The sequence below is a fragment of the Paenibacillus sp. UNC451MF genome (genome assembly GCF_000686845.1).
In the GTDB taxonomy this organism is placed as follows: domain Bacteria; phylum Bacillota; class Bacilli; order Paenibacillales; family NBRC-103111; genus Paenibacillus_S.
The window spans coordinates 230,686-317,735 of record NZ_JMLS01000008.1; the positions used below are offsets into that span (position 1 = coordinate 230,686).

Below are 87,050 nucleotides of genomic sequence, written 5' to 3' on the forward strand. Positions count from 1 at the left end.
CTTTCACAACGAGCATTCCGATGTATTCCGACGGGTCGTTAAAGCGGGTCGTCAGCAAATCGTTAGAGGAAAAAAGCGGCGGTTTGCCTGCAGGCTCCGTATTAATAAGATATCAGGCGACCGGATCGGATCGCGCTGAGCTTGACGCATTAAAGGATGCAGACCAATACATAACGAACGATATTCCTAAAGATATCGATTTTCCATATCAAGCCTATGTCAGAAGCTATTCAATCCGAGCCTCACAGCTGTCGCCAGAGGATCCAAAGAAGGTTGATCCAAGTAAGAAACGTCAGATGTCGATTCTGTCGCAAAACGCTTTGAAGGATCAAGCGGAGATTAAGCAGGGGCAATGGTTTAGCGATCAAGTGCAGGGCGGTGTCGTAGAAGCTGTCATTCTGGAAGAATCTATGTACCGTAACGACATTCATGTCGGAGACGTGTTCAATTATCCTATTAGCGGTGGGTTAGGCATTGCACCCATAAGAGTAAAGGTCGTCGGAACGATAGCTCCGAAGAATGATCAGGATCCTTACTGGTTTCAAGGTATGGAAGGGGTCATGAACTCCTTCTTTATGAGCGAAGCGGGTTTTGAGAATTACATACTGAAGGATAAGAAAATACCGCTTAACCTCGCGAACTGGTATTATGCCTTTGACCTGAAAAATATTCAAACGAGTCAGTTGTCGCCTTTGGAATCGAAGCTGGAGCGTCTGGATATCATCTTGTATCAAAAGTTAAAAAACACGCGTGTGGACTTATCGTTTATTCCAATTTTACAGGAATTTAAAACGCAAAGCCTGCAGCTGCAAATTTTGTTGTTTACTTTGGCTGCGCCTATGATTGCGATGGTGTTCTATTATATCGTCATGAATTCAAGGCAGTCACTGGATCGGCAGCGCAGCGTTATAGCGGTTTTGCGAAGTAGAGGCGGAAGCACGAAGCAAATAATCGGGATTTATGTGCTGGAAGGCCTGTTGCTTGGTTTGATTGCTATGGTCCTTGGACCAATGCTTGGATGGTTTATGGCCAAAAGTATTGGATCTTCCAGCGGTTTTCTAGCATTTGTGGACCGTAAATCGGTTCCCGTAGGCGTTTCTCAAGAAGCGCTTTTATATGGGGCAGCAGCTGTGCTCATCGCACTGCTAGCCAGCGTGATTCCGGCGATTGTCTACGCCAAAGCATCTATCGTAAGCTACAAGCAAAAGCTGGCGCGCTCAGACCGCTCGCCATTTTGGCAAAAATGGTTTCTCGATGTTCTGCTCATCGGTGTAGTAGCATACGGCTATTATTTATTCGATCAAAGACAAGTATTATCTGTGCAAACGGGCTTAACCACGGATCAGCTGCAAGTGCATCCGCTGCTCTTTTTCGTACCGGCATTGTCTATCATTGCTCTTGGTTTGTTCTTTTTGCGTATTTTTCCGTGGCTGCTCAGGTTATGGAGCTGGATTGGCAAACGTTTTTTGCCGGTACCCGTATATTTAACGCTTACTCAATTGTCGCGTTCCGCACAATCCTACTATCCTCTGATGCTGCTGTTGATTCTTACGTTGGGCTTAGGGGTATACAACTCGTCGGCCGCAAGAACAATAGACCTGAACTCGACGGATCGTATTCTTTACAATTATGGAACGGATGTGGTTCTTCAGGCTGTGTGGGATGGCGTCTCGGACGAATTGCCACAGGATCAATCCAACGGACAGAACAATGGAAACAATGGTAACAACGGGAATAATGGTGGAAATGGAAACTCAGGTAGTAATCAAGGAAACGGTAGCGGGGGGGCAAACGGAGGCGGCGCCGGAGGTGCCGGGGGCAATGGAATGGAAGAACCGCCACCCAAGCTTCGTTATATAGAACCGCCTTTCGTAGTCTTTCAACAGCTTGAAGGAGTCGAGCATGCTGCGCGTGTTTTGAGAACCAAAGGGAATGTCGTTATGTCCGGTAAATCCTTGGGTCAGGGCATGCTGATGGGGATCGATAATGTAGATTTCTCCAAGGTGTTCTGGTACAGGAATGACTTGTTCAAAGTTCATCCAAATCTTTATTTGAACTTACTTGGAACCTACGAGCAGTCGGTTATTATCCCGACCTCCTTTGCTGAGAAGCATCATATTAAGGAAGGGGATATCATCAGTATCTCCATCCAACAGCAGCAAGTTGAATTTGTAGTAGTTGCCACAGTGCCTTACTGGCCGAGTCAATATCCTGATCAAATGCCATTCTTCATTGCAAACCTAGATTATATTTATGATCAGGCGCCGGTCACTCCTTATGAGGTTTGGCTGAAGATGAAGGAGGGGGCGAAAGTGGCTCCACTGATGGAGGAGCTTAGCAAGAAACAAATCCCAATTGCCAGTGTGAAAGATGTGCGCAACGAATTAATCGTTCAGAAGAAGCATCCGGCTCGCGGTGGGGTATTCGGTATACTGAGCCTTGGCTTTCTTGTATCGGTATTTGTATCGCTGATCGGCTACATACTCTACTGGTTCTTCAACTTGTCGAGTCGGGTCGTGCAGTTCGGCGTCTTGCGCGCGATGGGGCTTTCACGTCGTCAGTTGACAGGCATGCTGCTGCTTGAACAGGGCTTTACCGCAGGGCTATCCATAGCTCTGGGCATTGGAATAGGCAAGCTGACCAGCTACTTGTTCCTGCCTTTCCTGCAGACGGCAGAAAATGTGAAGATGCAGGTGCCGCCATTCCGGGTCGTATTCAATGCGCGAGATACAGATCAGCTGTATATTGTCGTAGCATTCATGATGCTGACTGGAGCAGGGCTGCTGTTCCTGCATATCCGCAGATTGAGGGTTCATCAGGCCGTCAAGCTCGGAGAGGAGAAATAACGATGATTACTTGCGAAGAGCTCGTCAAAATATACAAAACGGATGATATTGAAGTCGTCGCCTTGAAAGGCTTGAACATTTCCGTTGCAGCCGGAGAAATGATGGCTATCATCGGCAACAGCGGAAGCGGCAAATCGACATTTCTGAACATTTTGGGTGGCTTGGACCGGCCTTCTGCAGGCCAGGTTCAGGTAGGTGAATGGAACCTGCTCAAAATTACGGATGAAGAGCTGGTAAAGTATAAACGTAAAACCGTAGGGTTCATTTGGCAAAATAACGCGCGAAACCTAGTGCCTTATTTAACCGCACTTGAAAATGTGGAGATGCCTATGATGCTTAGTGGAGATTATGATCGTGCATATGCCAAGCAGCTTCTGGAATGGGTTGGTCTAAAGGAACGCATGGGAAATAAGCTTCAACAGCTATCGGGCGGTGAGCAGCAGCGTGTTGCCATCGCCATATCGCTGGCTAACAAACCTTCGCTTTTATTGGCGGATGAGCCGACGGGTTCCGTAGATACAAAAACATCGGATATGATTATGGACATTTTCCGTAAGTTGAACCGTGAGCTAGGCGTCACTATTGTTATCGTTACCCATGATATGACGCTTGCCAGCAAGGTGGATCGTGTAGTTGCCATTCGTGACGGGATGACCAGCACGGAGTTTATTAAACGAAATCCGAATTTAGAGCAGGGCCAAATGGAATCTGCTGCAGGGTTTCAGGCGATGAACGACGTCCATGAAGAGTACGTTGTTTTGGATAAGGCCGGCAGACTGCAAATTCCTAAAGCGTACCTACAGGCACTGCAGATCGATACGAAAGCCTCAATGGAATTCGACGGAGAGAAAATCATTATAAGACCCCCTAAATCCATTGAATAGCCCCTTGAAGCTATAGGCAATGTTTGAAATGATGGCATTAACAAAATTGTTGGAGGGATTAACTTATGAAACCGTGGATAAAGAAATCGATGCTGTTATCCATTAGTGCCGGCCTTATGGTGCCTACGCTTGCGGCTTGCACTAAGACGAATGGAGCAGATACGAAGACAGAGAGAGTACTGCGAGTCGCTACAAGCTTCGGGTATGGAGACGATGAGTATTTTCGTCAACAGTTTACCGAAATATTCGAATTTGCCAATCCAAATATTAAAATCGAGATTATTCCGACTATGGATGATAGTTACCGCTACGGCAGAGTGGATCCGAATAAGAAGCCGGTAGATCCGATGGATAAGCTGAAGGAAATTATGCAAGGGGATAACCCTCCTGATGTCGTAATGGTTAGTTATGATCAGCTTCCCGATTTAATTTCCAACAATATGCTGACTCAACTCGATCCGATGATTACGAAAGACAAGTTCGACACATCGGATATGGTACCTGCGGTCATGGACGGACTAAAAAAGACGGGAGATGGCAAGCTATATGCGCTTGCTCCTACATTCAACTCTTCGGCACTCATTTATAATAAGCGGATGTTTGATGAGGCGGGCGTGCCTTATCCGAAGGATAAGATGACTTGGGATGAAGTGTTCGACTTGGGTAAACGCCTTATTAAAGGCGAGGGAGAAAACCGCAAAGCGGGATTTTCGTTCAGTACGCAATCCATGGGTGATCTGTTCTACTCCATGCAGATGTACACCGCTCCCCTTCAGCTGAGAATGTTCGATGAGAAAGGCGAGAAAATGACGGTAGATTCCGACCAATGGGAAAAAGTATGGAAAGCGATGCTGAAGCTGAAGCAGGATAAAGTGCTGCCTGAGCAGCAGGATCCTTCCCAAATGAAGGGGCAAATGATGAATGGAGGAGAAAATTTCAATCCGTTTCAATATGACGATTTCCTATCCAGTCGCGTTGCGATGTCCATCATTAACTATGGCCAGCTGAACCAAATAACGAATGCCAACAAAAGTGCACAAAATTACCCGAGCTTTACACCTATTGATTGGGACGTCGTAACCGTGCCTGTCCATCCGGAAGCGCCGGATGTCGGAGGATATATTGGGATGAATGGTATTATGAGCATTAATGCCAAGGCTCAAAACGTGGAAGATGCATGGAAATTCATCAAGTTTATTAACAGTGAGGACTGGGCACGTCTGAAATCGAGCAGCTCTTATAATATCGTAACTCGTAAAAAGTACATTAAACCGAAAGACGGCGTACAGTTCCATATCGAAGCATTCACAACGCTGACTCCGGCTCCTCAACAAGACTACAAAATTTATCGGGATAAACCGAATATCGGTCAAGTGCAGGATATTGGACGTCGTTTGTTTAATGATGTAGTGGATGGAAAAATGCAGGTGCGCGATGCATTGAAAAAGTGGCAGACAGACGGGGATGCCATGCTGCAGCAAATTAAAGAAAACCCGACAGGTCCAATGAACAACGGTGCTATAAGAATGATGCAAGCTGGTTAAATCAACCTTATTTCAATGAGATTTATTCTATTTTTCAGGGAGGCTAACAGACATCATGAAATTAAATAAGAAGACTACTCACATCCTGCTACTTAGCGCTGCCTTAACCTGGTGCACGGCTGTCCCGGCATTCGCCGACGACAGCAGTACACCTCCGGCAAGCTCGTCCAATGTACTGTCCACCGGCTCCGCCCCGGCTCTCGGACAAGTCAAAGTAACGGGCGACAGTTATTTTGAATTGAAGAATGTAACAATACTGCCGGAAAAGGGAAGTAAGACGGTTACTTTTACGGTAAGCGTACATAACGAAGGCAGCAATGATTTGCTATTTATCGATTATTGGCCTCATCTGAAAACCAAATCAGGAAATCAAATTTCCGTTCGTATTCTGCCACAGGATAAAGATAAAAATCGGATCACGCCGAAATCGGTTCAGGATATCAGCTTCTATGCTTCGGTTAATGAGACTACGGAGCTGACAGACCTTATCTTTGAATTCATTAAATGGGATTTCAGCCAGCCGAATTTTGAGCGGAGCATAGGGGAAATTGCCGTACCGGATACCTATTCCGTAGTTACTCCGATGAATGACTCACATATTATTAATATGGCGGGCACTGAGGTCAAGACTTCTATTAAAAAAATATTTATGACGAAGAATGAGAAGAATGTTACTCCTACGGTTGTATTGAATATGGAGAACGTCGGAAATCGTACCGCAGTCGTCCCGACTTACCAGTTTCTGATTCGGACTAAAGAAGGGTATATGTACCCGCTCGACGCTAAGAATCTGAAGGATCTAGCAATCAATCCGCAAGTCAACAAGGAGGTCGAACTGACAGGTTCGATCCCTGTAGGCGTAAGTACAGAAGGCTGGCAGCTTGTCATCATTCAAAATGCTGCGGATTTGAAGCTTAATTTGCCAATAGCTTATTACGAGCTGCCACAGGTATCCGAGCCTGACAGTGTGGATACCGGGGTAGAATACAAATTTACGAATAAAGAAGGAACGTATACGACGAAGCTAAATTCGCTTCAGCGTCTTCCTTTGGAAGACCAGGATATTCTTTCAGCGAACATTACACTCTTGAACAAAGGCGAAAATTCTTTACCGATTCCGGATTTAACGGGTCATTTCCTCTTGGATGATAAAGTGAAAGTAGAAGCGAAACTGATTCAGACGGATAAAGTGATAGGACTTCCGGTTGGTGGCACCAGTACCTTCCAGTTTGTAGGCAAAATGCCGTATACGTATCAGTTCTCAACGGTCAAGCTTGTTCTTCAAGAGAAGACCGGAGAAAAAGAGACGGAAGATCTGCTCGAGTTCGCACACCGTTCTGAATTAATGAACATGCAGTACTACAATGTTGGTGAGATGTATAAAAATGTGAATATCGGCAGAAATGCAAGCTATCAGGTGCGTAATGTAAAAACCTATTCAGGCGATACGGCGGATATATTTACCGTGCAAATGGAAACTGTTAACCTGGAGAAGCGTTACACCGATATCACGAAGCTTGTGGCCCAGTTTAAAACGGCCGATGGAGCCGTTTACCCGGCTACCGTGTCTGAAATCAAGAACAAGATTACACCGGGAGGAAAGGCCCTGCTTATTTTGTCCAGCACACTTCCCAAAGGGTTCCCGACTTCCAATATGAATGTGATGATTGGGGAGGCTGTAACGGATAATAAGTTTTCAACAAGTAAGGATACTCCGGATTCTTACGTGAACGCTGTAGGTTTCTGGCTTCCTTTGGAAAGCTTTGAGGTCAAGAATGACTTGATGAATATTGATCTGCTGCCTTATACATTATCAATTAACAAAATCAATACATGGCTTGACCGAGAGAAGCTTAAAGTTACCTTTAATTACGAATTAACTAAAAATCTTTTGATGGAGACCAATACGGAAGGTCGCAAGTTGGTCATCGGTCTTGAAGATGAGAATGGCAACAAATCGTTTACTCGTGAATTTGATTTCAAGGATTTTGATGCAGTAGATTCTTCAACGAATACAGAAACGAACAAGGATACCAAGATCCGTCTCGGTAAACGGGATAAGTTCGTTATCGAAGAGCTGGATCAGGATCTCATATTCCATCTCGAAACATTAAAAACCTATACACTTAATGTATATGACTCGTACCAAGGGCAGAAGAAACTGCTTGCTTCTCAAAAAATCGATTGGTTTTCCACTACAGACTAATATTGATAAGGATGAAACCGCCATTGACCGTGCATCTAAGCATAGCAAGGCGGTTTTTCTTGTCCCACCAATCAGGAGCAGCAATTTCTGAGAATAAGTAGCATTGCTGAGAACATGTCCAATTTATGAATATATGGTTAATTTTGTATTGGTAGTATTGACACATTTTACAAAAGGAATTATGTTATTATCGTTAACAACATTCTTAACGATAATAACTGACAGTGAGGAAACCCAAATGAAATTACCGCATCGGTCTTATGCAACCTTAAAGCAAAACATTAGCAACCATATGTCGCTCTCGTTCGAGGCTGAAGGGTTTAGCCCATTGGTTGGTAAAATATTTGCTTTCCTGCTGAGCGCGCCCAAACCTGTTAGTTTACAGGAGATGGCCGATGAGCTTGGCGTGACCAAAGCGGCCATAAGTGTACAGGTACGCACGCTCGAGAAGCACATGATGTGTCATAAGATTCCTACAAGCAATGACCGCAAAGATTACTACTTCATCTCCGACGATATCAGCATGACATCTCTGCAAGCCAACATACAGAAGATGAAGAGAATACAGCAACAGATTGAACATACATTACATATATTTGACCAGCTTGAAGGAATTGAGGACGAAGAGCGCTCTTCTCATGATGCTTGCAAAAGAAGATTTATCGAGATGCAGGCGATGTACGACATGTTCCTGAATCGATTGGATGGCTTGGAGGAGGAATGGAGATTAAGAAGAGAACAATTATTTCCTCAAATAGAATAAGGTCGATTAAAAGAAAAAAGACCTAAATTTGAGAAAAAAATGAAGGGGTAAAGCAAAACGCCTCGTCTAAAGGGTCAGCTAAAGTAATGGAGGAGTAGAGAGATGAATAAATTAACTCAGTTTTCAATGAAAAACATTACGGCCGTCATCATTATCATCCTACTGCTGTTCGGTGGAGGTATATACGCTGCCAGCACATTAAAGGTTGAGAGCATGCCGGATATATCATTCCCGGTCGTATTAGTGAACACTCAATACACAGCTCCCCCTAAGGACGTGCTTGAGGATGTAACGAAGCCGTTGGAGAAGGCGGTAGCAGGATTGGAAGGTCTGAAGAACTTGACTTCCACCTCAAGTGATAATTTTTCATCTATTGTCATTGAACTGGAGCAGGACAAAAAGCCGGATGACGTAAAGAAGGACGTAGAGAGCCTCATCGCCAACGTCAAGCTTCCACAGGGCTCAGAGAAGCCGAAGGTGCAAACATTTGGTTTTGCATCACAACCCGTATATTATTTGTCCGCATATGCATCTAACGGAATGAACCAAGAAGAGCTTGATAAAGCGTATAAAGATGTTATTCTCCCAGGCTTCAACTCCTTGAAAGGCATTGATCACGTTGATTCCATCGGCAATCAAGAGTCTGTGCTTACAATGAAAATGGACATCAATGCCATCAACAACTACGGTTTGACCCCATCTGGAGTTTCCTCTAGCATCAAAGCCGCTTTGCTCACGAGTCCTGCCGGTTCTGTCGATTTCAACGGCAACACGCAGATGGTTCGGGTTAAGAGCGATCTGAATTCCATTTACAATCTGGAAAATATGAAGATTACAACACCTAATGGCGATACGTTGCTTTTAAAGCAAATTGCAAAAGTCGAAGCAATCACTGAATCTACCTTCATATCACGGCTGAATGAACAACCGGCTATTGGGATTAACTTATACAAAACAAAGAATGCCAACGCTGTTGAATTTGCTGCCGATGCGGATAAGCTGATGGAGCAGTGGAAAAAGGAATTCCCTAACATTACGTTCTACACTATCTACAATAGCGCTACGGATATCAAAGAGTCGGTTAACGGCATGGTGCGCGAAGGCGGGCTAGGAGCTATTCTGGCATCCATTATGATCCTGCTCTTTTTGAGAAACGTAAGAATGACAGTAATCGTGCTCGTATCCATTCCATTATCGATATTGGTCACACTGCTTGTCATGGCTCCGCTTGGAATTTCACTCAATATTATGACATTAGGCGGTATGGCCATCGCAGTCGGTCGTGTCGTGGACGATAGTATCGTTGTTATTGAAAATATTTATAGTCAGCTGCAGAAAGCTCAAGAACGTAACGAATCTGTAATCAAGCTGGCAACCGCTCAAGTAGCTTCAGCTATTACCTCTTCAACGATTACGACCGTGGGTGTGTTTGGTCCTATTGCTTTTGTTGGAGGAGTACTTGGAGAAATTTTCCGTCCGTTTGCCATTACGCTGGTTGTAGCCCTTATGTCTTCATTAATTGTAGCGTTAACGGTTATACCAATGCTTGCTAAGCTGCTAGTTCTGAGAAGTAAACAATTTAAAAACCATGATGAAGAGCATCTTGGGAAATTTTCATCTGGATACAAAAAAACGTTGTTATGGTCACTCAACAATCGTAAAAAGACGGTGTTTATGGCCATTCTGCTGCTAATTGTAACGATTGGTGGTACTGTTCCGTTCTTGGCTGTATCGTTTATGCCAGAAAGCTCTACCGATAAGCTGATGCAGATTACGATCAAGATGCCCCGTGAAACCACCATTGAAAGTATGGATATGAAAGTGAAGGAAATCGAAGCGATGATGAAAGCTTCGAAGGACCCGGTAGGTGAACCGACATTTGTCTATTTTGATGCATTAATCGGTTATGATCAAGGTGAGGATCGCATCGCTTACCGCAGTTCCATGTTTGCTGAAGCCTCCGCAGCGACGGATGCCAAGCAGCTTGTAAAAGATTTGAAGGCAAATATTCTCTATATGCTGCCAAAAGGCTCTGAAGCAGAGGTTCAGCTTCTAAGCTCCGGCGGGCCACCTTCAGGTGGAGCGGATTTCTCGTATGTGCTTAAAGGCGATGATTTGCTCATGCTCTCTAAAGGTGCTGATTTGGTCAAAGACAAACTGAAAGAGTTCCCTACTCTCATTGATATTAAAGATTCCTTGAGCGAATCGAAAACCGAAGTAGAGATTAATGTGGATCAAAATAAAGCGCGTATTTACGGACTGTCTTCCGCTCAAATTAATGATTCGGTTCGCAGCTGGCTGGCCGAAGAAAAAATCGGTGATTTGAAATTTGATAACACCACGTTTAAAACGAAGATTATGCTGGACACGAATTTCAAGAACTCTGTTGACAAAATCGGAAGATTTCAAATCAAAACTCCTACAGGGTTAACAATCGACTTAAATGAAGTGGCAAAAGTTCGTCAAATAGATGCACCTGTAGCTATTACTCGGGAAATGCAGGAGCAGTACGTCAAAGTAACAGCTAAAATTGACAACGTTGATAAGGCGGGGATCAGCAAGCAAGTATCTGATGCACTGAAAACAGTAGAGCTTCCTTCGGGAGTTAGAACCGAGGTTAAAGGGGTTACTGACGACATTCAAGAGAGTTTCTCACAAATGTTTGTCGCTATGGGAGCATCCATATTTATCGTTTATTTGGTCATGGTCCTTGCATTTGGAAACGGAAGCGCTCCGTTCGCTATTTTATTCTCTTTACCTCTTGCTGCAATCGGTGGGTTGTTAGGACTTTTAATTACCCATGAATCGGTTAACATAACTTCTCTTATCGGATTTCTTATGCTTATTGGTGTCGTTGTAACCAATGCTATCGTGTTGGTCGACAGGGTACAGCAGCTTCGAGAAGAAGGTCATGAAGTGAAGGAAGCTTTGATTGAGGCGGGAATGACACGTCTGCGTCCTATTATTATGACAGCGGGAGCAACTATTATTGCATTGCTGCCACTAGGATTGGGATTGTCTAAAGGAACATTAATTTCTAAGGGCCTTGCCGTTGTAGTTATCGGCGGTTTGACCACATCCACTTTGCTTACCTTGATCGTCGTTCCAGTGGTATATATCATGATCGATAATATCAAGAAATGGTTTGGACGGATGTTTAATAAAAAGAAAACCTCGGTTGAAGCGAACGCTACTTCCGCGGCAAATTAATAGGGACTACGGAAAAGGAGAATGAGCCATGAATCCGACATTTGCTAAATCTATAAAACAGAGCACCAAAGTTATGGGTGCTGTTGTAATCAGCTCGGCGCTTATAGCCGGTTGTACTTCCAAGCCTGCGGCTCAACCTGAGGCCAATGCCGCGGAAGTGCAGATTAAGACGGTTAGAACAGCCAAAATCGAAAAGAAAAAAATCGGTGACCCGCTGGAACAAGTTGCTGATGTAGCTTCATCCATTCAAGTCGATGTCATTAACAAAGTGGGCGGAGATATTCAGGAAATATTGAAGAAACGTGGAGATACGGTGGAAAAAGGAGATGTCATTTTCCGAATCGATCCGACCGATGTACAGCTGCAAAAAGAAAGAGCTCAAATCTCTTTAACCGGAAGTCAACAACAGATGAGTAAATCCAAGGAAGACTTGGTGAATTCCAAACAAGACCTTCAGAACGGGATTACGAAGCTGGAAACATCCATCAAGGATACGGAAAAAAACTATAGCAAGATGCGTAATGACTACGATATGGGACTGGTGACTAAATTTCAGCTTGAGCAAATGGAAAGCCAGCTGAGCAACCTTAAGCTTGATTTGGAAAGCTCAAAAGCGAAGCTGAAAACATTAGACACGACAAACTCGCTGTCTCAATTGGAGCAGTCTCTTCAATCCTCCGAGCTTTCGATTCGGGAGGCAGATCGTACTTTGTCCAATATGGAAGTGAAAGCTACCGTAAGCGGGGTGCTCACGGATCTTCCGATTGAGACAGGTATGACATTACAAGCGGGCTTCAAGGCCGCACAAATCCAACAGCTGGATCCGATCAAGATAAAAGCGGAACTCACTGAAGATGCGGCGAAGATGATCCGAGGTAAGCAAGAGCTCACTTTCTACGTGCCTGGTTCAACCGATAAACAAGCCGCTAAAGTCAGCTATCTTGCTGATGTGATGAGTGCACAGACCAAATCTTATTCCCTGGAGCTTGAAGTGCCGAATGCGGACCGTAAGCTTAAGCCGGGAATGAAGGCTCAAATATTGCTTTCCGATGAAAAAGATCAAGTCGTTGTTACCGTACCAACCTTGAGTGTTGTGCGGGAGGGCGGGGATACCTTCGTATTCGTATTAGCAGGTGATTCGGTAGAAAAACGTAAAATTCAACTGGGCCGTCTGAATGAAGCGGAGCAAGAAGTGCTTTCAGGTGTTAAAGAAGGGGAGCAATTAGTAATCTCCGGACAGAATCAGTTAAAAGACAAAGAAAAAGTACAACTCGCGAAATAATCCCACGAACTGGAGGAGAAACCAAGTGAAAATGAACTGGAAAAAGACAGTAACATCCGTCGTCATTACTACCTCACTCATGACAACAAGCTATGCCGTTTTTGCTGAGGAACCGACTGAAACTACTACGCAAGCAGCTGCGGCTGCTTCTTACACCCTAACCGATTCGCTAAGCGTTGAAATGAAAAGTGTATTGAACGAGCATGTCTTAGAAGGAACTCGAATTGGTGTTGTTGTTCGTATGAAAAACAGCAGTGGAGCTATTACAAGGGTTCCGGAATATGAGCTCCGTGTTAAGACAAGCGATGGGACGGAATACACGCTTCAACCAAGCGCCTCCAATCCAAAGGCTATCCAGCCAAGAACCAATACGGAATTGAGCTACATGGCTGTCATAGACCGCACAGATAACGTTATGTTATCGGAAGTGAACTGGACGGATGTCGATTACTATGTATACCCGAAAACGGAAACGTTAGTCGTAGCGGTACCGATCAGCGGCCAATCATGGAAAGGCAGCGACATGGCGATTACAGATCCGCAGGCAGTCAAGAAGTGGGGGGAAACATTCAAAATCACCTCCATCATTTCCCCATTGGAATACACTCCGATCCATATTGAGAAGGAAATGACGGACACTGGTACCGTTCAAGTCGTACAGCTGTTAGTTACGAATCCATCAGAGGGTAGAGAAACACTGCCTGACTTTACGTTGGATGGCAAATCCGAAACTCAAGTGTATGCCGGCAAGAAAATCGAGCAAGATGAGATTGTATTGGAAGCGAAAGAGCAAAAGTATATTCACTTTGCAATCTCTACGGACAATGATACCGTACTCTCGAGCATTAATTTGCTGACGCCAGAGAAGTTTGCGCAGTCCGCAAGCGGGGCTCAACCGACATTAGTCAATTATAATGTAGGACGGTTGAATATATTGCTTCCGGCTTCAAGTACAGGAACGGTTTATCCGGTTTATCAAATGGGTTCTGCCATGAAATTTGATAGCTTGAGTGATCTGATTCATCCGAATATGCAAGTATCTATGGTAGAGTTCCATATGGATACTAATGAAGAGGAAGGCTCCAAGAACGTTACGGCCAAGTTCAGACTGAGCAACAACAGTGACATGCCTATCGCTGTTCCTGTATTCCAGACGGATCTGGTGAGTGCTGACGGCTTTACTTACAGCGGTAATCGCCAAAACATCACAACAAAAAGTGTTTTGCCAAACTCTAGCTTAGTTGTTTCCTACTCCTATACGCTTCCGACGTCTGAGCAAGGTAAGGGTCTTGCCTTAAAAATGTTGGATACTCAAAAAGCAGCTCCTTATAAAACAACGATTGCTGCTTACAGCGTAGTACTTCAGCCGGATGAGCCGGAGAACGAATTCAAGGTATATCCTTTCGGGGCAAAAGTAACCTACTGGACGATATCGCCAATTTTCAATCGTCTTGGCAATTCTTTGACTTATTCCTATAAAGCCAGATTTGATCTGGAGCTGACTCGAGACGAGCAGGTACAGGTAGACCCAAGCTTTTCCAAGCTGCAATTCGAGCTTTATGACTCTGTTGGTCGCTTAATCGGTACCACTACCGGTAAATTTATCGGAGCTGGGCGCCTTGTTACTGGAGAAAATAATATTATATTCGAATCTACAACAGAGCAATTGGAGCGTCCGCTGACGATTCGTGTTTATGAATTATTTACAACTCAGGCTGGAGATTCCAAGCGTCTGCTGGGAGTATTCAAGCAATAATCATGCACTTATTTATTGTAATCAAAAAGAAGCCAACTCAGGGTCGGCTTCTTTTTTGTTGCACGGAATATAATTAATTTGTAGGGTCAATGAAGCATTTATTGGAGCTGAAATGAACGGTTCTTATGCCAAACTCCATCTTCCTTTTGTTGTAGCAGCTCAACTTGATTGATAGTGCAGCGGAGATCTAAACGGCTGCTTCTTAGGCTGGATAGCACATCGTGCAGCTCATCATCCCCAAGCCCCTGGGCTACAGTCACATGGGGTGTGAATATATATTGCGAAATTGGAGGAGTAAGCCACTCGTTATGAATAGCATGATACAGCTTCTGGATGGGGGCTGGATCGGAAAGTGCCATATAAACCACATTATTAACCGGATAAAATGAGGAGAATCGGTTGAAATGCAGCGGAAATCGTTTTAAGGAAGATAAAACATGTTGAAGATGTGTCGTAACCGATTGGACCTCTGATTCGTTCCATTGATGGCTGCTATGAATGGTTAGATGGGGCTCTATAAACAGATAATGGGGGTCATATCTTCGTCGGAATTGATTCGCAAACTCTTGCACTTCTTTGGATGGAAAGACGGCTATGCCATACATTAAAATCCCTCCTTAGAGTTTTGCTTTAGCAAAACTTACTTCGAAAGCATAGGCTGTGTTTTGCTTTAGCAGAGCAAATATTGAAAGCGTTTGCTATATACTCTTATTATATCTCTGTTCCGCCATATTACCAAGTAGAAAACAATTTTCACGACTCTTGAATCAGGAAAAAACCAATAATCAAATAAGGTTGCATCTTTTTGGATATGCTACATAAAGGAAGCTGGAATATCTTCATATACAATTGGACTTTGACGTAATCGGAGTGAGTAAAATGAACTGGGTGTATTGGGCTAAATTATACGAAAGCAAATTTCAAGCGGGTTGTCTTGCCAAACGGATGGAAGAGGACTGGTGGATTTACGGGTACGAATGTCCTCAGGAAGTAGAGGTTTATCGCTCCAAAAAGGGACGTTTTGGAGTCAGATATATAGTATAAAATTTTTTGTTATATTTTTCTTGACAACTCTTCTATCTGTGTTGTATTATTGAGTTCGTCGCTAAGACAACTAACCAACTAACGCGGGGTGGAGCAGCCCGGTAGCTCGTCGGGCTCATAACCCGAAGGCCGCAGGTTCAAATCCTGCCCCCGCAACCAAAATTTCACGTGGGCCCTTAGCTCAGTTGGTTAGAGCGGTCGGCTCATAACCGATTGGTCGGGGGTTCGAGTCCCTCAGGGCCCACCACCATAGCATTTTGATCGTGGTTTAACTTGTTTGCCGGAGTGGCGGAATGGCAGACGCACAGGACTTAAAATCCTGCGGGGGCGACCCCGTACCGGTTCGAGTCCGGTCTTCGGCACTACAATCATTCATTAGCGTACATAACGAATCTCGTATGTTTCATGCTTAAGCGTGAATCATACGAGATTTTTAATTTTCGCGGATGGGGATGTACCACTATGAAAAAAAGAGGCTTCACTAGAAGCCCCGCATGTCCCTATACAAATCGATCATACTTTCTCGTTATTGTATTCCATTCTTGAGTCAAGTCTTATGGTCCATAGGAGACTCACTGGATCATATTGAATTTGAGGCTTGTCTTTATCGTAGAACCAATACTTTTGTAGCGGCTGACCAGGCTTTTCGATGAAATAAAACAGATTAAGATTCCAAATGTTCGCTTCCAGCAACGCGACTGTTTCAGGCTCAACCTCGTTAACGGTAAACACCCAACCGCCTTCCTTTTCTTCTAATGAAAATACCTTCCTTCTCCCGCTTACATCAAACAACATTCGGCTTCCAACGGCATGTTTGATATAAAAATGAGTCTTTGGCATTTCAGTCATTGCGTATACCCCTCCCAATAACAGGTTTATCAAGGTAAATCAATTAGCAGTAGTGTTGCGCCTTGCTCCGTACGTACCTCTAAATCGGTTAGATCGGTAATTCTAGCCGCGTCGCGACGATTCAGGTGATAAGATCCGTTTATAGAAAGCGATCCCTCAATAACAAACACATAGATTCTACGGCCCGATTCTTGCAGGAAAGAAATGGATTGTCCAGCATCCAAATCGGATAGATACATTGTCAAATTTTGATGAATGTGAGCGATGTTCGGTCCTGATGCGTCAGAGACGATAGGGAGCAACCGGTTTTTCATTTGAACGGGGTCGTAGCTTGTTGTTTCATAAGAAGGCTGCAATTGACGTTCGTTTGGTGTGAACCATATTTGCAGCAGTTCTACATCCTCATCCCCTGGATTGACCTCTGAATGAATAATGCCTGTTCCTGCGGTCATCCGTTGAATGCCCCCGAACCCGGTAACGGCCTTATGACCAGTACTATCTTCGTGCTGTAATTGACCTCTCAATACGATGGATACGATTTCCATCTCACGATGAGGATGAGCACCAAAGCCGCGGTGGCCTGCAACTACATCGTCGTTAAATACGCATAACGGTCCGAATTCAGTGTTTTCAGGGTCGTAGTAATCTCCGAATGAGAAGCTGAAGTTGCTCTGAAGCCAACCATGATCTGATGAGTAACGGGACGCTGCGGGATAAATGTGAATCAAACGGATCACTCCTTTACAAAATATAGTTCCTTATCTTTAGTATATAGAAAGGTGCAGAGATTTTCAATGATTGTATTCCTGTTCTATTTTCGATAATATGTACCATGATTGCTTTTGAATTTCCAGCAGTAATACATAAAGGAGGAATACGATATGGCAAGAACAAAATTAGAACATGTTGGTATTATGGTATCCAATTTGGAACGCTCTATTGCTTTTTACCAAGAAATCGTAGGTTTGACTCTAAAAGATACTCTTATACATTCCAACGGCGTTATGCGACTTGCTTTTTTGGGCTTTGATCAAGCTGGAGAGACTGAGCTGGAGCTGATTGAGGGATATAATGACAGCTTACCGTTAGAAGGCAAGGTTCATCATATTGCGTTCACTACAGACGATGTAGAAGAAGAATTCGCTCGTATTCAAACGTTGGACGTTAAGCTTATTGATACGGAAATTACGACTCTCCCTAACGGGTCCCGTTATTTCTTCTTTCATGGGCCGGATGGTGAATGGATAGAATTTTTCCAATCAACACGATAAAACCTATTAACCTTGATATGTTATACTAGAACAGCTGGTTTTTCACAAACCGCAAGCAACTAAGAGGAGTGAAAGACCTTGGCTAAGCAAGCAAGAATCGAAGAGATTCAATATTTACGAGGATTTGCCTTTTTAGCAGTTGTACTGCAGCATTCCATTGGCCATTATGCTTATTTACCCGAAACGGGATTGGAGAATGGCGCGGTGCTTGCATTACTGCTAATTGCAGCTAAATTTGCGGTACCCATGTTTATTTTTATTACCGGGCTAGTCTTATTCTACAATTATAGAGACAAGGTTCCGTTCGTGCCGTTCGTACGCAAAAGGTTCAAAGATATCATATTGCCATATATTATATGGTCTACCGTTTATGCAATCTTTTTCGAAGAGACGGGAACCAAGATTTGGATAGAGTGTAAGCGAATCTTGCTTGATTGGTTTACAGGAAAGGCCTCATATCATCTTTGGTATGTCGTTATGAGTATTCAATTGTACTTGTTGTTTCCAGTCGTTCAGAGGGGCGTGTTGTGGGTTTGGAATCGCTCTAAGCCTTGGATGCTGAGAACGGGTTTTGTTCTTCTTTGTCTATTTTACATTTACTTGACGGCGGAAGTTGGGAATATTGGATCTTTCTTTGAAGGGTTGCATATCCCGGTCATCACACCACTTTTCACCGAGTATGCGGATCGTAATGCACTTTATTTCTTTATTTATTTTATTATGGGTGCCGCAGTCGGTTTGAATTTTCAACTATGGAAGCAATGGATGATGACAACGAAATGGCTATGGATCAGCTTGTATCTTATTTGTTGTGTTGTTCTTTTCTACAAGATCATGAGAAGCTTCCAAACTAGCTCCGGTTACGTTATTCAGTACAATTATACACTCTTGCTCCAGCCGTTTATGGCGCTGTTCCTGCTGTTATCTGTTATTGCTATGAGCATAGCAGCGGTGGTGCTGCATGAAGGAACGAGCACATGGCTTTGTCAGATTTTCAGTTACTTGGGTAAGCATTCGTATGGGGCGTACTTAGCGCATGCCCTTATGTTAACGGTCGGAACTGATTTGACAGACCGATTGCTACCTGGAGGGAACATTTCCGTGCGGACCGTTGCGGCCTTTGTAATTTGTACTTTGCTATCGGTTCTGACTGCCGTAGTGTTAAGCAAGTTCAATGTCGGTAGATGGACCGTCGGGGCTCCTGCACCGCGCAAGCCGGTTAATCAAGCAAAATCACTATAGAATTGGAACAACATTTGTTGAGGTCGTGATCTCGTTAGGGGAGCACGGCTTTTTTTCTTATCTGGAAATAAACTTCACAACATTTACCATTGAATAGAAGAGGTGCATTTTGATTATAATTAGAACATATGTTCTATTGAAGGGGTGGGGTGGATGATTTTGAAGGAGCTACAACGATACACCGGTCGGCGAGTGAACATGATTTACCCGGATCGTCATAATAAGTTGACGCAACGTCGTGTTATGATTCATTCAGTTGATAACGTAATGTTTCGAGCTTATTGCTTCGACCGTCGCGCGCCCAGAGTTTTTGCAGTTAACAGGGTACTGGCCGTGTTCCCTTATACTGAAGCAGCAGCTCAATTGTGAAAATAATATTCTTCTGCTCGCTGTAACGGGTACAATCCGACTGCCGCCTACATAGTATACATCAACCCAAGTGTTGAGGTGAGCGCTATGAGTGGAAAAAAAGTCAAAAAGAAAAATACCCCTGTCTCAAGCATTGATAAAAACAAGTTTAACATGAAAATCGTGACCTCGGATGTGTGCAGCCGCTGCAGAAAATGCGAACGTGGACTCCGTTATTTAGAGAAAATGTCCCAGCCAGGTGCGGTCGGTAAAGGTGTGCCATGTATTCTCACGAAGGGAAAAGCTTATGTCTAAACGAAACAGGTGAGGGGGTCCGTGAACCGCGGGCCTTTTTTGCTGCGAGAAAGATAGGGTGCTTTTTACAAGGGAATAGGTTTATAGGGAAGCTTTCTATCAAAGACTGTGATAATATGGTAACAGTGCAATTGCAGGCAATCCAAGACATCGGAGGAATTCTGAATGGATGAAAGAACTTTAAGACGTGTAGTGATGAACACTCCTTTTTCTTATCCGTTAGTGGAAGGAAATGTGTTAAATACCCGGGTAACTGATCCGCGTCTCAAAACAAAATGCTGTTACTTAACGGTCGTTACATTAAGCGAAGACTGTGCTAAAGAAATTTTTATTAAGCCGGATGCCAGCTTTATTGTGACTCAAGCTAAGTATCAGTATGGAACATTTGAATTGAATGTTGCACGAGAGATTGAAGGAGATTCCGTTGACTACAAGGATCTGGAGAAGTATGTGGGGAAAGAGCATATGGAATTGATCGATAATCGTTTGTATTTTTACTTGCATAAATCTCTTTCTAAGTTTTAAAAGTCCTACATAGGTTCGCATTAGGAATGATGGTGAGAAATAGCGGTCGTAATGCACATAAATACATAGTAACACCATCGAAGAACTATTATTCTAGGTCAAAAGATAGGCTTATTCCTTCTAAGGGAATGAAGTCTATCTTTTTTTTGCGAATTTATATGTAAATCATTGACTACGAACAAATGTTTGCTATAATAGATTTATAGAACTAGTGTTCCTATTTTTGAGAGGGGTGTATGCTATGAATTCGACAAAAGTTAGATTTATTGAACGTGACTATTTTAGAACGATGATGGTAAGCCATAGTAGTTATTTAAATGATAGTCAAATCGAAAAAATCCTTGATACGGCTGATACGCATTGGGTTGATCTTACTTTTAAATTTTTCGATGATGGTTCGTTAACTATTATCGATAATGATACGGATCTGCATATCCCTCTCAAGGATCTTAGGGGAGCCGCTTATGATTTTTACGTGAGACAAAGAATTAGTATGATACGAACGAATCTGGAGAATAAAATACTTCAGTCTGCGTAAACTTCCTTCTTACTACCATTTTATTTGTAATCCCAAATGAGCTATATTAAGGGAACGACATAAATAAGGGAGTATGAACGATGATGGATACAGGGTTCAGAGTCAGACTTAAGCAGCTGCGGATGCAGCAAGATATCTCATTACGTAAGCTTGGTGAAAAAGCCGGTGTAAGTTATTCCATTTTAAATTCTATTGAGAATGGGAGATTCCAGCCATCTAGAGAGACGGTAATCGCATTGGCTCATGCATTGAGATACGAGCCTATTACAGAATTATTAGTTCTTTCAGGCTATGTTGACGAGGTTTGAATGGGTCGTTAATACTACTTAATTCGACAAATTATTCCAAAGTATAGTATAATGGTAACGGGTATAGAGAGAGGAGTGTTCCTATGTTACTTATTTGGAATTTTATCGGCTTGATTTTGCTATGTACAATTCTTTATTTGTCAATAAAAACACTTCTGCAAAAGGTGGATTAACAGCACAGATGGACAGCAAACGAAACATCTCCTTATTTAAGACAGAAGATCAAGAAACGTTAAGACTCAATAGACTTATGCGTGAAATTAAACGTATGATGAACAGTAAGCAAGAGCAGGGCACCTTAAAACGTTTTCTGCATTATAAGAAGAAACCAAAGACGAAACCACAGGGATGGTCTTGAAAATTACATATAGATTGGAAATGAAGTTCTTAAATCAATAATTTGTGAATGCGGTTGATATAGTCAATGGCATTCTTTTTTTGTTCCTCATAGGAAAAAGAAGTCAGAAACATGCTTTTGGAATTGGAAAAATAATGATAAAATTGTAAAGATATATATAGGGTGTATGAGCAGACCATGGCGGATTTTCCCGAATGTAGATGAAAGCATTCCAATTCCTGCATGATAAAAAGAGGTGTAGTAGATTGAGAATGGCGTTTACTGTCGACGTAGAGGATTGGTTTTGCAGCCCGGAATTGACGCTCGATGAATGGGAACGGTTAGAATTAAGAATTGAGCGGCCGATTTATCAAATTTTAGATCTATTGGACGAACAGAATGCCAAAGGGACTTTTTTTGTATTGGGTTGGATTGCGGAAAAAAGACCTTACGTGGTCAAAGAAATAGCCAGGAGAGGTCATGAAATCGCATCGCACGGATACTCACATCGGTTGGTTTACCAACAGTCGACAACCGAGTTTAGAGAGGATATACGGAAGTCCAAACATATATTGGAGCAAATTACCGGGATGAAGGTTGACGGCTATCGAGCGCCCTGTTTTTCCATAACCGAACCTGCACTAGATATCTTGAGTGAAGAGGGCTTCTTGTATGATTCAAGCGTAATTCCAAATACATTGAATGCGTTGTATTCCAAATTTAATTTAGCTCCTTCATTGCTTACTCCGTTCAAAATAAAAGATAATCTGTGGGAAATTCCTATGCCGGTTTTGAATGTAGGACGAGTTAATATCCCTTGGGGTGGAGGCGGTTATTTTCGAATCTATCCGTATCGTATGTTTAACCGAGGAGCCAGAAGTATCATTAATAATCAGGGTTCTTTTATTTTCTATACCCATCCATATGATTTGGACGAAGGGCAACCGCAAATTTTTAATACTTCCTGGATTAATAGCATTAGGCGCTACTACGGATTGAAGCATACAGCTATGAAATTGCGGCGCTTAATATCTCATTATTCGTGTACCTCTATTCGTGAATATCATTCACACATTTTTGAGGGGAAATAAGCAGTTATGGACATAAGACATGAGATTTTGTTGAATGAGGGGCTGCTGCGAAGTGTAACCGCTATCTATTGCAAGGAATTTGGAATAAGTAGATTTTCATTACAAAGTCCGGATGAGGTAGCTTTGCAAGCTTTGGCTGCCAACGGCGTTCTTACACCAGATTTTAAGCTCCAAGACTATCGGTTTGGTTACACCTGTTATGAATATTATCGCCAGACTATAGAGCCTGATTATTTTGACAGGCTGTTACTGAAGGAGTCTGTGGATCGGAAGTACATTTTGGATTTATGCTGTGGAGGTGGAGCTACAATCCATACTCTATTACAGCATCGACCTCAAGTTATCTATGGAGTAGATTCTGACGAATACCAAATGGAGCTGCTTCACTCCTTTTACAGTAAGCTGGAGAGCCGTGGCACTAAAGTTGTAACGAAGGTTGACGATGCTCATACGATCCCGTTGGACGACCAATCGGTTGATTTCGTTATCTGCCGAGTAGCTTTGCAGTACTTAAATGAGGAGCAAGCCCTGCGAGATATGAAACGTGTGCTGCAGCCCCAAGGAAAGCTATTTTTGCTTGTTCATGGCCTAGGGTACATCTATGATTATCTTTTTACTAGAAAAGGAGTGTTTCGCAAGCAGCTTTTGAGCTTTATTTTGCAGAAAAGGGATCGATACAGTACGTCAGCTCAAAATGGCCGTTCAAGAGCTCATGTTCTTACTATTCGTCGAGTAAAAAGTATTTTGACTGCGTTGGGATTTGTGAATATTCAGCTTTATACGGACAGGGAAATGATGAGTTTAGGATGGTTTCCTGTTTACTTTGCTATTGTTGCTGAGCGTAAAAATGTTAGTATAGGAGAAAAGCAATGAGTTGGTTAAGATTTGAAGGAATCGATCCGGAGGAGCAAGGGTTTTGTATAGACGGAGTTCGGTATGAAGGATGAAGGGGAAATCACATGATGGAACATGTATAATCCAACCTCAATGCTACTAACACTCTTTAATTCGTATCAAATTAGTATCAATAGCAGAGGATGGTTTCACCAAAACCCTATAGAAAAAGCAAAAGAACCTTGATTCCTCAAGGTTCTTTAAGTATGACCTGTGCTGGGTTCGAACCAGCGACCCCTACCCTGTCAAGATAGTGCTCTCCCGCTGAGCTAACAAGTCTTATTATATTGTCCGCTTCGTTAGCGACAAGTAATAATATACCAAGATGTTTTATCAATGTCAACTGTTTTGATTAAAAAAATATGAATAAGCGGCTTCATAGTATTATGAAGAAGTTTGCAGCACGCAGAACGACACCATGTGCTATAATACTAGGATACCAACCTAGTGAAAGAAGGTACAGGATGAGGGAGTTTCAACGGTCGTTTCAACCTATTCAATTGCAGGTGCATCAGGAGCAAACCCAGGACGATGCAGTCGATTGGGGTAGTAAGGAATGGGGTACTCATCGATTTCATATTCGACAGCTATTAAACCATGCTATCGATCAGCTGCAGGTTAAGGATAAGGCAGCAGTACTCGGAGCGGGTACTCATGGAGATGTGGATTTGCCTGAGCTGGCTGATCATTTTATGCAGGTCACCGTGCTGGATACAGAGCCTAATGCATTGGAAGAGATCATAGAGTCTAGCGGCGGCGTGATCTCGGGTAAATTGAAGTCGGTCATTAATGTCGACTATACTTGCTTGGATCAAGTGCAGTTTTATGAGACTTGGGAGGAAATGCTGCTGAATCAAGCTCCGGCATCCGAGATGGCAGCTTATATAAAAGATTGTGCATTCCGTGTCCGTCATCGCGAAGCTTTTCCACAATGGAAGAAGAGCTTCTCTCTTGTCGTGTCTTCCTCCGTACATACGCAGCTGTTTTACATTCATGCATTGACCCAATTTGCCGGTTACGCCGAGCAGTATGCTGAATTGGAAGTGCGTCAGGTGATAGAAGCGTTAGCGTATCTTCGTAACAGTCTGATTACAGACTATAATAAGCTGTTAATGACACTATTGAAGCCGGATGGGAAACTTGTGCTGTGGTCGGATATGATACGTTTGGACGAGCATAACGAGAACTTGCTGGAGAGTTTATATCAGTTGAAAACCGAAGAACAGAGGGTTCGCTTTTTGTTTCAGGCATTCGGGCAATATGGGATGGAGCCAGCCGTACTCGGTATGAAAGATATACATGATCACCTGCAGCACGATAACCAAATGTTCAAGTGCTGGGTATGGATGACAGGTGAAGATAAGAAATACATTACAGCCGGTTTTTCCGGTAGCTTTCGCGGATAATCTCATAACATCAAGGTAAGGCATAACACGAGGAGAAGGTTCCATGAATCATGTTTTAGACGATTTAATTACAGAAGTATTGGAATGTTATTTTGAAGATGCCCAGTGGCGGGTTGAGGCGAAGGAAAGCGGAGTCAATAACACGACACGGTTCGTTTATACGCCCATGGGTACATTTGTATTACGGATCTATGATAATCACGAAGATTTAAATAAAATCATTTATGAAAACACCGTTTTGCAGCAGCTCCAACGAGTGAAGCTGCCTTATCGTGTTCCTAAACCGTTAACTACCTTAAAGGGAAACACCTATGTAGTTACGGTTTCTGGTAAAATAGCCGTTGTCTTCGAGTATATCGAAGGTGAGCGTGCAAATATGGCTGATACCCAGCACGTAGCTGCTATAGGGCGCGCGATGGGAGAATTAACGGATGCCTTATCGCAGATGCAGTTGGATGTAGATGCGGCCTACGAACCCTATTATGAGCTGTACGAGGTTCATCCATTAGTAACGAAAGAAAGACTCGATGCTTGGATGAGAGATATGATCGATGGGCCGTTTCAAAACGAAATTCAGCTATTAAGCGGCGGGATAGACCGTTTATTAAACGATATTCCAGCATTATGCCGTCTTCCCGCTCAATTAACTCATTCCGATATAGTGGCAGGGAATGTACTGGTACTTGGAGATGAAATCTCCGGTGTGTTGGATTTTGAATTCGTTACCCCCGACTTACGTGCCATGGATGCGGCTGTTTTTTTGTGTGAGCTCATTCGACACGAGGAGGAGAACAGCTGGAGTCTGGTAGAATCGTTTATATCAGGCTATGGTCAAGCAGCGCGTTTAAACGAGGATGAAATCGACGCCTTGCCACAGTTAATATTACTTCGCAGTATGGTACTTTGCATTCATTTCCTTGGAAGATACTGGGACGGGATAGACGAAGAGCAAGATGTAACCCGCTATTTAATGGAACTTAGCCAGGTCTATGCATGGTTGGAGCAGAACCAGGAAAGACTTCAGGAGCTTTGCAAACAACAGTGGGGGTGAGTGCATGAAAAAGCTGTACAGCCAAATGTCCCTGGAAGAGCTGGATGCAGAAATGGCAGATATACTTGAAGCGATGACGAAGGTGGAGTTTCCGAGCCAGAAGGAATTGCTGGAGCGCAAATATTATACGGCAAAAGCTTACACTATGAATCCAGGTGACTTTCAACCCGGACTTTATATGGTAGAAGGTCATGAGGAGCAGTTCGAGCTAGAGTATATCAACGGGATGATGGGTTGGGGCAAAATGGGAAAAGACCCGGAGGCCAGCTTTCCTATCTCGATGCTGACTCGGGTCTAAATCCGGCACATATCTTTTGGACAATTTTCGCATTGACATACGTTTTTAAGGTAATTCATGTTTTCAATGATAATGTAGCTGTTTTCCATTGAAATGACGCCGAGCTTCTTAAGGTCACTAAGCATACGATTGACACTTTCACGGGTTGCGCCGATCATATCGGCCAGCTCGCTGTTTGTCAGTTTTTTGGTTATGAGAATTTGACTGCCGCTGCTCTGTCCGAATGAATTGCTAAGACGAATTAACGTTGAGCACAGTGCACCTGGCTTTCCGAACATCATGAGGTCACGGAACTTTGTCTGAGTCATCCGATGCATGAGTCCCATCCACTTCATGAACTCAATCGCTAGATCTCCATGCTGCCATAGCAGTGTCTCCAAGTCCTTTTGTTGAATAACTCCGATTGTACTGTCTTCCATAACCTCAGCATTGAAGCTGTTAACCGACTGATGAAAGGGGTCCAGCTGTCCGAATAAATCCCCATCTCCGTACATGTATAAGATGAAGCTTTTTCCTTCATCGCTCGTTTTTGTAATCTTGATTCTACCTTGAATCAAAAAATACAGTTTATCCGCAGTATCCCCTTCCCAGAACAAGTACGAACCCGACGTAACCTTCTGTTCATACATGATTTCCTTCAGCTTTTCTAAATTATCCTCCGAAAAACATTCCGTATTATGAACGCCGTCTACCTTCAAAGCGCAGTGCAGCATGTGATTTTCCTCCTTGACATAACGTGCGTTTTCTTATGCTTTAACCATAAAGGATTACTCTCACAGGCGATGTGATAAAAATCACGCTTTCCCTAAAAAACACGCCCATTTCTGTGATATTTGTAACATTCAGTTACGAATGAAGTTGATATAGTAATAATTAGCAATAGGGAGGCTTTGCAAGAAAGGAAGTGTAAGACACATGCTGAGCGGAGTCATATTGGCTGGAGGAGAGAATGGAATAGCACGAGCGCTGCGACTCATCGGTGGAGAAGCTTTCATAGAATGCCAAATTCGCGAAATGCAAACGGTTTGCGAGGAAATCATTATTGTGACTAATGAGCCCAAAATGTTATTGCCTGTCGTTCCGCGATCCACCAGAATCCTTACAGACTACTACCCGGGTTACGGTGTATTAAGTGGTCTGCACGCCGCATTTGCGTTGAGCAAGTACGGTGAGTTATGGGTCACAGGAAGCCATAACCCCTACGTTTATTCTTCTAGTGCAATCTTAAAACTATGGGAAAGAAAGCAGCTTGAGGTCGTTGAAGCGGTCCTTCCAGTGATTGATGAGGAACCCGACCCGCTCGGTGGAGTATACAGTAAAAGCTGTCTCGAGGTCATATCAGAGCTGATAAGGAAAGAAGAGAGCCGGGTTTCGGAGCTGCTGCAGCGGATTTCTTGGATAGGAGTTCAATTATCTGGATTACGGTCTTTGGATATTAACATTTCTGTAAATCAGAATACTTGCACTAATTAAAAAAATGCATTCGCCATTACATTCTGCAAATATCTGGCGGACAATCCGGACATTGTACAATAGACCGCAAATAAGCTAAATCGCGAATGACAAGGTGCCCGTCTAAATAGGCGATGGCGCCTTGCTCCTGGTAAGCACTCAGCATTCGGCTGACGCCTTCTCTTGTAGTTCCCATCAAGTTAGCTATTTCTGTCTTTGTCATTTTTAATTGAATGCGAATACCTTGCTCGCACGGCTCACCATAAGAGTTGCTCATTCGAATAAGAGTAGAAGCCAATGCGCCGTTCTTGCCATACAGCATCAGATCGCGAAATTTGGACTGAGTGGTTCGATGCAGCAATCCCATCCATTTCATGAATTCAACGGCAAAGCTTCCACTGCTGCTGACGAGATCTTCCAGACTACTAGTAGAGATACATCCGACTACGCTATTCTCCATGACAACTGCGCTGCAGTTAAACCGGGCTTCACTGCCGCCGATTTCCATGTAAAAATCCCCTGCTTGAAGTAAATGAAGAATGAGCTCTTGACCGTCTTCCGTAATCTTATACACTTTTACCAAACCTTGCTTAATGTAAAAGCATGAGCTTGCAGCTTCGCTTTCCCAAAATAAATGTGTACCGAGATTCTTATTTTCAAATATCATCTTTTGTTCTAATATTGAAAAGTTAGCCGCAGACAAGTACGCGGCAATTTGTGCAGGTGTGTTAACATCCATAGTCATTGCTGTATCAAACCTTTCTTCGTAGGTCATTATTCTATTGTAAAGGAAATGGATCAAATAACATACAAAAACTTTATACACCGTTAACCATTTTTGTGCTAATATGGTTCATAAGAATCAATGAAAGCGTTGTCATTTACTTGGAGCGGTGGTGTTCAATATGACAAAAGTGGTAGCGGTAATAGGGTTGTGGATTAGTGTATGCTTTGCTTTTTCTTTCATGATCTATGCTCAGGATAATGAGCCGGCTGCTACTTATATAAGTCCTGAAGGGATTCGATTTCAAAGCTACAGCTCCAAATGGGGTCCTGACAAACTCAGGGGCTTATACGAAATATTATTACAATGTGAGCATGGGGAAGAACTGAATCAATTGAAGCAAGTGACCTTATATCCTGACAAAAGTATAGGGAAAAGCGGTTATCGCGTAGGCTACTATAGTATTAAAAATAAAAGCATCGATTTATACGAGGTCGATTCTGTTCCAATTGAACGTACCTTTATCCATGAATATGGACACCATTTTACCTATTATTGGCTTCATAAGAAAGAGGGCATTTATCCTGCCCAATTAACTGAAGCATCGCAATGGTCACAAATACGTCAGCTGGACGGATATCCTATTCGTTGGTCAGGGAGCACCTTGCCTTACAGCCATAAGTGGGATCCGGAAGAAATCATGGCTGAAGATTATGTTCTGTTATTCGGTATCGATTCCAGACCTATGCCTGAGAGGCCGAGTGATGTAGTTAATTGGTTGAGACATGAGAATGATTATATTCCTTCTGTGCTATCTATTCCGGCTGTACGTCGTTATTGGCAAACAACCGCGGGCCTTCCTTCCAAGCAGCCCTTAAAAATGCCTGTCATTCAGCAGTGGGAAATAATAACTGATGAGGAAGGCGAGGAAGTAGAGCAAATCCGAGTTGTATTTTCCTCAGCGGCAGCGTCTGAGCAGCAGCAAGTGCAGTACGGCATTCGAATTGTGGGCTTCGGCGAACAGGGAGGACTCCCTGTAAGTATAACAACGGGACTTGTTGCAGAAGGTAAGAGGTTGATTGAAACTAATCTGGATATAAGGCCTCTAAGACAGGAGCTTCAGACCTTCTACGTACATATTCAAATCTGGGCTTTGGAGCCGGAAAGCAAACAAATCATGTATACGCCTTATTATATAAACTGGTTTTCTTACGATCATGACTCCAAATCGATCAAGCCGATGACGCTTCCTTTAGATAAGCAAGGAATTCGTATCATGCTGAAAAATGAGGGAATGGATAGATGGCCATTAGTCCTCATGTATTTGAATGGAAAGCCTTATAATGCTGTACGCAAATATAATGAGAATGGAGTCGACTACATTCCTCTCAGACTGTTCTCGGAAGGAGAAGAAGCTAATAGTTCTTTAAACAATGGGGACGATAAACCGGTAGATGTTCAATTTCAACGCCGTTCGGTGCAGGTTCGTATGAATCAGGAACAAGCCATGATTGACGGGAAGAGTGTCAAGCTCAAACGTTCCATTAAAAAGATGGGGATGGAACCCGTCGTCCCCGTCAGCGAACTGCCGGAATTGTTTGGCGTTGCCATTCTATGGGATGGAGAAGATAGTGGAATGATTGTTCAAACGGATACGCCTTAGCATGCATAGAACGTACCTTTATACAAAATGCTATAGCTGAGGTGATACGATGAATCGTGCATTAACCACTGCTCTATTCACAGTAGGATTAGCTCAGCTTGCCAAGGTTCCATTGGCATACCAGCAAACCGGCAAGCTGGATTGGTCTAATTTACTGAGAACCGGAGGTATGCCAAGCTCTCATTCCGCTGGGGTTGCTTCGTTAGCTTCTTATGTAGCTTTAAAAAGAGGTGTAACCTCCATTCATTTTGCTACTGCCAGTATGCTTGGCTTAATCGTCATGTTTGATGCGATGGGAATTCGAAGACAGGCGGGAATTATCGCGACTGAAGTAAATGATCTTGGCGATACAGTGGCTCAGTTAGCAGAAAAGGACCCTTCTTTGAGTCATGAGAAAAGGGAGAAGCAGTTGGAGGAGAGGCTAGGGCATTTGCCTCAAGAGGTGCTGGGAGGAGCTCTAATCGGGGTTCTCATTGGGGCAGGCAGCTTTATTCTCGAAAGACGTACACGTAAGAGAAGATTATTTCTGCCTTGGTTTGGTTAACAAATGAGAAGAAGAAAACCCTGTACTGCCGGATAAGCAGAACAGGGTTATTTAATCTTTTTATCTCTACATCGTAGCACGGTTGCCGCTAAGACTCATTTGAGGAGAAGCATCCGGATGACTAAGAGGAACGGTTATCGTAAATTTGGTACCTTTGCCGATGACGCTTTCCACTTCCATGGTTCCTTCATGATCCTGTACAATCTTATGACATATAGATAATCCAAGGCCTGTACCTGTTTCTTTTGTCGTAAAAAAGGGCAGGAAAATTTGATCCAATTCATCTTCCGGGATACCTTTGCCAGTATCCGATATTTCTATTACCGCTAGTTCCTTGTCACGGGTCAATCGTATTCGGACAAGACCTTCGTCGGCCATCGCTTCGAAAGCATTCTTGATTAGATTTAGCAGCAGCTGCAGCATTTTATCTTGATCCATCAGCATAGGAAGAGGCTCAGGTCCAGGATCAAAATCAATTTTGTGACCCAAGCGGGATGTCTCCGAATCCAAAAGTGAGATTACTCGCTGGATGCAATCTTTAATGGAATGGACCTTGAATTGAGTCGCATGTGGTCTGGAGAATTGCAGGAATTCAGCTGTCAGCATGCTCATACGCGTGATTTCATCCATGATTAAATCGTACCAAGGTTTAATGTTATAATTATCGGATTTAGATATTTGCAAGAAGCCTTTAATGGTTGTCAGCGGATTGCGAATTTCATGTGCCATCCCTGATGCCAGTTCACCTACAACCCGCAGCTTTTCTGAACGAAGCATATGCTCTTCGCGCTTTAACCAGGATTCTCTTTTCATGGTATACAAATTACGCTCAGCGATAAAGAACAAATCATCCTTGGATACACCGTCATCAGGGTAAAATGCCATTCCGTAGTTAATCTCTATGCCAGTCAGCTTAGGGAATTCAGAGGCCATCAACTGCGAAATATAGTTTTGTGTATGTCCGGAATCACTGTAGTCCAGAACAATGGCAAATTCGTCTCCACCGTAACGGGAGATGACTAAGGCTTCAGGGAACATGATACGGAGCAGTTGGGCTACCTGCTTCAGAATCCGGTTAACACCATGAAATCCGTTGATGGTATTTAAGGATTTTAAATCTTTACAATCAATCAATACAAGTGCGACCGTCTTATGCGTATGTACCAGATGCTCGAGCTGTCTATGGCATTCCTCATAGTTGTACAGACCTGTCAAAGCATCGTGAGTACTTAAATGTTTTTTCTCATTATCCAGCAGCAGGGTCTGATTTTCTATAACATATAGATATCGTTTAAATAAAATTCCTACAATAAGGCAGCTTACAGCACTAAATAATAAAACAAACATCCGATAGTTTGAAAAAGGGACATAGGTAAAAGCAATGCAGACGAAAGCAGCCGTATATGCAATACTGACGAGCACGCTGGATTGCAGCCTCTTGACCGAATACATCGGTTTGCTGATCTGAACGATGTACAGCGGCAAGCAGATATCCATTTGGCTCGACCAATGAAAGGCCATCACCAAACCGAATTGAAGGAATGCGGATCCTATAATCTTCTTTTCAGCGATATGTACGACAAGATATGCTACAGCTAGCAAGATGAGCAACCAAGGACTAGTGGCTTTATCAAACAAAATAGAAGAGAGGCAAATGACAGCTGTGTATGCAATCAGAATCCAATTATAGCTCATGCTTTCATACTCCTTATCATAATGTAGGAATGAAAGGGTATTAATGGAATTCTCTGTGGATGTGGCAATTCCTGCTGAACAATCGGTATTTAAGCTATTCTTGAATAAAAACTTTTCATTTGATCCAAAATAATGATGTTTCCAAACTCAATTAGGAGGAATATGTCCATGCAGCGTGAAAGCTTTGTAGCTGTGCAAAAGAACGGTGATGGCGACATAACAGCCTTCAAAACTTCCAATGGTCGTACTTTGCAGTACGAGCAAGCCCTTCAAGAAGTTCGCAACGGTTCTATAGAGGGAGTAAACGTTTTCAAAGGTAAAGACGGCGATTTCTACATTCGTGGCGATGCTGATGGTGATCCTACGAATAATCTGGATTCGCTGCCAATGTTCTAAAGGATAACAATAAAACCTGACCTTCAATGAGGCCAGGTTTTTTTATAATAGGCATTAGATGAGCGGAAGCATGGCTGAGAAAAACCTATCATACTAAACATCCTCTAGAGCCGATAAGAAAGCAAGTCTATTCAAATTCATAGCATTTATGTTGTTCTATAAAAGTCATATCTCCTGTTTTTCCAATATATTGTTCCATTGTATCGTCATAATGCATTAAGAATACACTGCTTTGAATGTGTCTGGGTAAAGTTAATAATTCTTCAAGGCTAGCATGCACGAAACCAGGTGAGGAGAATTGGCAGTCATGTAAAATATACTTGCACCTGTGCCTATCATATAAATTCGTCAGAAGTGTTGGGTTGAACTGGGTATCGGCACTGTAAAAAACATGATTATTCAACAGAACAGAATAGCTGGGCTTGTCAGGAATATGTTCTGAGCGGATCGTCTCTATGATGAATCCTGGTGAAATTTCTGAAGGAGATCCTTCTTCTAGAGGTACGACTTCAAAATAATCATGCAAGCTCGTAAATCCTTCTGCTTTATTCTCAAGACCACCTCTGAGGGAGTGGTTCCACAATGATTCCAAGACTCTAGAAGGTACGAACAGCTTCATTTTTTTCTTATACCCATATTTGAAGCGAAAGGCAAATTCCTCTAACCCCCCGACATGGTCCGCATGAATATGAGTAATGAGGAGACCGTCAATGCTGTCAATTTGGATATTTAATTCATGCAGTGCTCTAGGGGCCGTGGCGCCGCAATCAATTAGTAAAACAAAACCGTTATATGTTACCAAAGCATTATTATTATAATATTTTTTTGAAAAAGCACTTCCCGTGCCGATCATCTGAATTTGCAGGCTCACAAACGATCCTCCACTCGTGGTTCCATAGCACTTATGTCAATTTAAATCTACCATGTCTTTGATCCCATTTACAAGGAAAAATTTACAATGCTATTTTGATTTCATTTGCTTAAGAATGAAGGAGTCCAGCTTTTGGCTAATGGCTAACACATCGGGATGTCCGAAATTGTACTGGTGCTTCACTACAACTTGCGCCAAATCCTTTTTGAGAGCCTCAATTTCCTCCTCTAGTCGGACTGGGTCTGATGACATGCTACCATCTCCATATGACAGATTCTGTATGATTCCGATAATTGCAATATACCATGTTTATTCTAGAAAACAAAGCTTACTCCTATATCGTCATATAATATGATTTTTGTTATGGCAGCCTCTTTTTTTATTTCCCGGGGAAGCGCAGAAAACGTCAGACCGCTGCAATTTCCGATACAAAAATCCAATAGGGTATTGCAAAATTGGCGTATTTTGTATGTAATGTTATGAAGACTGTTACTTTCAACTATATCTAGTTTAAGATAAAAACATTTTTTTTGTTTAATAAGGAAAAGAGCGCAACTCTTTCCATTGATCTGAGTATAAGCATATAGAACAAAGTACAAGACACGATGGAGGTTGCTGGGATGTTTAAAGTGCCACGGATGCTAACGCTGGTGCTCTCTTTATCGCTCTTTGGAGCAACGGGGGCTATGGCCAGTTCAATATGGGGAGATTACGAAGGCTTCAGTAAGGTTAAATTGGTTATTAATGATGTAGAGAAGCAGTTCAAAGATAATGAGACTCCTGCTTTTCTAGTAAAAGGCAACGCGGTTCTACCAGTACGCGCCTTATCCGACTCGCTGCAATCTCTTGTCCGTTGGGATGATGGAACAAAAACCGTTTCGGTCTATAAGCCAAACGTTCATATGTTCGTGGCGGAAAAAGTTAACGACGATTACTCTGTGAAGTCTCCATTCGGACGCGTGCCTAAAGGCAAGAAGATTGATTTTGCTGTATTCGCTCAAGTCGATAGCTTGAAAACACCGTTTTATTCTTTCAAAATATCGATAGAGACGCCAAGCGGCCAACAAGCGGTTCCAGCTCATGAGAAAATTGTCAACGGCCAAAAAGAGAACTTCTGGTATCCATGGCCATTCTCCGTTTCCTTCAACGAAGCGGGAGATTATAAAATTCAATTCTCTATTAAGCTTGATGAAGATGGAGATTATACAGTAGTTTCCGAGAAGGTCATTGTTTCTGAATAAAGGAAACAAGATGAGTCCAACTGTGTTACATTGACCTCCATGCACGAAACGTGTTACCATACGAGGGATGACTATTTTATTATGAAATGAGGTTTTCCCATGAGCGATCACATACACGACGAGAACTGTGATCATGACCACGATCACGAAGACGATATTTTTATCGTAACAGATAAAGACGGCGTTGAGCATGAAATGGTTATGGTATATACGTTTGAAGCAAGCGAGCAACCTTATGCGGTTTTGCTTGACCGTAATGATCCGGAAGCGGACGGGGTTATCTTCAGAATCGAGGAAGAGGATGACGAGGCTTTCTTGGCCAGCATCGAAGATGAAGAAGAATGGGACCGCGTTGTTCAAATCTACAACCAAATTGTAGAAGAACAAGAGAAAGAGTAATAACAAGCAAAAAACCTTCTTGCCGTCGCAAGAAGGTTTTTTGCTTGTTGTATGGATCAAGGATCTATTTGCGTGGATTGAAATACATGATGCGACCGTTAAATAAATGCAGCTCGGCCTTCCAAAGCTTGGCCAAGTATTTGCAAAACTCGTTGCCTTTGGACTTGTCACCATGCGTGCAATCGTCAGGAAGAACGACTTGAATGTAATTACGCTCGTTATCCCCGGTTTGGTCCTTGCCCGAACCCATGAGGATATATTTGTACAAAGCGTTTTTACCTTTGAGGTAGAACCATTTACCCTCGCCTTCCGGTTTGGTTTCAATGGTGTAGGGGAACCCGGCGTCCTCATAATCCCAGCCAAGCTGTTTGCCAGTGAGATTAAGCTGCTCTTTGTAGTGCAGCAGTTGATCTTTCAATTCATCCAAAGTTAAGGAAGAAACGGTGGAGCCATCTACAAACTTAATATAAGCGCTTTGAGCCATTACCGATACACCTGCCTGTAAAATGGACTGGAAAGGTTTTCATCATTCATAATAAGAACATCATAGCATTTCAAGGCTGGATTGACAATATGATGAACCGTTGTATCATTATGGAGGATATACTGAAATGGTTGTACAGAGAGAGGAGACAGAAGAGTGAAAAAATTTAAAGGTTATATGCTTGTAACGGATATGGACGGCACTTTATTAGACAGCAATAAAACAATCAGTATTGAAAACAAACAAGCGATTGAACGCTTTGTAGCGGAGGGCGGAATATTCACGCTGGCTACAGGAAGAATAGCGAGCTCGGTGAAGCGTTTCGCTGATGTACTCCCATTGGGAGCACCAGCTATATTATACAACGGCTCCATGATTTACGATTTTGCCACGGAGAAAGTCGTTTGGCAGAGAACGCTGGAGAGGTCCGTAACATCGATTCTAGAACAAGTAATAGAGAAATTTCCTGAGGTTGGCGTGGAGATATACTGCGGCAGTGAACCCTATTTTCTTCGAGAGAACAGGATTACGGACCATCATCGTAGAATGGAAAGCTTTATGAGGCCCATGACACAAGATATGCATCAATTGACCGAGCCATGGTTAAAGGTGCTGCTGGCATGGGAGCCAGAACGTCTTAATGAGGTTGAGACCTATGCAGCTCAATTCACTGAGCATTTTACTTGGGTTCGATCTGATGACAAGTACTTGGAAATATTGCCTGCTGAAACGACTAAAGGACATGCCCTTGAGGAATTAATAAAATTGACGGGGATCGAGTTATCCCGATGTATTGCGATGGGGGATCATTTAAATGATCTTGAAATGCTTCGCAGAGCAGGAGTTGGAGTTGCTGTGGCTAATGCCCATGCATCACTTGTGGAAGTCTCTAACCGATCGTGTAAGCACCATAACGAACATGCGGTGGCCGATGTGATCGAGTGGCTGGAAAGTCAAGTGTAGCAGCTACGAAAAATAAAAAAGGGAACACGCTCATGATACGCTGCGTGTTCCCTTTTTCTTATTGGACGAAATCATTTATCACGATTCCTGCTAGAAAATAGCCTGAGTCTCAACAATAACCTTTACATTCTCAATACTTCTGTCCTCAGGTCCTTTAACAGGAAGCCCTACTTCTACATGTTCGGTAATATAGTCGATAAGATCTTGAGAGATGACCTCACCCGGCAGAAGAATCGGAATACCCGGAGGGTATACATATATGAATTCCGCGATGATTCGATCAGCGGATTCCTTGAACGGTACAATCTCCGTATCGCCATAGAATGCGTCACGCGGCGTCAAGGTTAGCTGAGGAATTTTCGGAATTTTGATGACCAATTCGTTAACTTCACGTAAATTGTAGTTTTGGCTGGAAAGTTCTCTTAAAGCTGTCAACAAAATGTCGATGTTTTCCTGAGTGTCACCAGGCGTAACAAGGCACAAAATGTTGTATAAATCACTTAGCTCAACTTCGATGTTGTAATGCTCGCGAAGCCAGTTCTCTGCATCATATCCCGTTATGCCAAGATGTCTAACGTGAATATTTACTTTGGTTGGATCGTGGTCGAACGTGGCTTCTTTACCTAGAATTTCTTCACCGAAGCAGCTAAGTCCAGGAATCTCATTAATGGATTTGCGGGCAAATTGAGCCAGTTCAATAGCACGGTTGGCAAGCTCTTCTCCATTCAATGCCAGATGCCTGCGAGCCGCATCAAGCGACGCCAGAAGAACATAGGAGGTGGACGTTGTAGTCAGCATGCTGATAATCGTTTTGGCACGACGAACGTTGATTCTGCCTTCCTTAATATTCAGAACAGAGCTCTGTGTCATTGAGCCTCCAAGCTTGTGAACGCTAGTAGCGGCCATATCGGCACCCGCACTCATAGCGGACATAGGCAGCTTGTCGTTGAAGTGAATAAGAACGCCGTGAGCTTCATCTACCAATACAGGTATGTTAAAGCTATGAACTAAATCCACAATTTCTTTCAGGTTGGCACAAACACCGTAATAAGTCGGGTTAATGACAAGTACGGCTTTGGCGTCAGGATGCTTCTCAAGCGCACGTTTAACGGAACGTGTAGTAATTCCATGATCGATCCCTAAATTCTCATCACGGACAGGCGAAATGAAGACAGGCTTGGCTCCGGCAAAAATAATGGCGGACATAATGGACTTATGTACATTCCGCGGCACAATAATTTTATCGCCTTGGGAGCAAACCGTTAAGATCATTGTCATGATGGCGCCGCTGGTGCCTTGTACGGAAAAGAACGTATGGTCAGCCCCGAAGGCATCGGCTGCAAGCATTTGAGCTTCTTCGATGACACCCGTCGGCTGATGCAGGTCATCAAGCGGTGCTATATTGATAAGGTCGATGGACAGGGCGTTGTCTCCGATAAAATGTCGGAACTCCGGGTCCATCCCGACTCCTTTTTTATGGCCTGGAATATGGAATTGAACGGGATTGCGCTCTGCGTGCTGCTTCAAAGCAGTAAAAAGAGGAGTACGTTGATGATCCACTGTCATGCCTACCTTTCATAGTAAAATAAAGACGGGTTGAGGCCCAATATGGACCCCAACCAAGTAATACTAAACCAAAATGGGACAAGGATGCAAGGGGATTTTTTGACGTTTAACAAAACTTAACGAGCGGCTTAGGGAATTCTTATCTGCAGGGTAGTGGGAACCCGAAGCAGACCGCGGTTTTGTCGAATTTGTTAATCTTGGGGGAGTTTATTTTCCTATAGAAAAAAATTATGATACCATAGCAATATACTTTTAATTGGGAGGCAATGGATAACACTATGAAAAAACAGCTGGCCATTATAATGGTACTGCTGATGACGATATTTATCGGCTTCGGCATCATCATTCCGGTGCTTCCTGATGCGGTAACGGGATCTGGAGCCAGCAGCTTCCATCTGGGCATGCTGCTGTCGATCTATTCATTGGCTTCATTCCTCATGTCGCCAATCTGGGGCAGTATTTCTGACCGTATAGGCAGAAGACCGCTGATTATGATAGGAACGCTTGGTTTTAGCGTAAGCTTTTTCATATTCGGACTAGCGGATGGCAACTTGCTGCTGATGTATGCTTCACGTATACTGGGCGGACTGTTCTCTGGTGCTGCGACAGCTTGCGCAGTAGCTTATGTTGCTGATATTACGACAGAAGAAAATCGCACAAAAGGGATGGGACTTGTCGGAATGTCCATCGGACTCGGTTTTATTTTTGGACCTGCGGTCGGAGGGATTTTAAGTCAATGGGGTTACCAGGTTCCGTTTTTTGCATCCGCAATCTTGGCATTGCTGACTTTTCTGTTCGCACTGGTCATGCTGCCAGAATCGCTTAGTGAGGACAAGCGGCGCAAGCCGCAAGCAAATGGTCCTAAGCCTTCACGTTGGACAGCCTTTGTAGGTTCGTTAAAGTATTTGTATGTGCTGTCCTTCTTCGTATCGTTCACTCTGGCCGGGCTTGAAGCTACGCTCCTTTTGTTCGAAAAGGACAAAATCGGAGCCACTTCGTTGGATTTGGGGATTATGTTTGCGGTCAGCGGAGTAGTTGGAGCATTGATTCAAGGTGGTGTCGTCCGAAGATTTATCAAAAAAGGCGACGAAGCACGCGTTGTTGGAATCGGATTGATTTTATCCGCAATCGGTTTTGTGTTAATTTTGTTCTCCACCAATTTAGTTACCGCTTCCATCTATTTGTCAGTATTTGGTGCAGGTAATGCACTGATTCGTCCTTGTGTGACATCGTTGATTACGCAAAAAACGAAGGTAGGGCAAGGGGTCGCTTCAGGACTAAGCTCATCTATGGATAGCTTGGGAAGAATTACAGGGCCGTTGCTTGGAGCGGGAATATATCAATACAGTCAGAATCTTCCGTTCTATACTGGAGCCATTTTATCAGTGGCAGCACTATACTTGTTATACCGGTTTATGGCGGTCGACAAGGAAGCATCTACTCTTAGTCAACGTGCTTAAAAGAATACGGTACATACGTTTTGTTAGTAGTTGGGATATAGGCAAAGCCGCCGGCTCATCATTCTGAGCTCAGGCGGCTTTATGTATTGTGGCTAGAAGTTCGTGAGACAAAATTGTGAGAGCAGGCTCCAGGTAAGCTCGCGTCGGCTGCTTACTCCCGTCTTCTCGAAGATGGACTTTAAATGATCTTGTACTGTATAAGAGGATATATATAAAGTATGGGCCAGCTCTTTGGTCGAATAGCCTTTCACAACCAATTGAACGATTTCCTTCTTACGCACAGATAATCCATATGATTGTAGGAAGGCTGCTGGATTGCCATTCTCATGGATTGAGCAGCCGATAGATCACAGTGATCGCTTCGGCTCGAGTTATTTTTTGATCGGGACGGAAAGTTCCGTCTTCATAGCCGTTGAATAGATGAGCCTCTTGAACGGCACTGATCGCATCGCCGGCCCAATAGTCAGAGGGAACGTCTTTGAAGGGGGCAGTGACGTTTGCTTTCAGCATTTCGCTGCGGGACAGAATTGCAGATATCTCAGCACGGGTAATCGTATTCTTCGGACGAAACGTATGATCGGGATAACCGTTGATAAGTCCATACTCCACAGCTGTAATAATGTAAGTGCGATCTTCTTTATTCGTGCCGATGTCGGTCATATCTGATTCAGTGCTGTTGGATAGGAACAATTCCTTGGCTTTGACAAAATAACGAATAAATTCCGCTCGGGTAATATATTGATCCGGTTTGAAGGAAAGCTTGTCCGTTTCCTTATCCAAGTATCCGTCAATATACTTCTTATCGTATAAAGCGGATATTTCCTTTTGAGCCCAATGTCCTTGTACATCGACAAAATCCGTAGGGATTCCGTTCAATGATAATACATATTTGGTGACGGCCTTATATTCTTCTTCCGATAAGGAGCCTGGAGCATTATCAGGCATATTGCGGCTAATAAAATCGTAAGCCTTGTCGTAGGTTCCGATTTTTTTCTTCACATGATCGCTCACCACAGCAGGGAATTTACCGGATCCTTTTCCGTCCGTTGCATGACAAGCAAGACAATGCTGCTGATAGACGGCTTCCCCACCCTCAGGTGCGGCAGTTACTTGCGCAGCAGGGGGAGCAGCTTCAGCTGTTTTGGTGAACCGCAGTTGATGTTGAAACAAGACTCCGCTTGCTACTAATGCACAGCCAAGCAAAATAAGAAAACTCCGTCTAATAGGTCGTTTGCGATGCATCATAGGGCACTCCTTATAGTTGTCACTTTTCTCCATTATAAACGAAAAAGATGACAGAAGTGTGAAAAAGTTAACGGTTTTTAGCTATATTTGATGAAAAAAAGCTGCCCCGTGACTTCCTACCGGGTACAGCTCTTGGCGTAAGTATATTTTGGTTGAAGCTACTTCGCTTCTTTGTTCTTACCATGGCTGGAGCCGCGCTTATGCTCGACCATTTTTTCAATCCACGGCGTCATTTCCTCTTTGATCTTGGACACCAGCTGGTCCTTGGCAATTCCTTGTGCGGCAGCAATTTCAGCTAACGATTTACCTTCCTTCAGCTGAGACTTCAGTTGATCCTCAGAAATTCCGATGATAGATGCTAGCTTGTCCGGTGCAGGGACCATCTTGTGGTGCATCCCGTGCTTGCCATGCCAAAACCCGCCCTTATGGTTGACCATAAATTTCAGGTGCTTCTCCATGTTGGCTTTCATCTTCTCGGCCTGCTCTGCGGTCAGCTTCCCTGCCTTAACGGCTTCGTCTATTTTCTTGCCCCGCATTGTTTTCAGCTTGTCGATCAAATCGGCTTCACTGATCCCTTTATCCTTAGCGATTTCCACCAAGGACTTTTCTTTTAATGAAGCGGAGAGGTTCTCCTTGTCCATGCTAAGAATCGCAGCGGCTTCCTCGAGAATAGGGATCGATTTCCGTTCGCCTTTTTCGGAATGCTTGCTTTCCTTGCTTTTTTCACCACGATCCTGCTTCTGTTCGGCTGGACCTTGCAGAAGGACTGGCTGCTCGGATGGCGCGGCTTGCGCCTGCTGTCTAGTGGTGGAGAGAGCGACTCCGCTCAGCAGTAAAGTAAAAGCTAAGCTTGTGACAATAACTCTGTTCGTATGAACGCTTCTCATCATGTTACCGCCTTTCGCAAAATTTGATTAACCCATTGGATGGGGTAACCAATTATAGCGTGTGCAAATTAACTTAATGTTACTTTAAGAGAACCTTAGCGTTACATAAATTTTCAAAGACTCTCGTATAACATTACGCAAATAAGAATTTGCAGTTTCAGCTTCTTTTATGCGAAAAGGAGTTACATGGAGGCATTGCGTGCCATTTGATAAAGAGGCATCAAGGTTTGGATTGTACTTTTTACCAGCTCTATAAACTGGGGACCATCAGCAAGCACAGGATCCGAGGAAGGCAAGTTTTGCCCGATAAGCAGTTCAGCCTTTTTGACATCTCGGAAACGTTCCAGCGCCTTCTTAAGCTCGGTATCATCAAGTTCATTGAACTCAAATGCATCCTTTTTCATATGATCGAATGAAAGCATATACTTATTAGGAATGATGCTGCGAACCTCATCGAAATGATTCAGATAGGCTTGGGCAATAGATTGCTTTGCAGGGAGTTCGTAAATTAAAGCAAGCCATATAAACACACGATCATCAAAAAGCCCTACCTGGAAGTGTGGATACTGCTTATATCCGCGTTTATTGTGGCAAACCGCCATCCAAGTATCTACTGGGGCATTAACCGTACGGCGGGCATGTTTAGCAATATGCAAAAACATTTCGTCTCCTGCCAAAACGGCTGTATCATCGCAAATCGCGTCTCCAATAGCCTTGAATTTAGGTTGTATCCGTTGCTGAATACCTTCCATCCGTCCTTCCAATCCTGGAATGGCGAATACGTCAAAATCGGCTTGCTTGAACCCTTCAAATATCATGCGAATTTCCTCCTGAGCGACCAAAAATTGCTTATGTATATGAAAATACTATATCACACTGGTCGAATCGAGGCGAATAATACAATAGAACATAAGAATGAAAAAAGCCAATAGAGCGTGGATGAACAGCTCTACTGGCCTTGGATTCTATAAGTATTAACCTTGATTAGGTTTGACGAGGATTTTGCATTGTTTTCTATCTTTAGTAAGCACTTCAAATCCTTTTTCAACGATATCATCAAGAGGGATAATGCTTGTAATGACCGCATTTCCATCAATAACGCCGCTTGCGAGAAGGCGGATCACTTCAGGGAATAAGCGAACATAAGCATAAGAACCGCTAATTTTGGCTTCGGTTCTTACAATCGTATTAGGGTCAAAAGTAACTGGCTTTTCCCATACGCTAACAATTTTGAACTCTCCGTTAGGACGTACTGAACGAACTCCGGAATGGAAAGTTGCTTGAACGCCTGCTGCGTCGAAAGCAACATCCACACCACCATTGGTTTCGTCTAGGATGAGCTGAGCAGCATCAACTTCCATAGGGTTAATTACTGTAGTAGCCCCAAGTTCCAACGCCTTTTGCCGACGTTCCTCGGACACTTCGATAACATAGATACGGCTAGCTCCCGCAGCCTTGACCGCTTGCAGCAGCAGCAATCCTATAGGACCTGCGCCAAAAATGGCTGTGCTGTCACCAACGTTGAGCTGGCTTTGCCGAACTGCGTGCACTGCTACTGCCGTAGGTTCAACGATGGCCCCTAATTCTAGGCTCATATGGTCAGGAAGCAAAAAGACGTTTTCTTCACTGGCTACCATGTACTCGGCGAAGCCGCCGGATTTAGTATAACCGTAGCCTTGTCTGCTGATGCACAAATTCACGAAGCCTCTTCTACAATTATCACATTTACCGCATGGAATTAATGGTTCAACGGCTACTCTGTCGCCAATCTTAATTGTATGAACATCGGGTGCCACCTCGATAACCGTACCCGAAAATTCATGACCAAGTACAGGCTGTGTACGTATAGGATAGGTGCCTGCCAAGTATTCATGCATATCGCTTCCGCAAATACCTGCATATTCAACCTTTATTTTGACTGTTCCCGCTTCAAGTTGAGGGATGTCTACATTCTCCACTCGAATATCTTTGGGTCCATAAATTTTAGCTGCTTTCATCATGGAACAGCTCCTTTATATAAATTAGGATGATGGTTTCATCGTTCTTTATCATTGTACTTCCGTACTTACTTTAAATAAATTTATACATAATTAATAATAGTTAAGTGTTACTTAAGTATTGTTCGCAGCAGTCCGCATTTGTTTGAATGTGACGACTGCATATAGAATTAGAGCAGATGAAGTGTATGCCTCAAATTATTGATAAATATTTTGGACGTATTTGATAATTTCTTTTCTTTGGATGTGACTAAGCTTAAATGAATTGAATTGTGAACGGGTGTGTTCAATTCGATGACGACGAACTCATCCTTTAAATATTCGGGCTGATTCCTAAAAGAATAATCAAGGCCTATTGTTACAGCTGTGCCATCTTCGGTTGCTCTGCGAATCGCATCTTTATTGTTCGTAGAGAAGAGTATGGTAACGTCCCCGTAACGCTCTTGAAATTGATCCATGTACCATTTCAAATAGTCATCATTGTACAAAACGAGCGGCTGCTTTTTTAACTCCTCTGGTGAAATGGACGTATTTAATGCCAAAGGTGATTTTCGACTGATACACACTACAACTTTACCTTCCATCAACGGTTCTATGATCAACCCCGCATGCTTCTCCAAGTAAGGCTCGAATAGAATGATCAGACCCATATCAATTTTATTGTGCCGAACATCATCGATGATTTCGTGCGTCCCTTTTTCCATTATTTCCATTTGAATGTTGGGATATTGTTTTTTGAGCCCCAAGATGGTATCCAGGTATAAAAATAATGGGCCTGGAATAGTAGCTATACGGAGTTCTCCGCATTGTGTATTGGAATATCCGCCGGCTTCGTCGCGAAGCTCCTGCAATTTGTCCAGCACTTCAACAGCTTTTTGAATGATGACTTTTCCTTCTGCTGTCGGTGCCGCACCTGAGCGGGAACGGGTGAATAAAGTCACCTTAAGCTCTGCCTCCAGATTGGAGATGGACTGGCTTACAGCAGATAAGGTTACGTGAAGATTTTGAGCTGCTGCGGTTAATGAACCGGCCTTAGCAACCTCGACAATGATTTCTAGCTGCTCCAAATGCATCAAGGACCATCCTTTATATAAGTAATCTTTGGGTATGATTCAATAACTGTAGAGTAACAAAAATAGACCAAACCCACAAATTGTGATCCAACATCTAGATTGTTTGGGATGCTGTATAGCGAGGTTTTGAATTGAAGACCCTGAACCTTAAGAACGTTTGTTTTCATAATTTACCAGTCATGGTACAATCAAATAGATTGGGTATCTATCCTGGTCATTAGAAAGTAAGCGATTTCTATAGGCAGGCTAATTATTCGGAGGTGTATCTTGTGAACACAAGCTTAAAAGGGAAGATTGCACTAGTCACAGGTTCAAATGCAGGAATCGGACGTGCTATTGCGATATTGTTGGCAGCAAATGGTGCAAGTGTCGGGGTCACTTACTTGAACAATAAAGATCAGGGTGAAGCTACGGTAGCTTTGATTCGTGAGGCTGGAGGGAAAGCTGAGCTGTTCCAAGCGGATGTAACGAATATTGAACAGATAGATGCGTTGGTTTGCGGAGTCGAAGCCTCATTTGGAGGTAAAGTAGATATCCTCGTAAACAACGCAGGACATCTAATCGAGCGGTGTCCGAACTCGGATATGAACGAAGCTTTATATGACCAAATTATGAACGTGAATTTAAAAAGCACCGTATTTATGTGCAAAAGAGTTCTCCCGGGGATGAAGGAGAAGGGAGCGGGACGTATTGTGAATATGTCGTCAATAGCCGCCCATAATGGCGGAGGCCCTGGTGCCAGCATTTATGCGGCAAGCAAGGCAGCCGTCTTGAGCTACTCCAAGGGACTCGCCAAAGAAGTTGCGGGAGATGGGATTACCGTGAACATAGTTTCTCCAGGCTTTATCGGACAGACTGCCTTTCATGCGACATTCACAAGCGATGAGGCAAGAAAAGCTACCGTTAACGGAATCCCGTTGAAACGGGAAGGGACGCCGGATGATGTGGCAGGAGCCGTGTTATATTTGGTATCTGATCTGGGTTCTTATTTGACTGGCGAGTCTATAGAAATCAACGGTGGAATGTTCATGCGCTGATGCGATAGAACCGATCATACTGAGTTTTGACAGAGAAGGAGAATCCTAATGAGCCAACCGTTATATCAACCCCAAAGTGGAGCACTGACTGTACAATATGAGCCGGATAGCACAACCCAGATGATTGAGAATCCTCCTCGATTTACTTGGATTCCCGCCCAGCTCGATAATGACAGCTATATATTGCAATATTCTAAATCTTCACAGTTTGAAGAGGTCCATACCGTAACTGTACAACCGATCCCTTATAATTTGTATACTCCAGATGAAGTTCTAGCGGCAGGGAATTATTATTGGCGGTACGCCCTTCTGGATTCCGAATCAGGAGGCGGACAAACCGAATGGAGTATCGTAAGAAGCTTTACCGTTCCTGAGGGATTGCCGCAAACGCCTCTACCAAGCAGAGAGGTGCGGTTTCAACATGCCGCAACCGAGCACCCGCGCCTATGGCTACAGGCCAATGAACTGCCGGATTTTAGGCAAAAGGTCAAGGAAGACTCAGCCTACTGCGGTTGGGACGTTTTCATGGAGCGTTCGGTGAAGCCTTGGATTGTTAAAGAGCTTATTGCTGAGCCGGAGCCTTATCCTAACAACAAACGGGTTGCTAAGCTGTGGCGTCAAATGTACATGGATTGCCAGGAAGCGCTGTATGCGATTCGTCATCTTAGTGTAGCAGGAATTGTATTGGAAGACGAATTGCTAGTGAATCGAGCTAAGCAATGGCTGCAGCATGTTGCATCATGGGATCCGCAAGGACCTACGAGCAGGGATTACAATGACGAAGCGGCTTTTCGGGTTGCAGAAGCACTCGCATGGGGCTACGACTGGTTGTATGCCCATTTGACCCCGTCGGAGAGGGAAGAGATTCGCAGCAAGCTGCTCCAAAGAACAGAGCAAGTAGCCTTCCATGTCATGGAACGCTCTAAGATTCATCACGTTCCGTTCGATAGTCATGCGGTTCGCTCCTTGTCCTCGGTGCTAATCCCGTGCTGTATCGCCATGTTCGGAGAGGAGCGGAAAGCGAGGGAATGGTTAGACTATACCTTGGAATATTATGCGTGCCTATATACCCCTTGGGGAGGAATAGACGGAGGATGGGCAGAAGGACCCATGTACTGGACTACCGGGATGGCTTTTGTAACTGAAGCGATGAACCTATTGAAGAAGTACACGGCTATCGACTTCTACGAACGTCCATTTTTCCGCAAAACCGGTGATTTTCCGCTTTACTGCTTCAGTCCCGATACACTTCGGACAAGCTTTGGTGACCAATCGACGCTTGGCGATCCGGTCAGCTTGAAAACCGGGTTTAATATCCGCCAATTTGCTGGTATTACGGGCAACGGCTTGTACCAATGGTATTATGAGCAGACGAAAGAGATCGATACCGATTCGGAGATGAAATTTTACAATTACGGTTGGTGGGATTTCCGGTTTGATGAAATGATGTATCGATATGATTATCCTGAAGTACAAGTGCAAGCTCCAACCGAGATAGAACGGGTCAAATGGTTCCGTGATATCGGGTGGGTCGCGTTCCATTCCAACATGGACAAGCCTGACGATCACATCATGCTGCTGACCAAGAGTAGTCCATACGGCTCCATTAGTCATAGCCACGGGGATCAGAACGGATTTCTGCTGCATGCCTACGGAGAGCCGTTAGCCATTGAAAGCGGGCATTATGTTGCCTTCGGTAGTACGATGCACATGAATTGGAGGAAACAAACCCGGTCTACGAATAACCTGTTAGTGGATGGGCTTGGGCAGTACTCAGGTACGAACAAAGTGCTGAACATGGCTGCATCCGGTGTTGTAGAGGCCGTGGAAACCCATTCGACGTACACTTATTCCCGCTGCAACGCTACGGCTGCATATAAAGAAAATGTGCCGTATCTCGAACGCTACGTTCGGGAGCTGTATTTCGTCAAGGAATCCTATATCGTTGTAGTCGATCACGTTGATTTATCGCAACCAGGCCAGGTGGATTGGTTGTTCCACACCTTGTACGAAATGAAACTCGGAGCCCAAACATTCCGCGTACTAGGGAAAAAGGCAGAGATGGACGGACGATTTGTTTACAGCTCGTCTGGGGAATTGGAACTGTCCCAAAGCAATGTCTTTACAGATGTGGATCCGTCAGAGATCGAAGGATTGGATTGTCAATGGCATTTGAGTGCGAAGACGCATGCTGCACAAAGCCATCGCTTAGTTACCTTGCTTGTACCAATGCGCAAAGGAGAGACGAAGTATGTTTCTTACTTTATGGACGATCAAGGTCATGGAGTCGATTTATATTTTACGGAGGACGGGCAGACTCATCGAGTCCAAGTTCCGAAAGCTTACTAAATTGCACTCATAAGTTTAGAGAATTAATAAATCCCCCTGTTTGACGGAAGCTTGAATTTCCGTAGCAAATAGGGGGATTTATTAATTTCAGTAGGGAGTTATTTTCCTGCTTTTACTTCTTCAAGCAAGCTCAGATCGATGAACTTGCTTAGATCAAGCTCTTCTTTTTTCACTTCTTTAATGTAGCCGGCCTCAATCGAAACTTTGGCCATTTCTTCGATAGCTTCCTTACTTACGTCAGTAGTTAAGTTCAAACGGGAGAGGGCTGCTTTTATGAGCGCAATGTCCATCCCTTTGCCACTAAGTGCTTTCAAACGATTGTTGATCAGCTCGTAAGACTGGTCGGGGTTTTTCTTAATAAAATCAATAGCATCTGCATTGGCTTTGATTGCTTGCTTCGCCATATCGCGATGTTCTTTCAGGAATTTGTCGCTTGCTACAAGAATGGTTAAAGGGTAATTTCCGTTGTTCGGCGGGATTTTATCCCAATCTACGATGATTTTACCGATACCTTCCTGCTCCATTTGTGTACCCCATGGCTCAGGAATCAATGTAGCGTCAATTTCTTTTTGGCGCATAGCGATCAGTGTATCGGCAGGAGCACGTGCAATAATTTGAACACCGGTTTTATCGGTAGTGACATTTAAGTTATTTTGCTTTAGCAGCAGTCGCAGTGAGATTTCGTTGGTGCTGCCTTTAGTCGGGATAGCAACGGTTTTGCCTACTAAATCCTTTACACTAGTAATGCCGGATTCTTTGCCGACAACAAGAACAGCGCCGCCATTGTTAGAACCGGAAATGACTTTGAAGTTTTTACTTTTAATATACTGGTTTGTTGAAGGACCTGGACCTACGAAACCGAGATCGATTTCGCCTGTAGCTAGTGCAGTGGAGAAGTCGGAACCGTTATCGAAAGGCGTGACTTCGATCTTGACATTCTCACCCCAATATTTCTGGAAGAGTCCTTTTTCTAATGCAATATAGCCTGGAGCATGGGTTACATTCTTGAAAATACCTAACTTAACAGTTGAAGCGGGCGTGGATTTGACACCGCCTGCTGCGTCTTTGGTGGACTCCTCTTTCTTTCCGCAAGCCGACAGCACCAGAACGGCAATCATTAAGATGGCTAGTGATAGGGTAAATCTTTTTTTCATCGTAGTACTCCCCTTTAAACGCTTATTTTTGTTTGGCTGATAGACCATAGCGGACCAAAATGGTATCTTCCAGCCGCTTGAAGCAGAAGTGATCGGACAAAGTGCCCAATACGGCAATGATGATTACGATACATAACATTAAAGCGGTATCTGCAAGGTTGCGTCCGTCCTGCAGCAGCTGACCCAAGCCTACGCCCTTGGCGATCAATTCACCGGCTACCAGAGCCCGCCATGCGAACGCCCAAGCAACACGGACGCCTGTAATCATATGAGGGAAAGCTGCGGGTACCATAATTTGATAAAACATTTTAAAGCCATCCCCAGTTCCCATCGTTTGCGCCGCCTTTAGGTAAATTCGAGGGATGTTCATAATACCAGTACGGCTGGACATGGCCATGGTCCATGTTGCGCCTAGCGTAGTAATGAAGATGACCGAGAAATCATTCATCCCGAACCAGATAATGGCGAATGGCAGCCAAGCAATGCTTGGAATCGTCTGCAGAGCGACGACAAGGAAACCGAGCGTATCGTCAAGAAACCGATATTTGGCAAATAGGAAGCCAAGCACCGTACCGATAACAATGGATAAGATAAATGCGGTAAGCAATCGTCGTATGCTTTCTAATGTCGCTTCAAGCAGCTGCCCATGTACGAACCCGTCATAGAACGCTTGGACGGTTTGAGTGACTGAGGGGAATTTCCAGCCCCAATCAAAAATTCTAAATCCCGCTTCCCATGCTATCAGAAGTAGAACCAGAAAGAGGGTTCTTCTTAATGCTGTACTCATCGCCCATTTCCTCCTTTACCACTTTTTCCAGCTCATCTGCCAATGCATCCATAATGCTGCTTTCTACGTGGTGGAGAACAGGGTCGGCCCAATCTCTTGGTCTCGCTGCACGAACCGGAAATTCCTTCTTTATCGTTCCAGGGCGCGTGGACATGACTAGAACTCGATCCGACAGAATCACGGCCTCGCGAATATTGTGGGTAATAAACAGAATTGTTTTTTGAGTGCGCATCCAGATATCTTCCAGCTCTTTATGTAATATGAGTCGCGTTTGTTCGTCCAGAGCTGCGAATGGTTCATCCATTAGTAAAATATCGGGGTCCATAGCGAGCGCTCTAGCAATCGCAGCCCTTTGCTTCATGCCGCCTGATAGTTCATGAGGATAACGGTCGGCGAATTTGCTCAAATGAACGGACTTGATTTGCTCCATTGCCATTGCTTCGCGCTCTTTTTTGCCGATACCCTTTTGCTTTAGACCAAAGGCTACATTGTCCAGCACGGTGAGCCAAGGAAATAGTGCATGCTCCTGGAAAACGACAACGCGATCTGGACCCGGTGTACTGCAAGGCTTGCCGTTGACGGTAATCGAGCCCTGTTCAGCCTGCTCTAGGCCTGCTACTAGGTTCAGCAGCGTAGACTTCCCGCATCCCGACGGGCCTAGCAGTGAAACGAATTCCCCTTTTTGAATCGATAGCGACACGTTATCAATGGCAGTAAAAGATCCTCCTGTCCTTTGATGGAACGTCTTGCTGACTCCCTTAATTTCGATCAATGACGCTCACTCCCCTAAAAACCGATGAATGTTTTTCTTTTGAAAGATCAAACGCGAACCGCAGGTTAACGGATATCGAAACAGTACTGGTCCAAATGTCCTATAACATTTGGAGCCTATTTGTACGATAAAATAGGTAGGAGTATGCCGATAAACGATAATACATGTAAAGCTTTTTGCGATTACGCTTTCTTATACCAACCTATTCTATCGGAATTAATGTGTTTGTCAATATAAAGTTTTCAATTACAGGAAAAGGTTGTATTATTTCGGCATTAAGTAACAACTAAGGCTTCCTACTTTATTAAAATTTTAATGGGAAAGGTTTGAGCTGCAATGAAACAATGGAAACGAGTGCTGATTATGGGATCATTGCTGGGTGGAACATTTACCGCGGGGGTCTACGCTGAAGATATATTGCAAAGAGTGGAAGCGTACCTGCGTCCGGATTTCAATATTGTGTTGGATGGGAAAGCCATAAAGCTGGAAGGACCGACCCTGGTTTATCAGGACAAAAGTTATTTACCATTAAAAGAGCTCGGCAATCTGTTGGGTGCAAACATACTTTGGAAGAGCGACAACAAGACGATCTACATTAACAGCCGGATTAATTCAGAGCAGACACCTGAGGATAAGGATGCTACATACGAGGAGTTTACTCTGCGTTCGCCTGCATCACAGTGGGTAACGTATCTAGGTGCGGATTATCCGCTGCTAAGTGTTTATTCGGATAGCGGCTCGGGAGTTTATTATCGATTATCTGATTTGCGCAGGATGGGCATTGATACGGAGGGACTGAAGAAAAACCGGGAGAAGCTGACCGGGGTTCTGTACGTAAGTGACTCGGAAGCGAGAAAGAGATGGCGCCAAGCACCGTCCGTAGCGCGCGTGAACAAGGAAAATTACGTCATCGCTAATGAAGTGAATACGGAAAAATTAAGCAAGCTCAAGGAATATGTAAAAAATACAGCCAATTTCACGATCAAGGATTTTTATTATTCAACCAAACCAATCATGATTGAAAAAATAAGCAGCAATGATGATCAGGACCGTTATGAATACTTGGTTTACCAAACAATGAGCGGTAGAGGTTCCGGTTACAGCATTAATCAAAATCATTATTTCCGAGCCATACTCCGGTTGGACAAGCAAGGTTTTGGAGAAAATTTGACTTATAGCGTAAACGTAGAAACCCGTACTGACCTCAATGATGAGCTTGATACCAAGATAAACAAGCAGAACCAGCAAAGCGAAGAACAGAAATAATCCCATTGAAGTGATGAGGATCGTCTCCAGCGGAGGCGGTCCTTTTTAAATAAAAAAATGGATTGAAATCAAGGAAAAAAGTCAATAATCCAAGTTGCTAAATCATATGATTCATAATAAGATAGAATTAAGTAACTGAATTGTCTGAAAATTCTATCAAAATCCGGGCGGTCCTTGAAGCACCAAGCAATTCAGGATAGAATGCCAGGGTTTATGTACGATTTGGGAGGGGATTGCCGTGAGTAAAAGTCATGAAGTGGAATATTGCAACCTTGAGTTACGATTTGACCGTCGGCTAATCCGTAACTTCATTAAGGCGTTGATTCAAGAGGGGTATTCGCTATATTGGAACGAAAGCGACCAACAATTCATTGTGTCGATCCGCACGGGACGTAAGCTGGTGAAGCTGAGGTTCCAACGGTTAGGAGATCGATACAAAATCGTCGGGAATTACTCCTTCAAAGATGAGAAGCTGGCGGAATTAATGGAAAAAATGATAGGAGATACCCGCGGGCATGCCGTAGTCAAACGGTTCAAGGACAGGCAAATTTTAATCGAAAATATCATGTTCGGTGAAATAATCAGGATGGTTGAAATATCAGGAGTAGAGCACAAAGTATTGTTTCAAAAGGAGCCGGTGGTGACGGTGGAGGAAATGATGCAAGCTTTTCGATCCAAGAGACCTGATGACCGCATTCCTGTTCTGAGGCTGGAGCTTGATTACGAGCTGGCAACACTGCAGGACGCATTGAAGTCAGGAGACGCTAAGGCCGTTAAAATGTGCAAAGAAAGGTTGATGGAACTTAGGCATGAAATGCTGCAGCTTGAAATGTAAACGGTACGATTGAGATGGTCTGTGTATATTCTGCACAGGCCATTTTCTATGTCCATTAGATCAATATGAGGTAAAAACACCACAAAACATAGAAGCGGCATAGGGAAAATCAATGGGGGAATTTTGGATGTAGTGCAAAACAGATCAATACTTCGCAAAAAATGTTCGTTGTTAACGTGTGCAGCTGTATGATATTATAAAACAGAGGTGGTAGGATTGAGTGTTACGATCAAAGACATTGCCAAGCTGGCTAATGTATCGCATACTACGGTCTCCAGGGCATTAAACGACAGCCCTCTTATTAATCAGGAGACGAAGGAACGAATCCAGCAGCTCGCGGCAAATTTGAATTACACCCCGAACTACAGCGCCAAGAGTCTGGTCCTTGATCGATCATACAACTTGGGTTTGTTTTTTTCAACTCTCCATACCGGTACATCTGCCGGCTTCTTGTACGAAGCGGTTAAAGGTGTCAATGACGTTATACAGGATCAGTACAATTTGATTGTACGAGGTATTGACGATTACAAAAGCTTTCAAAAGATTAATCGAAAAAGCTTTGACGGTATCATGGTAATGAGCCAAAGCTCGTCTGACCAACCGTTTATCGAATATGTGACGGAACGTGATATTCCACTAGTCGTACTAAATCGTCAGATCGATGCCATTCCGGTGATGAATCTGATTCCGGACGACCTGCGGGGGGCCTTTCGCGTTGTTGAATATTTGATTAATCAGGGACACCGGGATATTGCGATTATTGAAGGGAAAGAGAACTTCAAATCGACGCAAGCCCGGCGCGAAGGTTATATGGAAGCGATGAATCAGTATAACGTAACCGTAAGGGAAGAGTATAAGGTACAGGGAAACTACGACGTTGAGAGCGGGTATGCCGCTATGGCGCGGCTGTTGACACTGGATCTTACACCTACGGCTGTATTTTGCTGTAACGACGAGATGGCATTAGGAGCCATTAAAGCGATAAATGAGAAGCAATTGTCCGTACCCGGTGATATTTCCGTCGTAGGCTTTGACGATCAGCTATTTTCTGCTTTCGTGACTCCAGCATTAACCACCGTTCGGAGACCTATTGAAGAAATTAGCCGGGAAGGTGCGGCCAAGCTGCTCACTTTTATAGAAAACAAACAGGTCGATAAGGAGACCATCTTCATTCGTACGGAGCTCATCATTCGAGATTCCGTTAAAACAATAGCAGGAGGCGCTTAAAGAGTATGAGTATTTTAAGACAGGTTCTTGAAGACATCCCAATTCCGCAAATGGTGCGTATTCGTCAAAAGTTTGATGCTGCTAAAATCGAGAATTTAGAAGAAGTGCTGCAGCAAGAATTGAAAAAACCTGGTGCTGTGGACCAAATTAAGCCGGGACAGCAAGTTGCAGTTGCAGTAGGAAGCCGCGGTGTAGCCAACATCGCCTTGTTTACGAAAGTAACTATTGACGCAATCAAGCAAGCGGGCGGAGAGCCATTTATCGTGCCTTGCATGGGTAGCCATGGCGGAGCAACTGCCGAAGGTCAGAAGGAAGTTCTGCATCATCTCGGAGTTACGGAAGAAGCGATGGGAGCACCAATCCGTTCCTCAATGGAAGTTATCAAAATTGATGAGCTTCCTAACGGTTTGCCAGTCTATGTAGACAAGATTGCTTCCACTGCCGATGCGATCGTAGTCATTAACCGTGTCAAGCCTCATACTGCGTTCCGCGGTCGTATCGAAAGCGGGATTATGAAAATGATCTCCATAGGACTAGGTAAGCAAAAAGGAGCAGAAGCTTGCCATCAATTAGGCTTTAAGTATATGGCGGAAAACGTTCCGGCAATGGCTAACCTTATGATGAAAAAGCTGCCGATCATTTTCGGTGTAGCATTGGTAGAGAACGCATATGACCAAACCTGCCGCATCGAGGTGCTTCCAGCAGCTCAAATCGAAGAACGTGAGATGCAGCTGTTGGAGGAAGCCAAAGCGCGTCTGCCGAAAATTTTGTTCGATCAAATCGACGTACTTGTTATCGACTATATCGGCAAAAACATCAGCGGCGACGGTATGGATCCGAATGTTACGGGTCGTTATCCGACTCCTTACGCCCATGGCGGTCCGGATGTTTCCAAAATGATCGTTCTTGATCTGACTCCAGAAACAAAAGGCAATGCCAATGGTGTAGGTACTGCAGACTTTACAACCCAACGGCTTGTTGACCAAATGGATAGAGCGGCTACATTCGTCAATGGTTTGACATCAACCGTGTGCGCTCCTACTAAAATTTCAACAACGCTGGATAATGACTTTTACGCTATTAAAGCTGGTGTTAAAACTTGCAATATTTTGGATTACACCAAGTGTAAACTTGTTCGCATCCAAGATACTTTGCATTTGGGTGAAATTGAAATTTCGGTTAACTTGCTTGAAGAAGCCAAATTGCATCCGGACATTGAAATATTGACTGAACCTTATGATCTTCAATTTGACAGCGAAGGGAATTTAGTGAAATGAGTTTGACTTCACCAAAACCGTATATTGTCGCAGCTGATCTCGGAACGACCAGTGCCAAAACACTGGTCATTGACCGGGATGGCCGCGTTCTAGCATCTAATTCTATTGAATACCCACTGAATACGCCTAGACCGGATATGGCGGAACAGAACCCTGAACAAATTTTTCAAGCTCTAGTTACAGGTATTCAAGCCGTAATTGCAAAAGCTAGAATTCTACCAAGCCAAATACTATGCGTCTCATTTAGCTCTGCAATGCATAGCTTAATAGCTGTCGACCGTGATCTCAATCTATTGACACAATCCATCACATTTGCGGATAATCGCAGTGTCGGCTATGTTAAGCCTTTGAAGGAAGAACTGAATGGACACCAGATTTATTTGAATACGGGTACGCCTCTGCATCCGATGTCTCCGCTTTTGAAGCTCATGTGGCTGCGTGACAACCGCCCGGATGTTTTTGAGAATGCTTATAAATTTATTGGCATCAAGGAATATGTCTTTGCAAAGCTGTTCGGCAAATTCATCATCGATTACTCTATTGCAAGTGCAACAGGATTGTTCAACCTGCGTAATTTGAAGTGGGACGAGCTGGCACTTAAAGCATGCGGTGTTCGTGAAGAGCAGCTTTCTGAACCGGTATCTACCGTACACCATGTAACCGGAATGAAAGAGCAGTATGCCCAAGCGATGGGGCTTCATTCGGATACGCCATTTGTTGTAGGAGCTTCGGATGGAGTACTTGCTAACCTTGGTGTAGGTGCTTTCGAAGAAGGGGTTTATGCAGTAACTATCGGAACTTCCGGTGCGGTTCGCGGTGTTGTGCGTGAACCAGTCACTGACCCTAAGGGTAGACTGTTCTGTTATGCGTTAAAAGAGGATTTCTGGGTAGTTGGAGGCGCGATCAACAACGGAGGCATTATGTTCCGCTGGGTTAGAGATCAGTTGGCTACTGCTGAGGCTGAAGAAGGGCGCCGTAGAGGGTTAGATCCTTATGATTATTTGACCACGCTGGCAGAAGAAGTTGCAGCAGGGTCAGATGGTCTTATTTTCCTGCCACTGCTTACAGGGGAACGTGCTCCTTATTGGAATGCTAATGCGCGAGGCGTGTTCTTCGGCTTGTCCTTATACCACCAGAAGAAGCATATGATTCGCTCCGTGCTTGAAGGGGTTGTTTACCGTATCAACTCCGTGCTTGGCGCTTTGGAAGAATTGTCCGGACCTACGAAGGAAATTCGCGCTTCTGGCGGTTTTGCCCGTTCAAGCTTCTGGCTGCAATGTATGGCGGATGTAACAGGGAGTTCGGTTGCTGTGCCTAACTCGATCGAAAGCTCCGGTTTAGGTGCAGCCCAGCTCGGGATGCTGGCTATGGGAGAGATTAAAGACTTCTCTTCCGTGCACAATTGGATGCAGGTTCAGCATCGTCATCAACCAGATTCAGGGAACCATCAGCTGTATCAGCAGTTGACAAATATTTATAATCGTGTGTACCATCAGTTGAAGGATGAATTCGATGCGATCGCTGCTTATCAGCAAGAGCATACGAAATAGTTCCACCCCAACAGACGGTTCATATGCAAAACCTATACATGAGGAGGATCATCATGAATTTGTTCGATTTGACTGGAAAAACAGCAGTAATTATTGGAGGTAACAGTACTCTTGGGGGGGCTATGGCCGTAGCATTGGGCGGACATGGCGCCGATGTGGCTGTGGTTGGCCGTAACATGGAGAAATCCGAAGCGGTTGCAAAGAAAATTGAAGAAGCAGGCGGCAGAGCAAAATGCTTTTCAGCAGATGCGACTAAAGTCGAAGATCTTCAAAAAGTTCTTGCGGATGTACTTGCTTGGACTGGCCGCTGCGACGTGCTGATGAACTGCCCTGGTATGAACAGCGCAACTCCATTCTTCGAGTTGAAGATGGAAGAGTGGGATTCCATTATGGAAGTTAACCTCAAAAGCGTTGTGTTAGCTTGCCAAGTGTTTGGGAAACATATGGTGGACAAAGGTGAAGGCGGCAGCATCATCAATATTTCATCCGTATCCTCCGAACCACCGTTGTCCCGCGTATTTACTTACTCGGCATCCAAAGCGGCTGTGAACAACGTAACCAAGTTCTTGGCACGTGAATTTGCGCCAGCTCGCGTTCGTGTTAATGCTATCATTCCGGGCTTCTTCCCGGCAGAACAAAACCGTAAAATCCTGTCTCCTGAGCGTACAGAATCGATTTTGCGTCACACTCCGATGAACCGTTTTGGTGAAGCGGAAGAGCTTCAAGGCGCAGCAGTATATCTTGCGTCCGATAAAGCATCCAGCTTTGTAACTGGCTCACTGCTTCGCGTAGACGGCGGTTACGGATCAATGACAATTTAATAGTCACTTTGACAAGGTTTATAACGGGAATAACAGGTCTATAAGCAGCATCGCACGTTACTCTAGCCCGATGCTGCTCTGACAGGTTCATAACGATGCTTTTTCAAAAGAATTTTTGAATTATCAAAAAAATATAATGACAAGGAAGGAAGATAAACCAGATGTCCAAACAACAAGTAGGCGTTATCGGATTGGCAGTCATGGGTAAAAACCTGGCATTAAATATTGAAAGCAGAGGCTTTACCGTATCGGTATACAACCGTTCCCGTGAAAAAACGGATGCTTTGATCGAAGAAGCAAAAGGCAAAAACCTGGTTGGTACATACAGCATTGAGGAATTCGTAGCTTCTCTTGAAAAGCCTCGTAAAGTGTTGATCATGGTTCAAGCAGGAGTGGGAACTGACGCTACTATTGATTCCTTGATTCCACATCTGGAAGAAGGCGACATCATTATCGATGGTGGTAATGCTTACTTCCCTGACACACAACGCAGAAACAAAGACTTGTCCGCTCATGGTTTGCGCTTCATCGGAACAGGCGTATCTGGTGGTGAAGAGGGCGCTTTGAAAGGTCCATCCATTATGCCAGGCGGTCAAAAAGACGCTTACGAATTGGTTGAACCGATTTTGACAGCTATCTCTGCAAAAGTAAACGGCGATCCTTGCTGCACATACATCGGACCAGACGGTGCGGGACACTATGTAAAAATGGTGCATAACGGTATTGAATATGGCGACATGCAGCTGATTTGCGAAGCTTACCAACTTCTGAAAGACGTACTGAACGTTAGCACAGAAGAGCTTCATGAAATTTTTGCTGACTGGAATAAAGGGGAGCTTGACAGCTACTTAATCGAGATCACTACGGATATTTTCACTAAGAAAGACCCAGATACCGGTAAAGCCATGGTGGACGTAATCCTTGACTCCGCAGGCCAAAAAGGTACAGGAAAATGGACTAGCCAAAGTTCCCTGGATCTTGGAGTACCGTTGTCGATCATTACAGAATCCGTGTTCTCGCGCTTCCTGTCTGCTATGAAGCAAGAGCGCGTTGCTGCAAGCAAAGTGTTGAGTGGCCCGCAAGCTCCTAAATTTGAAGGAGATCGCAAGGAATTTATCGAAGCAGTCCGCAAAGCGCTTTACGCCAGCAAAATTTGCTCCTATGCTCAAGGTTTCGCTCAAATGAGAGCCGCTTCCGAAGAGTACAACTGGGGACTGGATTACGGTAGCATCGCAATGATCTTCCGTGGCGGCTGCATTATTCGCGCTCGCTTCTTGCAAAACATTAAAGATGCATACGATCGTAACCCTGAATTGAAGAACTTGCTCCTCGACGAGTACTTCCAAGGCGTGGTAGGTAACTATCAAGATGCTTGGAGAACTGTTGTTGCGACAGCTGTAACACGCGGTATCCCTGTTCCTGCTTTTGCTTCTGCATTGGCTTACTATGACAGCTACCGTACAGAACGTTTGCCTGCTAACCTGCTGCAAGCTCAAAGAGATTACTTTGGCGCGCATACATTCAAACGTTTGGATAAAGAAGGAACATTCCACTTCAACTGGATGGAGAATTAATCCTTTTTCATCTGTCCGTTAGGTTTGAGTGGATGAAGGCCGTAGGAAGCTTCATAGATCCAATGCTTCAAACGGTCAGCTTCCTGATCGAAGCCATTGCGGCGCTGGATGAGCATCAAGGCGATTTCCGCAAAATAACGAAAGTTTTGCAATAAGCGTGGTTGGGAAAGCTCCAGTAACCCTGGATCTTCTTCAGCCACCTTTTTTTTAATAAATTCCAAAATCCAAACGACATCTTCCCTACATAATGGATGGGCCGGGTTTAATATTTGTTCGAGCTTCCGCTGAGCGGCATTCGGAACGGGATTTTGCGACTGAGACATGGCTGAATGTATCAACAAATCATCTCTCCTTGATATAGGTTTCATAGTATCATCATAGCAGAAAAGACTGGAATCTATTCACATTCCATCATATGAATTTCTCGCTATTTCTATTCATCAAGTTGATCGTATGATATGATTATAGGGTTAGATTGAAGCTGTCAAGAGGTGTGAAAACTTGGAAAAGTCCAATATTGTATTAATAGGTTTTATGGGGACTGGTAAATCCACGGTAGGGCATGCATTGGCTGCCCGTTTAGGGTGGCAATTTGTCAATACTGACGACGTTATTGAGGAACAGCAGGGGATGTCGATAAGCGATATGTTCGCCAAACTCGGTGAACCTGTGTTTAGACAAGTGGAGAGTGAAGTAATACAAGCCTCATTGGATGGTATCAGCAGCATCGTTGCCACCGGAGGTGGAGCGGTTTTGGCAGAGCAAAACCGCAACGTAATGAAGGAGAACGGCTATGTAGTGGCTCTAACAGCCAATGCAGAAACCATTATTGAACGGGTAAGCCAAGATCAAAACCGGCCCTTGGTGCAAGGTGACGTTGCAGAACGAGTTCATACGTTGCTGGAAGTGCGTAAGCATGCGTATGACTTTGCGGACCGGACAATTGACACTAGCGAGCTTACTGTTGAAGAAATCGTAAATCTCATTGTTTCAGATATGAAGCTTTAGAGCTGCTCCCACTCCAGCATGCCACCGCTCATGTTTTTTAATTTGGTAAACCCTTGGGCGGTCAAAAAATCGTAAGCCTTACCACTGCGATTACCGCTGCGGCAAACAAGGATCGTTTCTTTATCCTGCGGGATGTCAGCTAGTCGATCGGGAATTTGCATCAGAGGAATGTGAACGGCACCCGGAATCATACCCAGAGCTACTTCTTCCGCTTCGCGGACGTCGATAATATCGAGCTTCTCTCCTTTATCCAGGCGGGATTTCAATTCTTGTGGTGTTATGGTTTGCATAATAATAAACCTCCAGTAGGTTCTTAAATTTAATGTATACTCATCAAACACATGATATAGAGAAAACCGTGCAGGTGTCAAACTTCGGGTTTCCAACCCAGATAGGGTATGGTAAACTGGCAATAATCTGTAATTACCTATAGGATTTCGTAACTTTTTATGCGGAACAGGAGAGATACATATTCATGAAAGCCATCGTAAAACCGACAAATCAATTAGAAGGTACAATTAACGCGTTATCTTCCAAAAATTACACTACCCGATATTTGCTGATCGGTGCATTGGCAGATGGGACAAGCACTGTATATTATCCTGCTCACAGCGAAGACAGTGATGCGATGCGCCGCTGTATCCGTGATTTGGGGGCAATCGTTGAAGAAGACGAGGAGAAAATGACGATCCGAGGCTTCGGCAAGCAGCCTAAGCACGTACAAGAGCTGAATGTCGGGAACGCCGGCGCTGTGCTTCGTTTTTTAATGTCCATTGCGGCTTTTTGTCCGGAGCTCACTTTTATTAATAAGTATCCGGATTCCTTGGGCAAAAGACCACATGACGACCTGATTGATGCTCTTCAGCAAATGGGAGTTGAGGTTGAACATCGTGAGGGCAAGCTCCCAATTACGATTCGTGGCGGCAAGCCGCGCGGCGGAAAGATCAAGGTATCGGGTAACGTCAGTTCACAATTTTTAAGCTCATTGCTGTTCATGACTCCATTGTTGGATGAAGACAGCGAGATCGAAGTACTTCATGATCTGAAATCCAAGGTTATCGTAGGGCAGACGCTAGAAGTCATCGCACAAGCAGGTATTCATATCGAAGCTTCCGAGGATTTGATGCATTATAAGATCCCTGGTCGTCAAAAGTACCAACCACAGAAATACGTCGTTCAAGGTGATTATCCTGGCTCCGCAGCTATCTTGGCGGCAGCAGCAGTAACGAACTCCGATGTTAAGGTACTTCGCTTAGAAGAGCAAAGCAGGCAGGGAGAAAAGGCTGTTGTTGATGTTCTACGTGCTATGGGTGTCAATTTAACACATGAGAACGGTGTTGTACATGTGAGAGGTAATCAACAGCTTAAGGCAGGGGAATTTGACGGGGACCACTTTACGGATGCGGTGCTTGCGATGGTTGCTGCAGCTGTCTTTGCGGAAGGTACATCCCGCTTCTACAATGTGGAGAACTTGAGATATAAGGAATGTGATCGAATTACCGATTTCCTTACAGAACTTCGTAAAGCCGGAGCGGATGTTGAAGAGAAACAAAGCGAAATTATCATTCATGGTCGTCCGCAAGGGGTAACTGGCGGAGTAGAAATCAATGCACATTACGATCATCGTGTTATCATGGCTTTGACTATAGTGGGCTTGCGTTCAGAGAAGGGGCTAGTTATTAACGATGCTCATCATGTTGCCAAGTCGTACCCGCATTATTTTGAGCATTTATTGTCTTTAGGGGCAAATATCGAGCTGGTTCAAGAGTAGAATCAAGATTTACTAGGCAAGGTACAATGGCGATCATGTATCCTACTATTTATTAAAAACAAGCGGGTTGAGTCATAATGAAGGTGTTTTGGAAAGGAATCCAAGTTTCACTCGGTTTTTTTATGATCTTAGGGCTGATTTTCGCCAGCGGAGTATTATGTATACTTCTATATGCCAAAATAACGGGACAAGCCTGGTATGCAGATGAATCTGCTGTTGCTTATGCAGAGACGCCTGCAACAGCAAATACTGAACAGGCACAGGCTGCCCCACCAGTGCAGGAAATTCCTCGGGCCGTCTCGGTTATGCTGGATGCTCCTGCGATCAGGCAGTATCCTGAACTGCCATCAGGCTGTGAGTTGACAAGCTTGACTATGTTGATCCAATATTTTGGTATCGATAAAGGGAAGATGGAGCTTGTACCTGAGCTGAAGAAGGATCCGACACCATTAAAACTCAATGCGAACGGATCAGTAGCCTATTGGGGCAATCCTAATACTGGATTTGTCGGAGAAATTACGGGTAAAGCCAAAGGATTTGGCATTTATCATGCCGCTTTAAATGAGCTGCTGATAAAGTATATTCCTACGGCAAAAGATTTTACGCGTCAGCCATTCGAAAAGCTGGAGGATCAACTCCGCAATGGAATTCCTTCCGTCGTATGGACTACTATTAATTATCAGGTTCCTGATAAATGGGTTGTTTGGGATACTCCTATTGGACCCATCCAAACGACGTTCATGGAGCACGCAGTTTTGTTAGTGGGCTTTGATGAAGAAAATGTATATGTGAATGATCCGTACAATGGGAAGAGCAAAGTGAAAATCAACAAAGCCCAGTTTCTACAAACCTGGGAAGCGATGGGAAGCCAAGCCTTATCCTATACGAAATAATAAGGGAGATGAGTATAATGGCATTTGAGAATCCATCTCGTGATCGAATCAAAGAAATATTGGCAGCTGCCGGTAACGTAGCTGTCGTCGGTTTATCTGATAAACCGGATCGCGTCTCTTACATGGTCGCTGAAGCCATGCAAAAGAAAGGCTACCGTATCATTCCTGTTAATCCGAATGCGACTGAAATATTGGGAGAGACCTGTTACGCATCGTTATCAGATATTCCGGAACCTGTGGACATCGTCAATGTGTTCCGCCGCAGCGAAACGGTAGTTCCTGTTGCTGAAGAAGCTGTTAAAATTCATGCTAAGGTGTTCTGGCTTCAACAAGGAATCTTTAATGAAGAAGCTGCTGAGATAGCCCGCGCAGGGGGCCTGGAAGTCATCATGGACCGCTGTATTAAGGTGGAGGACTCCATATTGCTGCCTGGAGGGAAATAGGTTGTATCGTGAACGTATAGCGGACCAACTGCCAGTGTATTTGGTAATGGGACTTGAAGAATGTGGAGATCGAACTGCGCTAGATATCGCCAGAGAAGCTCTGGAGGGCGGTGTTACGATCGTTCAACTGAGAGAAAAGAAAGCCCCTTTGAAGCAAGTCTTGGAGCAGGGGGCCATGCTGCGGGATCTATGTCGGCAGTACGGAGTGCCGTTTCTTGTAAACGACAGAATTGATGTTGCGTTGTTACTTGATGCGGATGGAGTTCATGTCGGCCAAGATGATGTACCTGGTATAGAGGCTAGAAGACTGCTTGGCGATAACAAGATTATAGGCATATCTGCAGGGACATTAGAAGAAGCAGAATGGGCAATGGCTCAAAATCCTGATTATTTGGGGGTTGGCCCTGTTTATGCCACCGCAACCAAACAGGATGCGGGAGAGGCCATCGGAACATCATTAATTCGAGAGATTGCGAATCGGTGGTCCATACCTATGGTGGGCATAGGCGGTATTAATAACGAGAATACAGCAGCAGTTATTCAAGCAGGCGCACGTGGTGTAGCCGTCGTTTCTGCAATTACCAAGCATTCTGAGCCTAAGGCAGCCGCCGAAGTGTTAAAGCAGACGGTGCTTCAATCTCAGGAATAAACTGGTCCCTAAAACCATTAGCTACCATAAATAAAATAAATCCTCCTTAGAGACAATAAGAAAGGCTTCTGGAAGAGCAACGGTTGAGTAACCGATCCCGGAAGACTTTTAAACTTCCTAAGGAGGATTTTTGTTATGTATCAAAACTTTCAGCAAAATAGCTTTCAACCTCAAATGAGTTCCGGGAACGTGACCTCCCAATATCGCGGATTGGAAACAAGATACCAACCGGTTGGTATGGTTCAATCTCAATACAATCAATCCATTAATTCCAACATGGGTAACCAACAACAAAATCAAAGCTCCAACCAGTTCTCCAATATTCAAAGCCCGCAATCTTATCACACGGCTAGCTATCGTGGAAACCAACAAGGGCACGATACTTACCTGCGTTCAGATTCTAACCAGCCTGCGCAGCAACAATATGCTAGCAGCTATATTAGCCAAGCCCCTTCTTTCAATAGCAATAACAATTTCGAATCTTCGTATTCAACTCAACAATATGCACAACAAAGTCCTGATTCGTTCCATACGGCTAACTATCGGGGCAACCAGCAGGGTCATGATTCTTACCTGCGCTCCGATTCTAGTCAACCTGCTCAAATCCAATATGGTATGGGCACAGCCAATATGAATTCCTATAATGCAGGGATGAGCAATAGTTATTCCTCCCAACAATTCAGTCAAGTTCCGCAATCGTACCACACCGCTAACTACCGCGGTAACCAGCAAGGACACGACGCTTACTTGAGATCCGACTCTACTCAACCGGCTCAAAGTCAATACGGAATGTCTTCGTTTGGAATGAATAGATCTCAATTTTAACACACAGAAGCGGGCCATAGTGCCCGCTCTCTTTATCCTAGCATCATTTAGACAGGAGGAATAAGTATGAACAACCAACAAAACATGACTGCCGATCGATCGTTATTGTCGGAAAAGGAGTTCAGTTACATTAAAGATTTTTTATCTTGGGAACTGTTAGCTATGAAGAAATGTAAAGAATCTGCTGATATGTGCCAGGACCCGCAAATTAAGCAGTTGATTGAAAAAACAGGGCAAACCCATCTCGACCAATACAACAGCATTTTAAATCATCTGCAATAAAGGAGGAATTTGAGTATGCCTACTATGGAAATCGCAAAGCCTCAAACCGGTGAATTACCACAAGTTAAAGGTCCACAAATGAACGATAGAGATCATATTAACGATATTCTAATGCTTGAAAAATATATGACGACCGGCTTTAATACCGGATTGAACGAGGTTCAAAATCCGGAGCTTCGTAAAACGATATCCTCTATTCTAAATACGCAGCACGAATCTCAGTGGCAATTGTTTAATCTCATGTTTGAAAAAGGCTGGTATAAGATGAAAGCAGCCGATAAGCAAGAAATAACTCAAGCCAAACAGCAGTTTAGCGGGTACTCCTCTCAATTTCCGACCTTTTCATAAAGTTACAAAACAGCCCCGGACAAATTGGTTTGGGGTTGTTTGACAAAATGGAACATTGGCCTTACCATCGAGTAAGAAAGGAGGGAGCGGTTGGTTTGAACTGGATGGGTAATTTGCAGCAGTTGGGTCGGTCATTAATGCTTCCGACCATTACGATCCCTGTTGCGGCTATTTTACTGCGTCTTGGGACGCTGCCATGGCAAGACATACATATGTCTAGTGTCGGGGAGATCATGATCTTTTTTGGCAATACCATATTTACGTACTTGCCGATGATCTTTGCGGTGGGCGTTGCCCTTGGATTGACAGAAAACGCAGGAATAGCCGGGTTGTCGGCGCTTATTGGTCAAATTATGTTTAACCAGGCAATCCGTCATTATTTGGGAGATGAGTTTCATCTCGGTATTCCAGGCGGTATATTAATCGGTCTTATTGCGGCTATCATTTATCATCGTGTGAAACATATCCAACTGCCGGAATACATCCAGTTTTTTGGCGGACCTCGTATGGTTCCGCTATTAATGGGCTTTTCCATTCTGGTGCTCACTCTGATTGTCATTCAAATTGGTCCATATTTGGAATATTTTATGCAGACGCTCTCTACGGCCGTTCTTAGTTTAGGCGGCTTCGGAACCTTTGTGTACGGAGTCATTCATCGACTGCTGGTGCCTTCAGGGCTGCATCATGTATTCAACAATTTGTTCTGGTTTCAATTGGGAGTCTACGAAAAACCAAGTGGAGAAATGATATTCGGTGATTTGCCACGTTTTTTTGCAGGGGATCCTAAGGCAGGTATTTACATGGCTGGGTTATATCCGATCATGATGTTTGCTTTGCCTGCAATTGCTATGGCGATTATTCATGAGGCAAGAGAGGATTTAAAGCCGAAAATTCGTATTACTTTTTTAACAGCGGCATTAGCCTCTTTTTTGACAGGAGTTACGGAACCGATAGAATTCGCATTTTTATTTGTAGCTCCCTATCTGTTTATCGTCCATGCGATACTGTCTGGACTTTCGATGTGGATTGCTTATTATTTCGACATTCACCACGGATTTTCTTATTCCGCGGGAGCCATAGACTTTTTAATTAATTATCATTTGTCTCATAATGGCTGGATGTTGATTCCTATCGGATTGGCGTACTTTTTTGTCTATTACTTTTTGTTCCGATGGGCTATACGAAGATTCCGCATACCTACTCCGGGCAGGGAGGAAGGCTCACAGCTGGAAGAATGGGCGGGAGACATCCCTTACCGTTCTCCATTAATATTGCAGGCTCTAGGCGGCAAGAACAATATTAAGAAAATTGAAGCTTGCATAACCAGACTCAGGCTGACTCTGAATAATGATAAGTTGATGGATACTGCAGCGCTCAAACATTTGGGGGCAGCAGGTGTTATCAGGTTGGGCGGAGGCAATGTTCAGGTAGTTTTCGGGACATACTCCGAGCTAATCCGTGAAGAGATTAAAAAAGTGTTGATGAAGGACATCCATCGAGTACTGTTCAGCGCTCCGATGCAGGGGCGGATGATGCCTTTGGAAGAAGTTCCGGATCAAATATTTGCCGGCAAGCTTGTAGGTAACGGGGTTGCGTTCATGCCGGATAAAGGCGAGCTTGTGGCTCCGGTAGCGGGCAAAATTATCATTTTGTATCCTTCCCTCCATGCGGTAGGCATCCAAACGGAAGAGGGACTAGAGGTACTGCTTCACATTGGTATAGATACTTCACAGCTGCAGGGCAAATGGTTCACGGCTCACATCAAGGAAGGCGACTATGTTGAAGCGGGCCAGCTATTAATCCGCTTTAATTTGCATAAAGTGAAGCAAAACAGCAAGTCGCTGGCGACGCCGATGATCATTACGAATGTAGATAAAGTGAAATCTTGGAGCTTTGCGCCTTTTAAAACGGTAAAAAAAGGCCAGGCATCCGTGATGTCGGTTGTATTGAAGGATGTTACAGGGGGAGGGAACACTTTTGGCTAAGGGAATCGGAGCTTCATCAGGAATAGCGATGGGGAGAGCTTTTGTCATTCCGACCTGGGAATGGGATTTCCCGGATAAGCTGATCGATGTCACCGATTTGGCTTTTGAATTCGAGCGGCTTTACGACGGAATTCGTTCTTCCAGGGATGAGATAGAAACCATTAAACAGGAGTTCGTATCCGTATTGGGAGAAGAGCAGACCTCGATATTTGACGCTCACTTGGCGATTCTGGAGGACCCCGTTTTTATGAACGAGGTTCAAGGGATCATGCAAAAGCAATACAAGGCGGCTGAAGTCGCGGTGAAAGAAGCAATTGAGAAATTCGTCAATATGTTTGATTTATTGGATGATCAATACATGAAGGAGCGGGCTCTTGACATCAAGGATGTCGGCAATCGACTGCTCAAGCATCTGCTGGGCGCGTTGGAGGAAACACTCCCCCCAAAGGATCAACCCTACCTGGTCGTTGCAAAAGAGCTCTCCCCGTCTCAAATGGTCCATTTGGACACGAACTTGGCATTAGGCTTGGTTACCATGCTTGGGGGTAAAACTTCGCATGTAGCCATTATGGCACGTGCTATGGGCGTCCCCTATGTACTCGGTTTAGAAGGCAAGCTGAATACGCCTATTCAAAATGGGGATTATCTCATTATCGATGGAGACGAAGGTTGCGTGTATATCAATCCTTCGGACGAGTTAGTGGAAGAATACAAAACCCGAAAAGCCATTTTGCAGGTTATGAAGGATAAACTGCAAACATTGGCACACCTCCCTGCACAAACAGCGGACGGAGTTTCTTTTCAATTAGCTGCCAACATCAGCTCCGTGAAAGAGCTGGATCAGGTGCTGAAAAACGGGGCATCAGGGGTAGGATTGTTTAGAACCGAATTCCTGTATATGGATAGAGATAGCCTTCCTCTAGAGGAAGAACAGTTCGAAGTGTATAAGCAGGTAGCTGAGAAATTGGATGGAAGGCGAGTTGTTATTCGGACGTTGGATATTGGCGGCGATAAAAGCCTCGATTACATCGAACTGCCTGAAGAGGATAATCCGTCGTTAGGATATCGAGCGATCCGCATTTCGCTGGAGCGGACCGATCTGTTCAAAACTCAATTGCGAGCGATTCTTAGAGCCAGTTATTATGGCAATATTAAAATTTTATACCCGATGATTTCTTCACTTGAGGAGCTTCAGAAGGCAAATGAAGTGCTCGAAGCTGCTAAGAAAGAGCTGGATGAGGAAGGGATACCATTTAAACCGAACATCGAGGTCGGTATTATGATCGAAGTGCCCGCAGCTGTGATCATTGCCGACATCTTAGCGGAGCATGTTGATTTCTTCAGTATCGGCACCAATGATTTAGTACAGTATGTACTAGCTGTGGACAGGATGAACGAAACGGTTGCTCATTTATATGATCCCTTCCATCCTGCCGTACTGCGCATGCTGAAAGCAACTGTAGAGGCTGCTCAAGCGACAGGCGTTCATGTGAGCGTATGCGGAGAAATGGCTGGAGACATTCGTGCTCTGCCAATATGGCTGGGACTTGGAATTCAAGAGCTCAGCATGTCCGTACAATCCATACTGCCTGTAAAAAACAGTCTGCTTCAAAGTCATCACAGCGAAGGCGGACTCATTTGGAATCAATTGCTACGGTGTAAAAACAGTAAATCGATTCTGGACGTATTAAATTCTAATCTGCGACAAGATGTGGTTGCGAAATAGAGAGTAAATGAATCGGAAAGGTGGAGTATGTAAATGGAATTAAAAGGGTATAAAGTATTGGCGTTTGTGGATGAAGAATTCGAAGATTTGGAGATGTGGTATCCCGTTCTTCGCTTGAGGGAATCAGGTGCAGAAGTGCATTTGGTGGGGCCTAAAGCCAACACGGTTTATCATGGGAAATATGGCGTGCCTTTAACGACTGAGTATGCTTTTCAAGATGTATCGAGTGAGGACTACATCGGTCTGTATGTACCGGGCGGCTGGGCCCCTGATAAGCTGCGGCGCTACGCTGACGTGCTTCGTCTAACTAAGGAATTTCATGAGGCTGAGAAGCCTATCGCACATATTTGTCATGCCGGTTGGGTACTAGCCTCTGCTAAAATATGCGCTGGCTATACGATGACATCTACTCCTGGCATTAAGGATGATTTGGAAAATGCCGGTGCCATTTGGGTCGATAAAGAAGTGGTTGTAGACCGTAATATCGTTTCAGGAAGAAGACCCCCCGACCTTCCAGCCTTTACGAAGGAATTCGTGAGAGTACTGGCTGACTTTTCGCGCAAATAAAACATGTTCTCATTCATATTCTCTTATTTTGTACTAGCTCATTAGGGGATGTTAGCCCCGGAATCATCTTATATTTCCGTTATTTGCAGGACCGTTATCCTTTAGGGGATAGCGGTCCTTTGTGGTTAATATTACTAACCTGAAAACAGGAGGAGTTTAAATGTGAAGGTAGAATATTTTTATCATAGAAGAGTAGGTTTAATGATCCTGTTCCTAACAGATCACATACGCTTAATACCCCTGGACGATTAGAATGTCAAGGGTGAATGACCTGTTCGGGCGGACGAGGAACGTAGCTTGTAACTGTTGGTTCAAATGCGGGATTAATTAAACTGCCGCTCAATGATGGTTGTGTTTGAACGAAGGAGTGGTATGAGTTGCAGAAGCAGTGTAAGTGTGGCAGCGCGATGGGCATAAAGCTGCGGACTGTCATTTATCAGAACAAAGTAGAAATCGAAAATGTGCCTGTGTATTCTTGTGAAACCTGTCAAAGAAGTGAAGTGGTTGCCCTGGTCAAACCGGAACTTACCGGAATTATCGGAAGTCTAGGGAATTTGCCAGAGAAGCAGCAATTGTACTTTAACGACATCAGTGAGATAGCCCACCTCATGAAGATGGTGACAGAAAAACAATATGCAGCCGATCCTGTCGAAAAAATTGTAGAAGATCGGATCAATGAATTGCTGGATCTTCTACTGCTGGCCCAATCGTTGAAGGATGACCATTGGATGGATGATATTCGTAAGCGTCTGGGCCAGATAGCCAAGCATTCGCTCTCGGTCAACGATATTGCCTAGTGGCTAACGCTTAGCTGCGAGGCGGGTTGATTGCGAGCGGGTTTTGCTATGAAAAGATGAAGTATCGTCCGTTTTCACAGACAAAATAAGAGTTTCATTGGATTGCCAATTGCGCCGCAGTTGGCTTTTTTTGCATTATTTGATACTATACATGTAAGAAGGTCTCGAATTAATTGCTTTAAACCTAATTTTGTCGTATGATAGGGCTTAATAGTATACGATCGCAGCATTATACATTTTACTATAATGGAGAGAATGACCGTGACTGTAACCATTTATGATGTAGCCAGAGAAGCAGGCGTTTCCATGGCAACCGTATCAAGGGTTGTCAACAATAATCCCAACGTAAAGCCGCAAACTCGCAAAAAAGTATTTGAGGCCATTGAGCGTTTGGGTTATAGGCCGAATGCCGTTGCGAGAGGCTTGGCAAGTAAAAAGACGACTACAGTCGGTGTAGTTATTCCAGATATATCGAATTCGATTTTCTCTGAAGTTGCCAGAGGGATCGAGGATATCGCGAATATGTACCACTACAACATTATTTTGTGTAATGCGGATAAGAAGAAAGAGAAGGAAATTCGCGTTATCAACACTTTGTTGGAGAAGCAAGTGGACGGGCTGTTATTTATGGGCGGCGTCGTGACAGAAGAACATATTCAAGCTTTCAAAACGTCAGCTGTTCCAATTGTTCTATGCGCCACTACCGATGAAAATAATACGATTGCTTCCGTCGATATCGACCATGAGAAAGCAGCATATGATGCGGTGAAGGTTCTCATCGAGAATGGCCATCGTGATATTGCGATGATCTCGGGAACGCTTCAGGATCCGGCTAACGGATATGCCCGTTATCAAGGATATAAGAAAGCGCTGGAGGAAGCCGGTATTCCTGTTCGTGACGAATATGTCCGCATAGGCAATTACCGCTACGAATCCGGGTTGGAAGTAACGAAGCATTTCTTAGAGCAGAATGAACGTCCTACGGCGATTTTTGCAGCGACTGACGAAATGGCTATCGGAGCGATCCATACCTTACAGGATAGTGGGTATAAAGTTCCTGAAGATATGTCAGTGATCAGCGTAGACAACATTCGAATGGCTTCTATGGTGCGTCCTCAGTTAACTACAGTGGCTATGCCAATGTATGATATCGGGGCTGTATCCATGAGATTGCTCACGAAGCTCATGAACAAAGAAACGAAAGATGCGTCGGAGCAAATGCAGGTTATTTTACCGCATGATGTCATTCATAGAAACTCGGTGGCTCATCGTTAATGTGAGCCTCTTTCTTTTGTGAGGGCCTAAAATGCTTACGAAGAAAGTTTGCTTCGCAAACTCTTAGGAAATGCTTACGAAGTAAGTTTGCTCTGCAAACTCTTAGGAGGAAATCAATTGTCTTACGGAAAAATCGGCGTGATCGGCGCGATGAAAGAAGAAATTGAACAATTTTTGCAGCATATGGAGCAAGTGAAAGTTACGGAAAAAGCAAAGGTGCAGTTTAGAGAAGGCCTTTTTCATGGAAAGCCGATCGTGCTCTGTAAGTCCGGCGTAGGAAAAGTTAATGCGGCGGTAACGACACAAGTGCTGATTGATACATATGGTGTGGATGCGATCGTGTTCACAGGTGTAGCAGGAGCTGTCGATCCTGAATTGAACGTTGGTGATATCGTCGTATCTTCGGAATCCATGCAGCATGATATGGATGTCACCGCCCTTGGTTTTCCTATTGGAACAATTCCGTATGAAGAGACATCGGTGTTCGCCGCTGACAATTCTTTGCGACAACTCGCAGTTAACGCAAGTGAGGAGCTGTTCCCAGGTCGTGTGAAAGTGGGGAGAATTCTCTCTGGCGATCAATTCATTGCGAGCAGGGAAACGGTATCTAAACTGTACAGTGAGCTTCAGGGAACTTGTACGGAGATGGAAGGGGCATCCGTTGCACAAGTGTGTGCAATGAATGGGATTCCACACGTGATTATTCGGTCCATGTCTGACAAAGCGGATGGTTCCGCACATGTTAACTTTACTGAGTTTACGGTACAGGCATCCGAGAATTCATATCGTATTGTAGAGCATATGCTGAAGCAATTGTAGAAAGTAGAAGGAGAGAACAATAATGACAGTAACAATGGATCAAGTTGTAGCATTAGCGAAGCACCGCGGATTTATTTTTCCCGGCTCTGAAATATATGGCGGTTTGGCCAATACGTGGGACTACGGTCCGCTCGGAGTTGAACTGAAAAATAACATTAAACGTGCCTGGTGGAAAAAGTTTATTCAGCAGTCCCCTTATAACGTGGGCCTGGATGCAGCGATTTTGATGAATCCTCAAGCATGGGTAGCTTCAGGTCACGTTGGCAATTTCAATGATCCTATGATCGACTGCAAAAAATGTAAATCCCGTCACCGTGCGGATAAAATTATTGAAAACGCATTGGCTGCAAAAGACATTGAAATCGTTGTCGACGGTATGACATTCGATCAAATGATGGGATTGATTCAGGAGCATAACATCGTGTGCCCGGATTGCGGAGCCTTCGACTATACCGATATCCGTCAATTCAACTTGATGTTTAAAACGTTCCAAGGTGTAACAGAATCAAGCTCTAACGTTGTATACATGCGTCCGGAGACAGCACAGGGTATCTTCGTTAACTTTAAAAATGTGCAGCGCACGATGAGAAAAAAATTGCCTTTCGGTATCGGTCAAATCGGTAAAAGCTTCCGTAACGAGATTACTCCAGGTAACTTCACTTTCCGTACGCGTGAATTTGAGCAAATGGAGCTTGAATTTTTCTGCAAACCGGGTGAAGATTTGCAATGGTTCGAATACTGGAGAAGCTTCTGCTACCAATGGCTGTTAAGCCTTAACTTGAAAGAGGCAAATATCCGTCTTCGTGATCATTCGGATGATGAGCTTTCCCATTACAGCAACGCAACGACAGATATCGAGTTCAAGTTCCCGTTTGGCTGGGGCGAGCTTTGGGGTATCGCGGATCGTACTGACTATGACTTGAAACAGCACATGGAGCATTCGGGCGAAGATTTCAACTATATCGATCAAGAATCGAACGAGCGCTACGTGCCATACTGCATCGAGCCTTCGTTAGGAGCAGACCGTGTAACATTGGCGTTCTTGATTGATGCTTATGAAGAGCAGAAGCTAGAAGGCGATGACAGCCGTACTGTACTTCGCTTCCATCCTGCATTGGCACCGATTAAAGCAGCCATTTTCCCACTATCCAAGAAATTAGCTGAGGGTGCTCAGAAAATTTTTGCTGATTTGTCGGAGCATTTCATGGTTGACTATGATGATGCGGGATCTATTGGTAAGAGATACCGTCGTCATGATGAAATCGGTACGCCATTCTGTATCACCTACGACTTTGAATCAGAGCAGGACGGTCAAGTTACGGTCCGTCATCGCGATACGATGGAACAAACTCGTATGCCAATCAGCGAGCTGAAGGCATTCATTGAAGCAAACATTCAATTTTAATAAAAAAAAGCCCGCAGTGAAGGAAAAGTGAACTTACTCATCTTTTCCGCACTGCGGGCTTTTTGTTGTGTTAAAAGGTTGTTTTTTCTCTTCAAACAAATCGATGATTATGTTAGATACAACAGCGCCAGTTCTTTCGTTTGGCGATTCTTAGTCGTAATTTCCTGCCGCCGCGGCATAGGCGTCCAATCTGTGTTGTCAAGCCAAGTGGTCGGCAGCTCGACAGGACTTATTGCTTGCCACTGCGTCAGCCACGCTGAAGGCAGTTCTAAGGCACGATTGCAAGTCAAATGGTCGATAATCGGATTATCGCTCATTTCAAGCCACAGCAGGCTCCAAGCGCGTGGTACGACGCGCCAGAAGTCATAGCCTCCTCCACCCAGTGCCACCCATCGTCCGGCGCAATGCTGATGCGCGATGCGATGGATAAGCTGAGGCATAGCGAGGTAAATATCCATACTGCAATGGATATGAGACAATGGATCATAAGCATGGGCATCGCACCCATGCTGAGAGACGATCAGGTCGGGCTTGAATTGAGCCGCTACCTTGTTAAGTACATCTTCGAAGCATTCCAGCCAAGAGGCGTCCTCAGTGTAGGGTTCGACTGGAATGTTAATACAGGTTCCAAAGGCTGTTCCTTCACCGCGTTCATTCACAGCTCCTGTGCCTGGGAACAGATACTTGCCGGTCTCGTGAATGGATAATGTGCAAACGTCCGGCTCGCTATAAAAGCTCCATTGGACACCATCCCCATGATGGACGTCCGTGTCAATGTAAAGGATACGTGCTCCGTAGCGGTTCTTTGCATACTCGATAGCAACCGAGGCATCATTATAAACGCAAAAGCCGGCTGCTTTGTTTTTTAGAGCGTGATGGAGACCGCCACCCAAATGGATGGCATGCTCAGTCTCTCCACTCATTACTTTATCCACAGCCAATACAGAGCCTCCCACTAATAGGGAGGTGACCTCATGCATGCCGCTGAAATAGGGGGTATCCTCCATGTCAAAGCCATACTTGTCTGCTTGGATCTGCCACAGTTCCTCCGGATTATCCTGGCTAAGCGCTTTCACTGCTTCTATGTAGTCCGAACTATGGACGGCCTGCAGCTGATCTTCCGATGCCGTTATCGGAGCATGAACGATCGACTCCGGAACAGCTCCAAGCTTCCGTAGAAGATCGATAGTGGGAAGAAGTCTTTCTTGGTTAAATGGATGTCCTTGTTGAAGACGATATCCGGTTTCTTGTTCACTATAAATAAATAACGATGACTTCGTCATATATTGCGGCGCCCCCATGACTCGTTCCTCTCGGAGAAATGTTGAAAATGCAAGTGATCAGGTCAATACATGAACCGTTGTCGAAACCGTACACGGTCGAATTGCTCGACGGAGGAAAGCGGCACCTGTTTGCCGATCTTTACCATTAAACAGTTCGCGGGATGGGAGCAGATTTCAGGGTCGTCGGTTGCGAACCACACCATATCGACGGATTTCATCAGCTTTTCCATCATCCCTCGATAATCCCATACGTTTAAGCCGCTTTTCTCCAAATCCCAGTGCCAATAATATTCGGTTGTAAAAGTAATCATATTATCCAATTGTCCGCCCTCAAAAGCGAGTACAATCATTTGTTTTCCAAGGCCTAGTCCCCGATAATCGTCAGCTACCTCAATGGCACCCAACTCAACAAGGTCCTCCATATTACCTTCGGACCAGCGTTCCATTTCATCCGGGTAGTGGAACGTAACGTAGCCAATAATCTCATCATCCAAACGGGAGATGATAATCCGTCCTTCAGGTAACTCAGCAATTTCAATAAGCGCTTCAAATTGTTCCTTAGGACGACGAAAAGCATCCAAATCGGGATGCATCCGATAGGATTTTAACTGCTCAGGAGGCACAGGGCCTTCCACTATAATCTGCGAATCGCGATAGGGTACGCGACGGGAATGATATATTTTATAATGCTCCATTACCTGTTGTCTCCCTTCCTGCGGATCAAGCGGAGGTATTTTTAAACTTCCATTTCGTATGTACGAATGCACCCATGCTTGCTTGATACTATATCAAAAAATCAGATATAAGAAAAGAAATAGTGGAAATATCAAGTATGTGGTATAATATCAGGTGTAAAAAAGCTGCATTCGCTAATAGAGATGTAAGCGTTTCAATGAAAAATGGAAATTGTTGATATCGGGAGGTAGTAGCATGGATCACACAAATATTGAAAGTATTGAACCCGTTTCCAAATCATCTAACATGAAAAATTTCGAGGATGAGCGCGCTCAGTTTAGCTGGGAAGCTATTGAGAAGCAGTTCTCTTGGTCTACTACCGGGAAAGTCAACATGGCGTATGAGGCTATCGATCGACATGCGGAGTCCGCAAAATCGGATAAAATCGCCTTGTATTACAGCGATGACAAGCGGGATGAAAAATACACTTATAAGGATATGAAGCTGCAATCGAATCGCTTTGGTAATGTCCTTCGCAAGCTGGGGATTACAAAGGGTGACCGGGTGTTTATTTTTATGCCAAGAACGCCAGAACTTTATTTTTCCTTAATCGGTTCCATTAAAATCGGTGCGGTAGTAGGACCGTTGTTCGAAGCCTTCATGGAGACGGCAGTCAGAGACCGTTTGCAAGACAGCGGTGCAGTTGCAATCATCACTACACCTTCATTAGTGTCAAGAATTCCTGTAAACGAGCTTCCAGAATTGAAACACATTATTATTGTCGGAGAAGATCTTGAGCTGGCAGAAGGACAAGTTGATTATCATAAAGAAATGGCGCAAGCATCAGATCAATTGGACATCGAATGGGTTGATCGTGAGGATGGCTTGTTGATTCACTATACATCGGGTTCCACAGGGAAACCCAAAGGCGTACTACATGTTCATAATGCAATGCTACAGCATTACTACACAGGCCGTGTAGTTCTTGATTTGCAAGATCAGGATGTGTATTGGTGTACAGCCGATCCAGGCTGGGTTACAGGAACATCCTACGGTATTTTTGCTCCATGGCTAAATGGGGCAACTAATGTGATCCGGGGAGGCCGCTTCAGTCCGCAGGATTGGTACCGTACTTTGGAAAAATACAGCGTATCCGTTTGGTACAGTGCTCCTACGGCTTTCCGTATGTTGATGGGGGCAGGCGACGATGTATCCAAGGAGTTTAACTTATCGGCTCTGCGTCATGTCCTAAGCGTGGGTGAGCCGCTAAATCCTGAGGTAGTTCGTTGGGGCTTGAAGGTTTACAATCAACGTATCCATGATACATGGTGGATGACAGAAACGGGAGGCCAATTGATTTGTAACTATCCATGTATGGCTATCCGTCCTGGTTCGATGGGAAAACCGCTTCCGGGCATTGAAGCTGCGATTGTCGATGACGCAGGCAATATCTTGCCACCATATCGAATGGGGAACTTGGCAATCAAAACACCATGGCCGTCCATTATGAGAAAAATTTGGAACAATCCTGCGAAATATGAAGAATATTTCCGTATCCAAGGCTGGTATATTTCCGGAGACTCGGCTTACTGTGATGAAGACGGATATTTCTGGTTCCAAGGTCGTATCGATGATGTCATTAATACAGCTGGTGAGCGCGTAGGTCCGTTTGAGGTTGAGAGTAAGCTGGTCGAGCATCCTGCAGTTGCCGAAGCGGGTGTAATCGGTAAACCGGATCCGATGCGCGGAGAAATCATTAAAGCGTTTATCGCATTACGCGAAGGCTTTGAACCCTCGGAGGAATTAAAAGCAGATATTTCTAAATTCGTCAAGGTTGGATTGTCTGCACATGCAGCGCCCCGTGAAATCGAATTTAAAGATAAACTGCCTAAAACCCGTAGTGGTAAAATTATGCGCCGTGTGTTGAAAGCATGGGAATTAAATCTTCCTACAGGCGACTTGTCAACGATCGAGGATTAATGAATCTAAGCTAGTGAAATTGAAACACCCTATAAGAAATGGAGCTCACCTTATGTGGCTCCATTTTCTTATAGGGTGTTTTTTTTGCTTCTTGTATATCAGGTTACTTTTTAAAATGGACTGGAGCCGTGGCCTTGGATTCGCCAAGCTCATTGACGGCAGCTATTTTATAATAGCCCTCGTAGCCTGAAGCATAATATCGGAACTCCGTACCATTGGCCACATTACCAAGCTTTGAATAGCTGCCGTTTTCTTTGTCACTGAAATAGATGACATACTGCTTTACTTTATCTTTGTCTGCGTTAGCTTTCCAATTGATAACGATACCTGCGCCACTTGCTTTGACTGTTACGCCGGATGGTGTAGCAGGCTTCTCTTTGGCGGGTCCTGGACTCGGGCTAGGGCTAGGATTTGGAGTGGCTGTTCCATTGTTCTCAGCAGCCCCTGAACCGTTGTTGTTCCCAGTGCCTCCCTGAATCAGACCGCCAGTATCATCGGGAGTCATAAGCAATAAATCCTTACTAGTTCCGTCTGTGTAAGCACCTTTGCTAGGGATGGATTCATTACCGGCAACGTCTACAGCAGTGACATAGTAGCCTATAGCACTAGAGGCATTGGTTTGTTCTGTAAATTTCGTTTCATCTCCGGCTAGAATAATTTTGTTATTTACGCGTTGGAACGTACCGTGATTAACGGATTTATACAAGCGATAACCAACTACATCTTCGCTAGCGCTCGCTTGGAACGTGACCACACTCGTATCCCCGGAGTGGGTTGCCACTACGGTCGTCGGAGCGACCGGAGCCTTACCGTCATCATTGCGCGGATCCGTCTCGGAAGGGGCATCCTCGTTATAGTCGGTTGGTCGATACATTTCAAGTGATTGGCGTTTATCCTGCGGCAGCTTTGGAATAACATTCTGCAGTTCCTTCATCAAGGCGCCAAGTGATTTTTCTCTTTTGATAACAGTCTTCTCTTGAACGAATTCCTGTGGTGTAGAAGGCTGAGCGATATAGTTAATACCGTTGTATGAAATAATCGGCAGCTTCACCATCACATTATCTTCTTCTGTTGGAATGTCTTTTTTATTAAACAGATCGGTAACAAGTTTGCCTGCTTTGGAAGTCGCTTCGCTCGGAAGCTTACCCGATAAGCTAGACACGGTCATTTCCACGATATTATCCGGGCGAGCGAACGATTTGGTTTTGAAATAGTCCGGTTTTTTATCAATGGCCGCATCCATGGATAATGCCCAAATATCCTTCGCACGGTTGGTTCCACCCGTTTTTTTGCTTAGTTTGTATACAGGCGAATCATATCCTATCCAGACTCCAAGCGTAATGTCCGGTGTATAGCCCATGAACCAAGCGTCCGCATCATCTTGCGTGGAGCCCGTCTTCCCTACGATCGGCACTTTACCGTAATGCTTGAACTTGCTCATTAAGTCGGTTGCCGTTCCGGAAGTAATAACGGTTCGCATCATGTCGGACATCAAATAAGCCGTTTGTTCAGAGAACAGGGTGGTCGGTTGGAGCTCATGCTCATATACGATCTTTCCATTGGAATCTGTAATCTTGCGAATCATGAACGCATCGTTATGTACACCTTTGTTGCCGATGGTGGAGTAAGCGTTGGTTAACTCTTTTACGGATACGCCATATCTCAAGCCACCGATTACACCGGTTTGTGCAACGTAGTCCTCTTTTGTTATGGTGGAGATCCCCATTTTTTTGGCGAAATCCCATGCTTCTTTAATACCGACAACATCCAAAAACAGCTTGATGGCTGGAATGTTATAGGATTGATCTAATGCTCTTCTTGCTGTAATTAAGCCGTGATATCGATCGTCCCAGTTCTCAGGGATGTGATAGCCGACCTTTGTGCCGTCTTTCAAAATAATAGGTACATCGTCAATGATTGAAGCCGGTTGGATAGCCCCTTTTTCAATCGCCGGGATATAAGCGGCTATCGGTTTCATCGTAGAGCCCGGTTGACGGAATGCTTGTGTGGCATGGTTAAGCTGCTCTTTAAAGAAATCACGGCCCTCGATCATACCGAGAATAGCACCGGTCTTACTATCCATCATTACAGCGCCGACTTGCTCCATGCCTTTGGTCGGGTCGTCGGGTGTGAAATTTTTAGCATTGTCTGAAATCACATGCATCGAATCGTAAATGTCTTTATCGATGGTTGTATAAATTTGATAGCCACCGCGGTTCATTTGCGCTTGCACATTTTTTAGTGCTTCGTTGTATGCGTCAGTATTTGACTGCGCTGCAAGTTTGGGATCCTGTACCTTCAATAGCGTTTTGGCTGCTTCTTTCTCGACCTCCAGCATGAGATAAGGATAAGTTGAATAAGCTTTTTTGGCCGGTTCAGCAAGCGATTTGCGCAAATCGAAATTGAGTGCTTCTTGGTACTGATCGGAGTTGATTTTTCCTTCCTCCAGCATACGTCGTAGAACGAGCTGCTGCCTTGCGACGGCTCTTTTGAAGGCGGCTCCGTCAAATTGCCCTTTGCTTGTGAAGGTTGAATAATTGCTCGGTTGTTGAGGCAAACCAGCCAAATAGGCCGATTGTGCGATATTAAGATCTTTTAAATCGTCAATGTTAAAAATCCCTTTGGCAGCAGCCTTGATTCCATAAAGATTGTAGCCTGAAGATCCGTTACCGTACGGAATTTTGTTCATGTAGGCTAGAAGTATTTCGTCCTTGGACATGAGACGCTCCATCCGCAAGGATAAAAAGATTTCTTTCGCTTTTCGGCTGTCTTCACGGTCCAACGATAAAAATACGCGCCGCGCTAGCTGCTGAGTGATAGTGCTTCCCCCGGTTTGCACATCTTCTCTTAGCAGCTTTTGGACTACGGCTCTCGCCAGCCCTTTGAAGTCGATTCCATGGTGCTCATAAAAATGATTATCCTCGATGGCAAATACTGCATCCAGCATCTGCTGAGGGATATCTTTGAGCTCGGCCATTCGCCTGTCTTCCTCTGAGCGCAGCTGCCCGATAACGGTATCATCGTTAAAGTATACGAAGCCGGTGAGCGCATTTTCTTGCACCTGCGTCATCATGCTCTCCTTGCTGCGGACAGGATCTTCCTTGACCAGCGCAGATACATAACCGAAGGCGGCACCGCCTCCTAGAAACCCTGCGATGATAAACACAATGAACATCCATTTTAACGTGATAAGTGTATATTTGCCGATGTTCCATAGCACATCTTTGGTCTTGCTTTCTTTTTTCTCCATCTCCATATTGATAGAAATCCTCCCGAAATTGGAAAACATACGTAGTTTATTATACCATAAAGATGGAAAGCGTGGTCAATGACGTCCCTGACGATTGGATGACAATTACGTTTGACAACCGAATCCTACTTATGATATAAATTGTTTTAATCGCATATGACAAATGCTGAGAAGGACATGCCGACGGAAGGGTGATAACCCTATGCCGCGCAGCAGTAGAATAAGGAATCAAGCTTTCAGAGAGCCGATGGTTGGTGCGAATCGGTAGTTGGCCTTAATTCGAATTACCGTCCGGAGCAGGGGAAGAGAACATGAGCAAAGGGGGGCCAATCGCCGGCGAGCCTTTTGCTAACGTAAGTAACTTCCTGCCGGGTCTGACCCGTTATCGTTTCAAAGTGAAAGCAGAGAATGCCGAGTGTATCTGTCGGATACAGAATTCGAATTTCTCAGCTTTAATTAGGGTGGTACCGCGAGCAACAGCCTTCTCGTCCCTTTGTGGATGAGAAGGCTTTTTTGTATTTTAAGAAGAAAGGGAGTCAGAGAAGATGGATATTTTAAAAGAACTGCAGTACAGAGGTTTAATCCAACAATTGACTGATGAAGAAGGCTTGGCCAAAAAATTGAGTGAGGAGCCGGTAGTTCTTTATGCAGGCTTTGATCCGACAGCAGACAGTCTCCATATTGGACACTTGCTTCCAATCTTGTGTTTGAAACGATTCCAGATGGCAGGCCACCTTCCGATTGCTCTAGTAGGCGGAGGTACCGGTTTGATCGGTGACCCGAGCGGAAGATCAACGGAGCGTTCCTTGAACACGTCGGATATCGTAGAAGAATGGACGGGAAAACTTCGTAATCAGCTATCGCGTTTCCTCGATTTTGAATCGACCGTGAATCCTGCCCGTATGGCTAACAACTATGATTGGCTCGGAAATCTGAACGTGATAACATTCTTGAGAGATATCGGTAAAAACTTCTCCGTTAACTACATGCTGGCTAAAGACAGCGTCGACTCACGTTTAAGCAACGGGATTTCGTTTACTGAATTTAGCTACATGATATTGCAAGCATATGATTTCTACCGGATGAATTCGGATATCAACTGCTCCCTGCAAGTAGGGGGAAGCGATCAATGGGGCAATATTACAGCAGGATTGGAGCTAATCGGTAAATCTACGGGCAACAAGGCATTCGGCTTGACCATGCCGCTTGTGACGAAAAGCGATGGTTCTAAGTTCGGTAAAACCGCCGGCGGAGCTGTCTGGCTCGATCCTGACAAAACGTCTCCGTACCAATTCTACCAGTTCTGGATTAACACTCACGACAATGATGTAGTGAAATTTTTGAAATACTTCACATTCCTGTCGCATGAGGAGATTGCCCGTTTGGAGGAGCAGGTAAACACAAGTCCTGAGAAGCGTGAAGCTCAGCGCGTACTTGCTAGAGAAGTTACGGAATTGGTGCACGGAGAGGAAGCGGCATTGAGTGCAATTAAAATCTCTGAAGTTCTGTTCAGCGGTAATGTCAGCATCTTGACCGGCCGCGAGATTGAAGATGCGTTCCAAGACGTTCCATCCGCAGAAATTAGCGGAGACACGGCACTTATCGATCTGTTGCTCTCTGTCAATGCGGCGCCTTCTAAACGTCAAGCGAGACAGGATATCGAAAGCGGCGCGGTATCGGTTAACGGAACGAAAGTGACCGAACTGGATAAAGTTCTTCAGCCAAGTGATGGGATGGAAGGGAAGTACATCGTCATTCGTCGTGGTAAGAAAAATTACTACCTGGCAAAATTCGTTTAGATTTGTATCAAATATCATGGGGTTTCCTTTCGAAGTCGGCAGCAATGTCGGATGGAGGGAAACCTCTTATTTTATTTATGTAAGCCAAATAAAAACTGCCCTCCATAAATGAAGGGCAGCTCGTAAGCCAAAAATTAACGGCTGTAGAACTCGACGATTTGTTTTTCGTCAATTTCTTGTGGCAATTCGGAACGCTCAGGAAGACGCGTGAATTTACCTTCAACAGCAGCGTCGTTGTATTCCAAGTAAGCTGGCAAGTAGTTGCGGTTAGCCAAAGCTTCTTTAACGGAAGACAAGCCGCGGCTTCTTTCGCGAAGACCGATTACATCGCCAGTGCTTACAGTGTAAGAAGCGATATCGACTTTTTTACCGTTTACAGTAATGTGACCATGGGAAACCAATTGACGCGCGCCTGCACGGGAGTTAGCAAAGCCAAGACGGTAAACCAGGTTGTCCAAACGGCTTTCCAACAGGATCATGAAGTTTTCACCGGCAATACCTTGGATCTTGTTAGCTTTATCGAACAAGTTACGGAATTGCTTCTCGTTCATGCCGTACATGTGACGAAGTTTTTGTTTCTCTTGCAATTGAATGCCGTAGCCGCTCATTTTTTTACGTTGTCCTGGACCGTGTTGTCCTGGAGGGAATGGGCGTTTCAATTCTTTTCCTGTGCCGCTAAGGGAAATACCCAAACGACGGCTAAGTTTAAATTTAGGACCTGTGTAACGTGACATGTATTGTGAGCTCCTTTAATAAATAGAATGGTGGGTTGTTGTATTCCTCGGGTGAAACATATGCTCGATTTTGTTTAAAGCCCTGGGCTTATACCCGGCACCTGACAAGAATCTCAGCCGCTGTCCTGTCAGCAACAAAATCTGTGAGGGTGACACATGCTTCCACCATAAGTATGAATTCTTGTAAGAGTAAACATACTTATCTCGACTTCTAATTCTATAAGAAATTGCCTATTGATGTCAAGTGGTCCAAGCCTCTAACTTGAAGGAGGCTAAGCACTTTTTTCACTGCTTACTTATTATGAAAATGAATCTGAAAAGTGGTACAATGATATAATGTAGAAGGGGGAATGTTCTTTGGCCGAATGGAATGTCCGGCACTTGTCCGACATTTTGCAATCATGGGGACTGTTGGGACATCTGGCAGGGGCGATATTGGCTTATTTGCAAACGGTGGTGCCGTTTGTTCCTTTTGTTGTGATTGCAGGAGCCAATGTGTTGTTATTCGGATTGTGGATCGGGTTTATAGTCAATTATTCGATGTCCGTTTTGGGAGCTATAACCGCATTTTGGTTTGCACGCAACTATGCAAGAGACTGGGTAGAAAAAAAACTGGAACACTATGCGTATATTGAGAAATTCAATCAAAAGCTTGAACAAAACGGATTTCTTTACATAGCGATTTCAAGGATAATTCCTATTCTGCCTTCCTTTGGGATCAATCTAGCGGCAGCGGTAATGAAAGTAAGGACTCGAGATTTTGTGCTGGGTACCATTGTTGGCAAACTGCCCATGATCTTATTAGAATCACTGATTGGGCACGATTTGCTGCATTTTAGCCACAATAAGGGCAGACTTACACTGTTGGTGCTTATTTTTGTCGTCCTGCTAGTCATCGGCAATATTTATAAGAAGAAATGGTTTGACAACGAAAACAACAAATCAACTTAGAGCAACCTAAATGGAGAAGGAGGCCTGTAATATGCGTGATCCTAGATTACAGCAGTTGGCAAAAAATATTGTAACATACTCATTAGATGTGCAGCCCGGTGAGAAGGTATTGATCGAAATGATCGGCTCCGAGCGGGAAATCGTTAAATGTCTTATAGAGGAAGTATATGCCCGCGGAGGACAACCCTTTGTCGAATTAGTTGAGCCTGCCGTTAGAAGCGCTGTATTGCAATCGGCAACTAAGGAACAAATCGAGCATTGGGCTGAAATGGATTTGAAGCGCATGAAGGACATGAATTGCTATGTTGGTATCCGTGGCGGATCCAATGTCAGTGAGATGTCAGATGTTCCGGAAGCACAAATGAAGCTGTACGAAATGTATTACAGCAAGCCGGTACATATGGAGCAGCGCGTCAAGCAGACCCGTTGGGTCGTTCTTCGATACCCTAATGCTTCTATGGCTCAACTGGCTACGATGAGCACGGCGAAGTTCGAAGACTTCTACTTTAATGTTTGTAATCTCGACTACGCTAAAATGTCTGATGCGATGAATCCTCTCCAGGAATTAATGAATCGTACGGATCGAGTACGTATAGTTTCACCGGGAACCGACATTCAGTTCTCAATTAAAGATATCGGTTCGGTAAAATGCTGTGGAAGACGGAATATTCCAGATGGTGAGGTATACACAGCCCCTGTACGGGACTCTGTCAATGGAGTCATTCATTACAACACGCCTTCGGTGAAATCGGGAGTTACATTTGAGAACATTACTTTCCGTTTTGAGAACGGTAAAATTCTAGAAGCAACCTGTAATGACACAGAGCGATTGAACAAAATTTTGGATTCCGATGAAGGCGCACGTTATATCGGTGAGTTCAGTCTTGGGTTCAACCCGTATATTTCAACCCCGATGAAGGATACATTATTTGATGAGAAGATTGATGGAAGCCTTCACTTTACTCCGGGTCAAGCCTATGAGAAAGCGGATAACGGCAACCGTTCCTCGGTTCACTGGGATCTCGTGCTGATTCAAAGACCAGAGTACGGCGGCGGGGAAGTTTATTTTGACGATGTGTTGATCCGTAAAGATGGAAGGTTCGTCATTCCGGAGCTTGAAGGGTTAAATCCTGAACATTTGAAATAGTAGTTGCGTGTTATTCCTTTCCAATGTATCATAAAAAGTAAGCGATTTATTCGTTTATCAAATGTTATTGATTGCATGGAGGGATTCGATATGTCAAGTGCTAACAACGCTGCAATTGTAGAAATTTCACAAACCGCTAACAAATTTAGATCATCTATTGTTTTACAGTATGATAATAAGTATATCGATGTAAAAAGCATCTTAGGCTTGTTCACAACATTGTTGACAAGCAGCAACTATGATCTCCATGTTCATGGTCCAGACGCAGAAGAAGCTAAAAAAGCAATGGCTGACGTATTTGCAAAGCATAACCTGCAAATTAATAGCATTCAAGATTAGTTCTACATAACGGTATTTCCATCCATGGATGGAAATACCGTTTTTAATTATTATTACCATTAAAGAGCTTCATCAGCACGATGAAAGACTGCAATTTAGCCTGATAGAACAGGAAAAATGAGACAAGTATAAAAGTAGATGCTCCGCTCTCTTGTGTATTGAGGCGATTTCGACTAATATTAAGCTATGAACTCGTACGTACAGGGGGGAAAGCTTGATGTCATCATCCGAATTGTTACTTGGCCTATCACAAAAAGCCCTTTATCTTCTTCAAGAGGATGCAGATAAAATTGAGAAGCTCATTGAAGTGCAGATGGAGAATTTAACGACACGTAAATGTCCTCTGTATGAAGAGGTGTTAGATACACAAATGTATGGTTTATCGAGAGAGATTGACTTTGCTATACGTGCGGATTTGATTACAGAGACAGTAGGCAAACAAATCTTGGTTAAGCTCGAACGTAACTTAGCCCAGTTGTATGAGGCATTAAACAAAAAAGAGTAGCCTTCTAATTGAAGGCTACTCAGGCTGTCGAGAAAGTAAGTCTCGACAGCTTTTCTTTTGTTCAGTTAATTCAATACAGCACCGCGTTAATATGGTATAATTATTGTAACATTGATAACGGAAGGTGTAGGGTATGCTGCGTTCGAATCGAGATAAACAACAAAACTACGAGCTGGTATCCATTGAAGATTTAGTTCCAGCTGATCATATGCTCCGCAAGATTGATAAGTACATCGATTTTTCCTTCATAGATGAAAAGGTCCGTCACCTCTACTCT

83 protein-coding genes, 4 tRNA genes, 2 pseudogenes and 1 other annotated feature (1 of these 90 running past the window's edge) are annotated in these 87,050 nt (G+C 44.1%); of the genes and pseudogenes, 63 read left to right on the forward strand and 26 right to left on the reverse strand.

What is annotated here, in order from left to right:
• The 8 genes from BP97_RS0112125 to BP97_RS0112160 all read left to right on the forward strand — a co-directional run.
• Positions 1 to 2,846, forward strand: the 3' portion of a protein-coding gene (locus BP97_RS0112125) for an ABC transporter permease (RefSeq protein WP_028549344.1). It extends 88 nt beyond the left edge of the window; 2,846 of the gene's 2,934 nt are visible here — the last part of the coding sequence; its start codon lies beyond the left edge, outside the window; it ends in the stop codon at positions 2,844 to 2,846.
• A 2-nt stretch (positions 2,847 to 2,848) separates the two neighbouring features.
• Positions 2,849 to 3,730, forward strand: coding sequence for an ABC transporter ATP-binding protein (locus BP97_RS0112130; RefSeq protein WP_028549345.1), 882 nt, complete (start codon positions 2,849 to 2,851; stop codon positions 3,728 to 3,730).
• A gap of 65 nt (positions 3,731 to 3,795) precedes the next feature.
• Positions 3,796 to 5,274 carry an ABC transporter substrate-binding protein gene (locus tag BP97_RS0112135; protein ID WP_028549346.1) on the forward strand — a complete coding sequence of 493 codons (1,479 nt, stop codon included), beginning with the start codon at positions 3,796 to 3,798 and terminating at the stop codon, positions 5,272 to 5,274.
• Between the two features lie 55 nt (positions 5,275 to 5,329).
• Positions 5,330 to 7,480 (forward strand): hypothetical protein, encoded by a 2,151-nt coding sequence (locus tag BP97_RS0112140; protein ID WP_028549347.1) that lies wholly within the window; start codon positions 5,330 to 5,332, stop codon positions 7,478 to 7,480.
• A gap of 238 nt (positions 7,481 to 7,718) precedes the next feature.
• A complete protein-coding gene (locus BP97_RS0112145; RefSeq protein WP_028549348.1) occupies positions 7,719 to 8,243 on the forward strand; it encodes a GbsR/MarR family transcriptional regulator in 525 nt (174 codons plus the stop codon).
• Positions 8,244 to 8,345: 102 nt separating this feature from the next.
• Complete coding sequence (locus BP97_RS0112150) at positions 8,346 to 11,453, forward strand: efflux RND transporter permease subunit (protein ID WP_028549349.1); 3,108 nt, start codon at positions 8,346 to 8,348, stop codon at positions 11,451 to 11,453.
• A 28-nt stretch (positions 11,454 to 11,481) separates the two neighbouring features.
• Complete coding sequence (locus BP97_RS0112155; protein WP_028549350.1) at positions 11,482 to 12,735, forward strand: efflux RND transporter periplasmic adaptor subunit; 1,254 nt, start codon at positions 11,482 to 11,484, stop codon at positions 12,733 to 12,735.
• A 31-nt stretch (positions 12,736 to 12,766) separates the two neighbouring features.
• Positions 12,767 to 14,491: a hypothetical protein gene (locus BP97_RS0112160; protein WP_051620535.1), complete on the forward strand. Its 1,725-nt coding sequence runs from the start codon at positions 12,767 to 12,769 to the stop codon at positions 14,489 to 14,491.
• Positions 14,492 to 14,589: 98 nt separating this feature from the next.
• Here the strand turns inward: BP97_RS0112160 and BP97_RS0112165 are convergent, their stop codons facing one another.
• On the reverse strand, positions 14,590 to 15,096 hold the full coding sequence (locus tag BP97_RS0112165; RefSeq protein WP_036745754.1) for a 2'-5' RNA ligase family protein: 507 nt from the start codon (positions 15,094 to 15,096) through the stop codon (positions 14,590 to 14,592).
• A gap of 274 nt (positions 15,097 to 15,370) precedes the next feature.
• Between BP97_RS0112165 and BP97_RS40670 the strand changes: the two genes are divergently transcribed.
• The 4 genes from BP97_RS40670 to BP97_RS0112185 all read left to right on the forward strand — a co-directional run bounded on the left by BP97_RS40670 (position 15,371) and on the right by BP97_RS0112185 (position 15,897).
• Positions 15,371 to 15,535, forward strand: a complete 165-nt coding sequence (locus tag BP97_RS40670) for a hypothetical protein (RefSeq protein WP_179135985.1) — start codon at positions 15,371 to 15,373, stop codon at positions 15,533 to 15,535.
• Positions 15,536 to 15,617: 82 nt separating this feature from the next.
• Positions 15,618 to 15,694 (forward strand) — tRNA-Met (locus BP97_RS0112175).
• Positions 15,695 to 15,705: 11 nt separating this feature from the next.
• A tRNA-Ile gene (locus BP97_RS0112180) sits at positions 15,706 to 15,782 on the forward strand.
• Between the two features lie 32 nt (positions 15,783 to 15,814).
• A tRNA-Leu gene (locus BP97_RS0112185) sits at positions 15,815 to 15,897 on the forward strand.
• Positions 15,898 to 16,048: 151 nt separating this feature from the next.
• On the opposite strand, the gene BP97_RS36030 is transcribed toward BP97_RS0112185, so the two are convergent.
• Together BP97_RS36030 and BP97_RS0112195 are read right to left on the reverse strand one after the other, a co-directional pair.
• Positions 16,049 to 16,384: a hypothetical protein gene (locus tag BP97_RS36030; RefSeq protein WP_051620526.1), complete on the reverse strand. Its 336-nt coding sequence runs from the start codon at positions 16,382 to 16,384 to the stop codon at positions 16,049 to 16,051.
• Positions 16,385 to 16,413: 29 nt separating this feature from the next.
• Positions 16,414 to 17,112 (reverse strand): pirin family protein, encoded by a 699-nt coding sequence (locus BP97_RS0112195; protein ID WP_028549353.1) that lies wholly within the window; start codon positions 17,110 to 17,112, stop codon positions 16,414 to 16,416.
• A 153-nt stretch (positions 17,113 to 17,265) separates the two neighbouring features.
• Here BP97_RS0112195 and BP97_RS0112200 point away from each other — a divergent pair, with 153 nt between their 5' ends.
• From BP97_RS0112200 to BP97_RS0112245, 9 genes are all read left to right on the forward strand, one after another.
• Complete coding sequence (locus tag BP97_RS0112200) at positions 17,266 to 17,655, forward strand: VOC family protein (RefSeq protein WP_028549354.1); 390 nt, start codon at positions 17,266 to 17,268, stop codon at positions 17,653 to 17,655.
• 78 nt (positions 17,656 to 17,733) lie between these two features.
• Entirely contained in the window at positions 17,734 to 18,897 is a 1,164-nt protein-coding gene (locus tag BP97_RS36035; protein ID WP_051620527.1) for an acyltransferase, read from the forward strand.
• A gap of 456 nt (positions 18,898 to 19,353) precedes the next feature.
• Entirely contained in the window at positions 19,354 to 19,560 is a 207-nt protein-coding gene (locus BP97_RS36040; RefSeq protein ID WP_036745756.1) for a hypothetical protein, read from the forward strand.
• A 165-nt stretch (positions 19,561 to 19,725) separates the two neighbouring features.
• The gene (locus tag BP97_RS0112220) at positions 19,726 to 20,085 is read left to right on the forward strand and encodes a hypothetical protein (RefSeq protein WP_028549357.1); all 360 of its coding nucleotides are present in this window, start codon (positions 19,726 to 19,728) and stop codon (positions 20,083 to 20,085) included.
• Between the two features lie 241 nt (positions 20,086 to 20,326).
• The gene (locus tag BP97_RS0112225) at positions 20,327 to 20,623 is read left to right on the forward strand and encodes a hypothetical protein (protein WP_028549358.1); all 297 of its coding nucleotides are present in this window, start codon (positions 20,327 to 20,329) and stop codon (positions 20,621 to 20,623) included.
• Between the two features lie 80 nt (positions 20,624 to 20,703).
• Positions 20,704 to 20,931, forward strand: coding sequence for a helix-turn-helix transcriptional regulator (locus BP97_RS36045; RefSeq protein ID WP_036745757.1), 228 nt, complete (start codon positions 20,704 to 20,706; stop codon positions 20,929 to 20,931).
• Between the two features lie 181 nt (positions 20,932 to 21,112).
• Complete coding sequence (locus BP97_RS40995; protein ID WP_231506283.1) at positions 21,113 to 21,289, forward strand: hypothetical protein; 177 nt, start codon at positions 21,113 to 21,115, stop codon at positions 21,287 to 21,289.
• A 251-nt stretch (positions 21,290 to 21,540) separates the two neighbouring features.
• On the forward strand, positions 21,541 to 22,359 hold the full coding sequence (locus tag BP97_RS36050; protein WP_036745782.1) for a polysaccharide deacetylase family protein: 819 nt from the start codon (positions 21,541 to 21,543) through the stop codon (positions 22,357 to 22,359).
• Between the two features lie 6 nt (positions 22,360 to 22,365).
• Complete coding sequence (locus tag BP97_RS0112245) at positions 22,366 to 23,232, forward strand: class I SAM-dependent methyltransferase (protein WP_028549360.1); 867 nt, start codon at positions 22,366 to 22,368, stop codon at positions 23,230 to 23,232.
• Positions 23,233 to 23,460: 228 nt separating this feature from the next.
• On the opposite strand, the gene BP97_RS0112250 is transcribed toward BP97_RS0112245, so the two are convergent.
• Positions 23,461 to 23,532 (reverse strand) — tRNA-Val (locus BP97_RS0112250).
• 185 nt (positions 23,533 to 23,717) lie between these two features.
• On the opposite strand from BP97_RS0112250, the gene BP97_RS0112255 reads away from it, so the two are divergent.
• Genes BP97_RS0112255 through BP97_RS0112265 form a run of 3 tightly spaced genes read left to right on the forward strand, consistent with a single transcriptional unit; the run spans position 23,718 to position 26,008 of the window.
• The gene (locus tag BP97_RS0112255; protein WP_051620529.1) at positions 23,718 to 24,659 is read left to right on the forward strand and encodes a hypothetical protein; all 942 of its coding nucleotides are present in this window, start codon (positions 23,718 to 23,720) and stop codon (positions 24,657 to 24,659) included.
• Positions 24,660 to 24,702: 43 nt separating this feature from the next.
• Positions 24,703 to 25,710, forward strand: a complete 1,008-nt coding sequence (locus BP97_RS0112260) for a phosphotransferase (RefSeq protein WP_028549362.1) — start codon at positions 24,703 to 24,705, stop codon at positions 25,708 to 25,710.
• A gap of 4 nt (positions 25,711 to 25,714) precedes the next feature.
• The gene (locus tag BP97_RS0112265; protein ID WP_028549363.1) at positions 25,715 to 26,008 is read left to right on the forward strand and encodes a DUF1811 family protein; all 294 of its coding nucleotides are present in this window, start codon (positions 25,715 to 25,717) and stop codon (positions 26,006 to 26,008) included.
• Here BP97_RS0112265 and BP97_RS0112270 read toward each other — a convergent pair.
• A complete protein-coding gene (locus BP97_RS0112270; protein WP_051620530.1) occupies positions 26,005 to 26,721 on the reverse strand; it encodes a Crp/Fnr family transcriptional regulator in 717 nt (238 codons plus the stop codon). The genes BP97_RS0112265 and BP97_RS0112270 overlap by 4 nt on opposite strands.
• A 202-nt stretch (positions 26,722 to 26,923) precedes the next feature.
• On the opposite strand from BP97_RS0112270, the gene mobA reads away from it, so the two are divergent.
• Positions 26,924 to 27,481, forward strand: a complete 558-nt coding sequence (mobA, locus tag BP97_RS0112275; RefSeq protein WP_028549365.1) for a molybdenum cofactor guanylyltransferase — start codon at positions 26,924 to 26,926, stop codon at positions 27,479 to 27,481.
• Between the two features lie 16 nt (positions 27,482 to 27,497).
• On the opposite strand, the gene BP97_RS0112280 is transcribed toward mobA, so the two are convergent.
• Complete coding sequence (locus BP97_RS0112280; RefSeq protein ID WP_051620531.1) at positions 27,498 to 28,205, reverse strand: Crp/Fnr family transcriptional regulator; 708 nt, start codon at positions 28,203 to 28,205, stop codon at positions 27,498 to 27,500.
• A 160-nt stretch (positions 28,206 to 28,365) separates the two neighbouring features.
• Here BP97_RS0112280 and BP97_RS0112285 point away from each other — a divergent pair, with 160 nt between their 5' ends.
• Positions 28,366 to 29,847, forward strand: a complete 1,482-nt coding sequence (locus BP97_RS0112285) for a stalk domain-containing protein (protein WP_028549367.1) — start codon at positions 28,366 to 28,368, stop codon at positions 29,845 to 29,847.
• 49 nt (positions 29,848 to 29,896) lie between these two features.
• Entirely contained in the window at positions 29,897 to 30,391 is a 495-nt protein-coding gene (locus BP97_RS0112290) for a divergent PAP2 family protein (protein ID WP_028549368.1), read from the forward strand.
• A gap of 66 nt (positions 30,392 to 30,457) precedes the next feature.
• On the opposite strand, the gene BP97_RS0112295 is transcribed toward BP97_RS0112290, so the two are convergent.
• Positions 30,458 to 32,086 (reverse strand): ATP-binding protein, encoded by a 1,629-nt coding sequence (locus BP97_RS0112295; RefSeq protein WP_028549369.1) that lies wholly within the window; start codon positions 32,084 to 32,086, stop codon positions 30,458 to 30,460.
• Between the two features lie 162 nt (positions 32,087 to 32,248).
• Here BP97_RS0112295 and BP97_RS0112300 point away from each other — a divergent pair, with 162 nt between their 5' ends.
• Positions 32,249 to 32,482 (forward strand): DUF3892 domain-containing protein, encoded by a 234-nt coding sequence (locus BP97_RS0112300; RefSeq protein ID WP_028549370.1) that lies wholly within the window; start codon positions 32,249 to 32,251, stop codon positions 32,480 to 32,482.
• Between the two features lie 127 nt (positions 32,483 to 32,609).
• Here the strand turns inward: BP97_RS0112300 and BP97_RS0112305 are convergent, their stop codons facing one another.
• Positions 32,610 to 33,353, reverse strand: coding sequence for an MBL fold metallo-hydrolase (locus tag BP97_RS0112305; RefSeq protein WP_028549371.1), 744 nt, complete (start codon positions 33,351 to 33,353; stop codon positions 32,610 to 32,612).
• A 90-nt stretch (positions 33,354 to 33,443) separates the two neighbouring features.
• The gene (locus BP97_RS39645) at positions 33,444 to 33,605 is read right to left on the reverse strand and encodes an aspartyl-phosphate phosphatase Spo0E family protein (RefSeq protein ID WP_081824081.1); all 162 of its coding nucleotides are present in this window, start codon (positions 33,603 to 33,605) and stop codon (positions 33,444 to 33,446) included.
• Between the two features lie 368 nt (positions 33,606 to 33,973).
• Here BP97_RS39645 and BP97_RS0112315 point away from each other — a divergent pair, with 368 nt between their 5' ends.
• A complete protein-coding gene (locus BP97_RS0112315) occupies positions 33,974 to 34,594 on the forward strand; it encodes a stalk domain-containing protein (RefSeq protein WP_036745758.1) in 621 nt (206 codons plus the stop codon).
• A gap of 99 nt (positions 34,595 to 34,693) precedes the next feature.
• Positions 34,694 to 34,993 (forward strand): DUF1292 domain-containing protein, encoded by a 300-nt coding sequence (locus BP97_RS0112320; RefSeq protein ID WP_028549373.1) that lies wholly within the window; start codon positions 34,694 to 34,696, stop codon positions 34,991 to 34,993.
• Positions 34,994 to 35,057: 64 nt separating this feature from the next.
• On the opposite strand, the gene BP97_RS0112325 is transcribed toward BP97_RS0112320, so the two are convergent.
• Entirely contained in the window at positions 35,058 to 35,477 is a 420-nt protein-coding gene (locus BP97_RS0112325) for a DUF1885 family protein (protein WP_028549374.1), read from the reverse strand.
• 156 nt (positions 35,478 to 35,633) lie between these two features.
• On the opposite strand from BP97_RS0112325, the gene BP97_RS36055 reads away from it, so the two are divergent.
• Positions 35,634 to 36,440, forward strand: coding sequence for a Cof-type HAD-IIB family hydrolase (locus BP97_RS36055; protein ID WP_231506284.1), 807 nt, complete (start codon positions 35,634 to 35,636; stop codon positions 36,438 to 36,440).
• Positions 36,441 to 36,530: 90 nt separating this feature from the next.
• Here BP97_RS36055 and BP97_RS0112335 read toward each other — a convergent pair whose 3' ends face one another.
• Complete coding sequence (locus tag BP97_RS0112335) at positions 36,531 to 38,006, reverse strand: aminotransferase class I/II-fold pyridoxal phosphate-dependent enzyme (RefSeq protein ID WP_036745759.1); 1,476 nt, start codon at positions 38,004 to 38,006, stop codon at positions 36,531 to 36,533.
• Positions 38,007 to 38,284: 278 nt separating this feature from the next.
• Here BP97_RS0112335 and BP97_RS0112340 point away from each other — a divergent pair, with 278 nt between their 5' ends.
• The gene (locus BP97_RS0112340) at positions 38,285 to 39,466 is read left to right on the forward strand and encodes an MFS transporter (RefSeq protein ID WP_028549376.1); all 1,182 of its coding nucleotides are present in this window, start codon (positions 38,285 to 38,287) and stop codon (positions 39,464 to 39,466) included.
• Positions 39,467 to 39,558: 92 nt separating this feature from the next.
• Here the strand turns inward: BP97_RS0112340 and BP97_RS39650 are convergent.
• The 6 genes and pseudogenes from BP97_RS39650 to BP97_RS0112365 form a co-directional block, all read right to left on the reverse strand.
• Positions 39,559 to 39,759: pseudogene (locus BP97_RS39650) on the reverse strand (helix-turn-helix transcriptional regulator); the annotation flags it as partial.
• Positions 39,760 to 39,790: 31 nt separating this feature from the next.
• Positions 39,791 to 40,711 carry an S-layer homology domain-containing protein gene (locus BP97_RS38800; RefSeq protein ID WP_197035453.1) on the reverse strand — a complete coding sequence of 307 codons (921 nt, stop codon included), beginning with the start codon at positions 40,709 to 40,711 and terminating at the stop codon, positions 39,791 to 39,793.
• A gap of 158 nt (positions 40,712 to 40,869) precedes the next feature.
• On the reverse strand, positions 40,870 to 41,601 hold the full coding sequence (locus BP97_RS0112350; RefSeq protein WP_231506285.1) for a DUF2680 domain-containing protein: 732 nt from the start codon (positions 41,599 to 41,601) through the stop codon (positions 40,870 to 40,872).
• A gap of 179 nt (positions 41,602 to 41,780) precedes the next feature.
• Positions 41,781 to 42,416: a DUF1054 domain-containing protein gene (locus tag BP97_RS0112355; RefSeq protein ID WP_028549379.1), complete on the reverse strand. Its 636-nt coding sequence runs from the start codon at positions 42,414 to 42,416 to the stop codon at positions 41,781 to 41,783.
• A 156-nt stretch (positions 42,417 to 42,572) separates the two neighbouring features.
• Positions 42,573 to 43,595 carry a 2,3-butanediol dehydrogenase gene (locus BP97_RS0112360; protein WP_028549380.1) on the reverse strand — a complete coding sequence of 341 codons (1,023 nt, stop codon included), beginning with the start codon at positions 43,593 to 43,595 and terminating at the stop codon, positions 42,573 to 42,575.
• Positions 43,596 to 43,765: 170 nt separating this feature from the next.
• Positions 43,766 to 44,668, reverse strand: a complete 903-nt coding sequence (locus BP97_RS0112365; RefSeq protein ID WP_028549381.1) for a LysR family transcriptional regulator — start codon at positions 44,666 to 44,668, stop codon at positions 43,766 to 43,768.
• 269 nt (positions 44,669 to 44,937) lie between these two features.
• Here BP97_RS0112365 and BP97_RS0112370 point away from each other — a divergent pair, with 269 nt between their 5' ends.
• Together BP97_RS0112370 and BP97_RS0112375 are read left to right on the forward strand one after the other, a co-directional pair.
• Positions 44,938 to 45,705 carry an SDR family NAD(P)-dependent oxidoreductase gene (locus BP97_RS0112370; RefSeq protein ID WP_028549382.1) on the forward strand — a complete coding sequence of 256 codons (768 nt, stop codon included), beginning with the start codon at positions 44,938 to 44,940 and terminating at the stop codon, positions 45,703 to 45,705.
• A gap of 48 nt (positions 45,706 to 45,753) precedes the next feature.
• The gene (locus tag BP97_RS0112375; RefSeq protein ID WP_028549383.1) at positions 45,754 to 48,054 is read left to right on the forward strand and encodes a DUF4962 domain-containing protein; all 2,301 of its coding nucleotides are present in this window, start codon (positions 45,754 to 45,756) and stop codon (positions 48,052 to 48,054) included.
• 98 nt (positions 48,055 to 48,152) lie between these two features.
• Here the strand turns inward: BP97_RS0112375 and BP97_RS0112380 are convergent, their stop codons facing one another.
• Genes BP97_RS0112380 through BP97_RS0112390 form a run of 3 tightly spaced genes read right to left on the reverse strand, consistent with a single transcriptional unit; the run spans position 48,153 to position 50,767 of the window.
• Positions 48,153 to 49,208 carry an ABC transporter substrate-binding protein gene (locus tag BP97_RS0112380; RefSeq protein ID WP_028549384.1) on the reverse strand — a complete coding sequence of 352 codons (1,056 nt, stop codon included), beginning with the start codon at positions 49,206 to 49,208 and terminating at the stop codon, positions 48,153 to 48,155.
• Positions 49,209 to 49,230: 22 nt separating this feature from the next.
• Positions 49,231 to 49,995 carry an ABC transporter permease gene (locus BP97_RS0112385; RefSeq protein ID WP_028549385.1) on the reverse strand — a complete coding sequence of 255 codons (765 nt, stop codon included), beginning with the start codon at positions 49,993 to 49,995 and terminating at the stop codon, positions 49,231 to 49,233.
• A complete protein-coding gene (locus tag BP97_RS0112390) occupies positions 49,928 to 50,767 on the reverse strand; it encodes an ABC transporter ATP-binding protein (protein ID WP_028549386.1) in 840 nt (279 codons plus the stop codon). Before BP97_RS0112390 ends, BP97_RS0112385 begins: the two co-directional genes overlap by 68 nt.
• A 336-nt stretch (positions 50,768 to 51,103) precedes the next feature.
• Between BP97_RS0112390 and BP97_RS0112395 the strand changes: the two genes are divergently transcribed.
• The 7 genes from BP97_RS0112395 to gndA all read left to right on the forward strand — a co-directional run bounded on the left by BP97_RS0112395 (position 51,104) and on the right by gndA (position 59,317).
• Positions 51,104 to 52,033, forward strand: a complete 930-nt coding sequence (locus BP97_RS0112395; protein ID WP_028549387.1) for a stalk domain-containing protein — start codon at positions 51,104 to 51,106, stop codon at positions 52,031 to 52,033.
• A 238-nt stretch (positions 52,034 to 52,271) separates the two neighbouring features.
• A complete protein-coding gene (locus BP97_RS0112400; RefSeq protein WP_028549388.1) occupies positions 52,272 to 52,868 on the forward strand; it encodes a hypothetical protein in 597 nt (198 codons plus the stop codon).
• A 216-nt stretch (positions 52,869 to 53,084) separates the two neighbouring features.
• Entirely contained in the window at positions 53,085 to 54,095 is a 1,011-nt protein-coding gene (locus BP97_RS0112405) for a LacI family DNA-binding transcriptional regulator (protein WP_028549389.1), read from the forward strand.
• 5 nt (positions 54,096 to 54,100) lie between these two features.
• Positions 54,101 to 55,372: a nickel pincer cofactor-dependent isomerase, group 22 gene (locus BP97_RS0112410; protein ID WP_028549390.1), complete on the forward strand. Its 1,272-nt coding sequence runs from the start codon at positions 54,101 to 54,103 to the stop codon at positions 55,370 to 55,372.
• On the forward strand, positions 55,369 to 56,922 hold the full coding sequence (locus tag BP97_RS0112415) for a gluconokinase (RefSeq protein WP_036745760.1): 1,554 nt from the start codon (positions 55,369 to 55,371) through the stop codon (positions 56,920 to 56,922). Before BP97_RS0112410 ends, BP97_RS0112415 begins: the two co-directional genes overlap by 4 nt.
• 53 nt (positions 56,923 to 56,975) lie before the next feature.
• A complete protein-coding gene (locus BP97_RS0112420; RefSeq protein ID WP_028549392.1) occupies positions 56,976 to 57,743 on the forward strand; it encodes an SDR family oxidoreductase in 768 nt (255 codons plus the stop codon).
• Between the two features lie 161 nt (positions 57,744 to 57,904).
• Positions 57,905 to 59,317 carry an NADP-dependent phosphogluconate dehydrogenase gene (gndA, locus tag BP97_RS0112425; protein ID WP_028549393.1) on the forward strand — a complete coding sequence of 471 codons (1,413 nt, stop codon included), beginning with the start codon at positions 57,905 to 57,907 and terminating at the stop codon, positions 59,315 to 59,317.
• On the opposite strand, the gene BP97_RS0112430 is transcribed toward gndA, so the two are convergent.
• Positions 59,314 to 59,655, reverse strand: a complete 342-nt coding sequence (locus tag BP97_RS0112430; protein WP_028549394.1) for a hypothetical protein — start codon at positions 59,653 to 59,655, stop codon at positions 59,314 to 59,316. The genes gndA and BP97_RS0112430 overlap by 4 nt on opposite strands.
• A 163-nt stretch (positions 59,656 to 59,818) precedes the next feature.
• Between BP97_RS0112430 and BP97_RS0112435 the strand changes: the two genes are divergently transcribed.
• Positions 59,819 to 60,325: a shikimate kinase gene (locus tag BP97_RS0112435; protein WP_028549395.1), complete on the forward strand. Its 507-nt coding sequence runs from the start codon at positions 59,819 to 59,821 to the stop codon at positions 60,323 to 60,325.
• On the opposite strand, the gene BP97_RS0112440 is transcribed toward BP97_RS0112435, so the two are convergent.
• Complete coding sequence (locus BP97_RS0112440; protein ID WP_028549396.1) at positions 60,322 to 60,615, reverse strand: rhodanese-like domain-containing protein; 294 nt, start codon at positions 60,613 to 60,615, stop codon at positions 60,322 to 60,324. The two genes, BP97_RS0112435 and BP97_RS0112440, sit on opposite strands and share 4 nt — an antisense overlap.
• A gap of 185 nt (positions 60,616 to 60,800) precedes the next feature.
• Between BP97_RS0112440 and aroA the strand changes: the two genes are divergently transcribed.
• From aroA to BP97_RS0112510, 14 genes are all read left to right on the forward strand, one after another.
• Positions 60,801 to 62,096, forward strand: coding sequence for a 3-phosphoshikimate 1-carboxyvinyltransferase (gene aroA / locus BP97_RS0112445; protein ID WP_028549397.1), 1,296 nt, complete (start codon positions 60,801 to 60,803; stop codon positions 62,094 to 62,096).
• Between the two features lie 77 nt (positions 62,097 to 62,173).
• Positions 62,174 to 62,989, forward strand: coding sequence for a C39 family peptidase (locus BP97_RS0112450; RefSeq protein WP_028549398.1), 816 nt, complete (start codon positions 62,174 to 62,176; stop codon positions 62,987 to 62,989).
• A 17-nt stretch (positions 62,990 to 63,006) separates the two neighbouring features.
• Positions 63,007 to 63,432 carry a CoA-binding protein gene (locus tag BP97_RS0112455; RefSeq protein ID WP_028549399.1) on the forward strand — a complete coding sequence of 142 codons (426 nt, stop codon included), beginning with the start codon at positions 63,007 to 63,009 and terminating at the stop codon, positions 63,430 to 63,432.
• A gap of 1 nt (position 63,433) precedes the next feature.
• The gene (gene thiE, locus BP97_RS0112460; RefSeq protein ID WP_028549400.1) at positions 63,434 to 64,081 is read left to right on the forward strand and encodes a thiamine phosphate synthase; all 648 of its coding nucleotides are present in this window, start codon (positions 63,434 to 63,436) and stop codon (positions 64,079 to 64,081) included.
• 135 nt (positions 64,082 to 64,216) lie between these two features.
• On the forward strand, positions 64,217 to 64,906 hold the full coding sequence (locus tag BP97_RS0112465) for a hypothetical protein (protein WP_028549401.1): 690 nt from the start codon (positions 64,217 to 64,219) through the stop codon (positions 64,904 to 64,906).
• Between the two features lie 66 nt (positions 64,907 to 64,972).
• Complete coding sequence (locus tag BP97_RS0112470; protein ID WP_028549402.1) at positions 64,973 to 65,188, forward strand: hypothetical protein; 216 nt, start codon at positions 64,973 to 64,975, stop codon at positions 65,186 to 65,188.
• A 15-nt stretch (positions 65,189 to 65,203) separates the two neighbouring features.
• Positions 65,204 to 65,536, forward strand: coding sequence for a spore coat protein (locus BP97_RS0112475; protein WP_028549403.1), 333 nt, complete (start codon positions 65,204 to 65,206; stop codon positions 65,534 to 65,536).
• Between the two features lie 95 nt (positions 65,537 to 65,631).
• Positions 65,632 to 67,521, forward strand: a complete 1,890-nt coding sequence (locus BP97_RS0112480) for a glucose PTS transporter subunit IIA (RefSeq protein WP_028549404.1) — start codon at positions 65,632 to 65,634, stop codon at positions 67,519 to 67,521.
• Positions 67,514 to 69,247, forward strand: a complete 1,734-nt coding sequence (gene ptsP / locus BP97_RS36065; protein WP_036745761.1) for a phosphoenolpyruvate--protein phosphotransferase — start codon at positions 67,514 to 67,516, stop codon at positions 69,245 to 69,247. The genes BP97_RS0112480 and ptsP overlap by 8 nt, the downstream gene beginning before the upstream one ends.
• 33 nt (positions 69,248 to 69,280) lie before the next feature.
• The gene (locus BP97_RS0112490) at positions 69,281 to 69,814 is read left to right on the forward strand and encodes a type 1 glutamine amidotransferase domain-containing protein (protein WP_028549405.1); all 534 of its coding nucleotides are present in this window, start codon (positions 69,281 to 69,283) and stop codon (positions 69,812 to 69,814) included.
• Between the two features lie 377 nt (positions 69,815 to 70,191).
• Positions 70,192 to 70,611, forward strand: a complete 420-nt coding sequence (locus BP97_RS0112495; protein ID WP_028549406.1) for a hypothetical protein — start codon at positions 70,192 to 70,194, stop codon at positions 70,609 to 70,611.
• A gap of 261 nt (positions 70,612 to 70,872) precedes the next feature.
• Positions 70,873 to 71,886 (forward strand): catabolite control protein A, encoded by a 1,014-nt coding sequence (gene ccpA / locus BP97_RS0112500; protein ID WP_028549407.1) that lies wholly within the window; start codon positions 70,873 to 70,875, stop codon positions 71,884 to 71,886.
• Positions 71,887 to 72,003: 117 nt separating this feature from the next.
• Positions 72,004 to 72,705: a 5'-methylthioadenosine/adenosylhomocysteine nucleosidase gene (locus tag BP97_RS0112505; RefSeq protein ID WP_028549408.1), complete on the forward strand. Its 702-nt coding sequence runs from the start codon at positions 72,004 to 72,006 to the stop codon at positions 72,703 to 72,705.
• A 22-nt stretch (positions 72,706 to 72,727) separates the two neighbouring features.
• Positions 72,728 to 74,110, forward strand: a complete 1,383-nt coding sequence (locus BP97_RS0112510) for a glycine--tRNA ligase (RefSeq protein ID WP_028549409.1) — start codon at positions 72,728 to 72,730, stop codon at positions 74,108 to 74,110.
• A 107-nt stretch (positions 74,111 to 74,217) separates the two neighbouring features.
• On the opposite strand, the gene BP97_RS0112515 is transcribed toward BP97_RS0112510, so the two are convergent.
• Entirely contained in the window at positions 74,218 to 75,411 is a 1,194-nt protein-coding gene (locus tag BP97_RS0112515; RefSeq protein ID WP_036745762.1) for an acetoin utilization protein AcuC, read from the reverse strand.
• A 44-nt stretch (positions 75,412 to 75,455) separates the two neighbouring features.
• Positions 75,456 to 76,088, reverse strand: a complete 633-nt coding sequence (locus BP97_RS0112520; protein WP_028549411.1) for a GNAT family N-acetyltransferase — start codon at positions 76,086 to 76,088, stop codon at positions 75,456 to 75,458.
• Between the two features lie 235 nt (positions 76,089 to 76,323).
• Here BP97_RS0112520 and acsA point away from each other — a divergent pair, with 235 nt between their 5' ends.
• Positions 76,324 to 78,048 carry an acetate--CoA ligase gene (gene acsA, locus BP97_RS0112525; protein WP_028549412.1) on the forward strand — a complete coding sequence of 575 codons (1,725 nt, stop codon included), beginning with the start codon at positions 76,324 to 76,326 and terminating at the stop codon, positions 78,046 to 78,048.
• 103 nt (positions 78,049 to 78,151) lie between these two features.
• Here acsA and BP97_RS0112530 read toward each other — a convergent pair whose 3' ends face one another.
• Positions 78,152 to 81,304 (reverse strand): transglycosylase domain-containing protein, encoded by a 3,153-nt coding sequence (locus BP97_RS0112530; RefSeq protein WP_231506286.1) that lies wholly within the window; start codon positions 81,302 to 81,304, stop codon positions 78,152 to 78,154.
• A 187-nt stretch (positions 81,305 to 81,491) separates the two neighbouring features.
• Positions 81,492 to 81,794, forward strand: a binding site (T-box leader).
• 49 nt (positions 81,795 to 81,843) lie between these two features.
• Here BP97_RS0112530 and tyrS point away from each other — a divergent pair.
• Complete coding sequence (gene tyrS, locus BP97_RS0112535) at positions 81,844 to 83,097, forward strand: tyrosine--tRNA ligase (RefSeq protein WP_028549414.1); 1,254 nt, start codon at positions 81,844 to 81,846, stop codon at positions 83,095 to 83,097.
• 134 nt (positions 83,098 to 83,231) lie between these two features.
• Here tyrS and rpsD read toward each other — a convergent pair whose 3' ends face one another.
• The gene (gene rpsD / locus BP97_RS0112540; protein ID WP_028549415.1) at positions 83,232 to 83,831 is read right to left on the reverse strand and encodes a 30S ribosomal protein S4; all 600 of its coding nucleotides are present in this window, start codon (positions 83,829 to 83,831) and stop codon (positions 83,232 to 83,234) included.
• 357 nt (positions 83,832 to 84,188) lie between these two features.
• On the opposite strand from rpsD, the gene BP97_RS0112545 reads away from it, so the two are divergent.
• The 5 genes and pseudogenes from BP97_RS0112545 to BP97_RS40170 form a co-directional block, all read left to right on the forward strand.
• On the forward strand, positions 84,189 to 84,782 hold the full coding sequence (locus BP97_RS0112545) for a TVP38/TMEM64 family protein (protein WP_028549416.1): 594 nt from the start codon (positions 84,189 to 84,191) through the stop codon (positions 84,780 to 84,782).
• Between the two features lie 31 nt (positions 84,783 to 84,813).
• Positions 84,814 to 85,929 carry an aminopeptidase gene (locus BP97_RS0112550; protein WP_028549417.1) on the forward strand — a complete coding sequence of 372 codons (1,116 nt, stop codon included), beginning with the start codon at positions 84,814 to 84,816 and terminating at the stop codon, positions 85,927 to 85,929.
• 90 nt (positions 85,930 to 86,019) lie between these two features.
• Positions 86,020 to 86,268 (forward strand): HPr family phosphocarrier protein, encoded by a 249-nt coding sequence (locus BP97_RS0112555; protein ID WP_028549418.1) that lies wholly within the window; start codon positions 86,020 to 86,022, stop codon positions 86,266 to 86,268.
• Positions 86,269 to 86,485: 217 nt separating this feature from the next.
• Positions 86,486 to 86,773: an Fpa/YlaN family protein gene (locus BP97_RS0112560; protein ID WP_028549419.1), complete on the forward strand. Its 288-nt coding sequence runs from the start codon at positions 86,486 to 86,488 to the stop codon at positions 86,771 to 86,773.
• Positions 86,774 to 86,906: 133 nt separating this feature from the next.
• Positions 86,907 to 87,050: pseudogene (locus BP97_RS40170) on the forward strand (IS5/IS1182 family transposase); the annotation flags it as partial.

Bases quoted from the DNA above. Each gene is read 5' to 3' on its own strand.
- BP97_RS0112130 (WP_028549345.1), top strand. From the start codon at position 2,849: ATGATTACTTGCGAAGAGCTCGTCAAAATATACAAAACGGATGATATT.
- BP97_RS0112135 (WP_028549346.1), top strand. From the start codon at position 3,796: ATGAAACCGTGGATAAAGAAATCGATGCTGTTATCCATTAGTGCCGGC.
- BP97_RS0112140 (WP_028549347.1), top strand. From the start codon at position 5,330: ATGAAATTAAATAAGAAGACTACTCACATCCTGCTACTTAGCGCTGCC.
- BP97_RS0112145 (WP_028549348.1), top strand. From the start codon at position 7,719: ATGAAATTACCGCATCGGTCTTATGCAACCTTAAAGCAAAACATTAGC.
- BP97_RS0112150 (WP_028549349.1), top strand. From the start codon at position 8,346: ATGAATAAATTAACTCAGTTTTCAATGAAAAACATTACGGCCGTCATC.
- BP97_RS0112155 (WP_028549350.1), top strand. From the start codon at position 11,482: ATGAATCCGACATTTGCTAAATCTATAAAACAGAGCACCAAAGTTATG.
- BP97_RS0112160 (WP_051620535.1), top strand. From the start codon at position 12,767: ATGAACTGGAAAAAGACAGTAACATCCGTCGTCATTACTACCTCACTC.
- BP97_RS0112165 (WP_036745754.1), bottom strand. From the start codon at position 15,096: ATGTATGGCATAGCCGTCTTTCCATCCAAAGAAGTGCAAGAGTTTGCG.
- BP97_RS40670 (WP_179135985.1), top strand. From the start codon at position 15,371: ATGAACTGGGTGTATTGGGCTAAATTATACGAAAGCAAATTTCAAGCG.
- BP97_RS36030 (WP_051620526.1), bottom strand. From the start codon at position 16,384: ATGACTGAAATGCCAAAGACTCATTTTTATATCAAACATGCCGTTGGA.
- BP97_RS0112200 (WP_028549354.1), top strand. From the start codon at position 17,266: ATGGCAAGAACAAAATTAGAACATGTTGGTATTATGGTATCCAATTTG.
- BP97_RS36040 (WP_036745756.1), top strand. From the start codon at position 19,354: ATGAGTGGAAAAAAAGTCAAAAAGAAAAATACCCCTGTCTCAAGCATT.
- BP97_RS0112220 (WP_028549357.1), top strand. From the start codon at position 19,726: ATGGATGAAAGAACTTTAAGACGTGTAGTGATGAACACTCCTTTTTCT.
- BP97_RS0112225 (WP_028549358.1), top strand. From the start codon at position 20,327: ATGAATTCGACAAAAGTTAGATTTATTGAACGTGACTATTTTAGAACG.
- BP97_RS36045 (WP_036745757.1), top strand. From the start codon at position 20,704: ATGATGGATACAGGGTTCAGAGTCAGACTTAAGCAGCTGCGGATGCAG.
- BP97_RS40995 (WP_231506283.1), top strand. From the start codon at position 21,113: ATGGACAGCAAACGAAACATCTCCTTATTTAAGACAGAAGATCAAGAA.
- BP97_RS36050 (WP_036745782.1), top strand. From the start codon at position 21,541: ATGGCGTTTACTGTCGACGTAGAGGATTGGTTTTGCAGCCCGGAATTG.
- BP97_RS0112245 (WP_028549360.1), top strand. From the start codon at position 22,366: ATGGACATAAGACATGAGATTTTGTTGAATGAGGGGCTGCTGCGAAGT.
- BP97_RS0112255 (WP_051620529.1), top strand. From the start codon at position 23,718: ATGAGGGAGTTTCAACGGTCGTTTCAACCTATTCAATTGCAGGTGCAT.
- BP97_RS0112260 (WP_028549362.1), top strand. From the start codon at position 24,703: ATGAATCATGTTTTAGACGATTTAATTACAGAAGTATTGGAATGTTAT.
- BP97_RS0112265 (WP_028549363.1), top strand. From the start codon at position 25,715: ATGAAAAAGCTGTACAGCCAAATGTCCCTGGAAGAGCTGGATGCAGAA.
- BP97_RS0112270 (WP_051620530.1), bottom strand. From the start codon at position 26,721: ATGCTGCACTGCGCTTTGAAGGTAGACGGCGTTCATAATACGGAATGT.
- mobA (WP_028549365.1), top strand. From the start codon at position 26,924: ATGCTGAGCGGAGTCATATTGGCTGGAGGAGAGAATGGAATAGCACGA.
- BP97_RS0112280 (WP_051620531.1), bottom strand. From the start codon at position 28,205: ATGACTATGGATGTTAACACACCTGCACAAATTGCCGCGTACTTGTCT.
- BP97_RS0112285 (WP_028549367.1), top strand. From the start codon at position 28,366: ATGACAAAAGTGGTAGCGGTAATAGGGTTGTGGATTAGTGTATGCTTT.
- BP97_RS0112290 (WP_028549368.1), top strand. From the start codon at position 29,897: ATGAATCGTGCATTAACCACTGCTCTATTCACAGTAGGATTAGCTCAG.
- BP97_RS0112295 (WP_028549369.1), bottom strand. From the start codon at position 32,086: ATGAGCTATAATTGGATTCTGATTGCATACACAGCTGTCATTTGCCTC.
- BP97_RS0112300 (WP_028549370.1), top strand. From the start codon at position 32,249: ATGTCCATGCAGCGTGAAAGCTTTGTAGCTGTGCAAAAGAACGGTGAT.
- BP97_RS39645 (WP_081824081.1), bottom strand. From the start codon at position 33,605: ATGTCATCAGACCCAGTCCGACTAGAGGAGGAAATTGAGGCTCTCAAA.
- BP97_RS0112315 (WP_036745758.1), top strand. From the start codon at position 33,974: ATGTTTAAAGTGCCACGGATGCTAACGCTGGTGCTCTCTTTATCGCTC.
- BP97_RS0112320 (WP_028549373.1), top strand. From the start codon at position 34,694: ATGAGCGATCACATACACGACGAGAACTGTGATCATGACCACGATCAC.
- BP97_RS0112325 (WP_028549374.1), bottom strand. From the start codon at position 35,477: ATGGCTCAAAGCGCTTATATTAAGTTTGTAGATGGCTCCACCGTTTCT.
- BP97_RS0112335 (WP_036745759.1), bottom strand. From the start codon at position 38,006: ATGACAGTGGATCATCAACGTACTCCTCTTTTTACTGCTTTGAAGCAG.
- BP97_RS0112340 (WP_028549376.1), top strand. From the start codon at position 38,285: ATGAAAAAACAGCTGGCCATTATAATGGTACTGCTGATGACGATATTT.
- BP97_RS38800 (WP_197035453.1), bottom strand. From the start codon at position 40,711: ATGATGCATCGCAAACGACCTATTAGACGGAGTTTTCTTATTTTGCTT.
- BP97_RS0112350 (WP_231506285.1), bottom strand. From the start codon at position 41,601: ATGATGAGAAGCGTTCATACGAACAGAGTTATTGTCACAAGCTTAGCT.
- BP97_RS0112355 (WP_028549379.1), bottom strand. From the start codon at position 42,416: ATGATATTTGAAGGGTTCAAGCAAGCCGATTTTGACGTATTCGCCATT.
- BP97_RS0112360 (WP_028549380.1), bottom strand. From the start codon at position 43,595: ATGAAAGCAGCTAAAATTTATGGACCCAAAGATATTCGAGTGGAGAAT.
- BP97_RS0112365 (WP_028549381.1), bottom strand. From the start codon at position 44,668: ATGCATTTGGAGCAGCTAGAAATCATTGTCGAGGTTGCTAAGGCCGGT.
- BP97_RS0112375 (WP_028549383.1), top strand. From the start codon at position 45,754: ATGAGCCAACCGTTATATCAACCCCAAAGTGGAGCACTGACTGTACAA.
- BP97_RS0112380 (WP_028549384.1), bottom strand. From the start codon at position 49,208: ATGAAAAAAAGATTTACCCTATCACTAGCCATCTTAATGATTGCCGTT.
- BP97_RS0112385 (WP_028549385.1), bottom strand. From the start codon at position 49,995: ATGAGTACAGCATTAAGAAGAACCCTCTTTCTGGTTCTACTTCTGATA.
- BP97_RS0112395 (WP_028549387.1), top strand. From the start codon at position 51,104: ATGAAACAATGGAAACGAGTGCTGATTATGGGATCATTGCTGGGTGGA.
- BP97_RS0112410 (WP_028549390.1), top strand. From the start codon at position 54,101: ATGAGTATTTTAAGACAGGTTCTTGAAGACATCCCAATTCCGCAAATG.
- BP97_RS0112415 (WP_036745760.1), top strand. From the start codon at position 55,369: ATGAGTTTGACTTCACCAAAACCGTATATTGTCGCAGCTGATCTCGGA.
- BP97_RS0112420 (WP_028549392.1), top strand. From the start codon at position 56,976: ATGAATTTGTTCGATTTGACTGGAAAAACAGCAGTAATTATTGGAGGT.
- gndA (WP_028549393.1), top strand. From the start codon at position 57,905: ATGTCCAAACAACAAGTAGGCGTTATCGGATTGGCAGTCATGGGTAAA.
- BP97_RS0112440 (WP_028549396.1), bottom strand. From the start codon at position 60,615: ATGCAAACCATAACACCACAAGAATTGAAATCCCGCCTGGATAAAGGA.
- aroA (WP_028549397.1), top strand. From the start codon at position 60,801: ATGAAAGCCATCGTAAAACCGACAAATCAATTAGAAGGTACAATTAAC.
- BP97_RS0112450 (WP_028549398.1), top strand. From the start codon at position 62,174: ATGAAGGTGTTTTGGAAAGGAATCCAAGTTTCACTCGGTTTTTTTATG.
- BP97_RS0112455 (WP_028549399.1), top strand. From the start codon at position 63,007: ATGGCATTTGAGAATCCATCTCGTGATCGAATCAAAGAAATATTGGCA.
- BP97_RS0112465 (WP_028549401.1), top strand. From the start codon at position 64,217: ATGTATCAAAACTTTCAGCAAAATAGCTTTCAACCTCAAATGAGTTCC.
- BP97_RS0112470 (WP_028549402.1), top strand. From the start codon at position 64,973: ATGAACAACCAACAAAACATGACTGCCGATCGATCGTTATTGTCGGAA.
- BP97_RS0112475 (WP_028549403.1), top strand. From the start codon at position 65,204: ATGCCTACTATGGAAATCGCAAAGCCTCAAACCGGTGAATTACCACAA.
- BP97_RS0112490 (WP_028549405.1), top strand. From the start codon at position 69,281: ATGGAATTAAAAGGGTATAAAGTATTGGCGTTTGTGGATGAAGAATTC.
- BP97_RS0112510 (WP_028549409.1), top strand. From the start codon at position 72,728: ATGACAGTAACAATGGATCAAGTTGTAGCATTAGCGAAGCACCGCGGA.
- BP97_RS0112515 (WP_036745762.1), bottom strand. From the start codon at position 75,411: ATGGGGGCGCCGCAATATATGACGAAGTCATCGTTATTTATTTATAGT.
- BP97_RS0112520 (WP_028549411.1), bottom strand. From the start codon at position 76,088: ATGGAGCATTATAAAATATATCATTCCCGTCGCGTACCCTATCGCGAT.
- acsA (WP_028549412.1), top strand. From the start codon at position 76,324: ATGGATCACACAAATATTGAAAGTATTGAACCCGTTTCCAAATCATCT.
- BP97_RS0112530 (WP_231506286.1), bottom strand. From the start codon at position 81,304: ATGGAGATGGAGAAAAAAGAAAGCAAGACCAAAGATGTGCTATGGAAC.
- tyrS (WP_028549414.1), top strand. From the start codon at position 81,844: ATGGATATTTTAAAAGAACTGCAGTACAGAGGTTTAATCCAACAATTG.
- rpsD (WP_028549415.1), bottom strand. From the start codon at position 83,831: ATGTCACGTTACACAGGTCCTAAATTTAAACTTAGCCGTCGTTTGGGT.
- BP97_RS0112550 (WP_028549417.1), top strand. From the start codon at position 84,814: ATGCGTGATCCTAGATTACAGCAGTTGGCAAAAAATATTGTAACATAC.
- BP97_RS0112555 (WP_028549418.1), top strand. From the start codon at position 86,020: ATGTCAAGTGCTAACAACGCTGCAATTGTAGAAATTTCACAAACCGCT.
- BP97_RS0112560 (WP_028549419.1), top strand. From the start codon at position 86,486: ATGTCATCATCCGAATTGTTACTTGGCCTATCACAAAAAGCCCTTTAT.